Here is a 115343-nt window from a genome sequence, read left to right on the forward strand (position 1 = left end):
CGGTATGAGTAGCGAAAGAGGGGTGAGAATCCCCTCCACCGAATGCCTAAGGTTTCCTGAGGAAGGCTCGTCCGCTCAGGGTTAGTCGGGACCTAAGCCGAGGCCGAAAGGCGTAGGCGATGGATAACAGGTTGATATTCCTGTACCACCTCCTCACCATTTGAGCAATGGGGGGACGCAGGAGGATAGGGTAAGCGCGGTATTGGATATCCGCGTCCAAGCAGTTAGGCTGGGAAATAGGCAAATCCGTTTCCCGTGAAGGCTGAGCTGTGATGGCGAGCGAATTATAGTAGCGAAGTTCCTGATTCCACACTGCCAAGAAAAGCCTCTAGCGAGGTGAGAGGTGCCCGTACCGCAAACCGACACAGGTAGGCGAGGAGAGAATCCTAAGGTGATCGAGAGAACTCTCGTTAAGGAACTCGGCAAAATGACCCCGTAACTTCGGGAGAAGGGGTGCTCTGTTAGGGTGCAAGCCCGAGAGAGCCGCAGTGAATAGGCCCAGGCGACTGTTTAGCAAAAACACAGGTCTCTGCGAAGCCGTAAGGCGAAGTATAGGGGCTGACGCCTGCCCGGTGCTGGAAGGTTAAGAGGAGCGCTTAGCGTAAGCGAAGGTGCGAATTGAAGCCCCAGTAAACGGCGGCCGTAACTATAACGGTCCTAAGGTAGCGAAATTCCTTGTCGGGTAAGTTCCGACCCGCACGAAAGGCGCAACGATCTGGGCACTGTCTCAACGAGAGACTCGGTGAAATTATAGTACCTGTGAAGATGCAGGTTACCCGCGACAGGACGGAAAGACCCCGTGGAGCTTTACTGCAGCCTGATATTGAATGTTGGTACAGCTTGTACAGGATAGGTAGGAGCCTTGGAAACCGGAGCGCCAGCTTCGGTGGAGGCATCGGTGGGATACTACCCTGGCTGTATTGACCTTCTAACCCGCCGCCCTTATCGGGCGGGGAGACAGTGTCAGGTGGGCAGTTTGACTGGGGCGGTCGCCTCCTAAAAGGTAACGGAGGCGCCCAAAGGTTCCCTCAGAATGGTTGGAAATCATTCGCAGAGTGTAAAGGCACAAGGGAGCTTGACTGCGAGACCTACAAGTCGAGCAGGGACGAAAGTCGGGCTTAGTGATCCGGTGGTTCCGCATGGAAGGGCCATCGCTCAACGGATAAAAGCTACCCCGGGGATAACAGGCTTATCTCCCCCAAGAGTCCACATCGACGGGGAGGTTTGGCACCTCGATGTCGGCTCATCGCATCCTGGGGCTGTAGTCGGTCCCAAGGGTTGGGCTGTTCGCCCATTAAAGCGGTACGCGAGCTGGGTTCAGAACGTCGTGAGACAGTTCGGTCCCTATCCGTCGCGGGCGCAGGAAATTTGAGAGGAGCTGTCCTTAGTACGAGAGGACCGGGATGGACGCACCGCTGGTGTACCAGTTGTTCTGCCAAGGGCATCGCTGGGTAGCTATGTGCGGACGGGATAAGTGCTGAAAGCATCTAAGCATGAAGCCCCCCTCAAGATGAGATTTCCCATTCCGCAAGGAAGTAAGATCCCTGAAAGATGATCAGGTTGATAGGTCTGAGGTGGAAGTGTGGCGACACATGGAGCTGACAGATACTAATCGATCGAGGACTTAACCATTTTTGAATGTATGCTTACTGTTATCTAGTTTTGAGAGAACACTCTCAATGGTTTGGTGGCGATAGCGAAGAGGTCACACCCGTTCCCATGCCGAACACGGAAGTTAAGCTCTTCAGCGCCGATGGTAGTCGGGGGTTTCCCCCTGTGAGAGTAGGACGCCGCCAAGCGATATAAAGGTAAAGGCAGCTCATCATGAGCTGCCTTTTTTGTTTTTGAATAAAACAATACAAACACCGAAATACGGCAACGCCCATATACTAATTGCAAACTTCAAAAAGGTCCAAATTGTGTATACAATCAATGGCTTCAGGGAAGGCTATTCATACGGAGGTGGGCACAGATGAATGAAACGTCCAGCCATGAAGAAACATGTATTGTGTGTGAAACTAAAAAAAGCAGGGGTATTCATATTTATACGAAATTTATATGTTTAGAGTGTGAGAAGAAAGTAGTTTCAACTCCAACCTCTGATCCGAATTATGAATTTTTCGTTCGTAAACTGAAAAGCCTTCATACACCGACATTATATTCTTAACCCCTGAAAAGGGTCTTTTTTTTTGCTTAAAAATAAGGGGTTTTTTTCACTTTTTATATAAGAACTGATACGATAAGAAGAGGAACTTGTTTAGAAATGGAATGTAATAGATAATACTGATAAAAGTGAATAAATAGGAGTCGATCCAAATATGAAACCGTTTATTCAATATATGAAATGGACGCTTTGCGGCAGCGCAGTTTTTGTATTAGCGGGGACAGCCGCTTTTACGATAGGGCATCAGCCTTTTCTGTATTCGCTTTTATACGGAGCAGCAGGCGGAACTGCCGTCAGTATGGCCGGACTGTGGAATGCGAAGCGCCTCTTTTTAAAAAAACACCGGCTGACAAGAAAAGAATATACTTATATCAAGGAAAATCTTGAGGAAGCAAGAAATAAAATCGTTCGATTACGCAGGGCGCTTTTTCGCTCTAAAAGTATACAAATGCTGAAGCAGAATGCAGAAATACTGCGGATAACGCGGCGGATATATCTGCTCACAAAGCAGGAGCCGAAGCGTTTTTATCAGGCGGAGCGTTTCTATTATCAAACGCTTGATTCTGTTGTGGAGCTGACCGAAAAGTATGCTCTGCTCTCATCACAGCCGCGAAAAAATAAAGATTTATCAATGTCCTTGAGTCAGACAAGGATGACTCTTGCGGAGCTTGCCAGGCGGCTGGAAGAGGATCTTCATGAACTGATGAAGGAAGACATCGACGATCTGCATTTTGAATTAGATATGGCAAAGCAGTCACTGAGAAAGTAAGAAAGGGGGAAGGAAATGGCCAAAGACCGTTCCGATGATATCATGGGCGCTCGAAATGATCAGGCTAATCTAAGGCTTGCAGATACGCTGCCGGAAGAAAAAGAGAAGCGGCCCTTCAGCTCGCTGAAAAACTGGATCCCGGGAACATGCAAAGCATTGTTCTGTTTGGTTCACAGGCGCAGGCGAATCTTCTTGAATTTTCCCACACGATGATAGAGCATGTGCAAAGGAAAGATGCAGGAGAGATGGGACAGATACTGTCTGATTTGATGAGAAAGCTTGACCAGGTAAATCCTGATGATCTGCAGATGAAGAACAAAGGTTTTTTTGCCCGTTTGTTCAAAAGGGTATCCGGATCTGTGCAGGAAGTGCTTTCGAAGTATCAAAAGACAAGTGTGCAGATTGACCGTATCAGCAGAAGGCTGGAACTTTTTAAAAATGGACTGTTGAGTGATAATAAATGGTTAGATCAGCTGTACGCCCAAAATAAACGATACTTTTCTGACTTGAATATGTATATAGCGGCGGGTGAATTAAAGTTAGATGAGCTGAAAACAAAGCTGATTCCCGAAGCGGTAAGAAAAGCCGAATTAGGGGAACACAATCAAATGGCCGCTCAGGAAGTGAATGACCTTCGCCAGTTTGCCGACCGTCTGGATAAGAGAGTGCATGATCTGCTGCTGAGCAGGCAGATTACGCTTCAGAGTGCGCCGCAAATCCGTCTGATTCAAAACACGAATCAGGCACTGGCAGAGAAAATTCAGTCCTCCATTGTTACGGCTATTCCTTTATGGAAGAATCAAGTTGCCATCGCCCTGACACTAATGAAGCAGCGGAGTGCGGCAGATGCACAGCAGAAGGCGGCGGATACGACGAATCAATTGCTCCTGAAAAATGCTGAGCTTCTGAAAACAAGTACAGTCGAGACCGCCAAAGCCAATGAGCGCGGACTTGTTGAGGCAGATACCCTAAAAAAAGTGCAAGAAAGCTTAGTCACCACACTGGAAGAAATCATGTCTATTCAAGAAGAAGGCAGGATGAAGCGCAGGCGGGCCGAGGAGGAGCTCATGATCATGGAAGGCGATTTGAAAAAGAAACTGCTTGATATGAAGTCTGGCCGGGATAATGGCTAGCTGGCAAAAAGTCTTAGCTTTAAGTTGGCTCACAGGCACGATATAATAAGAAAGACAGGCAAAGGATTTGTTTAAAATATGGACACACCTTTATATACAGCGCTGCTGAAGCATGCGCACCGAAATACGTATTCTTTTCATGTTCCGGGACATCACAATGGAGATGTCTTTTTTGATGAAGCCAGATCTGTATATCAATCTCTTTTATCTATTGATATGACTGAGATCACAGGGCTTGATGACTTACATCACCCGGCGGGGGTCATCAAGGAAGCACAGGAATTGCTGAGCAGGCTATACGGCTCTCGGGAGAGCTTCTTTCTCGTCAATGGAACGACCGCCGGCAATCTGGCGATGATTTTAGCTGTTTGTGAACCGGGCGAGCCCATTCTGATCCAGCGTAATTGTCACAAGTCTGTTTTCCATGCGGTGGCAATGGCTGGAGCCAAGCCGGTGTATTTAGCGCCGGAAATTGATAAAAACATGCATGTGCCGGCCCATGTATCCCTACCGGTCATTGAAAAAGCGTTAGCGTCATATCCGAATGCGAAAGGCCTTGTTCTGACTAATCCGACTTACTACGGGCATGCTGCCGATTTGACCGCGGCAGTTAACAAAGCCCATTCATACGGCGTTCCTGTACTGGTGGATGAGGCTCATGGCGCTCACTTTGTGTTAGGTGAACCGTTCCCGCCATCATCATTGGATATGGGGGCGGATGCCGTTGTTCAATCGGCTCACAAAACGCTTCCGGCTATGACGATGGGATCTTACTTTCATTTAAACAGCACCCGTATTGACAGAGATCGATTAACCTATTATTTAAGCAGTTTGCAAAGCAGCAGCCCGTCATATCCGATAATGGCCTCTTTAGATACGGCGCGCGCCTATGTTCAGGATATCGCTGAAAAAGGGACACTCCCCGGTCATATGGCGCATATTGAACAAATCAAACGAACGTTCGCGTCGATTTCTTCTATTGAAATGATCGAGCCTTCCGGATATGGGCTCAGGGCGGACCCGTTAAAATTCATTCTTCGGTCAAAGCTCGGACATTCCGGCTATTCATTACAAAGTATCTTGGAGAGCGAAGACATTGTTGCCGAGCTGGCTGACGAGTACCAAGTATTGCTCGTCCTGCCGATAGGCGGCCGGCGGATGATAGAACAGGAAACCGTAAGAAACATACAGCAGAAACTGGAGAATACACCGCCCGATAAATTGCCGGATACCGTGAATTGGACCTTTCCGTCCATTTCGACACTTGAATATCCGCAAAATGAGATGCGGAAGTTTCCAAAAGAGCTTACGGATATAAATAAGGCGGCCGGGCGCTTGCATGCGGGGAACATTATTCCTTATCCCCCGGGAATTCCGCTGATCATGGACGGAGAACGGGTAACAGAAGAGATCGTACAAAAGCTTTCCCGTTTAATCGGTATGGACGCACATATTCAAGGCTTGTTAAACGGGGAACAACTACTTGTTTATACAGAAGAGGAGAAATCATGAGCGGTTTATTTATTACATTTGAAGGTCCTGAAGGCGCAGGGAAAACGACTGTGCTTCAGGAAGTGAAAGAGATTCTGTCGGCAAAGGGGCTTCCGGTGACAGCGACAAGAGAACCGGGCGGCATCGACATTGCGGAACAGATCAGAGAAGTGATCTTAAATAAAAACAATACACTGATGGATGCAAAAACGGAGGCGCTGCTCTACGCCGCTGCGAGAAGACAGCATTTAGCCGAAAAGGTGCAGCCTGCATTGGAAGAAGGACGCATTGTGCTGTGCGATCGTTTTATCGACAGTTCGCTGGCTTATCAAGGCTATGCGAGAGGGCTCGGCATTGATGAAGTGCTTTCTATTAACCAGTTTGCAATCGGCGATACGATGCCTGATGTCACCATCTATTTTTCTATCGATCCGGAAGAAGGGCTGAAACGGATTACGTCGAATGATTCAAGAGAAAAGAATCGTCTTGATCTTGAGGCCCTGCACTTTCACACGAAAGTACGTGAAGGATACCAAAAGGTGATGCAGCGTTTCCCTGAAAGATTTCATACAATCGACGCATCGAAAAAGAAGGAACTCGTCATTCAGGACGTACTTCAGGTGATAAATGAAACATTGAAAAAAATTCAGTTGTGACCTGTTTCTCATAAGTTGATATAATGAATGTAACGACCATGTTCTTTCCAACCTAAAGGGGGCCTATAGAATGAAATTAATAATGGCAGTGGTGCAGGATCAAGACAGCAACAGACTTTTAAAAGTATTAACCGACCACAACTTCAGGGTGACGAAGCTTGCGACAACAGGCGGATTTCTTAAATCAGGCAATACGACGTTTATGATCGGGGTGGAGGATATCCGTGTCGATAAAGCGCTCAGCCTCATTAAAGAAAATGGCTGTAAACGTGATCAGATGATTGCCCCGGTATCCCCGATGGGCGGGAATGCGGATTCTTACGTTCCTTATCCTGTCGAAGTGGAAGTCGGCGGAGCGACGGTCTTTGTCCTTCCGGTCGATGAATTTCATCAATTTTAAGGATTTGACGACGTGAAAATAAATTCTGACTTACGCACATTTATTGAGAAAAAGCAGCAGCCTGCTTATAAAGCGACAGAGCTTTCCGGGACGTTTAAAAGTTCATTGGACAGCCAAAGCAGCAAGCTGAAATTTGACCAGCTGAGCAGGTTCTTAACGGATATAGAAACGTTCGGGAAAAGACTGACGAAGTCGAGGAACTTCAAAGACTTAGCGAAATTCAAAGGATTGGTAAAACGTTTTGTAAAAGAGGCCGTTGACAGCGGATTATCGCATGAAACGACGAAAAGCTTTGACATGTACGGCAGCAGCCGGACCCTGGGGCTTGTGAAAGAAATAGATGAAAAGCTGCTCCAGCTGACGGAAGAGATGTTAGATCAGGAAAAACCGGCAATTGATTTGCTGGATCGAATCGGAGAAATAAAAGGTTTATTGATTAACCTTTACACATAGAGAGTGATACAATGGCAATATCATGGAAGGAAATGACCGGGCAGCAGCCCAGAGTGATGCGTCTTTTGCATAATAGCATTGAAAAGAAAAGGCTTTCTCACGCATATCTGTTTGAAGGCAAAAAAGGTACTGGCAAATTGGATGCCGCACTGCTTCTCGCAAAAAGCTTTTTTTGCCTTGAAGACGGGACTGAGCCTTGCGGGGAGTGCCGGAACTGTAAGCGTATTGATTCCGGAAACCACCCCGACCTGCATGTGGTTCAGCCCGACGGATTATCCATTAAAAAGGCGCAGATCCAATCGCTTCAGGAGGAGTTTTCTAAAACAGGACTGGAATCGCATAAAAAGCTGTACATTATATCCCACGCGGATCAAATGACGACAAATGCGGCAAACAGTCTGTTGAAATTTTTAGAGGAGCCGAGTCAAGACACTATCGCTATTCTGATTACTGAGCAGCTCCACAGAATATTGGATACCATCGTTTCGAGATGCCAGGTTCTTCCGTTTCAGCCGCTTCAGCCGAAAGCAATAGAAGAAAGACTGGTTGAACAGGAAGTAAGCCCTCACATGGCCAGACTCTTAGCAAATATGACAAATAATATTGCAGAAGCAGTCGAATTAAGTCGAAATGATGAGTTTGCAGAGTCCAGAGCGAAAGTGATAAAATTGTATGAAGTCTTACATCAGCGGAAAGGACATGCCTTTTTCTTCATTCAGGATCAGTGGGTGCCCTTTTTCAAAGAAAAAACCCATCAAGAAATGGGTCTTGATATGCTCTTATTGATATACCGTGATGTATTATCCATCCAAATTGGAAATGAAGATAAACTGATTTATCAAGACTTATTCCAATCAATAAAACAGCATGCGCTGCAATTTACACAAGAAAGCGTTACGAACCAAATTCTCGCTGTTTTAGAAGCAAAAAAACGGCTTCATTCCAATGTGAATACACAGGGATTAATGGAGCACTTGGTGTTAACGTTGCAGGAGGGATAAGCTTGTACAACGTAATAGGCGTCCGCTTTAAAAAAGCGGGGAAAATTTATTATTTTGATCCGAACGGATTTGATATAGAACAGGACAGCTGTGTCATTGTTGAAACTGTAAGAGGTGTCGAATACGGGCAGGTTGTCATCGCAAATAAACAAGTGGACGAGCATGATGTTGTGCTTCCGCTTCGAAAGGTCATTCGCGTTGCTGATGAACGCGATCTTCTCATCGTAGAAGAAAACAAACAAGAGGCCCTGTCCGCCTTTGAAGTCTGTCAGAAAAAAGTGGCTGACCACGGCTTAGATATGAAACTCGTTGATGTTGAGTTTACGTTTGACCGCAATAAAGTCATTTTTTACTTCACGGCTGACGGACGGGTTGATTTCAGGGAATTGGTCAAAGACTTGGCTTCTATCTTTAAAACAAGAATCGAGTTGCGCCAAATCGGTGTGAGGGACGAGGCGAAAATGCTCGGCGGTATCGGCCCGTGCGGGAGAATGCTTTGCTGCTCCACGTTCCTCGGTGATTTTGAACCGGTATCCATCAAAATGGCAAAGGATCAAAATTTATCGTTGAACCCAACGAAAATTTCCGGTCTGTGCGGCCGTTTGATGTGCTGTTTGAAGTACGAAAATGATGAGTATGAGACGGCAAAAGAACAGCTGCCGGATTTAGGTGAAATGATTACGACGGCAAACGGCCCCGCAAAGGTTGTCGGTCTTAATATTCTGGAACGGGTGCTTCAGGTGGAACTGAAGAATCGTGAAAAAGTGATAGAATATACTTGGGAAGAGCTCTTGGAAGAGGGCGTCGTATCCGCACAAACCACAGATTAACGAGGTGTGGAACCTTGGATAAAAAAGAGTTATTTGATACTGTCATAAACCTGGAGGAACAAATCGGTTCGCTGTACCGTCAGCTGGGTGACTTAAAGCAGCATATCGGCGAAATGATTGAAGAGAATCACCATCTTCAGCTTGAAAACAAGCATTTGCGTAAGCGGCTTGATGACACGACAGAGCAAATTGAGCAATTCAAAGCCGATCAGAAAGAAACAAAAACACAGAAGGCAGAGCAAAGTGATATAGGAGAAGGCTACGACAATCTGGCCCGGCTGTATCAAGAAGGCTTTCATATTTGCAACGTCCATTATGGGAGCGTCCGCAAGGGAGATTGCCTTTTTTGTCTGTCCTTCTTAAATAAAAAATAAGGAAAAGGCTTCCGCTGATGTCGGAAGCCTTTTTCAAAGAGTACCGAAAGGAATAAGATTATGGTTTCATTACGTGATGATGAAAGATTGGATTACTTATTAGCAGAGGATATGAAAATTGTACAGAGCCCGACAGTTTTCGCTTTTTCATTAGATGCCGTGCTGCTGTCAAAGTTTGCATACGTTCCGATTCAAAAGGGAAACATCGTTGATTTATGTACGGGGAATGGAATTGTGCCGCTTCTGCTCAGTACAAGGTCAAAGGCGGATATCACCGGGGTTGAAATTCAGGAGCGTTTGTATGATATGGCGCTCCGAAGCGTGGAATACAACGGGCTGGGCGGTCAGATCAGCCTCATTCATGATGATCTGAAAAATATGCCGGAAAGACTCGGACATAATAAATATGATGTTGTCACCTGCAATCCGCCTTATTTTAAAACACCGAAAGAGGCTGAGCAAAACCTGAACGAACATCTCAGAATCGCAAGGCACGAAATTCTTTGCACGCTTGAAGATGTGATTTCCGTCAGCAGCAAACTGCTGAAACAAGGCGGGAAAGCGGCTCTCGTTCATCGGCCGGGAAGGCTTTTGGAAATCTTTGAATTAATGAAAGCGTACCGAATAGAACCGAAGCGGGTTCAGTTTATTTATCCGAAACAAGGAAAAGAAGCGAACACTATTTTGGTTGAAGGAATTAAAGGCGGCCGACCTGACCTGAAAATTCTTCCTCCGCTGTTTGTATATGATGAACAAAATGAATATACGAAAGAGATCCGCACGATTTTATATGGAGACAAATAGTCATTTCTTTTATGTGCTGCTGTGCAATGACAACAGTCTTTATGCCGGTTATACAAATGATCTGCAAAAACGGCTGAAAACCCACAATGAGGGAAAGGGCGCGAAGTACACAAGGGCGCGGAGGCCGGTTTCGTTATGCCATGCGGAATCATTTGACACAAAACGGGAAGCCATGCAGGCGGAATACCGTTTTAAGCAGCTGACCCGAAAGAAAAAAGAACAATATATAGAAGAAAAACGAAGCAGCAAGGAGGCTGTATATGTTAAGTCGCCAGATGAGTTTTAACGGAAAATCTGAAATGGGAATCCTTTATCTTGTTCCTACACCGATCGGCAACTTGGAGGATATGACCTTTCGTGCAGTGGAGACGCTGAAATCGGTCGATGTTATAGCTGCCGAAGATACGAGACAGACGAAAAAGCTGTGCCACGTCTATGACATAGAAACATCTCTTACCAGTTATCATGAACACAACAAAGAAAGCAGCGGCCATAAAATTATTGAATGGCTGAAAAATGGAAAGAATGTGGCTTTGGTCAGTGACGCCGGTATGCCGACAATTTCCGACCCGGGGGCTGAGATTGTAAGAGATTTTACCCAAATCGGCGGTTATGTCGTTCCGCTTCCCGGTGCAAATGCGGCGTTAACCGCGCTGACCGCATCAGGCATCACCCCGCAGCCGTTTTTCTTCTACGGATTCTTAAACAGACAGAAAAAAGAAAAGAAGAAAGAACTCGAAATCCTGAAAAAACGCCAGGAAACGTTGATTTTTTACGAAGCGCCGCACCGATTAAAAGAAACGTTAACCGCCATGCATGACGTTTTGGGAAATCGAAACATCGCCGTCACGAGAGAATTAACGAAAAAGTACGAGGAATTTATCAGAGGAACGGTCGCCGAGGTGATGGAATGGGCAAATGAAGACCAAATCCGCGGTGAGTTCTGTCTCGTTGTCGAAGGCAATCAAGCTGCTGAACCGGATGAAGATGACAAGCCTTGGTGGACGGAGCTTTCTGAGAAAGAGCATGTGGAGCATTACATAAACGAAGGAGCGTCTTCCAAACAGGCCATAAAACAAACAGCGGTAGATCGGAACGTTCCGAAACGCGAGATTTATGACGCTTATCACATTCAATCATAAAAAAAACCGTTCTTGTATCGTAACAAGAACGGTTTTTGTATGAAATAACTTATTTTTGGTTTTGAAGCTGATTTTGAATTTCAGAGATGATTTGCTCAGCGCCTTCTTTGCTGAGTACCAATTTGCCGCCGGCAAGTTTAAGGTTATCATCAGAAACTTCACCAGTAACTTGGCAAGTCATGTTTGGTTTATATTTTTTAAGGATGATTTTTTCATCATCAACATAAATTTCAAGAGCGTCTTTTTCTGCGATGCCCAGTGTACGGCGAAGTTCGATAGGGATAACTACGCGTCCAAGTTCATCAACTTTACGTACGATACCAGTAGATTTCATTAACAGTCTCCTCCCGAGAGATAATTATTTTGTAGTTTATATTTTTCTTCGTCATTATTCGACAAAATTCCTTACATTCCTAGCATAACAAGGTTTCCAATAATCGTCAATCTTTTTGTTTACTATTGATTGTAAGAATTAGTTCTTATAGTAAGTAAAGCCTTGGAAATCCTGAAATAACAGGCTTTTTGACTGCTTTTTCAAACCTATTATCCTACTGAAAATCCTTTTAAATCAAGACTTTCGAACCAAGATGTTTTATATTAGTAGATTATATACGACAAATTTCGACATGTTAAGACTTTTTTTAATTTCAATAAAAATTTTTAATTTTATTTACTCTTTTACGCGCAGTACGTATATATCCTTGATCTTAAAGGCTAAGATGGTATCATAGATAGAGGACAAATATCAATATTGTATATCAAATAAAACCGCTCTCGTCCTTTGGGCGTGAGCTTTTCGACATTCTGAATGGGAGGTTGCAACATGCCGCAAGACAATAATACTTTTTATATTACGACCCCGATATATTATCCGAGCGGAAAATTACATATCGGCCATGCTTATACTACCGTGGCCGGCGATGCGATGGCGCGTTACAAAAGATTAAAGGGATTTGACGTACGCTACCTGACAGGAACGGATGAACACGGACAAAAAATCCAGCAGAAAGCGGAGGAAGAGAATATCACACCTCAGGCTTACGTGGATCGTGCTGTGGCTGAGATCCAAAAACTATGGAAGCAGCTCGACATTTCTCACGATGATTTCATCCGGACGACGGAAAGCCGGCATAAAGAAATTATTGAGAAAGTGTTCCAAAAGCTTCTTGATAATGGTGATATCTATCTTGATGAGTATGAGGGCTGGTACAGCATCCCTGATGAAACATTCTATACTGAAACACAGCTGGTGGATGTGGAACGAAATGAAAAGGGTGAGGTTGTCGGCGGAAAAAGCCCGGACAGCGGCCACCCAGTCGAATTAATCAAAGAGGAGTCATACTTCTTCCGCATGAGCAAATATGCAGACCGCCTGCTGAAGTTTTATGAGGACAATCCTTCCTTCATCCAGCCTGAATCACGCAAAAATGAAATGATTAACAATTTCATTAAACCGGGGCTTGAAGATTTGGCCGTTTCCAGAACGACGTTTGACTGGGGTGTAAAAGTGCCGGGAAACCCGAAGCATGTCGTGTATGTATGGATTGACGCATTGTTCAACTACATTACGGCGCTCGGTTACGATACGGAAAATGATGAGCTTTACAAAAAGTACTGGCCTGCTGACGTCCACCTTGTCGGTAAAGAAATTGTCCGTTTTCATACCATTTACTGGCCGATTATGCTGATGGCGCTTGATCTCCCGCTTCCTAAGCAAGTATTCGCGCATGGCTGGTTATTGATGAAAGACGGAAAAATGTCGAAATCAAAAGGAAATGTCGTTGATCCGGTAACATTGATTGAACGCTACGGCTTGGATGAGCTTCGCTATTACCTGCTTCGCGAAGTGCCATTTGGTTCAGACGGTGTCTTTACGCCGGAAGGTTTTGTAGAACGGATTAATTATGACTTGGCAAACGACTTAGGAAACCTTCTGAATCGTACAGTTGCTATGATCCAAAAATATTTTGACGGTGAGATCGGTTCATATGAAGGAAATGTGACCGATTTTGATTCAGAGCTTTCTTCTGTAGCCGGTGAAACGGTTAAAGCATATGAAAAGGCAATGGAAAACATGGAGTTCTCAGTGGCTTTATCAACGCTATGGCAATTAATCAGCCGTACGAACAAATATATTGATGAAACTGCTCCGTGGGTGCTGGCCAAAGATCCGGAAAAAGAAAAAGAATTACGTTCTGTCATGTATCATTTAGCTGAATCATTGCGTATTTCGGCCGTACTGCTTCAGCCTTTCTTAACGCAGACACCTGAAAAAATGTTTGCTCAGCTCGGAATTGAGGATCAGTCTCTTAAAGCTTGGGACAGCATTCAGACATTCGGCCAATTAAAGAACGCGAAAGTGAAAAAAGGGGAGCCGCTTTTCCCTCGTCTTGAAGCTGAAGAGGAAGTAGCTTACATCAAGCAAAAAATGCAAGGGACTGCTCCTGTGAAAGAAGAAAAAACAGAAGAGCCGCAAGAAGCAGAGCGTCTTCCGGAAATTACGTTTGATCAATTTATGGATACAGAACTTCGCGTCGCAGAAGTCTTGTCCGCAGAACCGGTGAAAAAAGCGGACCGTCTGCTGAAGCTGCAAATTGATCTGGGCTTTGAACAGCGCCAAGTTGTATCAGGTATTGCGAAGCATTACACACCGGATCAGCTTGTGGGAATGAAGATCATTTGTGTAACGAATCTAAAACCGGTAAAACTGAGAGGCGAGCTTTCCCAAGGGATGATACTGGCAGGAGAATCTGACGGCGTCCTTAAGGTTGTAGCTGTCGACCAGTCATTACCGAAAGGCACTAGAATTAAATAATAGATGCAAAAGGTGTTTCACGTGTAACATTTCGTCGAACACCTTTTGTTTTTCAACAAGAAAGGAGTTTTTATGATGCTTTTTGATACACATGCGCACTTAAACGCCGAGCAATTCGACACAGACTTAGAAGAAGTCATTGCGCGTGCAAAGGCTGAAAAAGTTGAACGAATCGTCGTTGTCGGATTCGACAAACCTACCATCACGCGGGCGATGGAGCTGATTGAGGAATATGACTTTATATACGCTGCGATCGGCTGGCATCCGGTAGACGCGATTGACATGACAGAGGAAGATTTATCATGGATTAAGGAACTGTCCGCTCATGAAAAAGTCGTGGCAATCGGAGAAATGGGCCTTGATTATCACTGGGACAAATCACCAAAGGATATCCAAAAAGAGGTATTCCGGAAACAAATCGCGCTCGCCAAAGAAGTGAACCTTCCAATTATCATTCACAACCGTGATGCGACTGAGGATGTTGTCACGATTTTGAAAGAAGAGGGAGCGGAAGAAGTCGGCGGCATTATGCACTGCTTTACGGGCAGCGCGGAGGTTGCGCGGCAGTGTATGGATATGAATTTCTATATTTCATTCGGAGGACCGGTTACCTTCAAAAATGCGAAGAAACCAAAAGAAGTGGCAAAGGAAATTCCGAATGACCGTTTGCTGATCGAAACTGACTGTCCTTTCCTGACACCCCATCCTTTCCGCGGCAAACGAAATGAGCCAAGCTACGTGAAATATGTTGCTGAACAGCTCGCGGAATTAAAAGGACTGACGTATGAAGAAATTGCTTCAATAACAACCGAAAACGCAAAAAGACTTTTCCGCATGAACTGACAAAATGCGCTGTCGTAACGTGTAAAGGCTTGTCCGATTCAGTGGATATGTAAAACGGTTCTACAAGCTTCCTTCTCCTCATAAGATAGGTTGTCGATATGTCTCTCTTCCTTTTTTTGCTTTGTTTTTGCATAATGAGGGATACGCTGAAGGTTTTTGATCTTCGAGATGGGAGGGTTGACAGCATTTTAGATACTCTATATAATCTCTCCGAGGAGAAGGAGGCGTTTTTCATCACACAAAAAATGAAAAAACTGTTTTCCGTAAAGCTTGGTAAAAGCAAGGTTATTCTTATTGCAGCTATTATTCTGCTGGGCGGAACCGGGACTGCATACGGGGCACATGAGCTCTCAAAACAATCAGTCTCTGTTTCTATCAACGGCAAGAAAAAGCAAATACGCACTCATGCAAAAACGGTTGGGGAACTTCTGGAAGATTTACATATAGAGACAAGAAATGAAGACCGGATTACCCCGTCTAAGCAGACAGCATTGGCTGACAACATGAATGTCGTGTATGATGCTGCAAAGCAAATCCGTGTGACAAGAGGCGGAGAAGAAAAGACTTTATGGTCAACGGCAAAAACAGTCGGCGCATTTCTGAACGAACAGCATACACCTGTGAATCAGCACGATAAAATAGATCCAGCAGCAGATACGAAAGTGACAAACGGCATGAAAGTCACGGTCGACCCGGCTTTTCAGGTCACTGTAAATGATGCGGGAAAGAAAAAGAAAATATGGACGACTTCGACTACGGTCGCTGACTTTTTAACGCAGCATAAGATGGACATGAAAGACGAAGATAAAGTAAAACCGGCATTACACGAAAAGCTCACAAAAGATCAGGCCGGCATACAAATCACTCGTATCGAAAAAGTCACCGATGTAGTTGAGGAAAAAATAGCGTATCGAGTGAAAGAAAAAGAGGATGCGTCTCTCGACAACGGGAAAGAAAAGATCGTTCAAAAAGGAAAAGAAGGCAAGCTTAAAAAGCATTTTCATGTTGTCAAAGAAAATGGAAAAGAAGTATCGAGAAAGCTTGTCAAAGAAGAAACATCTGAAAAAAGCAAAGATCAGATCATTGCGGTCGGCACAAAGCGGCACAGTCCCAAGATTGAGCAGCTCAGTGCACCGGTGAAGGCATCTTCGGGCGAAGCCGGATCTTCCGGTAAAGTGATTACCGTGTCTTCCACGGCATATACCGCAAGCTGCAGCGGCTGTTCCGGCCATACGGCTACAGGCGTTAACCTGACAAGCAATCCGAATGCCAAGGTCATTGCAGTAGACCCAAGCGTCATTCCGCTCGGCACAAGAGTCCACGTAGACGGATACGGGGATGCCGTTGCCGCAGATACGGGCTCAGCCATTAAAGGAAGACGGATTGATGTCTTTTTCCCTGAAAAATCTTCAGCGTACCGCTGGGGAAAGAAACAGGTCAAAATAAAAATTTTAAATTAATTCCGATTCATTCAGAGGGTTTTGCGCCCTCTGTTTTTTTCGTTATAATAGGTAAAGTGTATTTTCAGTATATTAGACGTGACATGTAAACAAAGGTTTCGTTTTGGATATAAAAAGTTTTTTTGGAGGAAGTAATGAAAATTAAAGAAATTATTGTAGTCGAGGGACGCGATGACACTGCGCGCATAAAACTTGCCGTTGATGCGGATACGATTGAGACGAACGGTTCGGCAATCGGAGACGAAGTCATCAGGCAGATTCGGCTGGCGCAGGAAACGAGAGGGGTCATCGTGCTGACGGACCCGGATTTTCCGGGGGAAAAGATCCGGAAAACCATTTCTGAAGCAGTGCCCGGCTGTAAACACGCATTTCTGCCCAAACATCTTGCCAAACCGAAAAACAAGCGCGGCATCGGCGTTGAGCACGCATCCATTGAAAGCATCAGAGCATGTCTGGAAAATGTGCATGAAGAGATGGAGGCAAAGCCGAGTGAAATTTCAGCTGAAGATTTAATACAAGCCGGTCTGATCGGCGGGCCGGCTGCCAAAAGACGCCGCGAACGATTGGGCGACCTGCTGAAGATCGGCTATACAAACGGCAAACAGCTTCAAAAACGGCTGCAGATGTTTCAAATCAAAAGAAGTGATTTTATTGATGCGCTCGATGCTATGATGCAGGAGGAACAGGATGAACAGGATGAACAATAAAGATATCGCGACACCCATCAGAACGAAAGAAATTCTGAAAAAATACGGTTTCTCTTTTAAAAAGAGTCTGGGACAGAATTTCTTAATTGATACAAACATATTGGACAGAATTGTGGACCATGCGGAAATAACGGATCGGACCGGAGTCATTGAAATCGGACCCGGAATCGGCGCGCTGACAGAGCAGCTTGCCAAACGGGCGAAAAAGGTCGTCGCGTTTGAAATTGATCAGCGCCTCCTGCCCATTCTCAATGATACGCTGTCTCCGTATGACAATGTAACGATCATTCATCAGGATGTGCTGAAAGCAGACGTCAAATCCGTCATTGAAGAGCAGTTTCAGGATTGTGATGAAATTATGGTGACGGCGAATCTTCCGTATTATGTAACGACACCGATCATCATGAAGCTTTTGGAAGAGCATCTTCCCTTAAAAGGAATTGTCGTCATGCTGCAAAAAGAGGTCGCTGAGCGGATGGCGGCTGATCCTTCCTCTAAGGAGTACGGATCGCTTTCCATCGCAGTTCAGTTCTACACGGAGGCCAAAACGGTTATGACCGTACCGAAAACGGTGTTTGTGCCTCAGCCTAATGTCGATTCCGCGGTCATCCGTCTCTTGCTTCGTGACGGCCCGGCGGTTGCCGTCGATAATGAACCGTTTTTCTTCCAGCTGATTAAAGCAAGCTTCGCTCAGCGCCGGAAAACCTTGCTGAACAACCTTGTGAACAATCTTCCGGGCGGAAAAGAGAAGAAAGCTCAAATCGAAGAAATTCTCCAAGAAACGAATATTGACGGAAAGCGGCGCGGTGAATCCCTGTCTATAGAAGAATTCGCGCTCCTGTCCAACGGATTGTATAAAGCCCTTTTCTAAGAAGGGCTTTTTGTTTTGCGTCACCACTTGGACTGCCGCTACATAGGCTAGAGAAGAACCTTATTCATTCAACTGCAAGAAAAGCTTGAAACATCAAGCGCCGCAGCGGAAAGAGGTGCATTTGATAAGGCTTCTTTCATGATGAGGCTTAGTCTATTTGTGGAGTGGGTAACGTGCAATTTCAAATAGGAGATATGGTAGCCAGGAAATCCCATCAAATGGATGTTTTATTTCGCATTATCGGCATAGAGCAAACAAGCAAAGGAAATTCAATTGCCATCCTGCATGGTGACGAAGTCAGATTGATTGCGGATGCTGATTTTTCTGATTTGGTGCCTGTCAGAAAAGACGAACAGGCCGTGAGAAAGCAGAAAGATGAAAGCAGGATGAATGAATCTCTCGAGCTGCTCCGCCAGGATTATAAGCTGCTTCGGGAAAAACAGGAATATTATGCGACGAATCAATATCAGCATCAGGAGCACTACTTTCATATGCCCGGCAAGGTATTGCATCTGGACGGCGATGAGGCTTATTTGAAAAAGTGCCTGAACTTTTACGAAAAAATCGGTGTGCCGGTGTACGGGATTCATTGCCATGAGAAAAAAATGCCGGCATCCATTGAGGAGCTGCTCGACAAATACCGGCCGGATATTTTAGTCATCACCGGCCATGATGCATACTCCAAGCATAAGGGAGACATGAACGATTTAAGCGCCTACAGGCATTCTAAACACTTTGTCGAAACGGTTCAAAGAGCGAGGCGAAAAGTCCCTCACTTGGACCAGCTTGTCATATTCGCGGGTGCCTGCCAATCCCATTTCGAGTCTTTAATCAAAGCGGGCGCGAATTTTGCAAGTTCACCGTCACGCGTCAATATTCATGCGCTTGACCCGGTATATATTGTCGTGAAAATCAGCTTCACTCCGTTTATGGAGCGGATTAATGTGTGGGATGTCCTAAGAAATACGCTGACGAGAGAGAAAGGGCTGGGAGGAATTGAAACGAAGGGTGTGCTGCGTGTCGGTATGCCGTATAAATCAAATGGATGAGTGAAAAACCCGCATAAAATTCGCTATGCGGGTTAATTATTTTACATATTGATACATAAATTACCGGAACTTGTGAAAAATAATGCAGAAATCAATAGAATTTTGTCAAAATAATTTTGTTGACAATGACTTATTAACGTTGATATAATTTAAATTTTGTTTGACAAAATTGGGCTCTTGTTGTACAATAAATGTAGTGAGGTGGATGCAATGGCGAAGACGTTGTCCGATATAAAAAGATCGCTTGATGGGAATTTAGGTAAACGGCTTACGTTAAAAGCAAACGGCGGCCGCCGAAAAACGATTGAGCGCTCGGGCATTTTAGCTGAGACGTACCCTTCTGTTTTTGTGATACAACTAGATCAAGACGAGAATTCGTTTGAAAGAGTTTCATACAGTTATGCTGATATTCTGACTGAGACTGTTGAATTGACATTCAATGATGATGCGGCAAGCTCAGTAGCATTTTAATGAGCAGTGAACCTTTTGTTTACTGCTTTTTGTTTTGCCTTCTAAAGCTCTTCTAATTATTCCCTCGAAAGTTTCAGCTGATTAAACGGAAGCTATAGGTGTCACATGTTTTATCGTGGCGTGCACGAATGGTGATCAATTCTATAAAAGGGGTTGTTTCGTTTGGGCAGACGTCGTGGAGTTATGTCAGATGAGTTCAAGTATGAGCTGGCAAAGGACCTTGGTTTTTACGATACGGTGAAAAACGAGGGCTGGGGCGGCATTCGGGCGCGCGATGCCGGGAATATGGTAAAGCGTGCGATTGAGATTGCCGAACAGCAGATGGCGGCTCAGAACCAAAATAACCGATAATGCAGTGGCCCGGGGGACAATCCGTTCCCCGGTTTTTTCTATCGGCCGTCAAAATCGGCGTCAATTTCGGATAAGTACCTCCGGGTCTCCAAATGTGATACAATGTTCATACTTATGTTTAGATGGAGAAGTAGGTGAAAGCTATGCGTATTTTAGAAAAAGCGCCGGCCAAAATCAATCTGTCCCTCGATGTGAGGAGTAAACGCCCGGATGGTTATCATGAAGTGGAGATGATCATGACGACAATTGATTTGGCAGATCGGATTGAACTGACAGAACTGCCCGAAAACGTTATCAGAGTGGCGTCGCATAATCGCTTTGTTCCGGATGATCAACGAAATCTGGCTTATCAGGCAGCCAAACTGCTCAAAGAACGGTTTCAAGTCAAAAAAGGCGTTTCCATTATGATTACAAAGGTGATCCCTGTAGCGGCAGGGCTTGCCGGCGGAAGCAGCGATGCGGCTGCCACGCTAAGAGGGCTGAACAGGCTTTGGGATTTAAAGCTTTCTGTCGAAGAGCTCGCGGAGCTTGGCGCTGAAATCGGTTCAGACGTGTCCTTCTGTGTATACGGAGGCACTGCCTTGGCAACCGGACGCGGTGAGAAGATCAGGCATATCAGTGCGCCGCCTCATTGCTGGGTCGTGCTCGCCAAACCGACGATCGGGGTATCGACCGCTGAAGTGTACCGCCGGCTGAATTTGCAGCAGGTTCGGCATCCGGATGTACAGGCAATGATTGACGCAATTGAAGAAAAAAGTTTCCAAAAGGTATGCGGCCAACTAGGAAACGTATTGGAATCGGTTACGCTCAACCTTCATCCCGAGGTGGCAATGATTAAAAATCAAATGAAACGTTTCGGTGCCGATGCGGTGTTAATGAGCGGAAGCGGACCGACTGTATTCGGTTTGGTTCAATACGAATCAAAGGTGCAGCGGATTTATAACGGGTTAAGAGGCTTCTGTGATCAGGTGTACGCGGTGCGGATGATCGGCGAACAGAATGCTCTTGATTAAATCCGTATGTTAAGTTATATTGTTTTTAAATTATTCGGATTTTGGGGGTAAGTTCATGAAGTTTCGTCGCAGCGGCAGATTGGTGGACTTAACAAATTATTTGTTAACCCATCCGCATGAATTAATACCGTTAACGTTTTTCTCAGAACGGTATCAATCAGCAAAGTCATCAATCAGTGAAGATTTAACGATTATTAAACAGACCTTCGAACAGCAAGGCATTGGGACGCTGCTTACAGTGCCGGGAGCTGCCGGAGGCGTCAAATACATTCCGAAAGTGAAACAGGCTGAAGCAGAAGCGTTTATACAGGAGCTGGGACAGTCTTTAGTAAATCCTGAGCGTATCCTTCCGGGCGGTTATGTATATTTAACGGATATCTTAGGCAAACCATCTGTCCTCTCTCATGTAGGCAGGCTTTTTGCTTCCGTTTTTGCGGAGCGGGAGATTGATGTGGTGATGACCGTTGCGACAAAGGGAATCCCTCTCGCTTACGCAGCGGCCAGTTATCTGAACGTTCCGGTTGTCATCGTACGAAAAGACAATAAAGTGACGGAAGGCTCCACGGTGAGCATCAATTATGTATCTGGGTCGTCTAACCGCATTCAAACGATGTCACTTGCGAAAAGAAGTTTGGCCACGGGGTCGAACGTTTTGATTATTGACGACTTTATGAAAGCGGGCGGCACCATAAACGGCATGATCAGCCTGCTTGATGAGTTTAATGCGAACGTCGCGGGAATAGGCGTCTTGGTTGAAGCTGAGGGAGTGAATGAACGGCTTGTCGATGAATACATGTCGCTGCTCACACTTTCAACCATCAATATGAAAGACAAAACGATTGAGATTCAAAACGGCAATTTTCTGCGATTTTTTAAAGAACAGCATTTAAAGAATGGGGAGACAGAAAAATGACAAAAGCAATCCATACAAAACACGCGCCGGCAGCAATCGGGCCATATTCACAAGGAATCATCGTAAACAACATGTTTTACAGCTCAGGCCAGATTCCTCTTACTGCTGAAGGAGAAATGGTAAACGGTGATATCACAGAACAAACGCATCAGGTGTTCAGCAATTTAAAGGCTGTGCTGAAAGAAGCGGGCGCTTCTCTCGAGACAGTTGTAAAAGCAACGGTGTTTATTGCTGATATGGAGCAGTTTGCGGAAGTGAATGAAGTGTACGGACAATACTTTGATGTACATAAGCCGGCAAGGTCTTGTGTGGAAGTGGCGAGACTGCCGAAAGACGCTCTCGTGGAAATTGAAGTCATTGCGCTGGTGAAATCTTAAATCTCAGAAAAGTGGTTCCGGTCTCCGGAATCACTTTTTTTATGCAGTATATGATTCCCAAATATGGTTTATCACCTAATTGTGTATGTATATCCTATATTTTCAAAAAAACTTTTTGAAATGTGCAGGAATTTAAAAAGAATCGTGGAATTGTTAGACTAATGCTTTTATATAGGGAAAAGGTGGTGAACTACTGTGGAAGTTACTGACGTAAGATTACGCCGCGTGAATACCGATGGTCGCATGAGAGCGATTGCATCCATCACGCTGGATCACGAATTTGTCGTACATGATATTCGTGTGATTGATGGAAACAATGGTCTTTTCGTTGCGATGCCGAGTAAACGCACCCCTGATGGAGAATTCCGCGATATTGCTCATCCTATTAATTCCAGCACGCGGGGCAAGATCCAGGATGCTGTTTTAAATGAGTATCATCGTTTGGGTGACTCTGAAGCATTAGAATATGAAGAAGCTGGGGCTTCTTAAACATAACAAAATGTAAGGACTGCTGATAAAGGCTGACACAAGGCCTTTTCCGGCAGTCCTTTTTTAAATCTGATTTTTCAGTAATAAAGCGATTACATAGAAAATTCTTGCACTTTTTGATGTCTTCTTGAAATCAACAGCTATTTAGGATATATTTTTCTATGGATAAAAGGGATATTGGAGGCCATTAAATGGATAAGCGGTTTGCAGTGATTTTAGCTGCCGGAAAAGGAACGAGAATGAAATCTAAGCTTTATAAGGTCCTTCATCCGGTATGCGGAAAGCCTATGGTAGAGCACGTCGCAGACGAGGCTCTGAAATTATCTTTAGCGAAGCTTGTCACCATCGTAGGACACGGCGCCGAAGATGTGAAAAAGCAGCTCGGACAGAAAAGCGATTACGCTCTCCAAGCAGAACAACTCGGTACGGCTCATGCAGTCAAGCAGGCAAAACCATTTCTTCACGGAGAGAAAGGTGTCACGATCGTTATTTGCGGCGATACACCGCTTCTGACGGCGGAGACGATGGAAGCCATGCTGAATGAACATACAAACAAAGGCGCAAAAGCCACGGTGTTAACGGCCGTTGCCGACGATCCCGCCGGATACGGAAGAATCATCCGGGGAGAAGACGGCGCCGTTCAAAAAATCGTGGAGCATAAGGATGCTTCGGAGCAAGAACGTCTTGTGAAAGAAATCAACACGGGAACGTACTGTTTTGATAACGAGGCTCTTTTTCGTGTCATCGAACAGGTTTCGAATGAAAATGCCCAAGGCGAGTATTACCTGCCGGATGTAATCGAAATCCTCAAAGACGAAGGCGAAACTGTTGCCGCTTACCAGACTGGTAACTTCCAAGAGACGCTCGGAGTGAATGATAGAGTCGCTCTTTCTCAGGCTGAAATGTATATGAAAGAGCGTATTAACAAACGGCATATGCAAAACGGAGTCACTTTAATCGATCCGATGAATACGTACATCTCACCTGACGCACGTATCGGACAAGATACAGTTATTTATCCCGGAACTGTGTTAAAGGGACAAGCTGAAATCGGCGATGAATGTGTCATCGGCCCTCACACTGAGATAGAGGACAGCTCGATCGGCAGCCGCACTGTGATTAAACAATCCGTTGTCAACCGGAGCAAAGTTGGGAATGATGTAAATATCGGTCCTTTTGCTCACATCAGACCTGATTCCGCAATCGGCAATGAAGTGAAGATCGGAAACTTTGTGGAAATCAAGAAAACACAATTCGGCGACCGAAGCAAAGCATCTCATTTAAGCTATATCGGTGATGCCGAAGTGGGCACGGACGTCAATCTCGGGTGCGGCTCCATCACGGTCAATTATGATGGGAAGAAAAAATATTTAACCAAAATTGAAGACGGCGCGTTTATTGGCTGCAACTCCAATCTGGTCGCTCCTGTCACAGTGGGAGAAGGCGCGTACGTCGCTGCGGGCTCAACCGTAACTGAAGATGTGCCGGGCGAAGCGCTTGCCATTGCCAGAGCAAGACAAGTAAATAAAGAAGATTATGTGAAAAATATTCATAAAAAATAATCCTAAAATCGGAGGTTTACCATGTCTAACGAATACGGAGATAAGAATTTAAAGATTTTTTCTTTGAATTCAAATCCAGAACTTGCAAAAGAAATCGCGGATAATGTAGGAGTTCAATTAGGAAAGTGCTCTGTTACAAGATTCAGTGACGGAGAGGTCCAGATCAACATAGAAGAAAGTATTCGCGGCTGTGATTGCTATATCATTCAGTCTACAAGTGCGCCGGTCAACGAGCACATCATGGAATTGCTGATTATGGTGGACGCTTTAAAGCGCGCTTCCGCGAAAACAATCAACATTGTGATTCCGTACTACGGTTATGCGCGCCAGGACAGAAAAGCAAGATCACGTGAACCGATCACGGCAAAACTTTTTGCAAACCTGCTTGAAACAGCGGGTGCGACACGCGTGATCGCGCTTGATTTACACGCGCCGCAAATTCAAGGTTTCTTTGATATTCCGATTGACCACTTAATGGGTGTTCCGATTTTAGGCCATTACTTTGAAGGTAAAGACTTGAAAGATATCGTCATTGTTTCTCCTGACCACGGCGGTGTGACGCGCGCCCGCAAACTTGCGGACCGTCTGAAAGCGCCGATCGCAATTATCGACAAACGCCGTCCTAGACCGAATGAGGTGGAAGTGATGAACATCGTCGGTAACGTGGAAGGAAAAACCGCGATTCTGATTGATGATATTATTGATACCGCCGGCACAATCACACTTGCCGCAAACGCGCTGGTTGAAAACGGAGCCGCGGAAGTGTATGCATGCTGTACGCACCCTGTATTGTCAGGCCCTGCGGTTGAGCGGATCAACAACTCTAAAATCAAGGAGCTTGTCGTAACGAACAGCATTAAGCTTCCTGAAGAGAAAAAAATCGAACGCTTTAAGCAGCTTTCTGTCGGACCGCTTCTGGCTGAAGCGATTATCCGTGTTCACGAGAAACAATCTGTCAGCTATTTATTCAGCTAAACCGAAACTTTAAGGTTTAAATCCCAGTTATTGTGGGTATTGTTCTAATAGGACGATAAAACGATAATTAGGATGGTGCTGAATATGGCAACTTTAAAAGCAAATGAAAGAACAGATTTTAAACGTTCGACGCTTCGGAAAATCCGTCATTCAGGACATGTTCCAGGGATTATATACGGGAAAGAAATAACGAACACGGCTGTCTCTTTAGACAGTGTCGAATTGCTTAAAACATTGCGGGACGAAGGAAAAAACACGATTATCACAATTGATGTCAACGGAAATCAGCAATCGGTTATGGTGACTGATCTTCAGACAGACCCGCTTAAAAACGAATTGACGCACGCCGATTTTCAAGTCGTGAATATGAGTGAGGAGCTGGAGGCGGAAGTGCCGATTCAGCTGACGGGAGAGGCGAAAGGAGTCAAAGACGGAGGCATCATCCAGCAGCCGCTGCATGAGCTTTCGATCAAGGCTAAGCCGAAGGACATCCCTCAGACAATCAATGTTGATATTTCCGGGCTTGAAATGAATGATGCGCTGACCATCGCAGATCTGACTGCTGACGGCAATTATACATTTACAAACGATCCGGAAGAAGTCGTGGCTTCCATCCTTCCTCCTAAGCAGGAAGCATTCGAAGAAGATGCAGAACCGTCTCCTGAGGAAGAGCCCGAAGGAGAAAATCAATAAGCGCTTTAAGACGTAACCCGCCCGAGGTTACGTCTTTTGTGCTAGAATGAGAAGAATTACAGCGATGTTGAGGGAGGATTTACGATGCTTGTGATTGCCGGTCTGGGTAACCCGGGAAAAACCTACGAGAACACGAGACATAATGTCGGCTTTATGGCCATTGACGAGCTTTCTAAAGAATGGAATATTGAATTGAATAAAACGAAATTCAACGGACTTTACGGAATCGGTTTTGTTTCCGGAAAAAAAGTTCTACTTGTTAAACCGCTTACATATATGAATTTATCAGGGGAATGTTTGCGGCCGCTATTGGATTATTATGATGCCGATCATGAAGATTTGAAAGTCATATACGACGACCTGGATCTTCCGACGGGGAAAATCAGGCTCCGGACGAAGGGGAGCGCAGGCGGACACAACGGAATTAAATCGCTTATTCAGCACCTCGGAACCCCTGAATTTGACCGGGTCAGAATCGGAATCGGCCGTCCCGTCAACGGGATGAAAGTCGTTGATTATGTGCTGGGCGCTTTTACGAAAGATGAAGCGCCGCATATCAATGATGCCGTCTCAAAAACCGTAAAAGCCTGCGAAGCTTCCTTAACGAAACCATTTTTAGAAGTGATGAACGAATTTAATGCAAATGTATAAGATAAATAATGGGAGACCATACTAGGGAAAAATGATTTTTTCACATCAGGAGGTCCAATGTATGGCTTTGCATTATTTCTGCCGCCACTGCGGTTTTAAGGTAGGGAGCCTGGAGTATTCGTCGGTGCCGACACAGTCACTTGGATTTCAGCACTTAACAAATGAGGAAAGAAACGATATGATTTCATATAAAGACAATGGAGATGTCCATGTTCTTACAATTTGTGAAGACTGCCAAGAGGCGCTGGAACGCAATCCGCACTACCATGAACACAACACATTTATTCAATAATGAGCTTTGGTGTAGATTCTAGACCAAAGCGTTTTTCTGTTCTTGCAGAAAATAGAGAGGAGGGGCCCATATGGACAATATTCAAACCTTTATTAAAGAAAGCGATGATTTTAAATCCATTGTTAACGGTTTACATGAGGGGCTGAAGGAACAGCTGCTTGCGGGTCTGTCAGGTTCCGCGCGTTCTGTTTTTACCTCCGCCCTTGCACAGGAAACAAAAAAGCCGATTTTCTTTATCACTCATAATTTATATCAGGCCCAAAAAGTGACGGAAGATCTGACGGCGCTTCTCGGGGATCAATCTGTTTTTTTATACCCCGTAAATGAATTGATTTCTTCAGAAATTGCGGTGGCGAGTCCTGAACTGCGCGCTCAGCGGCTTGATGTCATTAATAGATTAACAAACGGAGAAGCGCCTGTCGTAGTGGCGCCCGTTGCGGCACTGAGAAGAATGCTTCCGCCGAAAGAACTGTGGAAAAGCAGCCAAATCACCATATCACTCGGAGACGATATAGAACAGGAGCAGCTGTCTGCACGCCTTGTAGAGGTGGGGTATGAGCGTTCCGATATGGTTTCTGCACCCGGTGAATTCAGTATTCGCGGCGGAATAATCGACATTTATCCGCTGACGTCAGAACATCCGGTGCGGATTGAGCTGTTTGATACGGAGGTCGACTCCATCAGAAGCTTCAACTCTGATGACCAGAGATCAATTGAGACGCTAAAAACGGTGGCCATCGGACCGGCGAAGGAACTGATCATCCGGGCGGAAGAAAAAGCCCGCGCGATGGAAAGGCTTGATAAAGGGCTTGCCGACAGTCTGAAGAAGCTGAAGCAGGACAAACAAAAGGAAATGCTTCATATCAATATCTCACATGATAAAGAACGGTTATCAACGGGACAGACTGATCAGGAACTTGTGAAGTATCTCTCGTACTTTTACGATAAGCCTGCTAGTTTGCTAGATTATACACCGTCAGACACCTTGTTATTGTTAGACGAGGTCAGCCGGATTCATGAAATGGAGGATCAGCTCCAAAAAGAAGAAGCCGAATTCATGACAAGTCTGCTGGAAGAAGGAAAAATTCTGCATGACATCAATTTATCCTTCAGCTTTCAGGAGATTATGGCCGAGAAGCGGCGTCCTGCCATTTACTTTTCATTATTTTTGCGTCATGTTCAGCATACAAGCCCTCAAAATATCGTGAATGTGACAAGCCGGCAGATGCAGAGTTTTCACGGGCAGATGAATGTGCTCGCCGGTGAAATGGAGCGCTTTAAGAAATCAAACTTCACCGTCGTCTTTTTAGGCGCAAATAAGGACAGAACCGACAGATTGGCGTCCGTGCTGGCTGATTACGAAATTGAAGCCGCCAAAACGGACAGCTCCAAAGCGCTTGTACAAGGACAGGTCTATGTCATGGAAGGCGAGCTGCGATCCGGTTTTGAACTGCCGCTGATGAAGCTGGCCGTCATTACGGAGGAAGAGCTGTTCAAAAACCGAATCAAGAAGAAGCCGAGAAAGCAGAAGCTGACAAATGCCGAACGGATCAAAAGCTATTCTGAGCTTCAAGTCGGTGACTATGTCGTCCACGTCAACCACGGGATCGGTAAGTATTTGGGGATCGAAACACTTGAAATCAAGGGCATTCATAAAGATTACCTCAACATTCATTACCAGGGCAGTGATAAGCTGTACGTCCCGGTAGAACAAATCGACCAGGTGCAAAAGTACGTCGGCTCTGAAGGAAAAGAACCGAAGCTTTATAAACTGGGCGGCAGTGAATGGAAACGGGTGAAGAAAAAAGTTGAAAACTCCGTTCGGGATATTGCCGATGATCTGATTAAGCTTTATGCGGAACGCGAAGCAAGCAAAGGCTATGCGTTCTCGCCGGATCATGAAATGCAGCGTCAGTTCGAGTCTGCTTTCCCTTATCAGGAAACCGATGATCAGCTCCGATCCATTCAGGAAATTAAAAAGGATATGGAAAGAGAGCGTCCGATGGACCGTTTGCTTTGCGGTGATGTCGGTTACGGGAAGACGGAGGTAGCCATCCGCGCGGCCTTTAAAGCGATCGCCGACGGAAAACAGGTCGCGCTCCTTGTGCCGACGACCATACTCGCGCAGCAGCATTATGAAACCATTACGGAGCGTTTCCAAGACTATCCGATTAACATCGGTCTTCTCAGCCGATTCAGAACGAGAAAAGAATCTAATGAAACGCTCAAAGGTCTGAAAAACGGAACAGTAGATATCGTGATCGGAACCCACAGGCTCTTATCTAAAGATGTCGTCTATAAAGATCTCGGCTTGCTCATCATCGACGAAGAGCAGCGCTTCGGCGTTACGCATAAGGAAAAAATCAAACAGATCAAAGCCAATGTCGATGTGCTGACTCTGACGGCGACGCCGATCCCGCGTACGCTTCATATGTCCATGCTCGGTGTGCGGGACTTATCTGTTATTGAAACGCCGCCGGAAAACCGTTTCCCTGTCCAGACATATGTCGTGGAATACAACGGCGCGCTTGTACGAGAAGCCATCGAAAGAGAACTGGCGCGCGGAGGACAGGTATATTTCTTGTACAACCGCGTGGATGATATCGAGCGGAAGGCTGACGAAATTTCCATGCTTGTTCCCGATGCGAAGGTGGCATACGCCCACGGGAAAATGACCGAAAATGAATTGGAAAGCGTCATGCTTAATTTTCTGGAAGGGGAATCAGATGTCCTCGTCAGCACGACCATTATTGAGACAGGCGTAGATATACCGAACGTCAATACCTTGATTGTGTTTGACGGAGACAAAATGGGGCTGTCTCAGCTGTATCAGCTGAGAGGACGGGTCGGCCGCTCCAACCGTGTCGCTTACGCGTATTTTACGTACCGCAGAGACAAAGTGCTCACTGAGGTGGCGGAAAAACGGCTGCAGGCGATTAAAGAATTTACCGAGCTGGGATCAGGGTTTAAAATTGCCATGCGTGACTTGACGATCAGGGGAGCGGGGAACCTTCTCGGCGCCCAGCAGCACGGTTTCATCGACTCAGTCGGCTTTGACCTGTATTCGCAAATGCTCAAAGAAGCCATTGAAGAGCGTAAAGGCGATACGCCGAAAATCGAACAGTTTGAGACAGAAATCGATATCGAGCTTGATGCCTATATTCCTGAAAACTATATACAAGACGGCAAGCAAAAAATCGACATGTATAAACGCTTCAGATCAATCGCTACAATTGAGGAGAAAAATGAGCTTCAAGATGAAATCATCGACAGGTTCGGCAGCTATCCTAAAGAGGTTGAATGGCTGTTTACAGTTGCTGAGATGAAGGTGTACGGCAAATATGAACGCGTCGAACTCATCAAGCAGGATAAGGACGCGGTCAGATTCACTATTTCGGAAGAGGCCAGCGCCCAGATTGACGGTCAAAAATTGTTTGAACTTGGCAATAAATATGGCCGGCAGATCGGACTGGGAATGGAAGGGAAAAAACTGAAAATCTCAGTGCAGACGAAAGGCCGCAAAACCGAAGAGTGGCTGGAGACCGTACTCGGCATGCTGAAAGGCCTTCAAGATGTGAAGAAAGAAACAATCGCGTCCTCATAAAAATTGTTACTCTCTGGTGTATATTACATTTGATGTGACGGATACTAATTTCAAGCGAGTGGCGGAAGCTACATAAAGTAGTACTTTCCCTTAAATATCATCACATGAAAGAGAGGCACCAGAGAGATGAAAGCTACAGGTATTGTACGTCGTATTGATGATCTAGGACGGGTCGTCATCCCTAAGGAAATTCGGAGAACACTGCGAATCAGGGAAGGAGACCCGCTTGAAATATTCGTTGACCGCGACGGAGAAGTTATATTGAAAAAATATTCTCCTATCAGTGAGCTTGGCGATTTTGCGAAAGAATATGCGGATGCATTGTATGACAGTCTCGGCCATTCCGTTTTGATTTGCGACCGTGACGTGTATATTGCCGTTTCGGGCAGCTCCAAAAAAGAATTTTTGAACAAATCCATCAGCGATTTGCTCGAAAAAACGATGGACCAGCGCAGCTCGGTGCTGGAAAATGACGTAAAATCCGCACAGCTTGTTAATGACATTGATGAAGACATGAGCTCCTATACAATTGCTCCTATCGTGGCGAATGGCGACCCTATCGGTGCCGTGGTCATTTTTTCTAAAGAACAGGCACTTGGAGAGGTAGAACACAAAGCGGTAGAAACGGCAGCCAGCTTTTTGGCGAGACAAATGGAACAGTAGGTCTTATTACCATTATTGAAATAAGAAACGGGGAAAGAACAGCTCTTAAACAAGTGCTGTTCTTTTTCATATGTGTTCACTATCGGTTCGGCCGTTAGGATTGTGATATAATAAGCTCGTTTTATAGACGTAATTTTCTAGCGGCTGGAAGGAGCTTTTGGATGAACGATTCAGTTGGCGCCAAACGGCAATCGGCATGGAAAGGTGCTTTTGTGCTTGTTGTTGCGGGCATCGTGACAAAGATATTAAGCGCCGTGTACAGAGTTCCTTTTCAGAATATTGTCGGTGACGTCGGATTTTACATTTATCAGCAGGTGTATCCGTTTTTAGGCATCGCGGTCATGCTCTCAACATCCGGATTTCCGGTGATCATCTCAAAATTAATGAACGATTATAGCGATCATAAACAAAAAATAATGAAAATTTCCGCCCTTTATGTCACGGCGGCCGGACTTATACTGTTTGTGCTCATGTATGCCGGCGCGGCGCCGTTGGCCGGTTTTATGGGTGACGCCCGCCTTGAACTGCTGATACGGGTAGCGGCGTTCGCTTTTATCCTGTTTCCATTTACGGCAGTTTTTCGGGGGTATTTCCAGGGCGTGCATGATATGATGCCGTCCGCCTTATCCCAGATCACCGAACAGCTTCTTCGAGTGGCGGTGCTTCTCGGTTTATCTTTCTGGCTTTTGAAAAGCGGCCGTTCATTATATGCAGCAGGTGCAGGGGCGGCCTCGGGATCAATCGCCGGAAGCTTGGCGGCTCTTTGCATATTGGCCTTATTCTGGTACAAGCGGAAAGACAAGAAGCCGGACATCGGACATATCGAAACAGGTATCATTGTAAAAAAGCTGCTGCTTTATTCAGTCACCATCTGTATCAGCAGTGTACTCATGCTTTTGATTCAGCTTGTAGACGCCTTAAACTTATATTCACTGCTGTCAGACGGGACAAAGAGCCATGCTGCGAAACAGCTGAAAGGCATATATGACCGCGGACAGCCGCTCCTTCAGCTGGGAACCGTGTTTGCCGTCAGTATCGCCGCATCTCTTGTCCCCTCCATTTCAAAAGCGGTGCATGGGAACAAGGCGTTTATTATAAAAGAGAAAGCGACCTCTGCCATTAAGCTCTGCCTTGCGGTAGGAATCGGCGCATCGGCCGGACTTTTTTGCATTTTAGAACCGGTGAACATCATGCTTTTCCAAAACAGTGAGGGGACGCAGACCTTACAAATATTCAGCTTATCAATCTTTTTTGCTTCGATTGCGCTTACGGCAGCCGCGATCCTGCAAGGCGCGGGACATACCGTCTTCCCCGCCGTGTCCGTCTTGGCGGGAGGGGTGCTGAAATGGGTGCTGAATGTTTGGCTGGTCCCGGGCTGGGGTATTACAGGAGCGGCGCTGGCGACCGTCTTGGCATTTGCCGCAGCCGCGTGCCTGAATCTGCAGAGAATTTGGTCGAAGGGCTGGCTGACGAATATCGGCGGCATAATTGCCCGTTTGTGCTGGTGCACTCTGCTGATGGCTTCTTTTCTGTTCGTGTATATGAAGCTTTGGCAGTTATTCGTTCCCGTCAGCAGAACCGGAGCAGTATGTGAGAGTCTGTCTGCGTCAGTCATCGGAGGGCTTTTGTTTATTTATTGTATGATGAGAATGAAGATATTTACGGACGAAGAGCTGAGCAGCCTTCCTTTCGGCAATGCTTTAAGCAAATTGAACAAGAGGAGAGAAAAACATGGCAGGTAACATTACGGTCGTCGGCCTCGGCGCCGGTGACATGGATCAGTTGACAGTGGGTGTACATAAGCTGCTGACTCAGGCGAAGCATCTATATATAAGAACGAAAGACCACCCTTTGATTCCGGAATTAGAGCAAGAGACGGAAGCGGACATCCGGTATTTTGATGATATTTATGAAAAACATGATCAGTTTGAAGCGGTCTATGAAGAGATCACGGACATTCTGTTTGAAAAAGCGAAGCAAGAGGATGTCGTCTACGCTGTGCCCGGCCATCCGTTTGTCGCTGAGAAAACCGTTCAGCTGTTATTTGAACGCCGGGAAGAACAGCAGGTGACCGTTCATACCGCCGGAGGACAAAGCTTTCTGGATGCCACCTTTAATGCATTGCGAATTGATCCGATTGAAGGGTTTCAATTTACAGATGCGCAAACAATGACGCCGGATGAGCTTGAGCTCCGCCATCACCTGATCATTTGCCAGGTTTATGACCAGATGACGGCCTCTGAGGTGAAGCTGACGCTTATGGAGAAATTGCCTGACGACTATGAAGTGGTCATCGTAACGGCAGCCGGAAGCAAGGGAGAAAAGATCACCAAAGTGCCTTTGTTTGAACTTGACCGCAATGTAGAGATAAATAACTTAACAAGTGTATATGTTCCGCCGATTAAAAAAGAAGAACTCCTTTACCAGGAATTTTCCGCATTCCGAAGAATTATTCGTGAGCTTCGCGGGCCGAACGGCTGTCCGTGGGATCAAAAGCAGACACACCAGTCATTAAAGAAATATATGATTGAGGAATGCTACGAATTGCTTGAGGCCATTGACGAAGAGGACACGGATCACATGATAGAAGAGCTCGGGGATGTTATGCTTCAGGTTATGCTTCACGCCCAGATCGGAGAAGACGAAGGGTATTTCTCAATTGATGATGTCATCAGAGACATCAGCGCCAAGATGGTCAGACGGCACCCGCACGTGTTTAAGGATGTTAAGGTTCAGGATGAACATGATGTCGTCGCCAACTGGGAAGAAATCAAAAAGGCGGAAAAGCAAACAACATCCTCTTCATTGCTGGATGCCGTGCCAAAAACACTGCCTTCTCTTGCAAAAGCGGCCAAGCTTCAGAAAAAAGCCGCAAAAACCGGCTTTGACTGGGATGACGTTCAGGATATATGGGATAAAGTAAATGAAGAGCTGAAGGAATTTTCTGCAGAGGCTTCCGCCGAATCAGCAGATGAAATCAGCTTAAAAGCTGAATTCGGCGATGTTTTATTTGCATTGGTCAATATCGGCCGATACTATAAAATTGAGCCTGAGGAAGCGCTCGCCATGACAAATGATAAATTCCGCAGACGTTTTGCTTATATTGAAAAAGAAGCGGCGGCAAAGGGACTTGAATTGACCGCAATGTCACTTGAGGATATGGACAAATTGTGGGATGAAGCAAAAGAAATGGAGAGGAGATTCTAGATATGAGACTTGATAAGTTTTTAAAAGTATCCAGATTAATTAAGCGCCGCACTTTGGCGAAAGAGGTCGCCGACCAGGGGAGAATCACCGTTAACGGGAATCAGGCGAAAGCCAGCTCAGACGTAAAAGCCGGCGATGAACTGACGGTCCGCTTCGGCCAAAAGCTTGTCACCGTAAAGGTAAACGAATTGAAAGAAACAACCAAAAAAGAAGAAGCCGCGGGCATGTATACCATCGTCAAAGAAGAAAAACTCGGCGAATAGGCTTGTTCTAAACAAAGCTCCCGCCTCATACAATGCAGTAATAATGCTAAAAGTATCGAGGATATGGGGGCTGAATAGATGAATTCATATTATGAGCAAAAAGGTTCTTCTTCTGTTCCGGAACAGCATGATGTAACGATGAAAGGGAGAAAGCATTTAGACATTTCGGGCGTCAAGCATGTAGAAAGTTTTGACAACGAAGAGTTTTTGCTGGAAACGGTTATGGGAATGCTTTCCGTCAGAGGCGAGAATCTGCAGATGAAAAACCTTGATGTGGAAAAAGGGATTGTATCTATAAAGGGCAGGGTGTTTGACCTTGTATATTTAGACGAGCAGCAAGGGGATAAAGCTAAAGGGTTTTTTAGCAAGTTGTTTAAATGACGCTGACGACCCAATTTTATACGATGCTGGCAATGACCGGTATGGGCGCCTGGCTCGGAGCGTCGCTTGATACATACAGGCTGTTTGTCAGCCGCGCCAAAACGGCCAGATGGCTGTTATTCATTCATGACCTTCTTTTTTGGATTGTACAAGGTCTGCTGTTTTTCTATGTGCTGCTCAACGTGAATGAAGGTGAACTCAGGATATACATTTTCTTGGCTGTCTTACTGGGAATTGCGACGTACCAAAGCCTGTTTAAACGAATGTATATAAAAATACTGAAATTCGCCATCCATCTTGGGGTATCTCTTTATCAATTTGCAAAAAAGCTCATTCAGCATGTGCTGTTCCGTCCGGTGGTTCTGCTTTTTAAGCTGCTCATCGGGCTGATCACGTTTATTTCTTTATACTCCTATCGGGTGAGCGCCTTTTTTGTGAAGTGTCTTTTTAAGATCGTAATGTTTTTGCTGCATCCGCTGTTCTTCCTGTTGAAACAATTATTGAAACTTCTTCCTGAAAAGTGGCGTCTTACTTTCAAACGATATTTTCAAAAAAGTGCAGGATTTTTACAAAAGAGCAAGAAACTAATCATAACAATCAGATCGACCATGATACGTATTTTGAAAAGATGAAAGGAGGACCGTCTGGTTTGAATCTATCTAGAGAACGTACAATAACTGAAATTCAAAACGACTATAAAGAGCAGGTTGAACGGCAATCCCAGCTTATGAAAAGAAGGCGGAAAGGGCTTTTCAGACGGTTGATCGTATTCGGCGCCCTTGTGTTGTTGACGGCTATTGTCTTAGCGGGTTCTCTGTGGTCACAGACCTCTTCCCTTAGCGCAAACGAAGAAAAGAAAGCTCAGCTGGAAAAACAAGTGAAAGAATTGGACGCGAAACAGGCTGATTTAAAAGATGAAATTTCCAAATTAAAGGATGAGGATTACGTCACAGAGCTTGCCAGAAGAGACTTGTTTATGTCAGGAAATGGTGAGATTCTCTTCAATGTAGAAAAGAAGAGCAAGTAGCCTTGTTGACACTTAAATTTTTATTTAGGTATAATTAAACAAACGATCTTTTTATAAGCCTAAGGAGGAGCACTTTTTTTATGTCGATTGAAGTTGGCAGCAAGTTGCAAGGGAAAATAACAGGTATTACAAATTTCGGAGCATTTGTTGAATTGCCTGGAGGCTCAACCGGTCTCGTTCATATCAGTGAGGTAGCCGATAATTATGTGAAAGACATTAACGAGCATTTAAAAGTCGGCGATCAAGTTGAAGTGAAAGTCATCAACGTTGAAAAAGACGGGAAAATTGGTTTATCAATTAAAAAAGCTAAAGACCGTCCGCAAGCCAGACCTAGAAATGATTTCCGTCCGAAAGAATCTTTTGAACAGAAAATGAACAAGTTTCTTAAAGATAGCGAAGACCGCTTATCATCTTTAAAACGAAACACGGAATCAAAACGTGGAGGGCGCGGAGCAAGAAGAGGATAACTTGCTGCTTTCTATAAATACATTGGAGCATCCGTCTATCCCGCGGGTGCTTTTTTTTGTATATATCCCTGTAGTCAGAAAATTAAAACTTCAAACTTTCTGTTGACGGAATGAAGAAACCTTTGTATTATATAACTTGTGCTTATAAGCACCTTATATGGCGGTGTAGCTCAGCTGGCTAGAGCGTACGGTTCATACCCGTGAGGTCGGGGGTTCGATCCCCTCCGCCGCTACCATATATATATGGCCCGTTGGTCAAGCGGTTAAGACACCGCCCTTTCACGGCGGTAACACGGGTTCGAATCCCGTACGGGTCATCAAGCGAATCGGCTTCTGTTGCAGAAGCCGATTTTTTCATATTTAGACAACTTTTTGAGAAATGTCGGAGGAAATAAGAGAGGAAAGGGGAACAAGGGAGAAAGCGTCGAAGAGTTCTTTGGAATCGTTACCTTCTTTTGACAAAATCCTATCTGTGCTTTCATTTATAATGACAAGCAACGAATAAAACAGGTGGGGGATGAGAGCAATGGAAAAAGCGGAAAGAAGAGTGAACGGGCCGATGGCGGGACAAGCTCTGGAAAAACTGCAATCGTTTTTTGAAAAGGCTGCAAAGCTTGCGGTTCATCAGGCGCATTCACTTTTTTTCTATAAGGGTTTCATTTATGTCGTGATCGGTTTTCTGCTTGGACGGGCTTTTATATTATCTGAGGTTCTTCCGTTTGCGCTGCCGTTTTTCGGGGCGATGCTTTTGATCAGAAGAGATAAAGCCTTCTATGCTTGTCTGTCATTACTTGCGGGCGCTTTAACCATTTCGCCGAAACACTCTTTGCTGATTCTCACAGCTTTGGCCGTCTTTACTCTATTTTCAAAAATCGGTACATATATCATGCAGGACCGGGTGAAGATGCTGCCGATCGTAGTGTTTTTCTCTATGGCTGCCGCGAGAATCGGTTTTGTATATTTTGATAGCGGCGCTTTTACCACTTATGACTATGTGATGGCTGTGGTCGAGGCTGGCTTGGCCTTTATTTTGACGCTGATCTTTTTGCAAAGTCTGCCGATCTTCACGATCAAAAAAGTGAAACAATCATTAAAAATAGAAGAAATCATCTGTTTTATGATCTTGATCGCATCCGTTTTAACCGGTCTTGCAGGCGTTTCGTTTCAGGGAATGCAGGCTGAACATATACTGGCCCGTTATGTGGTTCTGAGTTTTTCCTTTGTCGGCGGAGCAAGCATCGGCTGTACTGTCGGTGTTGTGACCGGGCTGATTCTCGGGCTTGCGAATATCGGCAATCTCTATCAAATGAGTCTGCTTGCGTTTTCCGGGCTTCTTGGCGGACTGCTGAAGGAAGGCAAGAAAGCCGGCGCCGCAGTCGGATTAGTGATCGGCTCACTGCTGATTTCATTATATGGGGAAGGGTCCGCCGGGTTAATGACCACCCTTTACGAATCTTTGATTGCCGTTGCCTTGTTTTTAATTACGCCCCAGTCGATTACGAAAAAGGTGGCGCGATACATACCGGGCACTGCTGAGCACAGTCAGGAACAGCAGCAGTACGCGAGAAAAATCAGAGATGTCACTGCCCAGAAAGTAGATCAGTTCTCCAATGTGTTTCATGCCTTGTCGGAGAGCTTTGCTACTTTTCATCAGACGTCTTCCGATGAGCAGGCTGAAGAAGGGGAAGTGGATCTCTTTTTAAGCAAAATCACCGAGCATTCCTGCCAATCCTGTTATAAGAAAAGCAAATGCTGGGTTCAAAACTTTGATAAAACATATGATTTAATGAAACAAGTTATGCATGAAACAGAGGAAAAACAGTATGCCTCAAACCGCAGATTAAAAAAGGAGTTTCAGCAGCACTGTTCCAAATCCAGACAGGTGGAAGAGCTGATTGAAGACGAACTTGCCCATCATCACGCCCATCTGACCCTGAAGAGAAAAGTTCAGGACAGCAGAAGGCTTGTTGCCGAGCAGCTGTTGGGGGTTTCTGAGGTCATGGCGGACTTTTCTCGGGAAATAAAACGGGAAAGGGAGCAGCATTTTATTCAGGAAGAACAAATGATAGAGGCGCTTCAGCATTTCGGAATCGAGATTCAGCATGTCGAGATATACAGCTTGGAGCAGGGCAATATTGATATCGAAATGACAATACCGTTCAGCGGCGGGCACGGCGAGAGTGAGAAAATTATCGCCCCGATGCTGTCTGACATTCTTGAGGAGCAGATACTTGTCAAAAGCGAACAGCACTCGGCTCATCCGAATGGCTACAGCCATGTCGCGTTCGGTTCGACCAAGTCTTACCGGGTATCGACAGGCGCGGCTCACGCGGCAAAAGGAGGGGGCCTTGTCTCCGGCGACAGCTACAGCATGATGGAACTGGGGGCGAGAAAGTATGCGGCCGCGATCAGCGACGGCATGGGCAATGGGGCGAGGGCCCATTATGAGAGCAATGAAACGATTAAACTTCTCGAAAAAATTCTCGAATCGGGTATTGATGAAAAAATCGCGATCAAAACGATCAACAGCATTCTGTCTTTACGGACGACAGATGAAATCTACTCAACTCTCGATCTTTCTATCATTGATCTTCAGGATGCAAGCTGTAAATTCTTGAAGGTCGGTTCAACGCCGAGTTTTATCAAGCGGGGAGATCAAGTCATGAAAGTGCAGGCCAGCAATCTGCCGATCGGCATCATCAATGAATTTGATGTGGAGGTCGTAAGTGAACAGCTGAAAGCGGGAGATCTGCTCGTCATGATGAGTGACGGTATTTTTGAAGGGCCGAAGCACGTAGAGAACCACGACCTGTGGATGAAACGGAAAATGAAAGGGCTGAAAACCGAAGACCCGCAGGAAATCGCTGATATATTAATGGAAGAGGTCATCAGAACGCGTGCCGGCCAAATCGAAGACGATATGACGGTCGTTGTCGTCCGGATTGACCACAATACGCCGAAATGGGCATCCATACCGGTGCCGGCGGTTTTCCAAAATAATAAGGAGATTTCTTAATCCTTTCGTATAAATCACATTCCTTCTGGCGAAGATGGGACTAATCGTATCACCGGGAGGAATGAATGTGAATAAGGGACATTTAAATCAAGTTCTGCTGATTACAGATGGCTGCTCCAATCATGGTGAAGACCCGATTGCAATGGCGGCTTTCGCCAAGGAGCAGGGGATTACGGTGAATGTTATAGGAATTATGGAAGAAAACGCGATTGACCAAGAGGCAATGAAGGAAGTTGAAGGCATCGCCATGGCCGGAGGCGGCGTCCATCAAGTTGTGTATGCGTCTCAATTGTCTCAAACGGTTCAAATGGTGACAAAAAAAGCAATGACCCAGACACTTCAAGGTGTCGTCAATCAAGAGCTTAAACAAATTTTAGGGAAAAACATTGAAATGGAAGAACTTTCTCCGGAAAAACGCGGCGAAGTGATGGAAGTGGTTGATGAACTCGGCGAAACGGTTCATCTGCAAGTGCTTGTGCTGGTTGATACGAGTGCGAGTATGGCGCCGAAACTGCCGACGGTGAAAGAAGCGCTGATTGATCTTTCCATCAGTTTAAATTCCCGAGCCGGTCACAATGAATTTGCCATGTGTATATTTCCCGGGAAAAGCCAGGAAGTTGAGCTTGTGTTGAATTGGACGCCGAAGCTTGAATCGCTTTCCGCTCTCTTTGCGAAGCTGTCAACCGGCGGTATCACCCCTACGGGTCCCGCTATCCGGGAAGCGGCGCAGCAGTTTGAAAGAATCCGCTCAAGAAGGAGCATGTTGGCAGATGATGAACGACGCTTTAACGAGTTTGGCATGTAGTCTGGCACCGGGAACGGAAATCCAGGGCAAGTGGAACGGCAAATCCTACAGATTGCTCAAACAGCTTGGCAAAGGGGCTAACGGTATTGTATATCTGGCAGAAGCATCAGGCGGACATGTCGCTTTGAAAATAAGCAGCGACAGCATGTCTGTTACCTCTGAAGTGAATGTCTTAAAATCCTTTTCAAAGGCCCGGTCGCAAACGATGGGGCCTTCTTTTTTTGATGCGGATGATGCCTTTATACCGCAGCTGAATAAAAATGTCTCTTTTTACGTGATGGAGTACATAGAAGGGCCGCTTCTTCCGCAATATATCAGCAGTAAGGGAGCGGAGTGGATTCCGGTGCTGATGGTGCAGCTTCTTTCCAGTCTGTCTGTCCTTCATCAGCAAGGATGGGTCTTTGGCGACCTCAAGCCGGAAAACCTCATTGTAACCGGACCTCCGGCTGCCATTCGCTGCATTGATGTAGGGGGAACGACAAAACAGGGGCGCGCGATTAAAGAGTATACGGAGTTTTACGACAGGGGCTATTGGGGGTATGGAACAAGAAAAGCGGAGCCATCCTATGACCTGTTTGCTGCAGCCATGATCATGATCCACTGTGTTCAGAAGAAAGAGTGCAAAAAGACAGGACAGCCGAAAGAACAGCTTCGTTCTATTATTGAAGGCCACCCGTTTTTGAATAAGTATAAGAAGGTTCTGTTTTCTGCTTTAAACGGGCAATATCCGTCTGCTGAAGCGATGAAACATGACATCCTTACGGCAGGACAGAGCACGGGCGGCAAAAGGAAAACCGCCGCCAGGCCTAAGCCGCAGCAGGCAAAACCGCGGCAGGGCACTGTTTCTCAGACACGGTATAAACCAAAACAAAAGCCCGCAAAACACAATGGTTTGTTTGAAACAACACTTATTCTAATCAGCGTTCTCGCCCTTTATTTCGCTTACATCGTCTTTTTTCTCATCTAATGCCGGCCGATCGCCGATGTTCATGCTTCTTCTTTGCTTGGAGGGAATGAAAGTGATAGGATATGTATATCTTTAAAAAACCTGCTCATTGTGAGGGGGACATTGTGAAAAGCGTGGAAGATTTTTTCAAAACATATCATCTTCAGGCGGAGGGAGAAACGATTATTGCCGGAGTCTCCGGGGGCCCTGATTCAATGGCGCTTCTCAGCATGCTGAATAAGCACTTCGGGCATTCCTCCGTTATCATTGCGGCGCATGTCGACCATCAGTTCAGGGGATCTGAATCTGAAGAAGATATGAAGTTTGTGCAGTCATATTGCGAGGCGGAACACATCCTTTGCGAAGCGGTACAGATTGATGTTTCCGCATATGCAAGGAAGAATAAGCTGAACAAGCAGGCTGCCGCGCGTGATTGCAGATATCAGTTTTTTAAAGAGCTGATGGCAAAACACCAAGCAAAGTTTTTAGCGCTGGCTCATCATGGCGACGACCAAGTTGAGACAATGCTCATGAGGCTTGCGAAAGGTACGCTCGGGGCGGGGCTTGCGGGAATGCAGCCTGTCCGCGAATTTGCATCCGGCCTGCTGATCAGACCTTTCCTCTATATGGCAAAAGATGAAATTCTTGAATACTGCCATCAAGAAGGGCTGTCCTACAGAACGGATGAGAGCAACTCAAAAGACGATTATACAAGAAACAGATTCAGAAAGACCGTGCTTCCTTTTTTAAAACAAGAATCACCTGACGTTCATAAAATGTTTCAAAAAGTGAGTGAAGCACTGACAGAAGACGAACAATACTTGCAGTCATTAACGAAAGAACGAATGAATAAGGTTATTACAAGCAAGTCTGACACATCAGTTGAAGTCAATTCCTCTCAATTGCTTGCCCTTCCGATACCTTTACAAAGAAGAGGAGTTCAACTAATATTAAACTATCTTTATGAAAACGTTCCATCGTCGTTTTCCGCCCGCCATATCCAGCAGTTTCTTGAATGGGCAGAAAACGGAAGCGCCTCAGGAGTGCTTGATTTTCCAAAAGGGCTGAAGGTGGTCAAATCATATCAGACATGTTTGTTTACATTTGAACAATGGCAGTGTGAAAAGATTCCCTTTGAGCTGCAGCTGCAAGGAGCGGAAGGCGAGACTGCTGTTCTGCCCAACGGCTTTATGATAGAGGTGGCCGATCAGGCCGACCCTCATATCAAAAATGGGAATGCTGTTTTTATAACAAGCAGAAATAAGGTGCAATTTCCTTTAACAATCCGGACGAGAAAAATCGGCGACCGGATCAAACTTAAAGGGATGAATGGCTCGAAAAAGGTAAAAGATATATTTATTGATCATAAACTGCCTCTGCGTGATCGGGACGAATGGCCGATTGTAACGGATGCAAGCGGTGAAATTATCTGGCTGCCTGGCTTGAAAAAATCCATCTTTGACAATCTTGTGATTTCAAACAGTGACCGCATTGTATTACAATATAGACAGCATGAAAAGTGTAGGGGGCAAGCATTAACATGAAACAAGATATCGAAAAAGTGCTGATTTCAGAAGATGAGATCCAGCAGAAAGTAAAACAGCTTGGAGAACAATTAACAAGCGAGTACAGCGACACGTTTCCGTTGGCAATCGGTGTGTTAAAGGGAGCGCTCCCTTTTATGGCTGATCTTATAAAGCATATTGATACATATTTGGAAATGGACTTCATGGATGTATCAAGCTACGGAAATTCCACGGTTTCTTCCGGAGAAGTCAAAATCATCAAAGATTTGGATACATCTGTAGAAGGCCGGGACATCTTAATCATTGAAGATATTATCGACAGTGGGTTAACCTTGAGCTATCTCGTAGAACTCTTCCGATATCGTAAAGCGAAATCAATTAAGATTGTTACCCTGTTGGATAAACCAAGCGGAAGAAAAGCGGACATTAAAGCAGACTTCGTAGGCTTTGAAGTCCCTGATGCGTTTGTTGTGGGTTACGGACTTGATTATGCCGAACGCTATCGCAATCTGCCTTACATCGGAGTGTTGAAACCGGCGATTTATGAAAGCTGATCGGCTGCCTGCTTCCGAGATGGTTATCGGTTGTATTGGAATGATTTTCTATGGTACTATTGAACATAGTTGTGCTTACTGTGGGAGGAGGTAAGGAATGAATCGGGTCTTCCGTAATACCATTTTTTATTTACTTATTTTATTAGTAGTAATCGGGGTTGTGAGTTACTTCCAGACTTCAAACCCGAAAACAGAAAATATGTCGTACAGTACGTTTATCAAGAACCTCGATGAAGGGAAAGTTGATAGCGTATCGGTTCAGCCTGTCAGAGGTGTTTATGAGGTAAAAGGACAGCTGAAAAAATACGACAAAGACCAGTACTTTTTAACACATGTTCCTGAAGGAAAAGGAGCAGACCAGATATTTGACGCAATTAAAAAGACGGACGTAAAAGTTGATCCCGCACAGGAAACAAGCGGGTGGGTGACGTTCTTAACGACGATCATTCCGTTTGTCATCATCTTTATTCTGTTTTTCTTCCTGCTCAACCAGGCTCAGGGCGGCGGAAGCCGTGTCATGAATTTCGGAAAGAGCAAAGCGAAGCTGTATACGGAAGAAAAGAAACGCGTGAAGTTTAAAGATGTAGCCGGCGCGGATGAGGAGAAGCAGGAGCTTGTTGAGGTTGTTGAGTTTCTGAAAGATCCCCGCAAATTCGCCGAGCTTGGCGCCAGAATTCCTAAAGGCGTGCTGCTGGTCGGACCTCCGGGAACCGGTAAGACATTGCTTGCGAGAGCCTCAGCCGGTGAAGCTGGCGTTCCTTTCTTCAGCATCAGCGGATCTGACTTCGTTGAAATGTTTGTCGGTGTCGGTGCTTCCCGTGTGCGTGATTTATTCGAAAATGCGAAAAAGAATGCGCCTTGCCTGATCTTCATTGATGAGATCGACGCGGTAGGACGTCAGCGCGGCGCCGGTCTTGGCGGCGGGCATGATGAACGCGAACAGACGCTGAACCAGCTGCTTGTTGAGATGGACGGTTTCAGTGCGAATGAAGGAATCATTATTATCGCTGCGACAAACCGTGCGGACATTCTTGACCCTGCATTGCTCCGTCCGGGACGTTTTGACCGTCAGATTACGGTAGACCGTCCGGATGTCATCGGCCGTGAAGCCGTATTGCAGGTCCATGCGAGAAACAAACCGCTTGATGAGACGGTGAACTTAAAAGCAATCGCTTCAAGAACACCTGGTTTCTCAGGCGCAGATTTAGAAAACCTTCTTAACGAAGCGGCACTTGTTGCTGCCCGTCAAAACAAGAAGAAAATTGATATGCGCGACATTGATGAAGCAACGGACCGTGTCATTGCGGGTCCTGCGAAGAAGAGCCGCGTCATCTCGAAAAAAGAACGCAATATCGTGGCGTACCACGAAGGCGGTCACACTGTTATCGGACTTGTGCTGGATGAAGCCGATATGGTTCATAAAGTAACGATCGTTCCGAGGGGGCAGGCAGGCGGATACGCGGTCATGCTTCCGAGAGAAGACCGTTACTTCCAGACAAAACCTGAGCTTCTCGACAAAATTGTCGGTCTTCTGGGCGGACGCGTTGCCGAAGAAATTATTTTCGGCGAAGTCAGCACCGGGGCTCACAATGACTTCCAGCGGGCAACGAACATTGCCAGAAGAATGGTGACGGAGTTCGGCATGTCAGAAAAACTCGGACCGCTCCAGTTCGGTCAATCTCAAGGCGGTCAAGTATTCCTGGGCCGGGATTTCAACAACGAGCAAAACTACAGTGATCAGATCGCTTACGAAATCGATCAGGAAATTCAGCGCATCATTAAAGAATGTTATGAGCGTGCGAAAACCATCCTGACTGAAAATCGCGATAAGCTTGAATTGATTGCTCAGACATTGCTAGATGTGGAAACATTAGATGCGGAACAAATCAAGCATCTCGTGGATCATGGAAAACTCCCAGAGCGCAATTTCTCAGATGACCATCTTCAAAAAGACGATGTGAAAGTAAACATTCTGTCTAAAACAGAAGACGAAAAGAAAGACGAACCGAAAGAATAGTTCGCTTTCCGATATGAAAACCGCCGGCTTATACCGGCGGTTTTTTTACTGGTTCCGTTTTGTTTACAAAAGAGCCGCAGATCGTGTATGGTATTGTAGAATGTTGAAAAAGTTATGATTAGAAACTATTCAAAAGTGGTGATAGAGGTTGTTACTGGTTATAGATGTGGGGAACACCAACACCGTGATTGGTGTATATCATGATGGTGAATTAGAATATCATTGGCGTGTAGAAACGAGCAGACACAAAACAGAAGACGAATTCGGCATGCTGCTCCGCTCCTTATTTGAACATTCCGGACTTATGTTTGAACAGATCGAAGGAATTATCATCTCATCCGTGGTGCCGCCGATTATGTTCTCTTTAGAAAGAATGTGCACAAAATACTTTCACATCGAGCCGCAGGTTGTCGGCCCGGGGATGAAAACAGGTTTAAATATAAAATATGACAATCCGAAAGAAGTGGGAGCAGACAGGATTGTCAATGCCGTTGCGGCGATTCATCAGTATGGCGGCCCCTTAATTGTCGTTGACTTCGGAACGGCGACGACGTATTGCTACATTGATGAAAACAAACAATATATGGGCGGCGCGATAGCTCCCGGCATTACGATTTCAACGGAAGCGCTGTACTCGCGCGCGGCCAAGCTTCCGAGAATTGAAATCGCCCGACCGGACAATATCATCGGCAAAAACACGGTAAGCGCTATGCAGTCCGGCATCCTTTTCGGCTATGTCGGACAAGTTGAAGGCATTGTCAAGCGGATGAAATGGCAGGCCAAACAAGAGCCCAAAGTCATTGCGACAGGCGGTCTTGCCTCATTAATCGCAAATGAATCAGACTGTATTGATGTTGTTGACCCGTTTCTTACTTTAAAAGGGCTGGAAATTATTTATGAGCGAAATCGCGTGGGTCACGTATAGGAGGTAAACGATGGATTATTTAATTAAAGCAATTGCATATGACGGTAAAGTTCGGGCTTATGCAGCAAGAACGACTGATATGGTAAATGAAGCGCAAAGAAGGCATGACACATGGCCGACGGCATCAGCCGCAATCGGCCGGACGATGACGGCGTCTCTGATGCTCGGAGCGATGATGAAGGGTGAAGATAAGCTGACCGTCAAAATAGAAGGCGGCGGGCCGATCGGTGCCATCATCGCAGATGCGAATGCAAAGGGCGAAGTCAGAGCATACGTAACAAATCCGCACGTTCACTTTGACCTCAATGAACAGGGGAAGCTGGATGTGAGACGGGCGGTAGGAACGGACGGAACACTTAGTGTCGTAAAAGATTTAGGCTTGCGTGATTATTTTACGGGACAAGTAGAAATTGTCTCAGGTGAACTTGGTGACGACTTCACATACTACCTTGTTTCTTCTGAACAAGTCCCTTCATCTGTCGGTGTAGGAGTGCTTGTGAACCCTGATAACACGATTCTCGCTTCCGGCGGGTTCATTATTCAGCTTCTTCCGGGGACTGATGAGGAAACCATTTCAACAATTGAAAAGCGATTATCTCAAATCGAACCGATTTCAAAATTGATTCAAAAAGGCCTGACACCGGAAGAAATTTTAGAAGAAGTACTGGGCCAGAAACCGGACGTACTTGAGAATATGCCGGTCAAATTTCACTGTTCTTGTTCTAAAGATCGTTTCGAAGCAGCCATTTTAGGACTAGGCAAAAAAGAAATACAAGATATGATAGAAGAAGACGGAAAAGCCGAAGCGGTTTGCCATTTTTGTAATGAGAAATATTTATTTACAAAAGAAGAACTGGAAGAGCTTCGTGACGAAACAACCCGCTAGCTCTTTAGCGGGTTGTTCTATTTTAAAAAAGGGATGGGGTAGATTTTGAAACCGAGAACACTTTTGACGATTATTGTAGCGGCGCTGTTAGTATGCAGCGTGGCAGTCGCGTATAAGTTAACAAAATCCCAAGCTGCAGGGTCATCTGAAGAATCCATCGCGACAATCGGTGATAAACATATCACGCGGCAGGACTGGATGAAAAAGATGGAAGACCAGTACGGAAAATCGACCTTGGAAGACATGATTAATACACAAGTAGTGGAAGAGCTTGCGAAAAAGAATAAACTTACAGTTTCAAACAGCGAATTGGAACGTGAATTTCTTTTAATCAAAGCGGTGAATAATTCATTTTATGAAGACGATCATATTACGGAAAAAGAATGGAAAGACCAGATCCGCTACAACATTCTTCTTGAGGAACTTCTGACGAAGGACATCGATATATCGGATAAGGAAATGCAATCATTTTATAATAAAAATAAAGAACTGTATCAATTCGATGATTCCTACAGAATCCGGCACATCGTCGTCAAAAGCAAAGAAGAAGCGGACAGGGTGCTTGCTGATTTGAAAGGCGGTTCCAGCTTTGAAGCCGTCGCCGCAGAGCGTTCCACTGACAGATACACGTCTCAGTATGGCGGAGACCTCGGATTTGTGACAGAAAACCAGGAGAATATCCCGCAGGAATATATCACAGAAGCCAAAAATCTCAAAGAAAATGAATGGTCCGCTGAACCGATTAAAGTTTCTTCAGGATACGCCGTCATTCAGCTGAAAGAAAAGCTTAAAGCAAGAACTTTCTCATATAATGAAGTGAAGAGCCAAATCAGACGTCAGATTGCGATGGTTCAATTAGGTGATAAGGCGACAGTCAAAACGCTGTGGAAAGAGGCGGGAGTCTCTTGGTTCTACGGGGAAAAAAGAACTAAATGATTGACAAAAAATTTTGAAATTGATAACTTATATTTATAATACCAATAAATTTAGTCGGAAATTGAGGTGTCCAACATGGTGCGTATTGCAAATTCTATTACTGAACTAATCGGAAATACTCCTATTGTGAAATTGAATCGCCTGACGGATGAAAACAGCGCAGATGTATATCTGAAGCTTGAATACATGAATCCGGGCAGCAGCGTAAAAGACCGTATCGGAGCTGCGATGATTGAAGCGGCTGAAAAAGAAGGCAAATTAAAAGCCGGCGACACAATCATTGAACCGACAAGCGGAAATACAGGAATCGGTCTTGCGATGGTGGCAGCGGCAAAAGGCCTCAGAGCCATTCTCGTTATGCCTGATACGATGAGCATGGAGCGACGCAATCTGCTGCGCGCTTACGGAGCAGAGCTTGTGCTGACTCCCGGCGCAGAAGGAATGAAGGGCGCCATTAAAAAGGCGGAGGAGCTTGCAGAGGAACACGGCTATTTTGTGCCTCAGCAATTCAACAATGCGGCAAACCCGGAAATTCACCGCCAAACGACTGGGAAAGAAATTGTAGAACAGTTTGGAGACGACCAGCTTGATGCGTTCGTGGCCGGTATCGGTACGGGCGGAACCATCACGGGAGCGGGTGAAGTGCTGAAAGAAGCATATCCATCCATCAAAATCTATGCGGTAGAGCCGGCGGATTCTCCAGTTCTTTCTGGCGGAAAACCGGGTCCGCATAAAATCCAGGGTATCGGAGCGGGTTTTGTCCCTGAAACATTGAATACGGACATTTATGATCAGATCATTCCCGTCAAAAATGAGGATGCATTTGAATATGCCCGTAAAACGGCAAAAGAAGAAGGGATTCTCGGCGGTATTTCTTCCGGAGCGGCCATTTACGCGGCGCTGGAAATCGCGAAAAAACTGGGGAAAGGCAAGAAAGTGCTTGCGATCATCCCTAGTAATGGAGAGCGTTACTTAAGCACCCCTCTTTATCAGTTTGAATAGAGACATACACACGGCTCCCGGCTGTATCCGGGAGTTTTTTTTGTGCCTGAAGCATCGAAAATCCAAAAAACGTTTCGAATTTTATGGTTGGAAGAGAAATTCACTTTTTTCACCAGTATGATTGCTTTAAAATAAAACTACAGAAAACGAAGCAGAGGATTGATAAGATGGCACAACGCAGACCGGCAGGAAGAAAGATACCTTTTACGAAGCAAGCATTTTTACAGCAATATGAGAACCTTTCGAAATCGAGAAAACGGCATGTTCTGCTCGAAAGCGCGAGAGGGGGAAGATTCAGTATAGCCGGTCTAGATCCGATTGCGTCCGTCAGAGGGAAAGACGGAATCACAACGATCAAGCATGAAGGGGAAACGCTGTTTAAAGAAGGTGACCCGCTGCGGGCTTTTCATGATTGGTTTGAGACGCTTGGGACGGAAACAAACGATGAGTTCCCGGATTTTCAAGGCGGCGCGATTGGATTTATCAGTTACGACTACGCCCGATACATTGAGAATTTTAAAATGCTGTCTTTAGATGATTTGGAAACACCTGATATATACTTTCTCATTTTTGATGATGTGGCCGTTTACGACCATGAGGCTGAGGCGTTATGGCTCATTACCCATACCGAAGCGGAAGAAGCCGGGCTTGCGGAAGAAAAGCTGTCCGGTTTAGAGGATATGTGGCGCTCCCGTCAAACAGGGGACGAGCCTTTTTCTCCGCTGAACCGGGAAGGAGACGGATCGTATGTCGCTCCGTTCACTGAAGAAGGATTTTCACAGGCCGTAGAACAAATTAAGCAATATATCGCGAGCGGCGATGTGTTTCAGGTTAATCTGTCCATCAGGCAATCCCAATCCTTATCCGTTCACCCGTATGAGGTGTATAAACATTTGAGAAACGTCAACCCGTCGCCTTACATGGCTTATCTTGAGACACCGGGTTTTCAAGTGATATGCGGGTCGCCGGAGCTATTGGTGACAAAAAAGGGGAAGAAGCTTGAAACAAGACCGATCGCGGGTACGCGTTCAAGAGGAAAAGACGATGCAGAAGACAAGGCGCTGGCTGATGAATTAATTCACAACGAGAAAGAACGTGCGGAACACGTCATGCTTGTTGATCTGGAGCGCAATGATCTCGGCCGCGTATCGCGCTACGGCTCCGTGCGGGTTAACGAGTTTATGGCGATCGAAAAATATTCGCACGTCATGCATATCGTGTCAAATGTACAGGGGGAGCTGCAGGACGGATATGACGCGACAGACATTATTCATGCGGTTTTCCCGGGTGGCACCATCACCGGAGCACCCAAAGTGAGAACGATGGAAATTATAGAAGAGCTTGAGCCGACAAGGCGGGGGCTTTATACTGGATCTATAGGCTGGTTCGGATTCAACGGAGATTTGCAATTTAACATTGTGATCCGGACGATCTATGCAGCCGGCGGACATGCTTTTATGCAGTCCGGAGCAGGAGTGGTCATTGACTCGGTTCCGAAGCACGAATACAAGGAATCGTTCAAAAAAGCTTTTGCCATGAAAAAGGCGTTAGAGCTGAGCGAAGAAGAGACAAAAAATTAGATGAGGTGAGCAGAGATGATTTTAATGATTGACAATTATGATTCATTTACGTACAACTTGGTTCAGTATTTGGGTGAGCTGGGGGAGGAACTGATCGTCAGACGGAATGATGAGATTACGATTGAAGAGATAGAAGAGCTGGCGCCGGATTTCTTGATGATTTCACCTGGGCCGTGCAGTCCGGATGAAGCGGGGATCAGCCTCGAGGCCATCAAACATTTTGCCGGCAGCATTCCTATTTTCGGCGTATGTCTCGGACATCAGTCGATTGCACAAGTGTTCGGCGGAGACGTCGTCAGAGCGGAGCGGCTCATGCACGGCAAAACGTCAGACATTATGCATGACGGACAGACGATTTTTAAAGGCCTGCAAAATCCGCTGGCCGCAACCCGGTACCACTCGCTTATTGTTAAAGCGGACACATTGCCGGACTGCTTTACGGTATCCGCTCAAACCAAAGAAGGAGAAATTATGGCAATCCGCCATAATGAGCTGCCTGTTGAAGGTGTTCAGTTCCATCCGGAATCCATCATGACCTCCTTCGGCAAAGAGATGCTCAGAAACTTTATTGAGACACACCGCAAGAAGGAAGTGACGGTGTGATTATATATTTGAATGGTCAATATATAGAGGAGAAAGAAGCGGCGCTTTCTCCTTTTGACCATGGTTATCTGTACGGAATCGGCGCGTTTGAGACGTTCAGGCTTTATAACGGCCGGCCGTTTTTGCCGGATGCGCATGTCGCCAGGCTCAACAGGGCGCTTCGGGATTTGCAGATTGCGTACGAGGTGAATAAACAGGAGCTGCTTGATATGCTTGCAAGCCTGTTGCTCCTCAATGACATCAAGGACGGCAGCGCGCGTGTCCGGCTTAACGTCTCGGCAGGCGTCAGTGATAAAGGATTTACCGCCCAGACTTATGACAAGCCGACCGTCCTTTGTTTCGTCAGCCGGCTTAATCCGGAAGCTTTGCCTCTTGAAAAAGAAGGCAAACTTCTCTCTGTCCGGAGAAACACACCTGAAGGATCTTTTCGGTTAAAATCCCATCACTATTTAAACAATATGTATGCTAAACAAGAAATCGGCAATGATCCGAATCTTGAAGGGATTTTTCTGACCCGAGAAGGAGATGTCGCGGAAGGCATTGTCTCCAATGTGTTTTGGCGAAAAGGAGACAAGGTCTTTACGCCATCCTTGGATACAGGCATTCTCGACGGGGTAACGAGGCAGTTTGTCATTGGTGAATTGAAACGGCAGGGGACAGAGGTTGCCGAAGGCCGGTTCCGTTTTCAATCAATGCTTGAAGCGGATGAAGCGTGGATGACAAACTCCGTGCTTGAAATTATCCCGTTTTCTAAAATAGAGGAAGTGCCGCTGCCCGGAGTGAGCGGAAAAACGGTGCAATTGCTCCGCAAGCAGTATCAGCAGGAAATAAACAAAATGAATGTAAAGGAGGAGGAACAAAATGGCGCAGCAAACGATTGAACAGCCTAAACTGATTCATACAAAAAAAGGCGCTTTATCCTATAAAGAGAAGACACTCGTTATGGGAATTTTAAATGTAACGCCAGACTCCTTCTCTGACGGCGGAAAATACGATAGTACGGAAAGAGCGCTTCTGCATGCGGCGAAGATGGCTGAAGAAGGGGCGCATATCATAGATATCGGCGGCGAATCGACAAGGCCCGGCGCATCACTCGTGTCGGCTGATGAAGAACTGTCGCGTGTAATCCCCGCTATAGAACGGATCACAAGCGAACTGGACGTTCCGATTTCAATTGATACGTACAAAGCGTCCGTGGCTGACGAAGCGGTGAAAGCGGGCGCCTCTATCATCAATGATATCTGGGGGGCGAAAGGCGACCCTGACATGGCGCCGGTAGCAGCTAAACACGGAGTTCCGATTATCTTAATGCATAATCGCAAAGAAAGAAATTATAACGATCTTATTCCTGATATGCTTGCAGATTTAATGGAAAGCGTAAAAATTGCCGCGGATGCCGGTGTTTCAGATGAAAATATGATTCTGGATCCGGGGATCGGCTTTGCGAAAAACTATGAGGACAATCTGGCTGTCATGAATAAGCTGGAAGTGTTCAGCGGGTTAGGTTATCCGCTGCTCCTGGCGACATCAAGAAAAAGATTCATCGGCCATGTGCTTGACCTCCCTCCTGAGGAACGTGCCGAGGGGACAGGGGCGACAGTATGCCTTGGCGTCCAGAAAGGCTGCGACATTGTGAGGGTGCATGATGTCAAAGGGATCGCAAGAATGACTAAGATGATGGATGCTATGTTGAACAAGGGAGGCGCGCATTATGGATAAAGTATATGTAGAAGGTATGGAGTTTTACGGATATCACGGTGTGTTCGAAGAAGAAAACAAACTCGGCCAGCGTTTCAAAGTAGACCTGACTGCCGAACTGGACTTGAGCAAAGCGGGACAAACAGATGACCTTTCTTACACTATTAACTATGCGGAGCTGTACAGCGTCTGCCGCGGCATCGTTGAGGGCGAGCCCGTCAATTTGGTCGAGACGCTTGCGGAGCGGATCGCGGACACCGTTCTTAAGAAATTTGAGCCGGTGCAGCAATGTACGGTAAAGGTTGTTAAGCCTGATCCGCCGATTCCCGGCCATTATAAATCAGTAGCCATAGAAATGACGAGAACGAAATCATGAACAACACGGCATATATTGGTCTCGGCTCTAACATGGGCGACCGTGAACGTTACTTGCGGCGGGCAGTGGCCATGCTCGGCCGGCATGATGACGTGACGGTGTCAAAGGTATCCTCCATATATGAGACTGATCCCGTGGGTTATGAAGATCAAGATCAGTTTCTCAATATGGCCGTTGAAGTGAAGACGTCATTAACTCCTTTCGAACTTCTTGACGTGACGCAGAGCATTGAAGCTGAATTAGGCAGAACGAGAGAAATCCGCTGGGGGCCGCGAACGGCAGACCTTGACATTTTGCTGTATAATCGTGAAAATATTGAAACAGAGCGGCTGATTGTTCCGCATCCGAGAATGTACGAGCGCTTATTTGTCCTTGCGCCGTTAAAAGAAATTTGTCCGCAGGCGGATCATATCACGATCAGCGATGAAACAAACCAAGAAGGTGTAAGCGTATGGAAGCAGAAATCTGGGGTAGACGAATTCGTGCATTCAGAAAGCTGAAGGGGTATACTCAAGAAGGGTTTGCAAAAGCGATAGGTATTTCAGTTTCCATTCTCGGCGAGATTGAACGCGGAAACCGTTTGCCGTCAGCTTCGATCATTCGTGACGCTGCTGATGCTTTAAATATAAGCGCGGAGGAATTGGCTCCGCCTGAAAATGCAGGAAAGGAGGACGAATAGTGTTTAAAATCGGTGATATTGAATTAAAAAACAGAGTGGTTCTTGCTCCGATGGCCGGAGTCTGTAACGCCGCATTCCGTCTTACCGTTAAAGAATTCGGAGCGGGACTCGTATGTGCGGAAATGGTCAGTGACAAAGCCATTCTGTACAACAACGCGAAAACAATGGGAATGCTCTACATCGAGGAGAGAGAAAAACCTCTCAGCCTGCAGATTTTCGGAGGGAAGAAAGAAACCCTTGTAGAAGCGGCTAAGTTTGTCGATCAAAATACGACGGCAGATATTATTGATATTAACATGGGATGCCCTGTGCCGAAGATTACAAAATGCGACGCGGGAGCAAAATGGCTTCTCGATCCGAATAAAATTTATGAAATGGTATCCGCAGTAGTAGATGCTGTTGATAAGCCCGTAACGGTGAAGATGAGAATGGGCTGGGATGAAGATCACATTTATGCCGTGAAAAACGCCCAGGCTGTTGAACGCGCCGGCGGAAAAGCTGTTGCGATGCACGGACGCACAAGAGTGCAAATGTATGAAGGCACTGCGAACTGGGATATCATTAAAGAAGTAAAGCAATCCGTCTCTATTCCTGTGATCGGAAACGGCGATGTCAAAACGCCTCAGGACGCGAAACGCATGCTCGAGGAAACCGGTGTTGACGGCGTCATGATCGGCCGTGCCGCACTCGGCAACCCGTGGATGATTTACCGTACGGTTCAGTACCTTGAAACCGGTGAGTTAAAAGACGAACCGAAAGTCCGTGAAAAAATGTCAGTATGCAAACTGCACCTTGACCGCCTGATTAACTTAAAAGGTGAAAAGGTAGCGGTAAGAGAAATGAGAAAGCACGCTGCATGGTATTTGAAAGGCGTAAAAGGCAATGCGAATGTTCGCAATGAAATCAATCAATGTGAGACAAGAGAAGAGTTTGTACAACTTTTAGATGCATTTACGGTTGAAGTTGAGACGAAAGAGCTTCAAAACGCAAAAGTAGGATAATACTCACCTCTATTTGCTGCTCACTGCTAGTTTTGTGCTGGCAGTTTTTCTGCTTTTTTCATGAAACAATATCTGTAATGGAGTGATAACAATGAGTCAAGAAGAGCAAAATCATGAGGAATTGAACGACCAGCTGCAAGTCAGACGCGATAAAATGAACCAGCTGAGAGAAAACGGCATTGATCCTTTCGGCGAACGCTTCGAGAGAACACATCAATCTCAGCAGATCATTGACGCCTACCAAGAGCTTTCTAAAGAAGAACTGGAAGAAAAAGCGATTGAAGTTACCATTGCAGGCCGTATGATGACAAAGCGCGGAAAAGGAAAAGCCGGCTTTGCCCACCTGCAGGACTTAGAGGGTCAAATTCAAATTTACGTAAGAAAAGACAGTGTCGGCGAAGAACAATATGAAATCTTTAAATCCTCAGACCTCGGAGACGTTATCGGCATCACCGGGAAAGTTTTCAAAACAAACGTAGGCGAGCTGTCTGTCAAAGCGACATCTTTTGAATTGCTGACAAAAGCACTGCGTCCTCTTCCTGATAAATATCATGGATTAAAAGATGTTGAACAGCGTTACCGTCAGCGCTATCTTGACCTGATCGTAAACCCTGACAGCAAACAAACATTTATCACACGCAGCAAAATCATCCAAGCGATGAGAAGATACTTAGATGACCATGGATACTTAGAAGTCGAAACACCTACAATGCACAGCATACCGGGTGGAGCGTCTGCGCGCCCGTTCATCACGCATCATAACGCGCTGGATATGCCTCTTTATATGCGTATTGCGATTGAGCTTCATCTGAAACGCCTGATTGTCGGCGGGCTGGAAAAAGTCTACGAAATCGGACGCGTGTTCCGTAATGAAGGTGTTTCTACACGCCACAACCCTGAATTCACGATGATCGAACTGTATGAAGCGTATGCCGATTATAAGGACATTATGAGCCTGACGGAAAACCTCGTTGCACATATTGCGCAGGAAGTACTGGGAAGCACCACGATCCAGTACGGTGAAGAGCAGATTGATCTGAAACCTGAATGGAAACGACTCCATATGGTAGATGCGGTCAAAGAAGCTACAGGCGTAGATTTCTGGAATGAGATGACTGTTGAAGAAGCGCGCGGCCATGCAAAAGAACATGGTATCGAGATCACAAACTCAATGACGGTGGGCCATATCATTAATGAATTCTTCGAACAAAAAATTGAAGAAACACTCATTCAGCCGACATTTATTTACGGCCACCCTGTAGAGATTTCGCCTCTTGCTAAGAAAAATCCTGAGGATCCGCGCTTTACAGACCGTTTTGAGCTGTTTATCGTCGGCCGTGAGCACGCTAACGCATTTACGGAGCTGAATGACCCTATCGACCAAAGAGAACGCTTTGAAGCACAATTAAAAGAAAGAGAAGAAGGAAACGATGAAGCGCATATGATGGATGAAGACTTCGTTGAAGCTCTTGAGTACGGCATGCCGCCGACCGGAGGATTAGGTATCGGCATCGACCGCCTTGTCATGCTGTTAACAAATGCTCCGTCTATCAGAGACGTTTTATTATTCCCTCAAATGAGACATCGCTAATAGAAGGGAAGGCGCCGTTTCTGCATATCGCAGTACGGCGCTTTTTTAGAAACAAGCCGTCCATAAAGCTTTTTTGATTTTCTTTTAAAAAACTATTGCACTATTATTTGTGAGGTGGTATATTATTATTCGTTGCCGCTAAACAAGGCGCTGACGAAAAAAAGAAATTTAAAAAGTTATTGACTTCAAGAGATTGATAAGATATAATAATAAAGTCGCTTGAACGAAAGACAAAATGATCTTTGAAAACTAAACAAGACAAAACGTACCTGTTAATTCAAAGTTTTAAATAAATCGCACAGCGATGTGCGTAGTCAGTCAAACTAAGGTCTGCACGATGCAGATCACACAGACGTTACTGCAGGATGCAGTGAACTTAGTCTGTGATCCATTTATCGGAGAGTTTGATCCTGGCTCAGGACGAACGCTGGCGGCGTGCCTAATACATGCAAGTCGAGCGGACAGATGGGAGCTTGCTCCCTGATGTTAGCGGCGGACGGGTGAGTAACACGTGGGTAACCTGCCTGTAAGACTGGGATAACTCCGGGAAACCGGGGCTAATACCGGATGCTTGTTTGAACCGCATGGTTCAGACAAAAAAGGTGGCTTCGGCTACCACTTACAGATGGACCCGCGGCGCATTAGCTAGTTGGTGAGGTAACGGCTCACCAAGGCGACGATGCGTAGCCGACCTGAGAGGGTGATCGGCCACACTGGGACTGAGACACGGCCCAGACTCCTACGGGAGGCAGCAGTAGGGAATCTTCCGCAATGGACGAAAGTCTGACGGAGCAACGCCGCGTGAGTGATGAAGGTTTTCGGATCGTAAAGCTCTGTTGTTAGGGAAGAACAAGTGCCGTTCAAATAGGGCGGCACCTTGACGGTACCTAACCAGAAAGCCACGGCTAACTACGTGCCAGCAGCCGCGGTAATACGTAGGTGGCAAGCGTTGTCCGGAATTATTGGGCGTAAAGGGCTCGCAGGCGGTTTCTTAAGTCTGATGTGAAAGCCCCCGGCTCAACCGGGGAGGGTCATTGGAAACTGGGGAACTTGAGTGCAGAAGAGGAGAGTGGAATTCCACGTGTAGCGGTGAAATGCGTAGAGATGTGGAGGAACACCAGTGGCGAAGGCGACTCTCTGGTCTGTAACTGACGCTGAGGAGCGAAAGCGTGGGGAGCGAACAGGATTAGATACCCTGGTAGTCCACGCCGTAAACGATGAGTGCTAAGTGTTAGGGGGTTTCCGCCCCTTAGTGCTGCAGCTAACGCATTAAGCACTCCGCCTGGGGAGTACGGTCGCAAGACTGAAACTCAAAGGAATTGACGGGGGCCCGCACAAGCGGTGGAGCATGTGGTTTAATTCGAAGCAACGCGAAGAACCTTACCAGGTCTTGACATCCTCTGACAACCCTAGAGATAGGACGTCCCCTTCGGGGGCAGAGTGACAGGTGGTGCATGGTTGTCGTCAGCTCGTGTCGTGAGATGTTGGGTTAAGTCCCGCAACGAGCGCAACCCTTGATCTTAGTTGCCAGCATTCAGTTGGGCACTCTAAGGTGACTGCCGGTGACAAACCGGAGGAAGGTGGGGATGACGTCAAATCATCATGCCCCTTATGACCTGGGCTACACACGTGCTACAATGGACAGAACAAAGGGCAGCGAAACCGCGAGGTTAAGCCAATCCCACAAATCTGTTCTCAGTTCGGATCGCAGTCTGCAACTCGACTGCGTGAAGCTGGAATCGCTAGTAATCGCGGATCAGCATGCCGCGGTGAATACGTTCCCGGGCCTTGTACACACCGCCCGTCACACCACGAGAGTTTGTAACACCCGAAGTCGGTGAGGTAACCTTTATGGAGCCAGCCGCCGAAGGTGGGACAGATGATTGGGGTGAAGTCGTAACAAGGTAGCCGTATCGGAAGGTGCGGCTGGATCACCTCCTTTCTAAGGATTTTAACGGAATATAAGACCTTGGGTCTTATAAACAGAACGTTCCCTGTCTTGTTTAGTTTTGAAGGATCATTCGATTCTTCGAGATAATGTTCTTTGAAAACTAGATAACAGAAGTAATTCACATTCAATTGTAATGCAAGATATCACGTAGTGATTCTTTTTAACGGTTAAGTTAGAAAGGGCGCACGGTGGATGCCTTGGCACTAGGAGCCGATGAAGGACGGGACGAACACCGATATGCTTCGGGGAGCTGTAAGCAAGCTTTGATCCGGAGATTTCCGAATGGGGAAACCCACCACTCGTAATGGAGTGGTATCCATATCTGAATACATAGGATATGAGAAGGCAGACCCGGGGAACTGAAACATCTAAGTACCCGGAGGAAGAGAAAGCAAATGCGATTCCCTGAGTAGCGGCGAGCGAAACGGGATCAGCCCAAACCAAGAGGCTTGCCTCTTGGGGTTGTAGGACTCTCTGTACGGAGTTACAAAGGAACGAGGTAGATGAAGAGGTCTGGAAAGGCCCGCCATAGGAGGTAACAGCCCTGTAGTCAAAACTTCGTTCTCTCCAGAGTGGATCCTGAGTACGGCGGAACACGTGAAATTCCGTCGGAATCCGGGAGGACCATCTCCCAAGGCTAAATACTCCCTAGTGACCGATAGTGAACCAGTACCGTGAGGGAAAGGTGAAAAGCACCCCGGAAGGGGAGTGAAATAGATCCTGAAACCGTGTGCCTACAAGTAGTCAGAGCCCGTTAACGGGTGATGGCGTGCCTTTTGTAGAATGAACCGGCGAGTTACGATTCCGTGCAAGGTTAAGCAGAAGATGCGGAGCCGCAGCGAAAGCGAGTCTGAATAGGGCGCATGAGTACGTGGTCGTAGACCCGAAACCAGGTGATCTACCCATGTCCAGGGTGAAGTTCAGGTAACACTGAATGGAGGCCCGAACCCACGCACGTTGAAAAGTGCGGGGATGAGGTGTGGGTAGGGGTGAAATGCCAATCGAACCTGGAGATAGCTGGTTCTCTCCGAAATAGCTTTAGGGCTAGCCTCAAGGTAAGAGTCTCGGAGGTAGAGCACTGATTGGACTAGGGGCCCCTACCGGGTTACCGAATTCAGTCAAACTCCGAATGCCGATGACTTATCCTTGGGAGTCAGACTGCGAGTGATAAGATCCGTAGTCGAAAGGGAAACAGCCCAGACCGCCAGCTAAGGTCCCAAAGTATACGTTAAGTGGAAAAGGATGTGGAGTTGCTTAGACAACCAGGATGTTGGCTTAGAAGCAGCCACCATTTAAAGAGTGCGTAATAGCTCACTGGTCGAGTGACTCTGCGCCGAAAATGTACCGGGGCTAAACGTATCACCGAAGCTGCGGACTGTTCTTCGAACAGTGGTAGGAGAGCGTTCTAAGGGCTGTGAAGCAAGACCGGAAGGACTTGTGGAGCGCTTAGAAGTGAGAATGCCGGTATGAGTAGCGAAAGACGGGTGAGAATCCCGTCCACCGAATGCCTAAGGTTTCCTGAGGAAGGCTCGTCCGCTCAGGGTTAGTCGGGACCTAAGCCGAGGCCGAAAGGCGTAGGCGATGGATAACAGGTTGATATTCCTGTACCACCTCCTCACCATTTGAGCAATGGGGGGACGCAGGAGGATAGGGTAAGCGCGGTATTGGATATCCGCGTCCAAGCAGTTAGGCTGGGAAATAGGTAAATCCGTTTCCCGTGAAGGCTGAGCTGTGATGGCGAGCGAATTATAGTAGCGAAGTTCCTGATTCCACACTGCCAAGAAAAGCCTCTAGCGAGGTGAGAGGTGCCCGTACCGCAAACCGACACAGGTAGGCGAGGAGAGAATCCTAAGGTGATCGAGAGAACTCTCGTTAAGGAACTCGGCAAAATGACCCCGTAACTTCGGGAGAAGGGGTGCTCTGTTAGGGTGCAAGCCCGAGAGAGCCGCAGTGAATAGGCCCAGGCGACTGTTTAGCAAAAACACAGGTCTCTGCGAAGCCGTAAGGCGAAGTATAGGGGCTGACGCCTGCCCGGTGCTGGAAGGTTAAGAGGAGCGCTTAGCGTAAGCGAAGGTGCGAATTGAAGCCCCAGTAAACGGCGGCCGTAACTATAACGGTCCTAAGGTAGCGAAATTCCTTGTCGGGTAAGTTCCGACCCGCACGAAAGGCGCAACGATCTGGGCACTGTCTCAACGAGAGACTCGGTGAAATTATAGTACCTGTGAAGATGCAGGTTACCCGCGACAGGACGGAAAGACCCCGTGGAGCTTTACTGCAGCCTGATATTGAATGTTGGTACAGCTTGTACAGGATAGGTAGGAGACTTGGAAACCGGAGCGCCAGCTTCGGTGGAGGCATCGGTGGGATACTACCCTGGCTGTATTGACCTTCTAACCCGCCGCCCTTATCGGGCGGGGAGACAGTGTCAGGTGGGCAGTTTGACTGGGGCGGTCGCCTCCTAAAAGGTAACGGAGGCGCCCAAAGGTTCCCTCAGAATGGTTGGAAATCATTCGCAGAGTGTAAAGGCACAAGGGAGCTTGACTGCGAGACCTACAAGTCGAGCAGGGACGAAAGTCGGGCTTAGTGATCCGGTGGTTCCGCATGGAAGGGCCATCGCTCAACGGATAAAAGCTACCCCGGGGATAACAGGCTTATCTCCCCCAAGAGTCCACATCGACGGGGAGGTTTGGCACCTCGATGTCGGCTCATCGCATCCTGGGGCTGTAGTCGGTCCCAAGGGTTGGGCTGTTCGCCCATTAAAGCGGTACGCGAGCTGGGTTCAGAACGTCGTGAGACAGTTCGGTCCCTATCCGTCGCGGGCGCAGGAAATTTGAGAGGAGCTGTCCTTAGTACGAGAGGACCGGGATGGACGCACCGCTGGTGTACCAGTTGTTCTGCCAAGGGCATCGCTGGGTAGCTATGTGCGGACGGGATAAGTGCTGAAAGCATCTAAGCATGAAGCCCCCCTCAAGATGAGATTTCCCATTCCGCAAGGAAGTAAGATCCCTGAAAGATGATCAGGTTGATAGGTCTGAGGTGGAAGTGTGGCGACACATGGAGCTGACAGATACTAATCGATCGAGGACTTAACCATTTTTGAATGTATGCTTACTGTTATCTAGTTTTGAGAGAACACTCTCAATGGTTTGGTGGCGATAGCGAAGAGGTCACACCCGTTCCCATACCGAACACGGAAGTTAAGCTCTTCAGCGCCGATGGTAGTCGGGGGTTTCCCCCTGTGAGAGTAGGACGCCGCCAAGCCATTACACGTAAGTGTAATATATGGAGGATTAGCTCAGCTGGGAGAGCATCTGCCTTACAAGCAGAGGGTCGGCGGTTCGAGCCCGTCATCCTCCACCATTTCTATTATACATAAGTTGGCGTATTAGGCCGGTGTAGCTCAATTGGTAGAGCAACTGACTTGTAATCAGTAGGTTGGGGGTTCAAGTCCTCTTGCCGGCACCACTTTTATATGTTATACTATATAAGTCTCTTGTAAAAAGAGCCATTAGCTCAGTTGGTAGAGCATCTGACTTTTAATCAGAGGGTCGAAGGTTCGAGTCCTTCATGGCTCACCATGTTTTTTCTTGCGGATGTGGCGGAATTGGCAGACGCGCTAGAATCAGGCTCTAGTGTCTTTACAGACGTGGGGGTTCAAGTCCCTTCATCCGCATTGCCAAACGCGGAAGTAGTTCAGTGGTAGAACATCACCTTGCCAAGGTGGGGGTCGCGGGTTCGAATCCCGTCTTCCGCTCCAACTAAACTATACCATCCATGCCGGGGTGGTGGAATTGGCAGACACACAGGACTTAAAATCCTGCGGTAGGTGACTACCGTGCCGGTTCAAGTCCGGCCCTCGGCACTTATTGTTGCGCCCGTAGCTCAATTGGATAGAGCGTTTGACTACGGATCAAAAGGTTAGGGGTTCGACTCCTCTCGGGCGCGCCATACATACTTTTGAAAAATCGGGAAGTAGCTCAGCTTGGTAGAGCACATGGTTTGGGACCATGGGGTCGCAGGTTCGAATCCTGTCTTCCCGACCACTTTGGGGCCTTAGCTCAGCTGGGAGAGCGCCTGCTTTGCACGCAGGAGGTCAGCGGTTCGATCCCGCTAGGCTCCACTTGATTTTAATTGTTTTTTGGCGGTGTAGCTCAGCTGGCTAGAGCGTACGGTTCATACCCGTGAGGTCGGGGGTTCGATCCCCTCCGCCGCTACCATTGGACCTTTAGCTCAGTTGGTTAGAGCAGACGGCTCATAACCGTCCGGTCGTAGGTTCGAGTCCTACAAGGTCCACCACTTATACGGAGGAATACCCAAGTCTGGCTGAAGGGATCGGTCTTGAAAACCGACAGGGGTGTCAAAGCCCGCGGGGGTTCGAATCCCTCTTCCTCCGCCATATCTAATTTAATCATCATCGCGGGGTGGAGCAGTTCGGTAGCTCGTCGGGCTCATAACCCGAAGGTCGCAGGTTCAAATCCTGCCCCCGCAACCAAAAATGGTCCGGTAGTTCAGTTGGTTAGAATGCCTGCCTGTCACGCAGGAGGTCGCGGGTTCGAGTCCCGTCCGGACCGCCATTTATATAAAAAGGCTCGGTAGCTCAGTTGGTAGAGCAACGGACTGAAAATCCGTGTGTCGGCGGTTCGATTCCGTCCCGAGCCACCATTTTAATTTAATATGTTTTGGCGGTTGTGGCGAAGTGGTTAACGCACCAGATTGTGGCTCTGGCACTCGTGGGTTCGATTCCCATCAATCGCCCCAAACAAATGCGGGTGTAGTTTAGTGGTAAAACCTCAGCCTTCCAAGCTGATGTCGTGGGTTCGATTCCCATCACCCGCTCCATTTTTATATTGTCGTGGGCCTGTAGCTCAGCTGGTTAGAGCGCACGCCTGATAAGCGTGAGGTCGGTGGTTCGAGTCCACTCAGGCCCACCATGATAATTTTCCACAGTAGCTCAGTGGTAGAGCTATCGGCTGTTAACCGATCGGTCGCAGGTTCGAATCCTGCCTGTGGAGCCATATGGAGAAGTACTCAAGTGGCTGAAGAGGCGCCCCTGCTAAGGGTGTAGGTCGTGTAAGCGGCGCGAGGGTTCAAATCCCTCCTTCTCCGCCATAAGGCCCGTTGGTCAAGCGGTTAAGACACCGCCCTTTCACGGCGGTAACACGGGTTCGAATCCCGTACGGGTCATTAAAAAACCTTGCATACTATGCAAGGTTTTTTATTATGAGTTCATAGTGTAAATGGTAAAAGACAGGTATGTGGCAAAAGCGCTCCATAATAAATAAGGAACCAAAAGCCAGGCTGAAGCTTTGCTGTATTTACCGGCAATCATCAATAGAATGAGTGTTGTAACGGCTACAAGCAGGCAATCGATAGATGCAGCAAGCAAATTTTTCTGTGTGAATTGAAAAAAGCTGAAGCCTTGATTCGCGATATAATTGATGAGAAGCATCAACCAGAAAGCTTTGGATTCTTTACATGAGAACTTTACGTATACCAAGGCTGCTGACAGGGAGATAAGCGCAAACAAAACCGCCCATATGATGCCTATCACTGATCCGCTCGGCGTCCAGTCAGGTTTTTGAAGCGCGTCGTACCATTCCCGATCTACGGGAAAGAGAAACCCCGCTAAGGAAAACAAGGCATATGTAATGATAAATACAATGATCGCACCGATATACTTCTTTTTCATCTCTTCCCTCCATTGTTCAATGTCATTCCCGATTTTGGAAAGGTCAAACCTTTTTGAGAGCCATGCACCATTAAGTGTATGAGTTTCCATTGCAAAAATGCAACAAATGTAAAAACCCCGGTAAGCCGGGGTTTTAGTCAGCATGAAGATCGCCGAAAGTCGTCATAATTCCTTCTTCGTCCAGTTCTTGTTCATATTTTTCGTGGTCTCTGCTTGGATACACGGAAATGTTTTTTCCGGTAATATCTGTGGCGATAAAATTTTCATAATCCTCAACATAGCCGATGTTTTCTTCTGAGTTCATTGTCATATCGTTGTAGCTGAGAGGCGGAACCTCTAAATCTTGAGGTGTTTCTGAGTTTCCGTATTCCTCTACATCCTGATATGAGTCTTCACTATCGTAAGGCGGCCGTATTGATTCATCATCATCAAATTCAAACTGTCCGAACGGTGTTTCCTCTTCAATCGGCCTGTCTTTAGAAACGGCATCCTGAGAGGAATATTCCGCCAAGGTGGTAGCCGTCGGCAGAGCTTCCAGTCTGTCATAAGGGATTTCCTTGCCGCTGACTTCACAAATACCGTATGTGCCGTTTTCAATTTGTTTCAGGGAGTAATCAATGTCGCGTAGGTGCTCCCGTTCATGGTCGAGGAGCGCCAGATCTTTTTCACGCTCGTATAATTCAGTCGCCTGATCGCCGGGATGATTGTCATAGGAAGACAATTCGCCGGATGACTGATACGGGAATTCATCTGTTAATTGAAATTGGTCATTTTCTTTAAAACGGTTTAAGATATCATGTTTGGCTTCTTCGAGTTCTTTTTTCAAGTGTGTGATCTGTTCGTTTGTAAGCACATCATTCCCTCGTTTCTATGTGATGCTTATGACTGTTAGTATGAACGTTTTTGTGCAGAAAAATGGTGGATAAAAATGGTCGTTTTCCCACAGTAAAGTAAAGGTTACAGTGATTGCCGAGAGTGGGGAAAGAAAATTCAAGTTTGTTTCTTTATTCATTTGCGCAAAAAGGTTTATAATAAGAAATGCAGGCATTTTGTCGTGCGCAAATCTGTGTGTTTGACACAAAGTCATCACAGGTGTATTGTATTAAAAGCATTTAACGGATTATGGAGGAATGTCTCATGGTGACAACGGTGCAGCATACGTTCCGAGAGGAAGCAGATCATGCATTACATAAAGCCAAACAAGTCAACCATGCTGTCTTATTGAGCTATTCAAGACGTATTGCGTCTTTAGACCCTCTATCATTTTTCAAAGACGGAGCAAAAAAATATAAAGGCAAACGATTTTTTTGGTCAGAACCCGGTAGTGAATTAACAATAGTCGGTCTTGGCACAGAAGCGCTGTTCCAATCGAATGAAAAAAACGAAAAACGTTATCAAGACGTTTTTGAACAATGGGAGCGCTTTAAAAAGACGGCTTATCATATTCATGAAGAAGAAGAGGCGGCGCAAACCGCGGTCGGCCCTGTCTTATTCGGCGGTTTTTCATTTAATCCCGCTGAAGAAAGAGGAGACGAATGGGATGGGTTCGAAGAAGGACTGTTCTTTATTCCCTCACTCATGCTGACAAAGACGGCGGATGGTGATTATTTAACCGTCAATCAATGGGCGGCAGACGGCAATCAGGCAGAAGATGTACTGAAACGTCTGAAATCTTTTTCTGAAGCTTTTACAGTTTCTTCAATGACATATGAGGAATATCCTGATTTAACAAAAGCGGAAGAACTTGATGTAGAAAACTGGCTTGACGCCATTAAAACAGCAACAAATGATATGAAAGCAAATCAATATGATAAAGTTGTGCTGGCAAGGGAAGTCGTTTTGTCATATGACGGGCCGATTCTAGCAGAAAGCGTTGTCCGCAAGCTTTTGACGGACCAAACGACAAGCTATGTTTTTGCGATTGAGCAGGGAAATAAATGCTTTGTCGGCGCTTCACCGGAACGGCTGATCAAAAAATCCGGCAAAGACGTCATGTCCTCTTGTCTGGCAGGTTCAATTAAGCGCGGAGAAAGTCAGGAAGAAGATGACCGTCTCGGCGAAGAATTGCTGCATGACGAAAAAAATCTGGCGGAGCATGATTTTGTGGTTCAGATGATAAACGATGCTTTTTTATCGAGCTGCAGTGATGTGAAAAAGCCTGCAGGTCCGCAATTATATAAAACAAAAAGTGTGCAGCATCTGTATACACCGATCACCGGCCGCCTTAAAACGTCCGCTTCGCTGTTTGATTTAATTGAAAAGCTGCATCCCACACCGGCATTGGGCGGAGCGCCCCAGCAGAAAGCTGTTGAGGTTATCGCTGATATTGAACCGATGACACGCGGGTGGTACGCGGCGCCGATCGGCTGGATGGACGGCAGGGAAAACGGAGAATTTGTCGTGGCCATCCGATCAGGATTGATTGAAGACAAAAGGGCGCGCCTTTTCGCAGGCTGCGGCATTGTTGAAGATTCAGATCCGCAATCAGAATATGAAGAAACACAAATTAAACTAAAGCCGATGATCTCTGCTTTAGGAGGTGAAAGGCTTTGACAAACCCGATTACACATTATATCGGAAGCTTTATTGATGAATTCGCTCTTTCGGGTGTAACCGACGCGGTCGTTTGTCCCGGATCAAGGTCGACTCCGCTGGCGGTTTTGGCAGCGGCCCACCCGGATATTCAAGTCCATATACAAATTGATGAACGATCCGCAGGTTTTTTCGCACTCGGCCTTGCAAAAGCCCGTCAGCGTCCGGTCATGCTGATTTGTACGTCAGGAACGGCAGCGGCTAACTTCTATCCGGCCGTGATTGAGGCTCATTATTCAAGAGTGCCTCTCATTGTCCTGACTGCTGACCGGCCCCATGAATTAAGGGAAGTAGGGGCGCCTCAGGCGATTAACCAGCATTTTCTGTTTGGTAACTTTGTTAAGTTTTTCACAGACTCGGCTCTTCCTGAGGAAAATCCTCAAATGCTGAGTTATATCAGAACGTTGGCCGGCAGAGCCGCAAGTGAAGCGGGGAAGCAGCCGATGGGACCGGTGCATGTCAATGTGCCGCTCAGGGAGCCTTTGATGCCTGATTTGTCAGCCCGGCCTTTTGAAAGAATGAGAGCAGATCGGCATGTCTCTGTCACAACAGGGATTCAGTCTGCCGATCCGGCCTCATTGCGTCATATTACAGAGCGTCTTGCGAATACCGAAAAGGGTATGATCGTTTGCGGCGAAATTCACGGAGAAGCAGAAAAACAGCAGATCCTCGCGCTTGCCGAGATGCTTCAATTCCCGATTTTGGCTGATCCGCTTTCAAATCTGCGAAACGGAAAGCATGATAAGGCGCTGATCATTGATGCTTATGACTCGTTCTTAAGAGATGAGGAGATAAAAGAAGTGCTGCGTCCGGAAGCTGTGATTCGCTTCGGTCCGATGCCGGTTTCCAAACCGCTCTTTGTATGGCTCAGGGATGATCCTGCCATTGATCAGTTTATCGTCGATGAAGACGGAGGGTGGAGAGATCCCACTCAGGCCGGCGCGCATATGATTCATTGCCATCCGTCGGTGTTTTTGGAAGCGGTCCGTTCAGTTGAAACGGGAAGACGGCTATCCGAATGGCTGGAGAAATGGCAGTTTGTCAATGAGCGGTTCCGCGGCCATTTACAGCATGCGGGCATGGATAATTTGTCATTCGAAGGAAATGTATATCGCCACCTTCAGCACCTTGTTCCTGAAGGCAGTTCGATTTTTGTCGGCAACAGCATGCCGATTCGCGATGTGGATACTTTCTTTGAAAAGCAAGATCGTTCCTTCCGCGTCTATGCCAACCGCGGCGCTAACGGAATTGACGGAGTTGTCTCCTCGGCTATGGGCGTATGTGAGGGAACAAAAGCCCCCGTCACGCTAGTGATTGGAGATTTATCGTTTTACCATGATTTAAACGGGCTGTTAGCGGCTAAAAAACTTGGAATTCCGCTTACCGTTATTTTAATAAATAATGATGGCGGCGGGATTTTCTCATTTTTGCCGCAGGCATCTGATAAAACTCATTTTGAAGAACTGTTCGGTACGCCGACGGGCCTTGATTTCCGGCATGCCGCAGCGCTGTATGGCGGGACGTATACTTGCCCTGAGACATGGGAAGCATTTAAGGATGCGTATCAGCCGCAGGCGGACAAGCCCGGACTTCATATTATCGAGCTGAAAACAGATCGGACATCAAGAGTTCAATTCCATCGCGATCTGCTGCAGGCCGCAGTGCGGGAAGTGAAAAAAGAATGGAGACTGTAACTGTCAAAATGGCTGACGGCGTGTGCTACCGGGTGAATGATACCGGTGACCGCTCGTCTGAAGCAATTGTTTGTCTGCACGGATTTACGGGCAGTAAAGAATCATGGATGTTTCTGCGCGAGATGTTTCCCGGCAAGCGAATGGTGCTGATTGACTGCCTGGGTCATGGGGAGACAGACGCGCCTGTGCAAGCGGCAAGGTACAGTACGGGCCGGCAGGTTGCGGACCTTGCCGCCGTTTTTGATCAATTAAAACTTCACAAAGTGAAACTTATTGGTTATTCTATGGGGGGAAGACTTGCGTATTCCTTTGCACAGGCATTTCCGCATCGGGTGTCAGCGCTTGTTTTGGAAAGCTCTACTCCGGGTCTCAGCACGCTTCAGGAACGCAAAAAGCGGATTCAGTCAGACCGGAAGCTTGCTGACTTTATATTGAAGGAAGGCATAACATCGTTTGTCGATTATTGGGAGGGCATTCCGTTGTTTGCCACACAGCTTTCTCTGCCGGACAGCGTAAAGGCGTCCATCCGTGCCGGCAGGCTGAAAAATAATCCGTCCGGACTTGCAGGCAGTCTGCTCGGAATGGGGACGGGTTCGCAGCCTTCCTGGTGGGATGCTTTAGACCGCATCAAGGCGCCCGTTCTGCTCATATGCGGTGAATGGGACGAAAAGTTTTGCGTGATTAATCAAAAGGTGCATAACCTGCTCCCATCAAGTAAAATAGAGGTTGTCAAACAGGCGGGGCACACGGTACATGTGGAACAGCCGCGAATTTTTGGTAAGATAGTAAGTGAGTTTTTATACGGCTTGTAAAGCATAAAGAAAATAGCTTTTCGGCCGGACTCAGGCAAAAATGAAGGAGGTCATATCAATGGCTGCAGAATGGAAAAGTGAACGTCAGTACGATGAAATCCTGTACGAGACGTATAACGGTATTGCAAAAATAACAATTAACCGCCCGGAGGTACATAACGCATTTACTCCTAAGACGGTATCAGAAATGATTGACGCGTTTGCTCGTGCGCGTGATGACTCCAATATTGGTGTCATCGTTCTTGCGGGAGCGGGAGATAAAGCATTCTGTTCAGGCGGAGACCAAAAAGTCCGCGGTCACGGCGGATATGTCGGAGACGATCAGATCCCGCGTCTGAACGTGCTTGATCTTCAGCGTTTAATCCGCGTGATTCCTAAACCAGTGGTAGCAATGGTTTCAGGTTACGCGATCGGCGGAGGCCATGTGCTTCATATCGTCTGTGATTTAACGATTGCGGCTGATAACGCGATTTTCGGTCAGACCGGACCGAAAGTGGGAAGCTTTGATGCCGGTTACGGCTCAGGCTACCTGGCGCGTATCGTCGGACATAAGAAAGCCCGTGAAATCTGGTATCTGTGCCGTCAATACAATGCGCAGGAAGCGCTCGACATGGGTCTTGTCAATACGGTTGTCCCATTAGAGAAACTTGAAGAAGAAACTATTAAATGGTGTGAGGAAATGCTTGAGAAAAGCCCTACAGCCCTTCGTTTCCTTAAAGCAGCATTTAACGCAGATACAGACGGCCTGGCCGGAATTCAGCAATTTGCGGGAGATGCAACACTTCTTTATTACACGACAGACGAAGCGAAAGAAGGCCGCGATTCCTTTAAAGAAAAACGCAGTCCGGATTTCGGTCAGTTCCCTCGTTTTCCGTGATCAGATGACACTACGAAACAGCTTGAGCCGCTCTGGTCCAAGCTGTTTTCTTTTCAAACACAGTACTTTTACCTCGGAGATGATAACATGCTGACAGAACAGCCAAATTGGCTCATTCAAAGGGCTCAGCTGACACCTGAGAGAATCGCTCTCATATTTGAAAACAAACAGATGACATTCAGAGAATTGTATCATGCTTCTGAACAAATGGCCGCGCGGCTGTCCGAATACTGCAAGCTTAAAAAAGGAGACCGTGTCGCGATTTTGCTTTCTAACCGACCGGAAATGGTTTATGCCGTCCACGCCTGCTTCTTATTAGGAGCGGAAGCGGTGCTGTTAAATACGAAGCTCTCAAAACAGGAACGGCTGTTTCAGCTCGAAGATTCAGAGGCAAAGCTTTTATTGACGGAAGACGGTTTTTGCCGCGAAGATTATGAATCTGCAGTCGCTGTCGCAGATGTAGACGAGCTGCAGGCTGAAAAGGCGGGTGACATGGAGCCGGAAGCTTATGTAACGCTTGATGATACGGCGACTCTTATGTATACGTCAGGAACAACGGGAAGGCCGAAGGGGGTGCAGCAGACTTTCGGAAACCATTATTCCAGCGCTGTATCGTCTGCGCTGAATCTGGGGGTCACGGAGCGGGACCGCTGGCTTATTGCGCTGCCGCTGTTTCATATCAGCGGCCTGTCTGCACTGTTTAAGTCGGTCATTTACGGTATGCCCGTCGTGCTGCACCGAAAATTTTCAGTTACTGATGTACTTGCCAGCATCAGCTCACACCGGGTCACGATCATATCAGCGGTGCAGACAATGCTTTCAGGCCTGCTTTCGGAAACCGAACAATGTCCGGAATCATTGCGGTGTATTCTGCTTGGCGGAGGGCCGGCCCCGCTGCCGCTCCTTGAAGAATGCCGAAGAAAGCAATTTCCGGTCTTCCAGTCTTACGGCTTGACCGAAACCTGCTCACAGATTGTCACGCTGTCACCTGAATTCAGCATGGAAAAGCTCGGCTCGGCCGGTAAACCGCTGTTTTCATGCGAGATCAGAATTGAAAAAGAAGGAAATCGCTGTACGCCGTTTGAACACGGTGAAATCACGGTAAAAGGCCCGAATGTGATGAAAGGGTACTATCATCGTGATGAAGCGAATCAGGCCGCTTTTCATAATGGCTGGTTTAAAACAGGTGATCTTGGCTATTTAGATGACGAAGGGTTTTTATATGTGCTGGACAGACGGTCGGACCTCATCATTTCAGGCGGAGAGAACATCTATCCGGCTGAAGTGGAAGCGGCGCTGCTTGCCCATCCGGCTGTAGCGGAAGCAGGTGTTTCAGGAGCCGAAGATCCAAAGTGGGGGAAAGTGCCGCATGCCTTTCTCGTGCTGACTTCTTCTGTCAGTGCAGAGGAGCTGGCCGCCTTTTGCCGAGAACGCCTTGCAAAATATAAAATACCGGCTGCTTTTTTCGCGGTTGACGAGCTCCCGCGGAATGCGTCCAATAAACTGATGAGACATCGGCTGAATGAGCTTCGTAAAGGAGAATTGTCATGATTAAGATAGAAAAAATCACCCTTTATCATGTAAGTATGAGGCTGAAAAAACCGTTTAAAACAAGTATTGAAACGCTGCAGGACCGCAAATTTTTGATCGTGGAGGCGATCGACGAAACCGGCAGAACTGGCTGGGGAGAGGTATCGGCGTTTTCTTCTCCTTGGTATACAGAAGAAACGATTCAGACATGCGCGCATATGCTGAGAGATTTTTTCATCCCAAATATCGTAGGCCGCGAGTTTTTCCATCCGTCAGAAGTGCCTGACAGTCTCGCGCGTTTCAAAGGAAACCGCATGGCAAAAGCGGGGCTCGAATCAGCCGTGTGGGATCTATATGCCAAGAAAAAGGGGATATCTCTCGCAGAAGCCTTAGGGGGCAAAAGAGATAAAGTGCCCGCCGGGGTCGTAGTTGGTCTTGCTTCGGATGATGTGATGCTTCGGGAAATTGAGCAATACGTAAAAGAAGGTTATCAACGTATAAAAATAAAAATTCAGCCCGGCCGTGACGTTGATTTGGTCAGAGCCATCCGCAGCCGTTTCCCGAACTTACCGCTGATGGCGGATGCCAACTCGGCATATGAACTGAAAGACATCAGCAGGCTGAAAGAATTGGATGAGTTCCAATTAATGATGATAGAACAGCCGCTTCAGGCAGATGATATTGTCGATCACCGCCACCTGCAAAAACATTTGAGAACGGCGATATGTCTTGATGAAAGTATATGCTCATTTGATGACGCGAGGCGGGCGATTGAGCTTGGAAGCTGTAAAATCATTAACATAAAACCGGCGCGTGTAGGAGGCCTGACAGAAGCTTTAAAAATACATGATTTATGCAGAGAGCATCACATGCCGGTATGGTGCGGCGGAATGTTCGAAACCGGTATTTCAAGAGCGCAGACAGTCGCGCTTGCTTCGCTGCCGCAATTTACGATACCGGGTGACATTTCCTCATCAGACCGATACTGGGAGGAGGATATCGTCACTCCTGACATCCGTATCGAAGAGGGATTTATCTCTGTTCCGGACGGTCCCGGACTGGGTGTCAGCGTAAATCAGGAAGTAATGAGAAAATACGTCACCCAAATGGACGTTTTCACAACAAACAGCTGATAAAACTTTATTTCAGCAAGTTGAGCACACTGTAAGCTGCTGTTATATTGAAATTGTTCAACATCACCCCTTCCCCGTTTGAACCGGCTGAAAAAGCCGGTTTTTTTAGCAGACGAATGTGATAATTTTTTTCAAACAGTCTCAGTTTAACATCGCAGGCGTTGCTTTCTGGCTGAGGCAAACATGTACATCTTGATAAAAAATTCTGTACATGTCATGAAAATGCGATACGGATTGTACCGTCTGCCGCCGCCAATTTGCCGTTTCTGCCATGCTTCTCATCGGCGCGGAAATGAAAAAGAGCTGTATAAAAACAGCTCTTTTTTTATAAATCATACGGTTTAAAGGTTTTGCAATCGGTTTCTTCACTTTTTTCAGCGGTTTCGCCTGTATGGCTGACAACATAAATCGCGTCGGCCGTGCATTTGTTTCCTTTGCCCCAATAAGAGCAGTTATTGACTTCACACAGTATTTTTTGATGATCCATGCTGACTCTCCCTCCATGATAAAAGGTACGCCATTAGTATGAACCGCTCTGATTTCTGTTATTCCTCCTGGCGGATATAACGTCTGTCTTTCATAAAGAGCTTCCAGAAGAAATAAAACCCGGGAAACAAAATAATGAAAGCGACGATATACGTCATAAACAGCGCCCTGAAGGTTGCCGGCTCCGTAAATCCCGACATGACCGTAATATCGGGATAAATCATATAAGGAAGGTGAGCGCGTCCGTACGCATAGCTTGCCAGAAAATACTGCAGCGCAATGGCGATCATGGCGATTCTCGGTTTGCCGATGTTCTGGCCGAAGCGTTTATTTGGCAGAAACAGGGCCACACCGGCAATAATAAATGTAATGACAGACAGGATGAGCCATGTCTTGTCTTTCATCATCCCCGTATACAGCCAGCCGGCTTCAGAGCGTAATGTCACCATAATGAAGATGGCAAAAAGAAGAGACAGCGGGCCTGTTATTAAAGAGCTCCGTCTGTAGATGCGGTACGCATGCTCCTCTTCCGCAACATTTGAAAAGTCGGCCAGAAGCAGCGAAGATAAAAACAAAGTGGTTAAAATGGCAAAGCCGATAAATGTATACGCATTCAGGCTTGTAAAGACACTTGCCAAATTTAAGTGATACACTCCGCCCGTCTTCTCGATAAATCCCCCGTGTGTAACCGGAAGGACCAAAATCAGCACGGCAGGAATAATAAAACCTGAAATTCCGGAGATATATCTCATGATTTTTCTTTCTTTCGCCGTATTGGAGAAGACGAGAAAGCCGCTGCGGATCGCTAAAAGCAGCAGAATGATACTCCCCGGAATCAATAAAACGGTCCCCAGCACGAAGGTCGCCCCGGGAAAGAAGCTGAAAAGGGCGACAACGATTGCGACGATAAAGACATTGGTCACTTCCCATGTCGGGGACAAATAACGGTTGGCGATGTTTGTCGCCTTTGTTTGTTCTTTATTTAAATAAATCATCGACCAAAAGCCGGCTCCGAAGTCCATCGTTGCCATGACCGCGTAGATAAACACGAAGCCCCATACGATTGATATCGCGATGAGAGCGTCCATGGTAATGTCCATTTCAATTCAGCCCTTTCTTTGTTAAGATTCCGCCGCTTTTACATCCTCCTCAACGGGATGTTTGCGGAAATAATAAAGCAGCACATAAATGACTGCGGCCGCCAAAATGGCGTAAACCACCGTAAACAGGATGAACAGCAAGCCGATTGAACCGGTTGTGGTAACGACATCTGATGTTTTCAGCAGATGATAAATCACCCATGGCTGCCGTCCCGTACAAGCGAATATCCACCCGAATTCAATTCCGATCAGACTGAGCGGTCCTGCTGTTAAAAATAAAATCAAAAGCCAAGTCGGAAAGCTGTCTTTCTTTAAGATTTTTCTCCATACGATGCCGATGATGGAGTACAAAATGAGCAGCATTCCGATGCCGACCATTCCGTTAAACAGAGTATGGATAAATAAAGGCGGCCACTCGTCTTTCGGAAACGCATTCAACCCTTTAACGACGGTATCAAAGCTGTTTGCAGCCAAAAAGCTTAAAGCCCACGGCACTTCTATTGCCCATTTTACTTTTTCTTCTTTTGCATCGGTAAAACCGCCGATCGCAAGCGGAGCGTGTGATCTTGTTTCGAACAGCCCTTCTGCGCCCGCAAGCTTTTCAGGCTGGTATTCGTAAAGAAGCTGAGCAGATTCGTGTCCGTTTAAAGAAGCAATAATGGAAAAGATTCCGCCGATCGTTAAAGCGAGCAGCAGCGCTTTTCGGTGAAACCGGTATATCTGCTCCTGTTTTCTCGTTCTCAGCATTTTATAAGCCGCTACAGAGGCGACGATAAATGCACCGGTCATGAAAGCCGTCAGAACGACATGGCCCGCGGTGGTGAAAAAGCTTGGATTAAAAAATGCGGCCCACGGTTCGACGTCAGTGATTTTGCCGTTTAAAATTTTAAAGCCGGCCGGCGTTCCTTCAAATGCGTGAACATTTGTAATTAAGACGGCAGATGCCGCGGCGCCGATCAAAACGAAAATAACCGCAATGATGCGCATCGCCGGAGTCAGCCGGTCAGCGGCATAGACATAAATGGACATAAACAGCGCTTCGATAAAGAAAGCATAAATTTCAATTTGAAACGGGAGTGACATCACTCTGCCGATGACTTCCATGAATCCGGGCCACAAAAGAGCAAGCTGTGTACCCGCGATCGTTCCGGTCGGTATCGCCACGCCAAGCAGGACCGCCTGCGCCTTTGTCCACCTTTTCGCCATAATGGCATAATGAGGATCTTTGGTTTTTTGATAAATCAATTCAGCCATTAAAATCATCAGAGGCAACCCGACACCAAGCGTCGCGAAAATAATATGAAAGCCCATGGTTGTCCCGAACAGGCTTCTGGCTAACACTAAATCATCCACGTCATAAACCGCCTTTCTTATTACCGTTTTATGTAATGTGGTTATATTATTTGCTGAAGCCATTAGATTATTCTTCTGATTCCATATATGGACAGGGTTTAGAAATCAAGGGATCGGGGCATATATGATTGACAAGCGCCTATTTAAGGTTTAGAATAAAACGTAATTATTACGATTTGAGAAAGGGAGATCAGCATGAAAAAAGATATTCATCCGGATAACCATCAAGTGATTTTTCAAGATGTGAACAGCGGCTACCGGTTTTTAAGCCATTCAACGAAAACGTCAGAGGAAACGGCAGAGTGGGAGGACGGAAAAACATACCCGCTGATTAAAGTAGAAGTCAGCTCAGATACGCATCCGTTTTATACAGGCCGCCAAAAGTTCAACGAAAAGGGCGGGAGAGTCGAACAGTTCAACAAAAAATACAATATGGGGAAATAAGACAAGCCCGAGGGGGTTTGTCTTATTTATTGGGCCGTCTGTTACTTTGTGATCAGGTGCGGGTAGTGACGAAATGGCCCGCCTTATGTTATATTGTGAATAAAAAAGCAGAAAGGAAACACCACGATGAGTCTTCTAAACGATATCATGAATTTTAATGAGCAGTTCACTAAAAACAAAGATTATGAAAAATACCAAACATCTAAATTCCCGGATAAAAAGATGGCGATTTTGTCCTGCATGGACACACGTCTTGTTGAATTGCTTCCCCATGCGATGAACATGCGAAACGGTGATGTGAAAATTATTAAAAGTGCCGGCGCGCTTGTCGCCCACCCGTTCGGAAGCATCATGCGCAGCCTTTTAGTGGCCGTATATGAATTAAACGCTGATGAAGTCTGCGTGATCGGCCATCATGATTGCGGCATGAGCAAAATCAACAGCGAGGATATGCTCGGTAAAATTATTGACCGCGGTATTCCGAAAGAGCGGATTGACATGCTGAAGCACTCAGGTGTTGATCTTGATCAATGGCTGAAAAGCTTTGATTCTGTAGAAGCGAGTGTGACAGACAGCGTAAACGTCATTAAACACCATCCGCTTTTCCCTGACAATGTGCCGGTGCATGGTCTGGTGATTGATCCTGAAACCGGTAAACTTGATCTGGTGATCGACGGCTACCAGCATATGGACTAATGCTTTTGTTTTTTTTCCGGTACGGGATCAACCCCGCCCGGATGAAACGGATGGCACTTTAAGATTCGCTTCAAGGTCAGCCATCCGCCTTTTAATGCGCCGTGAGTCCTGACGGCTTCGATTCCGTACTGAGAACATGTCGGATAGAAGCGGCATGACGGCGGCGTCAGCGGAGAGATGAACTTCTGGTATCCGCGGATTAACGCAATCATTATGGTTTTCATCAAAAAAACCACCTTTCTAATGCCAGTATAGAAAAAAAATTTCAGATTGAAAAGCTTCCGCCGCAATTCTTATCGGAAAACTGTGTTATAATGGATGCATATTCTGAAAAAAAGGGAGTGCTATTATGCCTTCAGTAGAAAGCTTTGAGCTTGACCATAACGCGGTTGTGGCTCCGTATGTAAGACATTGCGGAGTGCATAAAGTCGGAACAGACGGCGTCGTGAATAAGTTTGACATCCGCTTCTGCCAGCCGAACAAACAGGCGATGAAGCCGGATACGATTCATACGCTTGAGCACTTGCTTGCGTTTACGATTCGCACACATTCTGAGAAATACGATCACTTCGACATCATAGATATTTCACCGATGGGCTGCCAGACAGGCTATTATCTTGTTGTGAGCGGCGAGCCGACAGCGGAAGAAATTGTCGACCTGCTTGACGCTACGCTGAAAGAAGCCATCGATATTACGGAGATCCCGGCAGCCAATGAAAAACAGTGCGGCCAGGCGAAACTTCATGATTTGGAAGGCGCGAAACGCCTGATGCGTTTCTGGCTGTCACAGGATAAAGAAGATTTGCTCAAAGTGTTCGGATAAAAAACAGGCCTTTTTGCTGTCATGCAAAAAGGCTTTTTTACATATTTCTAAAAAATGTCACACCTTATGTGTAAGCGTTTGCTAAAATAGAAGCAAACATGAAGGAGTGATGGAATGAAACGGGCTGTATTGGCGGGTATGTGCGGTATGGTATTTCTTTTATCTTCTTGCGGAGGCAATGCGGACAAAACCTCCGCGGATGAAAAGCCGAAAGCGCTTGAAGTCAAGCTTACCGGACCGGAAACGGCAGAGCCGCATGAAAAAGCAGAATACAAGGCGGAAGTTTTTTACGGCGGTAAGCGGGTCACGGATGCGGATGAAGTCATGTTTGAAGTATGGAAAGAAGGAAAAAAAGGCAGCGGAAAAACAAGCAAGGCCAAGGAGGAAAAAGGGGCGTATTATCTGCGGACTGAATTCAATAAAGAAGGTGTGTATACCGTTCAATCCCACGTAACGGCAAAACAGCAGCACAATATGCCGACTGTAAAAGTGCGTGTCGGGGATGCTGAAGCTGCCGATGATTCCTCCGGCCATGAGGAAAAGGCACAACATCATTAAGGTTTGTTTTTATCCGTCAATCCGTTTGATGTGTCCTGCGGCGGATCGATCGTATGCTTTACGTTATAGGCTCTTACAGTCGACCAGATGGATAAAAGCAGCACGGCAAGCACGATAAGAAAGCCGAGACTCAGAAGAAGCAGCATGGAATCCCTCCTTTTTAACAAATGATAACATATTTTCCATCTGGAAAACCAAGGGCTAAAAATTTATGTTTTAACACACGATATATAGGGTATATCAATAGTAAACCAAAGGAGGAAGATTGGCATGTCAGAAAAACTATTGGAAGCAGTTAATAAACAAGTTGCAAACTGGACGGTCATGTATGTGAAATTACATAACTATCATTGGTACGTTAAAGGGAAGGACTTTTTCACATTGCATGAGAAATTCGAAGAGCTGTATAACGAAACGGCTACATATATTGATGACCTTGCAGAGCGTCTGCTGGCATTAAACGGCAAGCCGATCGGCACCATGACGGAATCATTGAAAACTGCTTCTATAAAAGAAGCGGAAGGCAATGAGAACGCAGAACAAATGGTACAGAACATTTATGATGATTTCACTGTCATTGCAGAAGAGCTGAAAAGCGGAATGGATCTCGCAGATGAGGTCGGGGATGAAACGACCGGCGATATGCTGCTTGCCATTCACCAGAATATCGAAAAACATAACTGGATGCTCAAAGCGTATTTGGGATAATTAACAAGGGAAGACCGGGGCTTTAGAGCGTCCGGTCTTTTATTTGGCTGCCGAAGAGATGTTGTCCATTTTTCTGAAAAATCCAGACCGTTCCGTTCACTTTTCATAGAATAATGTAAGGCCGTTTCTGTGAAAGGATGTTGGATCATATGGGCAGAGACTTTGGCATCTTTTCGTTTTTTGCAGTGGTTGTGTCGGCAGCGGGATTTTTCTTTGGCGGTTTTCAGTATTCGTTTCTGATTTTGCTATCGGTCATGGCGATCGAATTTATCAGTACAAGCTTAAAAGAGTCTCTTTTGCATCAGCTGAGCCCAAAAAGGCTTTTTGCGCGGCTGGTCAAAAAAATTGTGACCCTGGCATTAGTCTCAGTTTGCCATTTTTTTGATCAGCTGCTTTATACCGAAGGCGCTATCCGTAATTTGGCTATCATGTTTTATATCTTATACGAATCGGTACAGATTGTGATCACGGCAAGCTCGCTGGGCATCCCGGTTCCGCAGGTGCTCGTCGATCTTTTGGACACCTTGAAAAATAAATTCAAGCGCAAACCGTAACATTTGCTTCAAACGAGGCTATACTAGCGGGTATGATGGTTTTCCTCTGAATTTTTGATAAAGGGCTTCCGAACAAACGCAACTGTGGTATGATGTATGGAAGATATGAAGGAACGGATTAGAGGGATAAACATGTACGAGTTTAAAGACTATTATCAGAATACTGTTCAGCTCTCCTTTGAACACCAGCCTTTTTCAGACAGCCCGAAGCACGTATGGGTCATATGCCGATATGGCGATAAATGGCTTTTGACTGAGCATGAAGACCGGGGGTTTGAATTTCCGGGCGGAAAAGTGGAGCCGATGGAATGTGCGGAGGAAGCGGCACTGCGCGAGGTGAAAGAAGAAACCGGCGCTGCAGTAAGACACCTTCAGTACGTCGGACAGTATAAAGTTCTCGGCAGGGAAAAGATAATCATTAAGAATATATATTTTGCCGATATTGAAAGGCTTGAAAAACAGGCTGATTATTTTGAAACGAAGGGGCCGGTGCTGTTCAGCGAACTGCCGGAGAATCTCCCGAGAAATAAAAAGTTCAGTTTCATCATGAAAGATTCAGTGCTTCCGATCAGCCTGAAAAAGCTGAAAGAGGACGGCGTATTTCAATCATAAAAACGGAGACCCGGCGATATCGCACGGGTCTTTTTTATATTTTTCCTTTCGTCCATTTTCTTTCTAACCATTCGACTCCCTGATACATCAGTGTCGCAAAAACCGCGATGATCAGAAGGCTTAAGAACACCAGAGTGAAATTGAAGACTTGGAAGCCGTAAATGATCATGTAGCCCAGGCCCTTTTCGGACACAAGAAACTCGCCGACAATGACCCCGACCCAGGATAAACCGACATTCACTTTAAGCGCAGAAACAATCGCGGGGGAGCACGCCGGCAAAATGACTTCTTTAAATATGATGCGCCTTTTCGCTCCGAAGGTTTTCATGACCTTAATATAATTCTCATCCACTTCCTGAAAAGCCGTAAAGACGACGATCGTCGTGATAATGACACTGATGACTGCACCCATGGCTACGATGCTTGTGAAACTCGGCCCGAGTGCGACGATAAGAATCGGCCCGAGCGCGACTTTCGGCATCGCGTTTAAAATGACGAGGTACGGGTCTAACACACGGGCGAGCCTGTTTGACCACCATAACAGAGCGGCAAGGCATGTGCCGAGAAGTGTGCCGAGCAAAAAGCCCAGAACGGTTTCTCCTAATGTAACGCCGATGTGGGCCGCAAGAGATCCGTCCGCGATCTTTTCCGCCAAGAGCCGGCAAACGGCAGAGGGTGAGCTGAAGATTAACGGATCGATCCAGCCTGCCTTGCTCGATATTTCCCACCCGGCAAAAAATACGATGAAAATAGCGGCCTGATACGCACGGATCCGGCGTTTTTCTTTTTGATGATTTTTCTTAAACTCCTGATGAAGCTGTTCAATCGTGCCGCTGCTGTTTTTCAAGGGAGTTCAGCTCCTTCCATATCGTTTGAAACAGCGGCTGAAAGGCCGGGTCCTGACGCGCGTCAAACGGATCTAAGGCCGCGAGCTCCTTGGGCACGGTGAAGATTTGATGGATGGTGCCCGGCTGATTCGAAAATAAATAGATCGTATCGCTCATGGCGATGGCTTCACCGATATCGTGGGTGACGAGCACGGCGGTTTTTTGAAAATCTTTTAATGTTTTGAAGACAAGGTTTTCTAAAGAAAGCTTCGTTTGAAAGTCCAGCGCGGAAAACGGCTCATCCAGAAGCAGCAGTCCCGGGTCCGGCGCAAGCGTTCGGGCAAGTGCAGCCCGCTGCCGCATTCCGCCTGACAGCTCTTTCGGATATTTTTTTTCGACGCCGATTAATCCGAGTTTAGGCAGAAGGCTGAGAACTTCAGCCCTTTTTTCTTCTGTTAATGTTTTGGAAATGTGTAAACCGAGCAGGACGTTTTCCTCAATTGATTTCCAAGGAAATAAATAATCCTGCTGAAGCATATAGCCGATTTGGTGTTCTTTATGGTTCGGCACGCTTCCTTCAATCAGCACTCGGCCTTGAGCGGGGGCGATAAGGCCGGCCAGAATGGACAGGAGGGTGGTTTTTCCGCATCCGCTCGGCCCGAGAAAGGAGATGAAATCCCCTTTTTCAATATGAAAATGTATATCTTTCACGGCGGTTGTTCTTTCTTTCAGCGAGAAATAAGTATGTGTCACATGATCCACTTGTAAAAAAGACATTCATGTTCCTCCTATTGTTCTGAGGTGGCTTTTTTGGCGATTTTTGTGTTGACGAGTTTGCTGTACGGAATATGTTTCGGGAGCTCTCCGGCTTCATCCATAATCGATTGGAGCTGTTCCCATTCATCCTCTTGCAGAACAGGGTCTGAAGAGAATGATTTTTGTTTTTTATAGCGTTCTATTGATGCTTCAATAATGGCCGGGTCGGTATCGGCAAATTCCTTTTGAATCGTTTTTGCGATGTCTTTGGCCGGGTGGCTTTCCACCCATTGCTGGGCGCGGTAAATGGCGCGGGTGAATTTTTCCGCCGTTTTTTCATTGTTTTTTAAATAGCTTTCTTTTGCCATAAAAGTTGTGTAAGGCACTTGGCCGGAAGCTTCTCCGAAGGATGCGACGATATGGCCGATGCCTTCTTTTTCAAATTGGGATGCCGTCGGTTCAAACAGCTGCACATAATCACCGGTGCCGGATGCAAATGCGTTGGAAATGTTGGCGAAATCAATGTTTTGAATCAGGTTGATGTCTTTTTTCGGCTGTATGTGATGTTTTTTCAGGACGTACTCACCGGCCATTTGAGGCATGCCGCCTTTTCGCTGGCCGAGAAATGTTTTTCCTTTTAAATCGTCCCACTTGAATGATGTCTCATCCTTCCGCGCCACGAGAAATGTACCGTCTGTCTGCGTCAGCTGCGCGAAGTTGATGATAGGATCTTTAGCTCCTTGCGCTTCCACGTAAATGGATGTTTCAGAACCGACCAGCGCGATGTCAGAGCCGTTTGACAAAAGCGATGTCATCGTTTTGTCTCCGCCCCATGTTGTTTGAAGAGACACTTGAAGCCCTTCTTTTTTAAAGAAACCCTTCGCTTCAGCGACATACATAGGCGTATAGAAGATGGAGTGTGTGACTTCCGCCACCTTCACCTTCGTCAGACTTTCTTCCTGTCTGCAGGCCGGAAGAATGAGCAGGAAAAAGGCGCATATGACAAAGATGCAGCTCGTTTTGAGCCATTTGTTCACGTTGTAACCTCCTTGTATTAAGCGTTAAAATAACCTTTTTTGCTTTACATATCGTATGATGGGTATAAAAAATGTGTGAGTGCCCATATTCAGGTTGGGAAAGAATAAAAAAACTGATGATGAAGGAGGCTCATTTGCTTTGCTGGTTGAAAAGAGAAGGTTTCCGTCTCCGAGCCCGCATGTCCGGCTCTTTGCGGTGTGCTATGAGTCAGAAGGGCTGAAGGTAAAGGGGCTCCTTGCCGAGCCTGCGGCGCCGGGAACATACGACGGTTTTTTATATTTGCGCGGCGGCATAAAAAATGTCGGCATGGTCCGCCCGGGAAGAATCGTTCAGTTTGCTTCCCAAGGCTTTGTCGTGTTTGCACCTTATTACAGAGGCAATCAGGGCGGCGAGGGAAATGAAGATTTTGCGGGAGAGGACAGAGAGGACGCGTTTTCCGCTTTCCGCCTGCTTCGGGATCACCCGAACGTCAGGGAAGGCCGGGTTCATATTTTCGGGTTTTCCCGAGGCGGCATCATGGGGCTTTTGACTGCGATCGAGATGGGGCATCAGGCGGCTTCGCTCGTCTCTTGGGGCGGTGTGAGTGATATGGTGCTTACTTATGAAGAGCGGAAGGATATGCGGCGGATGATGAAGCGGGTGATCGGCGGCACGCCGAAAAAGGTGCCGGATGAATACAGATGGCGTTCGCCGTTTGAAAAAGCAGACCTTATTCAAGCGCCTGTGCTGCTTATCCACGGCGAGAATGATGAAAATGTTTCGATCGAACATGCCCGGATGATTGAGGACAGGCTGAAAACGGCGGGAAAACCGGTGGAAACCTGGTATTACAGCGGTTTTACACATTATTTTCCGCCGCAGGAAAACAGGCGCATTGTCCGGCGTCTGGCGGAATGGATGAAGACAAGGTAAGATAACGGATTTATGATATGATAATAAAGAAAAAGAGAATGAAAGGGGATTTTCATTTTGGGAATGCCTGTTGAATTTAATACAATGATTGTGACAAAAGGCAATGAAAAACGGATAGAGGAAAATATCTTTTTATTGGAGAAAGAGGGCTACCGCGTTTATCCTCTTGATATTCCGATGGACGTGCGCAAAACAAAAAACGGCGAGAAATCCGGCACTGGCGAAGTCCAAAAGCTCGAATGGGCGAACGGCCGGACGAGCATTACATATAGACTCACTTCGCTTCATTCGACTAACTGAAAAAACAAAAGCCAAGGGCAGCAGCGCCCTTGGCTTTTTTGATTAAACGAGAGGTCCGCCGGTTTTGGCAATTGAGTCTGCATGAGAAAACTTTTTAAAGTTTTCTTTAAACTCATTGGCTAAAAACAGCGCCTTTTCATTGTATGCTTTTTTATCGCTCCATGTGTTTTCAGGCTGAAGAACCTCATCCGGAACGCCCGGAACGTGAACGGGACTGTGCAGGCCGAAAATGCTGTCTGCCGTCATATCTGTCTGATCAAGCGTGCCGTCAATTGCGGCTTTTACCATCGCTCTTGTATACGAAAGTTTCATCCGCTCTCCGACTCCGTACCCTCCGCCGGTCCAGCCTGTGTTGACCAGGAAGACTTGAGCGCCGTGCTCGTCGATTTTATGCCCGAGCATTTCGGCATAGACGTGAGCCGGAAGCGGCAGGAAAGGTGAACCGAAGCATGTTGAGAAAGTCGTTTGCGGAGATGTCACGCCGCGCTCGGTTCCCGCGAGTTTGCTGGTGTACCCGCTTAAGAAATGATACATCGCCTGTTCCTTCGTCAGTTTGCTGATCGGAGGGAGCACCCCGAACGCGTCCGCCGTTAAAAAGACGATCGCCTGCGGATGGTCGGCAATGCTCGGCTGCACGATATTGCCGATCATCTCAATCGGATACGCGGCTCTTGTGTTTTCCGTGTAGAAGGAATTGTCGTAATCCGCCTCACCCGTTTTTTCATCAAGCACAACATTCTCAAGAACAGACCCGAAGCGGATCGCACGAAAAATCTGCGGTTCTTTTTCTTCGCTCAGGTTGATACATTTAGCATAACATCCGCCTTCAATGTTAAACACGCCGGAGTCTGACCAGCCGTGCTCGTCATCGCCGATCAGTTTCCGGTCCGCATCGGCTGAAAGCGTCGTTTTCCCCGTGCCGGAAAGACCGAAGAACAAGGCGACATCACCTTTTTCACCGACGTTGGCTGAGCAGTGCATCGGCAGAATATCTTGCTGGGGAAGAAGGAAGTTCATAATGGAGAAAATTGATTTTTTCATTTCTCCGGCGTATTCGGTGCCGCCGATTAAAATGACGCGCTTTTCGAAAGAGACAATGATAAATGTTTCCGAATGCGTGCCGTCCGTCTCCGGATCCGCTTTAAAATGCGGAGCTGAGAGAATGGTAAACGGCTGTGCTTCCGGATCCCTTTCAGCCGTCTCCGGTCTGATAAACAGCTGGCGCGCGAACAGGTTGTGCCATGCAAATTCATTTACGACTGTAATCGGCAGTCTGTATTTTTCATCTGCGCCTGCGAATCCTTCAAAAACAAACAGTTCATCTCTCTGTTTTAAGTAGCTGACGACTTTGGCGTACAGCTTTTCAAACGCCGCTTCAGAAATGGGCTGGTTCACCGCGCCCCAATCAATTTGATTTTCAGTGCTTTTTTCACGAACGATAAATTTATCTTTAGGTGATCGCCCCGTATATGCACCGGTAGTGGCGCGTACGGCGCCCGTAGATGTCAGCGTCCCTTCATTTCGGGTGATCACTTTTTCGGTAAGTTTTGGCGCCGATAAATTATGATGCACATTTGGACTTGCGAGTAATGCTTGAAGATCTGCGGTTAAATCAACTAATTTCATAAAACCCTTCCTTTGCCGGTTTATTTTTATTTCGCTGAATGTGGAATTAGTATAACACATATATAAAAATAGTCTATACTGTTTATTATTTTTTGTTTGTGTTTTTCCATTGCTTCCTGAAATAAAGGCGCGTAATCGCTTTAATTCATATTGACACTTTCCGCCCTTTTACGATAAGATATTTCATTGAGCGGATACTCTTATCCCGAGCTGGCGGAGGGACAGGCCCGATGAAGCCCAGCAACCGGTTTCTCTGTAAAAAAGCAGGTGAATACACTGTGGGAAACCAAGGTGCTAACCTGATGCAAGGTTTAATATTTCCTTGAGCGATAAGAGTGAAAGGCACACAGACCAAACCCTTTCCTCGAGTGGAAAAGGTTTTTTTATTTCATAAAATATGCCAATTAACATTCTCTGATATAGTATGACATTGTATTAAGAGGGAGCGAGTTCCGTATCATATGAGAAGGTCTTTCAAAAGATCTTTTTTCAGGAGGAAAAGTGAATGAGTAAAAACCGTCGACTATTTACATCTGAATCTGTTACCGAGGGTCATCCGGATAAAATCTGTGACCAAATTTCTGACAGCATCTTAGATGAGATTTTAAAAAAAGACCCGAACGCGCGCGTAGCCTGTGAAACATCTGTAACGACAGGCCTTGTGCTGGTAAGCGGAGAGATTACAACATCAACATACGTTGACATTCCGAAAACAGTCCGTGAAACGATTAAAGAAATCGGCTACACACGGGCAAAATACGGATTTGATGCGGAGACTTGCGCTGTTTTAACATCAATTGATGAACAGTCTGCGGATATCGCAATGGGTGTCGATCAGGCTCTTGAAGCGCGTGAAGGCACAATGAGCGATGCTGAAATCGAAGCTATCGGAGCAGGTGACCAAGGTCTGATGTTCGGTTATGCGTGTAACGAAACGAAAGAGCTTATGCCGCTTCCGATCTCTTTGGCGCATAAATTGGCCCGCCGTTTGAGCGAAGTCCGCAAAGAAGACATTCTTCCGTACCTTCGCCCTGACGGAAAAACGCAAGTTACCGTTGAATATGATGAAAACAATAAGCCGGTCCGCATCGATGCGATCGTCATCTCAACTCAGCACCATCCGGAAATTACGCTTGAGCAGATTCAGCGCAATCTGAAAGAGCATGTCATTAATCCTGTCGTGCCTGAGGAACTGATTGATGACGAAACAAAATACTTCATCAACCCTACGGGACGTTTCGTAATCGGCGGTCCTCAAGGTGATGCGGGACTTACCGGCCGTAAAATCATTGTTGATACATACGGCGGATATGCACGCCACGGCGGCGGTGCATTCTCCGGTAAGGATGCGACGAAAGTAGACCGTTCAGCGGCTTACGCTGCGAGATACGTAGCGAAAAACATCGTGGCTGCAGGACTTGCTGATTCTTGTGAAGTGCAGCTTGCATACGCAATCGGCGTGGCACAGCCTGTATCTATTTCCATCAATACATTTGATACAGGAAAAGCTTCTGAAGAGAAACTGATCGAAGTCGTACGGAATAACTTCGACCTGAGACCTGCCGGCATTATTAAAATGCTTGATTTGCGCCGTCCGATCTATAAGCAGACTGCCGCTTACGGCCACTTCGGACGTCACGATGTGGATCTTCCTTGGGAGCGTACTGACAAGGCGGATGCGCTTCGCAAAGAAGCACTAGGAGAATAATTTTATAGCCGCTTATTTAAGCGGCTTTCCCTTTTTGCAGATGCTGCCATGCTTATTTTTTACATAGCGTGAAACCAATGGCGTAACAAAGCGTCTATAAAAAGGGGGTCCAATTAGAAAATTACACTTATGGAGGCTATACTATGTGTGGATTTGTCGGTGTTTTTAATAAGCATCCATTAACTCAAACCGCAGATCAAGAAGAGCTAATCAAACAAATGAACCAAATGATCGTTCACCGCGGTCCTGACAGCGATGGGTATTATCATGATGAGCACGTCGGATTCGGCTTCAGACGGCTCAGTATTATTGACGTAGAAAACGGCGGACAGCCTTTATCATATGAAGATGAGAAATATTGGATCATTTTTAACGGCGAAATCTATAACTACATTGAATTGAGAGAAGAGCTTGAAGCGAAAGGCTACACTTTCAATACAGATTCCGATACCGAGGTGCTCCTTGCGACATACCGTCATTATAAAGAAGAAGCCGCTTCAAAGCTTCGCGGAATGTTTGCGTTTTTAATCTGGAACAAAACTGACCGTGTCATGTACGGCGCGAGAGACCCGTTCGGCATTAAACCGCTGTATTACACAACCATCGGGGACAAAGTGTATTTTGCATCTGAAAGAAAAAGTTTAATGGCCGCTCAAAACGGTATTGATCTCGATAAAGCTTCTTTACAGCAATATATGTCTTTCCAATTCGTCCCTGAACCGAGCACGCTTGACGCTGAAGTGAAAAAAGTCGAGCCGGGCAGCCAGTTTACGATCCGCCCGGAAGGCGAAATCGCGTTTAAAACATATTTCAAAGCGAACTTTAAGCCCGTTCAGTCCGATGAAGATAAATTGGTGAAAGAAGTCAGAGACGCAATCTTTGACTCTGTCAAAGTCCACATGAGAAGTGACGTTCCTGTCGGCTCGTTTCTATCCGGCGGCATCGACTCTTCTTTTATCGTCTCAGTTGCGAAAGAATTTCACCCGAACCTTAAAACATTTTCTGTCGGCTTTGAACAGCAGGGCTTCAGTGAGGTTGACGTAGCGAAGGAAACAGCTGCCGCGCTCGGGATTGAAAATATCAGCAAAGTCATTTCTCCTGAGGAGTATATGAACGAGCTTCCGAAAATCGTCTGGCACTTCGATGACCCGCTTGCAGATCCGGCGGCGATTCCTTTGTACTTTGTCGCGAAAGAAGCGAAAAAGCATGTAACGGTTGCGTTATCCGGGGAAGGCGCGGACGAGCTGTTCGGCGGGTACAATATTTACCGCGAACCGCTGTCGCTTAAACCGTTTGAACGCATTCCGTCCGGTCTGAAAAAAATGCTTCTTCATGTGGCGTCCGTCATGCCGGAAGGAATGAGAGGAAAAAGCCTCTTAGTCCGCGGCTGCACACCGCTTGAGGACCGTTATATCGGGAATGCGAAGATTTTTGAAGAGCCTGTGAAAAAACAGCTGCTCAAACATTACAACCCAGAGCTTTCATACCGTGATGTTACGAAGCCGTACTTTACAGAAAGCCGTTCATACAGCGACATTAATAAAATGCAGTATGTCGACATTCACACGTGGATGCGCGGCGACATCCTGTTAAAGGCTGACAAAATGACGATGGCCAATTCATTGGAGCTGCGCGTGCCGTTCCTTGATAAAGTCGTGTTTGACGTGGCTTCTAAAATTCCGGATGAACTGAAAACGAAAAACGGTACGACGAAATACCTTCTGCGTAAAGCCGCTGAAGGAGTTGTGCCTGATCATGTGCTGAACCGCAAAAAACTCGGTTTCCCTGTGCCGATCCGCCACTGGCTGAAAAATGAAATGAACGAATGGGTGCGCAACATCATTCGTGAAAGTGAAACAGACGCTTATATTGAAAAGGATTATGTCCTTCAGCTTTTGGAAGATCATTGCGCCGACAGAGCGGACAACAGCCGCAAAATCTGGACCGTGCTGATCTTCATGATCTGGCACAGCATCAATGTTGAAAAAAGACTGGTGCCGGAAGAGCTGAATCACCAGCCGAAAGAAGTCATTTTCGTTTAATCCAAAAGGCTTTCGATGTTATCGAAAGCCTTTTTTCTATTGTTTTATGTAAACCGTCTATTCCGCTATGTTTTCAGTAAAGTATTACGCAATATTCAGAAAAAGGTTATAATAGGACTAATCGGGCAGATGCTGGAAAGTGCTTTCTGGCTATTTCGTCTCGGTTTGTTACTTTTCTGTCAAAATCAGGGGGGAGAGTTATGCAAAACAAAGGAAAAACGCTTCACCGCGGTTTGGAAGAGAGGCATATCTCGCTTATGTCTTTGGGCGCCGCGATAGGGGTCGGACTGTTTCTCGGGTCAGCTTCTGCCATAAAGCTTGCAGGACCGGGGATTTTAGCCGCTTACGCCTGCAGCGGGCTGATTATGTTTTTTATTATGCGGGCATTAGGGGAAATGGCGATTCAAAAGCCTGTTGCCGGCTCATTCAGCCGCTATGCCAGAGATTATCTCGGACCGCTGGCCGGTTTTTTAACAGGCTGGAATTATTGGTTTTTATGGGTCGTGACCTGTATGGCGGAAATCACCGCGGTCGGCATTTATATGGGCTACTGGTTCCCTGACGTGCCGTCATGGATCTGGGCGCTTTGTGCACTCGTCATTATGACAGCTGTCAACTTTCTGGCGGTCAAAGCGTATGGTGAACTTGAATTCTGGTTTGCGCTCATTAAAGTCTTGGCGATTCTGTCAATGATTGCGATCGGTCTGGTGATGATCGTATTCGGTCTCGGAAACGGAGGCGTCGCGCTTGGAATCAGCAATTTATGGAGCAACGGCGGCTTTTTCCCGAATGGGATTAAAGGGGTGCTGCTGTCGCTGCAAATGGTCATGTTTGCATATCTCGGAATTGAGCTGATCGGTGTCACAGCCGGTGAGGTCAAAAATCCGGAAAAATCATTGGCGCGGGCCATTGATACTGTTTTTTGGCGCATTCTCATTTTTTACGTCGGAGCTTTATTTGTCATTATGTCAATTTATCCGTGGCAGGAAATCGGTTCAGGCGGAAGTCCGTTTGTTTTGACATTTGAAAAAATCGGAATACCCGCAGCGGCCGGAATCATTAATTTTGTCGTTTTGACGGCGGCTCTTTCTTCCTGCAACAGCGGGATCTTCAGCACGGGACGCATGCTGTTTAATCTCGCGGAGCAAAATGAAGCCCCGAAAGCCTACGGCACGGTTACAAAAGGCGGCGTGCCGGGAAAAGCGGTATTAGTTTCAGCGGGTGCGTTATGCATCGGCGTTCTGCTGAACTACGTGGTGCCGGCGAAAGTGTTTACGTGGGTGACAAGCATTGCGACGTTCGGAGCAATTTGGACATGGTCGATTATTTTGCTTTCCCAAATGAAATACCGTAAAAGTTTACAGCCGGAAGAACGGAAAAAACTGAAATATAAAATGCCTTTATACCCTTTTTCCTCATACATCTCACTGGCTTTTCTCGCATTTGTCGTTGTGCTGATGGCTTTTGATGCAGAAACCAGGGTGGCTGTCATCATCGGCCCTGTCTGGTTCGGCATTTTATTAGCAGCCTATTACGGGAAAGGCTTCCACAAAAGAAAACACATAAACCTGGAAAACGGACAGACATTCGCCGAAAAAGCGTAAAAAAAGAGCCCGCTGAAATGGGCTCTTTTTTCATAGGATCGGGTAAAAGGGGGAAGAATAAAACAAATTCCTGAACAATTTGCTACTGTTTCCTGACAATCAGCGGAACGCAAATGGTTATTACTTAAATAATATTTTGAAAAATGGTACAGTAGTAAAACAAAGCTGATCTTTTTTATTTCTCTTGCAGTGTTTTATAGTATCGGCCTTTTTCAACATATTCCGTTCTGATTCTTTCCATGTCCCGTATGTCTTCTTCTGTCAGCCGGCGGATGACCTTTGCGGGCCGGCCGAACGCAAGACAGCCGGGAGGAATGGTTTTGCCCGGAGGAACGAGACTTCCGGCGCCGATAAACGCGCCTTCTCCGATTTCCGCCCCGTCCAGAATGACGGAGCCCATACCGATTAAAGCATTCTTTCTGATGACTGCGCTGTGCAGTGTAACCTGATGGCCGATCGTGACGTCATCTTCAATAAGAAGCGGGCGGCCGGGACTTTGATGCAGACAGCTCAAGTCTTGTATGCTGACTCTTTTTCCGATCCTTGTCGGCGCAACATCCCCGCGGATGACGGCTGAGAACCAAATGCTTGATTGTTCTCCGATAACGACGTCACCCGTAATGACGGCGTTATCCGCGATAAACGCATCAGGATGTATATCCGGCGTAAATTGTTTATAAGGGTAGATTATCATGTCTCATCCTTCTTTCTTTAAATTTATGTAAGAGGTGAACTGCATGTGGACTTGGAAAGCAGACAGGCCCGTCGGTACTATTGTCATCATCCACGGGGCAAGCGAATATCACGGGCGTTATAAATGGCTCGTTGAAATGTGGAGATCTTCCGGATATAACGTGGTGATGGGCGATTTGCCGGGTCAGGGAACATCCACCCGCGCCAGAGGGCATATTCGCTCTTTCCAAGAATACATTGATGAAGTAGATATTTGGATTGATCAAGCGAGAATGCTTGAAGCACCCGTTTTCCTTCTGGGCCACAGCATGGGCGGACTGATTGCGATAGAATGGTTTAAGCAGCAGAGAAATCCCCGCATTACGGCACTCATTTTATCATCACCTTGTCTCGGGCTGCAAATAAAAGTCAATAAAGTGCTTGATTTTGCGTCTAAAGGGCTGAATGTCCTCGCTCCGTCCATCAGAGTGGACTCCGGTTTATCACCTGATATGGCGACAAGGAATGCGGATATGATTGAAGCGGATCAAAACGATTGTTTATATGTCACGAAAGTATCTGTAAGATGGTACAGAGAGCTTATAAAAACGATTGATGCCGCTATGGTGCCGACCGATGCGTTTTTAAAGGTGCCGCTTTTGCTTATGCAGGGCGGTGATGACAAAATCGTCGATAAAATGAAAGTCCGCAAATGGTTTGCCGGTGTGGCTTCCCATAATAAGTCTTACCGGGAGTGGGAAGGGCTTTATCATGAAATTTTTAATGAACCGGAAAGAGAAGCTGTGTTTAAGGCGGCGAAAGCCTTTACAGATCAGTATATTTGAATTCGCTGGGGGTGCATATGTTGACAGTACCGGAACATCCTTTTAACCTTATGGCAAAAGTGTATCGGGAAATTTTTCCGCTCGTTCATCAGGAATTGAATATGTGGCGGGAAAAATCAGATTCCATTAAAAATACCGAGCTGCGGCAGCAGGCGGCCGCAAGTATCCGTGATAAATCGTTTCATTGTGAAGGCGGCGGCATTTTAGCTCTGCTGTCGGGAGAGCAAAAAGAGAAGTGCGTGCAATTTATCATTGCGTATCAGACGATCAGTGATTATCTGGACAATCTGTGCGACCGCAGCACATCGCTTGACCCGGAGGATTTCCGCATGCTTCACCTTTCCATGCGTGACGCGCTGACGGTGGGTGCAGAGGTGCAGCCGTACTATCAGTACAGAGAGGAGCAGGATGACGGCGGTTATCTTCATGAGCTGGTCAAAACATGCCAGCGGGTGCTTGGGTCAATAGAACACTACAGCCTTATTAAACCTTATCTGCTTGAGCTGTGCGATTATTATTGCGATCTTCAGGTTCATAAGCATGTCGTAGAACATGAACGCGTTCCGAGGCTTAAAAGCTGGTTTGAGCAGTATCAGTCAAAGCTTCCGGAAATGGAATGGTTTGAGTTCTCGGCCTGCGCCGGCTCGACGTTAGGCATTTTCTGTCTCGTTGCTTACTCATTCCAGCCAGATTTTAACGAACATACCGCTGAGAAAATCCGCAGCAGTTATTTTCCGTACATACAAGGCCTGCACATTCTGCTCGATTATTTAATTGACCAGGAAGAGGATCTGCTTGAAGGCGATTTGAATTTCTGCACGTATTATCAGTCTCATGAAGAAATGATGCAGAGACTGAAGCATTTTATTGAAAAAGCGGATGAACATCTGCACGGCATTCCGCATGAAAACTTCCACCGGCTGATTAACAGGGGGCTGCTCGGCGTCTATTTATCCGATGACAAAGTCGCCAGCCAAAAAGAAATGGGCCGCCTCGCGCGAAAGCTGATCAGAGCAAGCGGCAAAACGTCATTTTTCTTTTATATCAACGGAAGAGCCTACCGCAAATTTCAAAAGATGGCTTGGACGAAAAGTTCGTAATGGGTGAACTGCGCCTTTCTCATGAAGGTGCGGTTTTTTTATTCTTATGTGAAGAATGAAACATTGTTTGCGCAGGCATAATATGATATTTTAATTTTATGAAAAAATTAAAGTATTTAGTCATCATAGGATTAATTTCCATGACGGGCGGCTGCTCCGTCATACATGCTTCCGCCGGCTATCATCCCGTATTAATAGCGCATAGGGGCTCTTCTGCGATTGAACCGGAGCATACTGCTTTATCCTATGCACGTGCCATTAAAGACAAAGCAGACTATATTGAGATAGACTTAAGGGAGACAAAGGACGGCCATCTGATTGCAATTCATGATAAAACGGTCGATCGGACAACTGATGGTAAAGGATTGACAGAGGATCTGTCTTTGGCTGAGATCAAAAAACTGAATGCCGGAAAAGGAGAAAAGATTTTAACGATTGAAGAAATCATAGAGAAATTCGGACAAACTGCCAATTACTATATTGAGACAAGAGAAAGCAACGGCAGCCTGGTGATGGAAAAGAAGCTGATTGACATATTACAAAAATATAAGTTGATTTCCAGTCATAAAGCGGTCATTGAATCCTTTAGCGAGAAGAGCTTAAAGAAAGTTCGATCTATGAATAAAAACGTCCCTCTTGTTCGGTTATTAAAAGATAAAGAGGCTGAGAACATAAATGATAAGCAGCTGCAAACCATCAGAACATATGCTGATACAGTCGGTCTTAATGCTAAATTAACAAATGAAGCCGCCGTAAAACGTATCCACCACAATAAGATGAAGGTTCACGTCTTTTTTGATAAGGAAGATGAGCGGGCTCTGACGCCGATTATGCTGAAACAAAAAGTAGATGGGGTATTTACAAACAATCCCGCGTATACACGTAACGTGCTGCAAAAGCAGTAAATAAAAAGAGACATGCGATTTACGCTGTCTCTTTTTTAAATGGCTTCTTTTTTGCCGCAAGGTGCATTGCAAATTTGCCGATCAGCCCGATGACGAAAAATGCGGCAAACCACCAATAGTAGGTTTTCGCGAATTCAAATCCTAAATGTCTTGATAAGATGATGACGAACATGACATAGGGAACACTGGAAAATATGATGCGAAGAATATTCAAACTGCTGCTCCTCCCGGATGTTACATTTAAATATGTACTTTTTTCCATTATTCATGGTAATGAACTTTCGAAAAAATGTAAACACCATTCACAAAAAGAATCGGCCCGCTTATGACAGGCCGATTCTTTATTTGGCGGCAGATTTCTTTTCAATCGCTATAATAAACGGCGGATCGTTTCGCTGATTGAGAAAGCCGTAGCTCAGCACGCGGGCTTTTTCCTGATCAAGATTGCTGCAGTACTCCAGTAATGCACTTTTTTCCGTCTTGCCTTCAGGATGCCCGTGGTAGACAACGAGAACGATCAGCCCGTTTTCCTTCAGCAGCTCAAGGAGCTGTTCGATGGCAGAAATGGTTGAGCGGCCGTTTGTCGTAATGCTTTTATCGCCGCCGGGCAGATAGCCGAGATTAAACACCGCACAAGCCACATGCCCGTGCGCTTCCTTGGGCAGAGAGGCCTTGATTTGATCATGGCTCTTATGGTGAAGCGTGACGCGCGGGCTGAAGGCGGCACCGAGCCGCTCCTTCGTTTTGGCGAGTGCGTCCGCTTGAATATCGAAGGCATGAACATGTCCTGTCTCACCGACAAGGCCTGCCAGAAAATATGTATCATGTCCGTTGCCCATCGTCGCGTCGACCGTGATATCTCCTTCTTGAGCGGCTGACTTCAGCAATTCTTTACTGAAAGGGAGGATATGCATCAAGGTCATAGGGCAGTCTCCTCCCCGATTTTCCTGAAAAGCTTTCCTTGATAGCTTCCGCGTGCTTCCAGCTCTTTTTGAATGGCGCCCAGTACTTCCCATTTGTTGACGCTCCACATCGGCCCGACCATTAATTCAATCGGCCCGTCTCCCGTAATGCGGTGAACGATCATTTCCGGGGGAATGATTTCGAGCTGATCACATACAAGCTGGACATATTCTTCCTGAGAAAGAAATTCGAGCTTTCCTTTTTCATACTGTTTCACCATCGGTGTGCCTTTTAATAAATGAAGCAGGTGAATTTTGATGCCTTGAACATCCAAATCGGCAACCGCTTTGGCCGTTTCCATCATCATGTCCCTGTTTTCGAGCGGAAGCCCGTTAATGATATGGGAACAAACGCGGATGCCGTGTTTTCTAAGCTTATTGACTCCCTCAACATAGCAGTCAAAATCATGGGCGCGGTTGATCAGAAGGGCAGTCCGCTCATGTACGGTCTGCAGCCCGAGCTCAACCCACAAATATGTCCGCTCATTCAGTTCGGCTAAATATTCCACCACATCATCGGGCAGGCAGTCCGGACGGGTTGCGATAGACATGCCGACAACGCCGTCAAGCTTGAGTACGGATTCAAATTTCTCACGCAGCTCCTCTACCGGAGCATGCGTATTCGTGAAAGCTTGAAAATATGCGATATATTTGCCGTCTTTCCACTTTTCGTGCATGCGGTTTTTGATATCGTGAAATTGCGTGATTAAGTCATCGGCCCGGTTGCCGGCAAAATCGCCGGATCCCGCAGCGCTGCAGAACGTGCAGCCGCCGTGTGCGACCGTGCCGTCCCGATTCGGACAGTCAAAACCGCCGTCAAGCGCGACTTTAAATACTTTATGTCCGAAATGCTCCCGCAGATGATAATTTAATGTATGGTACCGTTTTTCCGTATTTGAATAAGGAAAAGGGTTATTCTCGTTCAATGTTCAAAAAGCCTCCCTCACATCAGATGCATCCTAAAATTGTAGCATGAATGACAGAGCGGAACAATGAAACAATTATGGAACGGTCAAGACGTAATATCTACCTGGCTTTTCTGTTGTTGTTTTAATCTTTTTGGAGATATATCACTGAACAGTGCAAAAATAATTCCTAATATAAGAATGAAACCGCCTATTTTGAATGTATTATTAAAACTGTCACTCATTTTTTCATTATATATATTTGAAATTTTTTTCTGGATAGCGATAACTTCCTTCTTTTGAATATCGAAGCTTCTTTGGACTTTTTCCTTATATGGGTCAGGAGTCACTGAGAGAATTTCATCCTCTTTTTTGTCTAATGTAGCAATACTTTTTTTTCGATCGAAACCTTTACTGTCAGAATGCTTTAAGTGGGTTATTATCTCTTTTTTTGCATTGTTATCAAAAACCTGGTCGTTTTCTACAATTTTAATGGCTTCCTTTTTGGCGGAAACTGTCTGATCATTTATATTCATTGTAAGCACAGATGTAAGTATCGCAATGCCTAGTGCCTGCCCAACTGTTCTCATCATATTAAGAATACCGGATGCAATTCCTACTTTTTCAGGAGGAATAAGCCGTATCCCTGAACTCATAGCCGGACCTATTACAAGCCCTAAGGCTAAGCCGGTCAAACATAATAGAATAATTACTGTTGTTATAGAACTGTCGTATCGTATGTATCCATATAAATATGTTGTGATTGTTAAACCGAGCATTCCTAGACCCGAAAGCCAAATTCCCCCAAGTTTATCAGAGAGCTTTCCGGAAAGGACAGAGGTAAACATAGATGATAGAGCCAATGTAGAAACAATTAACCCCGCTTCTAATTCAGTTTTCCCCATTAAATTCGTGAGGAGTAAAGTAATAATAAGGGTACCGCTTGTTAATCCAAGGCCTTGCATAAAGAGGGTGAATGAACTGAAACTAAACGTACGTATCTTCAGCATGGATAAGGGAATCATCGGGTGTTTAATTTTAGATTCAATAAAGAAAAACAAACAGAATAATAATACAGAGATTACAAATAGAGTGATAATTAATGATGATGACCAGCCTAAGTCAGATACTTTCGCAAAGCCAAAGGTTAAACAGAAGAGAGCTCCGGATAAAATAAGAATCCCCATGTAATCAATTTTTTTGCTCACTGTTTCATCATAACTCTCAGTAATAAAAAATGCTGCTAAAAAAAGAGAAATCAGACCTAAAGGAATATTTATGAAGAAGATAGCTTGCCAATTAAAATTTTCAGTTAATAATCCTCCAAGTACAGGTCCTAAAGTAGCTGCTAATCCTGAGAAAGCCCCCCAAACTCCAATGATCAATCCTTTTTTATTTTGAGGAACGATGGCCAAAGCAATAGGCATTGTAACTGGCACAATGAAAGCAGCAGATAGTCCCTGAATCACTCTAATTGTGATAAGCATTTCAATTGAAGTGCTCAAACAGGCAATAACCGATGTCAAAATAAAAAGTGCTAATCCAAATATAAAAGCTTTTTTTCTTCCAAAATGGTCTGCCAGTTTTGAGGCACCTACTAATAATACTGCAAAAGCTAAAGTATAACCTGTAGCCACCCAAGCTACTTGAGAAAGGTTGCTCGAAAAATAATCCAGCATCTTAGGTAAGGCAATATTTACTATTGTAGTGTCCATTACCGAAATGAATGTACCTAATAATAATGCAGATAACATAATTAATTTTTTGAAATTCAATATACGTACAGCTCCTTTAGATATAAATCTAATTTAATATTCGATATAAATCTAAAAATATGATAAATATAATTTAAAGGAGTGTCAATATTATTCATAGTTTGTTTTTTTATCCACTTGTTTAAAAACTTATGAAATTGAAATATACCTGTAAACTAACTGGGAGATGAATAAGGGTTCTTACAGGGGGACCAAACCGCAGGAGAGTAATTTAAAATCAGGATCATGCTCAGCACGGGTATCCGAACATTTATATTACGAAGTGCAATGCAAAAAACCTTAAAACAGAAAATGAATATTCTATGAAATCTCTCTTTTGATTGATAAGATTAATAAAAATGTAATATGTCTTGCGGGAAGATGGTAAAACGTTTTCATCTGCAAAAAAAGACTTTATGGGGTGTTTAGAAGTGCAGTTAATAATTAATGACAGTGTTTCAGATTTTTTTGATAAGATATCCTCTATTCTATTCCTAAAACACGAAGAATTCTTCAAAGATTATACTTCAAAGATGGGTTTGAATTTAGATAATGAGTATTTTTTATTACTAGATGATCTTAAAAAAATAAAAGAGCTGGATAGTGAGTTTTTAAATTTTTATTTTGGCAGCTTTAGTGAATACGAAGATGTTAGGAATGCAAATATTTTTTGTTTAGCGACAGCTTTTTTTAAAATCCCACAGATCTATACGAAAGATTTTTTTGGAATTATTGATCATTTGTCTGGAGCTACAGAAGAAGAGATAAGAAAAAATATTTTAGAGTCTCTACTTTATTTACAAGGAGAGCTTAAAACCGAAACATCTGCCCAACAGTATTTAAATGATAGGGAAAGTTTATTTGAGCTGCTTAATAATCTTAATATAAAGCCCGAATACAAGTGGATCATATTTAAGGTAATGAAATCTCCTAAAACTTATGTAGATCAATTTTGCAACAAATTAATGTTGGTGAATGGTTATCTTAACGAGGCGATTTATAATTTAATTAAATTTAGAGATGAGTGGACTAATCTATTAAAAAACATCGATATGGATTTTCCAAAAAAGATAATCAGTACGTTAAAAGGTAAGGAATACTTATCTTGTGATTATATTAATATATATCCAACACTTTTACCTTATACTGCAACTATTACGAAAAGTGAAGATAATATTTATGTTGGACTTGGTTATAAAGTTGATCAAATTTTTGAAAATACATTAGAGAAAGCAGAGATGAATCACATCATTGATTTTTTGAAGCTTTTATCAGATAAAAGTAAGTTCAAGATATTAATTTTACTTAGTCATAAAAAAATGTATGCTAATGAGATTGCTGAACAGCTCAATTTAACCAACGCAACGATTTCACACCATATGAGAATTTTGACATTGCAAGGTTTAGTTGAGAGTACGAGACATCAAAATAAAACATACTATTATCTTAATTCTTCTAAATTTCATTCCCTTTTGAATGGTTTATTTAAAAAATTTAAAGGTGTTTCAATTTTAGGTAAAGAAGAGTAAAACAAAGTGTTAAAATCGTCTTGATTTTATGGTTGGTGCTGAAATTCGAAATGAATTCTGGGTGTTTTACAAAATAGGGCGAATATGTCGAGGGGAAACTTGCGATAAATGTAAAAAAATAAGGCACCATATCAATCGAGTTATGCTCGTTAAAGTGCAGCGTCCTAAAAAGGCGAGTATTTAAAAAGATTTCATTCTGTCTTGATTAAATTATACATTTGATCGTATTTTATACTTTCTCTGTCGTGTAACTGAATTACCTGATATTTCATGTGAGAATTCGTTTGGAATTAGAAATACTATTGATATGACATTATCAATAGGAGGACCTGTTTATGGCAACAAGACAATCAGTAGATGAACATCTCCAAAGAAGCGAACAGGCGTATGAATTTGCGAATGAGCAATTTATAACCGCTTCAAAACAAGAGCATTATAATGATAATGAGTACAGTGAAGCGCAAATGATGCTTGAAAACGCGGTGAATGAATTAAACAAGCTGTCATTATCTGCGAATGATCAGCAGAGAGAACAGCTTTACCGAATGAGGCTGCAGCTGCAGACTTTGCAAAACAATATGATTCTGCAGCGTAATTTCGATTACTGACCGCGCTGTCTCAGATGTTGCAAAAAACCCTGCCGGAATCCCGGCGGGTTTTTTTGTATTTCTTTTCAAAAAAGAATTGACAATAAGGCGGAGTGTGTTTATTGTATTGTGTGTACTACTTGACGTAATACACTACAAACACTCAAAAAAATAAAAACGACATATAAATGCTGAGCAAAGGAAAGGAGAGCTTTCATGAAAAACAAAAGATCCGTAAAACAAGATGTGCCTCTTATTATCGCCGCTTCGGTTTTGGCCAGCAGTCTGTTTGTCATTCTTGTCGTCATCGGTTTTCAGTGGCAGAACATTTAAAGAAATCGAGCAGCTCGTAAAAGAAAGAAGGGAAGTAAATGATTCAAATCGACCCGAGAAGCTCAACTCCGATTTATGAGCAAATCATACAGCAATTGAAAGAGCTTTGTTTGAAAGGGATCATGAAGCCGGGGGATAAACTTCCTTCTGTCAGAGAATTGGCAACGATCATTATCGCCAATCCGAATACCGTCAGCAAAGCGTACAAGGAGCTTGAACGCGATGGCGTCATTGAAACGCTGAGGGGAAGAGGAACGTATATATCGGAGAATGCAAAAAAGACATTGGTTGAAGGGAAGATGACGATGATAAAAGAGCAATTGAAACAGCTCATCATCGATGCCCATTACGCGGGAGTTGAGCTGGAGAAGCTGCAGGAATGGATAAAGGAAATCAGCGCTGATGTGAAAGGAGGCACGGATCATGATTGAATTGCGTAATCTCTCAAAAACAATTGACGGTAAAGAAGTGCTCAAAGATATTTCACTTACTATCGGAAAAGGAGAAATCTTCGGGCTGCTTGGCCGAAACGGATCAGGGAAAACAACGCTGCTCCGGCTCATTCAGCAGATTCTCCTGCCGGATCAAGGAACGGTTTTATTTAATCAGGTGGAAATAAAGCGGCACCCAAAAGTAAAACAGAATATCATTTATATGCCTGTTGAAAATCCTTTTTATGACAAATATACATATAAACAGCTTGTTGCGATTGTAAGCAGAATCTATCCGAATTTTGATGTGACTTACGCCAATGAGCTGATGAACAGGTACAATATTCCGGAAACGAAGAAATACCGTGAACTATCAACAGGGCTGAAAAAACAGCTCGCGCTCGTCCTTGCCTTTGCTTCACGGCCGGCACTGATTCTTTTGGATGAACCGACGGACGGCATTGACGCCGTAACACGTCATGACGTGCTTCAGCTTATGGTGGACGAAGTCGCTGAACGGGAAACGAGCATCCTGATTACCTCACATCGTTTAGAAGATATTGAGCGAATGTGCAACCGGATCGGATTTTTGGAAGGCAGCCAGCTGACGAATGTGATGGATTTGGATGATATGAAGGAAGAATACATAAAAATCCAAATGGCGTTTGAAGAGGATGTCAACTTGATGATCAGAGAACAAAACATACCGATTCTCGACCATGCCGGTGTATTTTATACAGTGCTGATTCCGAAAAACGATGAGAAGAAAAAGGAATTTCTGCAAGAGCTGCGGCCGAAAGTATGGAACGAACTTCCTGTGAATTTAGAAGAAGTCTTCATCGCGAAGTTTGGGGGGAACCGGAGATGGTAGACAGGGGATTGCTGTACAGAGAATGGATGCAGAATCGAACTGTTCTCGTGATGGTCGGCATTTTTTTAGCGGCAGTTAATCCGTTTGAAGTATTAAATACCTATCTGGTCTACCAAGGCTGTCTGGATACCCACGGAGCATATTGTAAGTTTTATGTGAATTCTTTGGATAGCAGAATGCTGAGCTTGAACTGGGCGCCCGCTGTGATTTTGGCAGTTTGCTTATTCGGACTGGAGCGTACGAAAGGAACGATTGATGCGCTGTTCAGTCTGCCTTATTCCCGCGCTCAGGTGTTTCACACCAAATTTTGGCTCGGAGCGGCGGTCATTGCCGGATTCCAAGTCATCGGCTACGGGCTGGCTGAGCTGCTCATTCTTCTGTTAAAGCCTGAGCGCGTATATTTCTTCCATCATTACAGCGTCGGTGAGATCATTGTGAGTATTTTGGCTTTTGCATTGGTCGCGAGTGCAGGCTGCTTAACGGGCAATACGTTCGCCCAGCTGTTAACGGCGTTTACTGTGTCGATAGCGCCTTACCTGATTATTTCGTTGCCGCTGACAAATGCGGAAGTCATCTTCGGGGTCGGCATGTATGAGCTGATGCCGTCAGAAGATGCTTATATAAAAGCATATCATTTTATTCAATATTTGAATCCGATTACGTATGTTGATGCGGGCTGGGTATCTGCCAGCAAGTATATACTACTCATCCCGGCAGTGATGAGCATTGTATTTTATGCCATTGGGTACTTTTGCTATGTCAGACAGCCGGCGGAACGGAACGGCCGTTTTTTCCTCTGGAGACAGCTTGACCGGCCCATTCAGATTGTGGTGATCATGATCGGCGTTCTCGGTTTTGCTCTCGCGGGGTACTCGACGGGACAGACAATGACAGGATATGTGGCCGGGATGATTGTCGGGGGAGCGATCGGATTTTTAGTCAGTTATTTTGTGATTTATAAAAAAACGAAGCATGTGTAAGAGAGGAGGATCGGAATGATACCGCGGGGATTATTGTACACAGAATGGAAGAAAAATCAGTGGCTGTTTTTGTTGAGCGGTATTTTTTTAATAGCGGCAAACCCTTTTATGATTTATTACTACTATTTATCATACCAAGGACGTTTGAAGTATTTGGATCCGCAATATTGTGAATTTACCGTGAGTTATACGAATGGATCGCTTCTTTCCCTCAGCTGGGTTGTGAGTGTCGTCATTGCTGTCTGCTTATTGGGCTTGGAACGGACAAAGGGAACGATGGACGCCTTGTTAAGCATGCCTTACAGCAGAGGCCAAATCTTTCAGACTAAATTCTGGCTGGGCGCGGCAGTCATTATTGTTTCTCAGGCGATAGGCTACGGAGCGGCGTCATTGCTCATATCTTTGCTGAAACCGAGCCATACGTACGATTTTGATCATGTTTCAATCGGAGTGATTGTGATCAGTTTTATGGCTTACGCCCTGTTAATGGCAGCCGGCGCATTAACGGGACATATATTCGCCCAGCTGTTAACGGCGTTTACAGTAACGGTTCTGCCCTTTTTACTCATTGGTCTGCCGGCCGCGAATCTGGAGGTTGTTTTCGATATTAGTGTGGGAAATCAATTCTCTTTCATCAGCAGCTATATCGAATCTCGTCTTTTTGTATTTATAACTCCTATTGGATATGTGTTTAACGACTGGATCAGAGAAAGAGATTTAGTCTTAATAATTCCGGCAGTGATGAGCCTCGTCTTTTATCTGATCGGTTATGTCAGCTTTCTGAAACATCCGAATGAACGGAACGGCAGATTCTTTCTTTGGAGAAAATTGGACCGCCCGGTGCAGATTTTGGTGATTGTGTTTGCCGTTATGGGGTTTGGATTATTCGGATATGGAGTCACAAACACGATGTTCGGCTATTTAGCCGGCATGTTCTTCGGCGCTGTGATTGGTTTTTTTATCACTTATTTTACGGTTTACAGGAAAACAAAGCATATGTAAGTTTGTATGAAAATGTGTAGTTTGGGGGAAGGCAAGGTGCCGATTAACGGTTTGCTTTATAAAGAATGGAAGCAGCGGCAGACGCTGCTGCTGCTTACAGCGGGGTTCTTATCTATATTAGGCCCTTTGGCAATTATAAATGAGTATTTTCACTATAAAGATTGTTTGGGTGCGCTTCATCAATATTCAGGTTCAGTTTGTACATTCAGCATGAATTACAGCAATCAGAATTTGATTGGGCTGCACTTCATTCCTCCGGTTATGATGGGGCTTTTTCTGACAAGAGCGGGACGGGCTGAAAACATGTTCACATTGAGTCTGCCGTATTCGAGAAGCCGGATATTCCATACTAAGTTTTTGTTGGGAGCAGCCGTGTTAGCCGTCTCGCAGCTTGTTTCTTACGGATTATCTGACATATTGTTTCTTGCGCTTAAACCTGACGCTGTAGATCATTTTCACTCATTCAGCGCCGGGATGCTGGTCATCAGCTTGATGATTTATGCATTAGTGACAGCCGCCGGCACGATAACAGGCAATTTAGCAGCACAGCTGATCACAGCGTTCATGGTTTCCGTTTTTCCGATCGTTGTCTTGATCATTTACCTGTTAAATGCTGAGTTCCTTTTTGGCAGCCAGTCTGTGCAGAATATTCATTTTCCTTGGAGTGGATTTCTGATCTATTTCATGCCTGCCGCTTACATCCATACACCATGGATGTATTACACGAAACATGCCTTGCTTATACCTGCCTTAATGGGATTTTGTTTCTATCTTTTCGGCTATGTGAATTTCCTGAAAATGCCGAGTGAGCGAAGCGGACATTTTATCTTAAACAAACATACAGAACGCATGATCCAAGGGCTGGTCATGGCGCTTAGTATGCTGGGAAGTGCGGGTGTATGCGGATATGCTTATAACGGTAACGGTTCATATACCGGTTACATATTCGGCATGCTGATCGGCGCGGTGATCGGGTTTTTCATCAGTTATTACTTCATCTATAAAAAAACGAAACAAATATAAAGGGGAGTGGTGTACGTGATAGAGGTACAGCATATCGATCATTCATTTAAAATCGGCAGGAAAGGCAGAGAGAGTCAGGTTCCGGTGCTGAAGGACGTCTCTTTGACGGTTGAAAAAGGGGAAATCGCCTGTATCGTCGGGCGAAGCGGTTCCGGAAAATCGACGCTTCTGAATTTAATTTCCGGCTACATAGCGCCGACGAAGGGGCGTATCGTCATTAACGGCACTGATGTGACGGGCTTCAGTGAAAAGGAGTGGGCTCAGTTCCGCCTCGGGCATTTCGGCTTTATTTTTCAAAGCTTCCAGCTCATTCCGAGTCTGACAACCTATGAAAATGTTGAAATGCCGCTTGCCTTAAAAGGAGTTAAACCATCTGAACGGAAGCAGAAAGTCGCAGACATGCTGAAACGGGTCGGACTTGAGAATCATGCGAATCATTATCCGAATGAGCTGTCGGGCGGCCAGCAGCAGCGTGTCAGTATCGCAAGAGCGCTGATTTTAAATCCGTCGATCATTTTAGCAGATGAGCCGACGGGAAGCCTTGATTCGGAAACGGAGCTTGAGGTGCTGGCATTAATTCAGCAGTTGAACCGGGAGCGCGGGATTACTTTTGTCATCATCACGCATGACGATGAAGTCGCTTCGATTGCACACTCAAAATTCCAGCTGCATGACGGCGTATTAAAAGGGGGCGTTACTGTTGAGATTTAAGGATCAGGTTCACTTTATTAGAAGAAATATGAAGAAAAACCGCCTGCGTGTTTTCATGACTGTGCTTGCAACAACGATGGCATGTGCATTTTTGGTTGTGCTGGCCTCCGTCGGATTCGGCATACAAAAAACGATAACAGACATAACTATGAGTCAACAGATCGTAACGGAAATAAGAGTGCTCGGCCAGGAGAACGGAAAAGCCGTGAAGAAATCAGACTTGGAAAAATATAAGAATGTCAAGTCTGTCGTTGAAAGAACCGAAGTATATGAACCGAATAAAGCGTCTTTGGATAACAGGACAAACGAAGGTTCAACGGTCGTGTTAACGAACATGAAAGATGAAGTAAAAGCCAATATGGAGCTTGATCAGGGAAGAGTAGCTAAATCAGAAAATGAAATTGTGGTCGGTTATGATTTCGCGAAAAACCTATGGACGAAAAAAGAAGCTGAGGCTTACAACAAGGACTTAAAGGATCATCAAGACGATGTCTCGGATGTGAAAAAGCCAAAAGGCTATACGAAGGATCTGCTGAATAAAACCATACAGCTGAGCATTTCTAAAACGAACAATGATAGCGGAAAAACGGAAGGAACCAAAACATACGACTTTAAAATTGTCGGGATTACAAAAAAACCGTCCCAAGATTGGATGGAGGACACAAATATTTTTATCAGTGATCAATTCAAAAAGGATTTTTCGAAATTCTTAGATTTTAAAGGCGGAAATGCTGAAAAAAGCATAAAAGTCTACGCTGACAAATTTGACAATGTTGAACAGTTAACAAATGATTTGAGTGATGACGGTTATCAAGTCATGTCCGTCACAACCGAGCTGCAAGGCGTCAACACGTTTTTCCTCGTCTTTAAAATCGGTCTGATCTTTGTCGGCTTTATCGCCGTCGTCATTTCTGCCATCGGTATTTTCAATACGATGACGATGGCGGTTACGGAAAGAACGCAGGAAATCGGGATTATGAAAGCGATCGGCGCAAGCCCGTCCATCATCCGCAGAATGTTTTTGATGGAAAGCGCCTATATCGGAATATTAGGTTCTGTCATTGGTATTATCATTTCCTACGGAGTGAGTTTTGCCGTCAATCTGGCTGTGCCGGTTATCTTGAAGGCGGTAGGGGGAAATACCGGAGCTGAAGATCTTCATTATACCTTCTCTTATATCCCGCTCAGCCTCGTTGTGATCGCAGTGGTCATTTGTGCGGGGGTCGCGGTGATTTCCGGTATGAATCCGGCCCGCAAAGCGACAAAAACCAACGTTCTGACTGCATTAAGAAGAGAACTGTAAAGGAAAAAAGCCGGCTGGACATCAGCCGGTTTTTCCTCTATCTATCAGAAAAGGGCGGATACCATGTTTCACATTTTGTTAATAGAAGATGATAACACTTTGTTTCACGAGATGAAAGAAAGATTAACAGGCTGGTCATTTGCGGTGCACGGAATAAAGGATTTCAGCCGGGTCATTCAGGAGTTTGCAGAAATCAAGCCTGATTTGGTAATCATTGATGTGCAGCTGCCGAAATTTGACGGCTTTCACTGGTGCAGAATGATACGCTCTCAATCAAACGTACCGATTCTGTTTTTGTCCTCGCGCGATCATCCCGCGGATATGGTCATGTCGATGCAGCTTGGGGCGGATGATTTTATACAGAAGCCTTTTCATTTTGATGTGTTAATCGCGAAAATCCAGGCGGTATTCCGCCGCGTGCACCAATACGGCACAGAACCGGCGCTGATGAAAAGATGGTGCGGGGCGGTCATTGACACAGAAACCGGCACAGTCAGCCATAAAAACGGTTCGGTCGAACTGACCAAAAACGAAATGCTGATTTTAAAGCTGCTGGCCGAGCAGAAAAATAAAATCGTCAGCCGCGAAGAACTCATCAGAAGCCTATGGAATGATGAGCGTTTCGTCAGTGATAATACGCTGACGGTGAATGTCAACCGGCTGCGGAAAAAGCTCGATCATCTAGGTATCGGGAAAATGATTGAAACCAAGGTGGGACAGGGGTATATCGCGAAGGAGGAAGACGGTCTTTATGATTAAATCATTTCTGCTCGAAAGAAAAAGCTGGATCGCGATGTTTCTTTTTCAGCAGGCCGTGATCCTTTTTGCGGCATATATTGATCCGTCCATTCCGTTTTTATCGGCGCTGTATTTTATTTATTTGTCACTTCTCGCCTTTCTCGTTTTTCTCTTGTTCCGCTATCAGAAAGAGACCGCTTTTTATAAAAGCTTAAAAGATTGGGACGCTGATTTAGATATTTCCGGTCTTAAAACGCCCGACAGTCCGTTTGAGTCGATTATTGAAGAAAGTATTGAAGAACAAACAGAGCGATTAAGAAATAGCTCACTTCATATGCAGGCGGCGTCAGAGCATGAGAAGGATGAGCTGATGTCGTGGATTCACGAAGTCAAAACACCGCTGACAGCGATGCATCTCATGATCGAGCGCCTTGATGAACAGCCGCTGAAAGCCCCTTTGCATTATGAATGGCTGCGGATTCACCATCTCCTCGACCAGCAGCTTCATCAGAAACGATTGTCTTTTATCGAAAATGATTTATCGTTCCAGCGCATTCAGCTCCGCCCGCTCGTTTTCAAAGAAATTAAAAATCTGCAATCATGGTGTATACAAAAAGGAATCGGGTTTGACATACAGCTTGAGGCACCGGACGTTCTCAGTGACGGAAAATGGCTTTCTTTCATCATCAGACAGCTGTTAAGCAATGCCGTCAAATACAGTGAAGCGGATGATATAACCGTAAAAAGCTATGAACTAAACGGCCGGGTGCATGTGGATATCAAAGACCGCGGCATCGGCATCAAGCCTAAAGATCTTCCGCGCATTTTTGAAAAGGGGTTTACCTCCACGCGGATGAGCCGTGATCACGCGTCAACGGGAATGGGCCTGTATTTGGCTCAAAAAGCTGCGGCTCCGCTTCACATCCAGATCAGCGTACGATCAGAGCCGAAACGAGGCACGGTTTTTACCTTGGTATTTCCGAAACAAAACGACGCCGTCAGCATGTTCAGCGTGTGACAAAAGTGTCACATGCTTTTCTCTTTTGTTCGCTTAATCAAACGAAAAAAACGGCTTTTGTTTTTAAAATGAAGATAACCAATGTAAAAGGAGAATCGTAACGTAATGATCTTAGAAGCAGGCAATATTCGAAAAAACTACGGAAATAAGCTGAATAAGCAGGAGGTGCTGAAAGGAATTGATCTTCAGATCCAAAAAGGGGAATTCGTCAGCATTATGGGCCCGTCAGGATCAGGGAAAACCACTCTTTTGAATGTGCTTTCTTCCATTGATAAAGTGAGCGCGGGCACGATCAGACTGAATGAGACGGAGATCACATCCATGAAAGAAAAACAGCTTGCCGAATTCAGAAAACGGCACCTCGGCTTTATCTTTCAGGATTATAATTTATTGGATACGCTGACCGTGAAAGAAAACATACTCCTGCCGTTATCCATTACGAAAATGCCTAAAAAAGAGGCGGACCGGCGTTTTGCCGAGACGGCAGAGGAGCTTGGCATCTATGAGTTGAGAGATAAGTATCCGAGTGAAATTTCCGGCGGACAAAAACAGCGGACGTCTGCCGCGAGAGCTGTTATTCACGAGCCGGGGATTATTTTTGCTGATGAGCCGACGGGAGCGCTTGATTCCAAAGCCGCTTCGGATTTGCTGAATAAACTCAGCCGTTTGAATCAGAAGCGCCGCGCCACCATTGTGATGGTGACGCATGATCCGGTTGCCGCCAGCTATTCCGGACGTGTGGTTTTCATTAAAGACGGCCGCGTGTATACACAGCTGAATAAAGGCGGCCAGGACAGACCGGACTTTTTTCAGGATATTATGAAAACGCAAGGTGTATTGGGCGGAGTTCAGGCATGAGCATTCATCATTTGATCTTCCAGAACCTGAAAAAGAATATGAAAAACTATTACCTTTACGTGTTTGCGCTGGTGTTCAGCGCCGCCCTTTATTTCGCGTTTGTCACGATGCAATACGATCCGGCGCTTGATGAAATGAAAAGCTCCATAAAAGGAGCGGCGGCAATCCGGGCCGCCTCCATACTGCTTGTGGCGATCGTGTCGGTATTTCTTTTATACGCCAACACCATTTTTATCAAACGCCGCGGCCGGGAAATCGGCTTATTCCGATTAATCGGCATGACGAAAATGCACATTTTCCGCATACTCAGCACAGAAAACTTCATTTTGTATTTCGGATCGATTTGGATCGGTATTTTTGCCGGCTTTTCTCTCTCGAAATTATGTATGATGATGCTGTTTCATACAGTCGGTGTGAAAGCCTCTGTCTCACTGTTTTTTTCAAGCAAGGCGCTCGTTCAGACGTTAATTGTGTTCGGGGCCATTTATGTGCTGATTATGATGATGAATTACTTATTTATTAAACGGCAAAGCATTTTGTCTTTATTTAAAACCGCGTCATCGTCAGAAAGCGGCATAAGGCGGCTCTCTTGGGTGCAGATGACAATCGGCGTCATCGGTATCGCGGCCATTATCGCCGGCTATGCCGTGTCCGCAGATTTATTCGGAGGCAGTTTTACAACCATGAATGAACTGTTTTCGGCAATGGTGTTTATTCTCGGATCGGTCATTATCGGAACGTATCTGTTTTTTAAAGGTTCAGTCAGCTTTCTGGCAAACCTCATCCGGAAATCAAAAGGCGGGTATCTGAATGTAAGTGAAGTGCTGTCTTTGTCATCCATTATGTTCCGGATGAAGTCTAACGCCGTCCTGCTGACAATTATTACGACGCTGTCGGCGCTGTCCATCGGTTTGCTGTCTTTAAGCTATATCTCGTACTATTCCGCGGAAAAATCTGCTGAGCAAAATACAGCCGCGGACTTTGCGTTTGATAACCAAAAGGAGACTGACTCATTTACCGCTTTATTGAAGAAAAACGGAATTGAACATAAAGTGAAAACAATAAAGACCATTCAAGCCGGTGTCAATATGAAGAACATCATAAACGGCGATATGAAAAACTTTCAACAAGACCCGTCCAGCTTGGCGCTGCCGATTATAAGCGAGAAAGACGCAGAAGGGACGGAGCTTTCTGACGGAGAAGCCGTGTTTACCGGATATAATGATATGATGAAAAGATTTCTCGACTTGAAAACGTCGGGTTCCATTGATATAAACGGCAAAACGGATAAAATACCGCTTGCGTATAAGGGCTTGAAGAACGACTTCCTCCTGTCATATCCATTTACAAGCGGAGGGCTGCCGACCGTGATCGTCACACAGCACGTATTTGACAGGATCGAGAAAGATATCGACCCGTCCATTCAGGGAAAATCAAATCGGTTTTTCGGCATTACACTCAAACATGAAGAGGACGTCCAAAAAGCTGATGACCTGTTTCAGGCGCAGCATTATTCAGACGGCGCCCTTTCACAGTTTGAAACGGCTGACACCCAAAAGAAAAATATGGGGCTGATCATGTTTATTGTCGGGTTTTTAGGCTTAACTTTTCTGATCACCTCGGGCTGTATCCTTTATTTTAAACAAATGGGCGAGTGTGAGGATGAGAAAGCTGATTACACGATATTGCGGAAGCTCGGCTTCACAACGGGAGATCTGCTGAAAGGCATCCGCCGGAAGCAGGCGTATCATTTCGGCATTCCGCTCGTTCTCGGGCTGTTTCACAGCTATTTTGCCGTTCAGTCAGGATGGTTTTTGTTCGGAACGGAAGTATGGACGCCGATGATCATCGTCATGGCGCTGTACACGTTGCTGTACTCCATCTTCGGCATGCTGTCGGTGCTTTATTATAAAAAGGTCATTCGGTCCGCATTGTAAAACAAGTTGAGGAGCCCCGCTGTGCGGGGCTTTTTTCTGCATGAATAGAAAAAAGCGATTTTTAAAAGAATAGACATACGTCATTTTTTCGCACGGGGGAGCCTTATGCAGAAGTATTTTCAATTGAAATCTGAAACAGGGGCTTTTCATCTTTTTTCCAGGGAACACATTTTCACGCTGCTGATCATCGGATTGCTGGGGGCGGGCGTGATCGTATTCCGGAAAAAGCTCCATCACGGCCGGCCGAATCGTGTTTTCCGATATGTGCTGTTCATTCTTCTAGCCGTGTCGCAGATCAGCTATCATATATGGCTGCTTAGCCAACATGTCTGGTCGCTGAAAACATCTCTGCCGCTGCAGCTGAGCGACCTTTCCGTCTATTTGGCAATGCTGATGGTCATGACAAAAAGCAAAAAGCTGTTCGCCTTTCTCTATTTTGCCGGTTTGGGCAGCGCCATACAAGCAATGGCCACACCTGATTTAGGGGCGTATTCTTTCCCTCATTTTCGGTACATCGTATTTTTCATCTCGCACGGCTGTGTGTTTCTAGCCTGTCTGTTTATGGCCGGTGCCCAAAAGTACAGACCGTCGGTGCGCGCGCTCTGGGTGTCATTGCTGATCGTAAATCTGTACGGGGCGTGTGTCTTTTTGATTGACCGTGTGCTGAATGCAAACTACCTCTATTTAATGAAAAAACCGAAGACCGCTTCGCTTCTGAATGTTCTCGGCCCTTGGCCGTGGTATCTTCTTTCAATGGAAGCGGCGATTGTGCTGAGCTTTTTCATTCTGTATATTCCGTTTTGGCTTCTGAGAAAAAGAGCATAAAGCCCGCTTATGTTTGTGAAGCCGATCAATTGTAATTTTTTCAACATTCCGGCATTATTTTTTTCAGATTCTGATGTTGTAAAAAGGCGTCCGCGGCGATAAAATGAATCTGCTATGATAACGTGATCGATACGGAGCTGCAGCTTGCGGTTTCCGTTTTTTCATGGGGTTTTTTATAGAGAAAGGGGGATCGGTATGCCGCGCGCTTTGAAGATATTAATTATCGGAATGTTTATCAATGTGACGGGCGCATCTTTTTTGTGGCCGCTGAATACGATCTATATTCATAATCACTTAGGAAAATCGCTGACTGTCGCGGGGATTGTTCTGATGCTGAATTCCGGAGCCAGTGTGGCGGGGAATTTATGCGGCGGATTTTTGTTTGATAAAATCGGCGGATTCAAATCCATTATGCTGGGCATTATCATCACCTTGGCAAGTCTTCTCGGACTCGTTCTGTTTCACCAGTGGCCCGTTTATATTTGGCTGCTCGTCATTGTCGGGTTCGGTTCCGGCATCGTGTTTCCGGCCAGCTACGCCATGGCGGGAGCAGTCTGGAAAGAGGGCGGACGGAAAGCTTTTAATGCAATTTATGTAGCTCAGAACGCAGGTGTCGCGGTCGGTTCGGCACTCGGCGGAATGGTTGCGGCGTACTCGTTTACGTACGTGTTTTTAGCTAATGCTTTGCTGTATGTGCTGTTTTTCCTTATCGTATTTTTCGGGTTTCGAAATATTAAAACCGGAAATGCGGGCCAGGTCTCTGTACTGGACTACGAGCCTGTCAGCAGCAGAACGAAATTTACGGCGCTTCTTATACTGAGCGGCGGGTATGTTCTCGGGTGGATTGCCTATTCGCAGTGGTCCACAACCGTTGCGTCACATACTCAAAGCATCGGTATGCCGCTTTCATTATACAGTGTGCTCTGGACCGTAAACGGAATCCTGATTGTCGCCGGACAGCCGCTTATAGGTGCTGTTCTGAAAAAATGGTCCGGTGCGTTAAAAACGCAGATGGTCATCGGCTTTTGTATTTTTATCGTCTCGTTCGGCGTGCTCCTTGGCGCCAAGCACTTTCCGATGTACCTTACCGCGATGGTGATTTTAACAATCGGAGAAATGCTTGTCTGGCCTGCCGTGCCTACTATTGCCGATCAGCTTGCGCCTAAGGGGAAAGAAGGGTTTTACCAAGGGTTCGTCAACAGTGCGGCGACGGGCGGCAGAATGATCGGGCCGCTCCTTGGCGGCGTACTGGTTGATCAATACGGCATGAGCGTGCTGCTCTTGATCCTGATGGCGCTTCTTGTCGTCAGCATCCTAGCGACGGTGCTGTATGACAAACGTCTGAAAACCGTTAATAAACAAAACGTCCAAGTGCGATGACGACATGAAAAATCCCGCTGTTTCGGCGGGATTTTTTGTTTATAAGACCGGAAGCACGTTGACCGCGTCCTTAACATTTAAATATGTCTTTAATGAAGTAAAGCTTGCATCAAGCTGATTCATTCTCATGGCGAGGGAAGGCTTGATCCCGGTGATGATCAATTCTGTGCCGATTAAATTAAGCAGATGATGCAATTTGAAAATCCGGTCTGCGGTCTGTTCGTTTACCTCAGCTAAACCTGATAAGTCTATAATTAAGTAATCATCTTTAGATGCGGTTAATATGTCTGTCAAAGTTGTCACGATGGAATCAAATCGTTCTTCTGTTAAATTCCCCACTAACGGCATGGCGGAGATCCCGTTTCGAATCGGAACGATCGGCGTTGACAGCGTCGCAATTTCTCCGAGGGAATCCTCAAGAAGCTTTTCGTACTCTTTCTGCTCTGTGATGTCTTTTTGAAAACCGACAAAATAGAGCTTGTCTTCAACATAAAGAGGATCAATATTGAGTTCATTCCAAAACGGGGTGCCGTCTTTTTTGACATTTTTCAGCCGCACCGTGATCTTTTCTTTATGTTTTAGGCCTTTTCTTATTTTCGCGACTTGTTTTCGGTCGGTTTCTTTTCCTTGCAGAAATCTGCAGTTCTTACCTAATATCTCTTCGGAAGAATAGCCTGTCATATCCATAAATCCCTGATTCGTATAAATGATGGGATTGTCCTCAAGAGAGGGGTCTGTAATCACCACGCCGATGCGTGCGTGATCAAGCGCCTTTTTGATAAGCTCCAGCTGCTCCAGTTTTCCGAATACATTTGAGTCAGCCATATAAAACCCCCTTTTGGCCGTAAAGCTGTGCACTTTTTTCAGCCATTGTTTCTCCCCTTTTTAAATGAATCTACAGTAACCGTAGCATAACACATGTTCTGTTTCAAGCAGCCGCAGTTTGCAATTTGTCATTCGGGCTTGTCCTCATATACACTGAATATATAAGGGGAGGCACATCATCGCTAAGTAAGTGACTAGGTCATTGTCACTGGGTGAAAAATGAATCTAATGCATCAAGCTTACCGATCATGTGTTCACATATAATGGAAGAAACAAGCTTTTTACTTTCCTGCTCATTCGCCGGTATGTAGATATCGAAAATCATCGTATTCGTAAGGGGGCTGGATGGCCTGAAGTCGCTTTACTAAATAAGGGCTTTAGGAAGGTGATGAAGATGCTGCATCAGGTAATTATTGCTTGTGTAATTGGAGGAATCATGGGGGTTCTCGGTCATGTGAAAAAGAGAGGCAGGCTGGAGAAACCCAGAATGACAAAGCGGTTTATCTATCTCGGTTTTTTGGAAGATGGTTTTATCGGAATGGCTGCTTCCATCTTACTTGTCTTATCCGCTGACCCCGATTCAGGAATTCAACTCGTCATCTTATCCATAATCGCAGGCTACGGCGGAGAAGCTGTTCTCAGGAGCTTTGATTTTGTCAGAGAACAAAACAGTGATTCGGCCGAAGCAAAACCACACCAGCAAAAAAATCCTCCATCAAAATAATATCCCCGCTCATGACCCGTTCTGGGTACATTCCCATTGTATACAAACCTGCTTGCACTTATGAACAGAATTCTATAAAATACAGGTAAGATTACGGTAGCGATAAGAACAGTGAAGAGGAGCAGTAAGAAGCAGATTTTGCAGTCAGAGAGTTGACGGCCGGTGCAAGTCAATCAAGTCTGTTTCCGAACTCGCCTC

The 115343-nt window shown here is 45.8% G+C and carries 111 protein-coding genes, 23 tRNA genes, 5 rRNA genes, 2 pseudogenes, 1 riboswitch and 1 other annotated feature (2 of these 143 running past the window's edge); of the genes and pseudogenes, 123 read left to right on the plus strand and 18 right to left on the minus strand.

The window, feature by feature from the left end; genetic code table 11:
* From ACXN9U_RS00140 to rsmI, 15 genes and pseudogenes are all read left to right on the plus strand, one after another.
* A 23S ribosomal RNA gene (locus ACXN9U_RS00140) occupies nt 1-1632 on the plus strand; it begins 1297 nt to the left of the window's first position.
* Nucleotides 1633-1683: 51 nt separating this feature from the next.
* A 5S ribosomal RNA gene (gene rrf / locus ACXN9U_RS00145) occupies nt 1684-1799 on the plus strand.
* Nucleotides 1800-1972: 173 nt separating this feature from the next.
* The gene (locus ACXN9U_RS00150) at nt 1973-2167 is read left to right on the plus strand and encodes a sigma factor G inhibitor Gin (RefSeq protein ID WP_007409914.1); all 195 of its coding nucleotides are present in this window, start codon (nt 1973-1975) and stop codon (nt 2165-2167) included.
* 151 nt (nt 2168-2318) lie between these two features.
* Entirely contained in the window at nt 2319-2933 is a 615-nt protein-coding gene (locus ACXN9U_RS00155; protein WP_060963782.1) for a 5-bromo-4-chloroindolyl phosphate hydrolysis family protein, read from the plus strand.
* A 15-nt stretch (nt 2934-2948) separates the two neighbouring features.
* Nucleotides 2949-4066: pseudogene (locus tag ACXN9U_RS00160) on the plus strand (toxic anion resistance protein).
* Nucleotides 4067-4144: 78 nt separating this feature from the next.
* Nucleotides 4145-5578, plus strand: a complete 1434-nt coding sequence (locus ACXN9U_RS00165) for an aminotransferase class I/II-fold pyridoxal phosphate-dependent enzyme (protein ID WP_060963780.1) — start codon at nt 4145-4147, stop codon at nt 5576-5578.
* Entirely contained in the window at nt 5575-6213 is a 639-nt protein-coding gene (gene tmk / locus ACXN9U_RS00170) for a dTMP kinase (protein ID WP_016936511.1), read from the plus strand. The genes ACXN9U_RS00165 and tmk overlap by 4 nt, the downstream gene beginning before the upstream one ends.
* Nucleotides 6214-6283: 70 nt before the next feature.
* The gene (gene darA / locus ACXN9U_RS00175; protein ID WP_095284727.1) at nt 6284-6613 is read left to right on the plus strand and encodes a cyclic di-AMP receptor DarA; all 330 of its coding nucleotides are present in this window, start codon (nt 6284-6286) and stop codon (nt 6611-6613) included.
* 12 nt (nt 6614-6625) lie between these two features.
* Nucleotides 6626-7066, plus strand: coding sequence for a YaaR family protein (locus ACXN9U_RS00180; protein ID WP_489202053.1), 441 nt, complete (start codon nt 6626-6628; stop codon nt 7064-7066).
* Nucleotides 7067-7077: 11 nt separating this feature from the next.
* Nucleotides 7078-8067, plus strand: coding sequence for a DNA polymerase III subunit delta' (gene holB / locus ACXN9U_RS00185; RefSeq protein WP_016936513.1), 990 nt, complete (start codon nt 7078-7080; stop codon nt 8065-8067).
* A 2-nt stretch (nt 8068-8069) separates the two neighbouring features.
* The gene (gene ricT, locus ACXN9U_RS00190; RefSeq protein WP_004264723.1) at nt 8070-8897 is read left to right on the plus strand and encodes a competence/sporulation regulator complex protein RicT; all 828 of its coding nucleotides are present in this window, start codon (nt 8070-8072) and stop codon (nt 8895-8897) included.
* A 14-nt stretch (nt 8898-8911) separates the two neighbouring features.
* Nucleotides 8912-9271, plus strand: coding sequence for a replication initiation-control protein YabA (gene yabA, locus ACXN9U_RS00195; protein ID WP_016936514.1), 360 nt, complete (start codon nt 8912-8914; stop codon nt 9269-9271).
* 60 nt (nt 9272-9331) lie between these two features.
* Nucleotides 9332-10075, plus strand: a complete 744-nt coding sequence (locus ACXN9U_RS00200) for a tRNA1(Val) (adenine(37)-N6)-methyltransferase (protein WP_049627760.1) — start codon at nt 9332-9334, stop codon at nt 10073-10075.
* Nucleotides 10062-10361: a GIY-YIG nuclease family protein gene (locus ACXN9U_RS00205; RefSeq protein WP_047478056.1), complete on the plus strand. Its 300-nt coding sequence runs from the start codon at nt 10062-10064 to the stop codon at nt 10359-10361. The genes ACXN9U_RS00200 and ACXN9U_RS00205 overlap by 14 nt, the downstream gene beginning before the upstream one ends.
* On the plus strand, nt 10336-11217 hold the full coding sequence (rsmI, locus tag ACXN9U_RS00210; protein ID WP_060963778.1) for a 16S rRNA (cytidine(1402)-2'-O)-methyltransferase: 882 nt from the start codon (nt 10336-10338) through the stop codon (nt 11215-11217). The genes ACXN9U_RS00205 and rsmI overlap by 26 nt, the downstream gene beginning before the upstream one ends.
* 49 nt (nt 11218-11266) lie before the next feature.
* Here the strand turns inward: rsmI and abrB are convergent, their stop codons facing one another.
* Nucleotides 11267-11557 carry a transition state genes transcriptional regulator AbrB gene (gene abrB, locus ACXN9U_RS00215; RefSeq protein ID WP_169510469.1) on the minus strand — a complete coding sequence of 97 codons (291 nt, stop codon included), beginning with the start codon at nt 11555-11557 and terminating at the stop codon, nt 11267-11269.
* Between the two features lie 483 nt (nt 11558-12040).
* Between abrB and metG the strand changes: the two genes are divergently transcribed.
* The 71 genes from metG (at nt 12041) to ACXN9U_RS00570 (ending at nt 63637) form a co-directional block, all read left to right on the plus strand.
* Nucleotides 12041-14032, plus strand: a complete 1992-nt coding sequence (gene metG / locus ACXN9U_RS00220) for a methionine--tRNA ligase (protein ID WP_060963777.1) — start codon at nt 12041-12043, stop codon at nt 14030-14032.
* Between the two features lie 75 nt (nt 14033-14107).
* The gene (locus tag ACXN9U_RS00225; protein WP_016936519.1) at nt 14108-14875 is read left to right on the plus strand and encodes a TatD family hydrolase; all 768 of its coding nucleotides are present in this window, start codon (nt 14108-14110) and stop codon (nt 14873-14875) included.
* A gap of 134 nt (nt 14876-15009) precedes the next feature.
* A complete protein-coding gene (locus ACXN9U_RS00230) occupies nt 15010-16335 on the plus strand; it encodes a resuscitation-promoting factor (protein ID WP_101605623.1) in 1326 nt (441 codons plus the stop codon).
* A 134-nt stretch (nt 16336-16469) separates the two neighbouring features.
* A complete protein-coding gene (rnmV, locus tag ACXN9U_RS00235; protein ID WP_060963774.1) occupies nt 16470-17042 on the plus strand; it encodes a ribonuclease M5 in 573 nt (190 codons plus the stop codon).
* Entirely contained in the window at nt 17032-17913 is an 882-nt protein-coding gene (gene rsmA, locus ACXN9U_RS00240) for a 16S rRNA (adenine(1518)-N(6)/adenine(1519)-N(6))-dimethyltransferase RsmA (RefSeq protein WP_060965085.1), read from the plus strand. Before rnmV ends, rsmA begins: the two co-directional genes overlap by 11 nt.
* Before the next feature lie 173 nt (nt 17914-18086).
* Entirely contained in the window at nt 18087-18962 is an 876-nt protein-coding gene (gene yabG / locus ACXN9U_RS00245) for a sporulation peptidase YabG (RefSeq protein ID WP_489202054.1), read from the plus strand.
* 210 nt (nt 18963-19172) lie between these two features.
* Entirely contained in the window at nt 19173-19433 is a 261-nt protein-coding gene (gene veg, locus ACXN9U_RS00250) for a biofilm formation stimulator Veg (RefSeq protein WP_003218330.1), read from the plus strand.
* A gap of 162 nt (nt 19434-19595) precedes the next feature.
* Nucleotides 19596-19784, plus strand: a complete 189-nt coding sequence (locus tag ACXN9U_RS00255) for a small, acid-soluble spore protein, alpha/beta type (RefSeq protein WP_011996172.1) — start codon at nt 19596-19598, stop codon at nt 19782-19784.
* Nucleotides 19785-19927: 143 nt separating this feature from the next.
* Nucleotides 19928-20797 (plus strand): 4-(cytidine 5'-diphospho)-2-C-methyl-D-erythritol kinase, encoded by an 870-nt coding sequence (ispE, locus tag ACXN9U_RS00260; protein ID WP_060963772.1) that lies wholly within the window; start codon nt 19928-19930, stop codon nt 20795-20797.
* Nucleotides 20798-20852: 55 nt separating this feature from the next.
* Nucleotides 20853-21710: a pur operon repressor gene (gene purR / locus ACXN9U_RS00265; RefSeq protein ID WP_004264666.1), complete on the plus strand. Its 858-nt coding sequence runs from the start codon at nt 20853-20855 to the stop codon at nt 21708-21710.
* Nucleotides 21707-22087, plus strand: coding sequence for a 2-iminobutanoate/2-iminopropanoate deaminase (gene ridA / locus ACXN9U_RS00270; protein WP_004264663.1), 381 nt, complete (start codon nt 21707-21709; stop codon nt 22085-22087). The genes purR and ridA overlap by 4 nt, the downstream gene beginning before the upstream one ends.
* 195 nt (nt 22088-22282) lie before the next feature.
* Nucleotides 22283-22576 (plus strand): septation regulator SpoVG, encoded by a 294-nt coding sequence (gene spoVG / locus ACXN9U_RS00275; RefSeq protein ID WP_004264660.1) that lies wholly within the window; start codon nt 22283-22285, stop codon nt 22574-22576.
* Between the two features lie 191 nt (nt 22577-22767).
* Nucleotides 22768-24138 (plus strand): bifunctional UDP-N-acetylglucosamine diphosphorylase/glucosamine-1-phosphate N-acetyltransferase GlmU, encoded by a 1371-nt coding sequence (glmU, locus tag ACXN9U_RS00280; RefSeq protein WP_060963771.1) that lies wholly within the window; start codon nt 22768-22770, stop codon nt 24136-24138.
* Between the two features lie 21 nt (nt 24139-24159).
* Nucleotides 24160-25113, plus strand: coding sequence for a ribose-phosphate diphosphokinase (locus ACXN9U_RS00285; RefSeq protein ID WP_013350761.1), 954 nt, complete (start codon nt 24160-24162; stop codon nt 25111-25113).
* An 84-nt stretch (nt 25114-25197) separates the two neighbouring features.
* Nucleotides 25198-25806, plus strand: coding sequence for a 50S ribosomal protein L25/general stress protein Ctc (locus ACXN9U_RS00290; RefSeq protein ID WP_060963770.1), 609 nt, complete (start codon nt 25198-25200; stop codon nt 25804-25806).
* 84 nt (nt 25807-25890) lie between these two features.
* Complete coding sequence (gene pth / locus ACXN9U_RS00295) at nt 25891-26457, plus strand: aminoacyl-tRNA hydrolase (protein ID WP_016936526.1); 567 nt, start codon at nt 25891-25893, stop codon at nt 26455-26457.
* 61 nt (nt 26458-26518) lie between these two features.
* Complete coding sequence (gene fin, locus ACXN9U_RS00300) at nt 26519-26749, plus strand: anti-sigma-F factor Fin (protein WP_016936527.1); 231 nt, start codon at nt 26519-26521, stop codon at nt 26747-26749.
* Nucleotides 26750-26819: 70 nt separating this feature from the next.
* Nucleotides 26820-30353 carry a transcription-repair coupling factor gene (mfd, locus tag ACXN9U_RS00305; RefSeq protein WP_489202055.1) on the plus strand — a complete coding sequence of 1178 codons (3534 nt, stop codon included), beginning with the start codon at nt 26820-26822 and terminating at the stop codon, nt 30351-30353.
* Between the two features lie 126 nt (nt 30354-30479).
* Entirely contained in the window at nt 30480-31016 is a 537-nt protein-coding gene (gene spoVT / locus ACXN9U_RS00310) for a stage V sporulation protein T (protein ID WP_016936529.1), read from the plus strand.
* A 161-nt stretch (nt 31017-31177) separates the two neighbouring features.
* Nucleotides 31178-32758, plus strand: a complete 1581-nt coding sequence (locus tag ACXN9U_RS00315) for a putative polysaccharide biosynthesis protein (RefSeq protein ID WP_489202056.1) — start codon at nt 31178-31180, stop codon at nt 32756-32758.
* Nucleotides 32748-34223 carry a bifunctional methyltransferase/pyrophosphohydrolase YabN gene (gene yabN, locus ACXN9U_RS00320; RefSeq protein WP_489202057.1) on the plus strand — a complete coding sequence of 492 codons (1476 nt, stop codon included), beginning with the start codon at nt 32748-32750 and terminating at the stop codon, nt 34221-34223. Before ACXN9U_RS00315 ends, yabN begins: the two co-directional genes overlap by 11 nt.
* Before the next feature lie 2 nt (nt 34224-34225).
* The gene (locus ACXN9U_RS00325; RefSeq protein ID WP_007409934.1) at nt 34226-34486 is read left to right on the plus strand and encodes an RNA-binding S4 domain-containing protein; all 261 of its coding nucleotides are present in this window, start codon (nt 34226-34228) and stop codon (nt 34484-34486) included.
* A gap of 78 nt (nt 34487-34564) precedes the next feature.
* Nucleotides 34565-34867: a sporulation protein YabP gene (gene yabP / locus ACXN9U_RS00330; RefSeq protein WP_004264638.1), complete on the plus strand. Its 303-nt coding sequence runs from the start codon at nt 34565-34567 to the stop codon at nt 34865-34867.
* Entirely contained in the window at nt 34864-35499 is a 636-nt protein-coding gene (gene yabQ, locus ACXN9U_RS00335) for a spore cortex biosynthesis protein YabQ (RefSeq protein ID WP_489202058.1), read from the plus strand. The genes yabP and yabQ overlap by 4 nt, the downstream gene beginning before the upstream one ends.
* Nucleotides 35500-35516: 17 nt before the next feature.
* Complete coding sequence (gene divIC / locus ACXN9U_RS00340) at nt 35517-35894, plus strand: cell division protein DivIC (protein ID WP_016936533.1); 378 nt, start codon at nt 35517-35519, stop codon at nt 35892-35894.
* 80 nt (nt 35895-35974) lie between these two features.
* On the plus strand, nt 35975-36361 hold the full coding sequence (locus tag ACXN9U_RS00345) for a S1 domain-containing RNA-binding protein (protein ID WP_004264630.1): 387 nt from the start codon (nt 35975-35977) through the stop codon (nt 36359-36361).
* A gap of 159 nt (nt 36362-36520) precedes the next feature.
* Nucleotides 36521-36597: transfer RNA gene (locus tag ACXN9U_RS00350), tRNA-Met, on the plus strand.
* Nucleotides 36598-36606: 9 nt separating this feature from the next.
* A tRNA-Glu gene (locus tag ACXN9U_RS00355) sits at nt 36607-36678 on the plus strand.
* A gap of 209 nt (nt 36679-36887) precedes the next feature.
* A complete protein-coding gene (gene spoIIE, locus ACXN9U_RS00360) occupies nt 36888-39377 on the plus strand; it encodes a stage II sporulation protein E (protein ID WP_060963765.1) in 2490 nt (829 codons plus the stop codon).
* Nucleotides 39378-39444: 67 nt separating this feature from the next.
* The gene (locus ACXN9U_RS00365; protein ID WP_060963764.1) at nt 39445-40182 is read left to right on the plus strand and encodes a vWA domain-containing protein; all 738 of its coding nucleotides are present in this window, start codon (nt 39445-39447) and stop codon (nt 40180-40182) included.
* Nucleotides 40148-41149, plus strand: coding sequence for a protein kinase domain-containing protein (locus ACXN9U_RS00370; RefSeq protein ID WP_489202059.1), 1002 nt, complete (start codon nt 40148-40150; stop codon nt 41147-41149). Before ACXN9U_RS00365 ends, ACXN9U_RS00370 begins: the two co-directional genes overlap by 35 nt.
* 104 nt (nt 41150-41253) lie before the next feature.
* Nucleotides 41254-42672 carry a tRNA lysidine(34) synthetase TilS gene (tilS, locus tag ACXN9U_RS00375; protein ID WP_489202060.1) on the plus strand — a complete coding sequence of 473 codons (1419 nt, stop codon included), beginning with the start codon at nt 41254-41256 and terminating at the stop codon, nt 42670-42672.
* Entirely contained in the window at nt 42669-43208 is a 540-nt protein-coding gene (gene hpt / locus ACXN9U_RS00380; protein WP_004264611.1) for a hypoxanthine phosphoribosyltransferase, read from the plus strand. The genes tilS and hpt overlap by 4 nt, the downstream gene beginning before the upstream one ends.
* A gap of 97 nt (nt 43209-43305) precedes the next feature.
* Nucleotides 43306-45225 (plus strand): ATP-dependent zinc metalloprotease FtsH, encoded by a 1920-nt coding sequence (ftsH, locus tag ACXN9U_RS00385; RefSeq protein WP_004264608.1) that lies wholly within the window; start codon nt 43306-43308, stop codon nt 45223-45225.
* 148 nt (nt 45226-45373) lie between these two features.
* Entirely contained in the window at nt 45374-46150 is a 777-nt protein-coding gene (locus tag ACXN9U_RS00390) for a type III pantothenate kinase (protein ID WP_016936538.1), read from the plus strand.
* Nucleotides 46151-46160: 10 nt separating this feature from the next.
* A complete protein-coding gene (hslO, locus tag ACXN9U_RS00395; RefSeq protein WP_060963762.1) occupies nt 46161-47036 on the plus strand; it encodes an Hsp33 family molecular chaperone HslO in 876 nt (291 codons plus the stop codon).
* Between the two features lie 45 nt (nt 47037-47081).
* The gene (locus tag ACXN9U_RS00400; RefSeq protein WP_489202061.1) at nt 47082-47972 is read left to right on the plus strand and encodes a peptidyl-prolyl cis-trans isomerase; all 891 of its coding nucleotides are present in this window, start codon (nt 47082-47084) and stop codon (nt 47970-47972) included.
* Between the two features lie 75 nt (nt 47973-48047).
* Entirely contained in the window at nt 48048-48974 is a 927-nt protein-coding gene (gene cysK / locus ACXN9U_RS00405) for a cysteine synthase A (protein WP_004264603.1), read from the plus strand.
* Between the two features lie 167 nt (nt 48975-49141).
* Nucleotides 49142-50554 (plus strand): aminodeoxychorismate synthase, component I, encoded by a 1413-nt coding sequence (gene pabB, locus ACXN9U_RS00410; protein WP_060963760.1) that lies wholly within the window; start codon nt 49142-49144, stop codon nt 50552-50554.
* A 15-nt stretch (nt 50555-50569) separates the two neighbouring features.
* Nucleotides 50570-51157, plus strand: coding sequence for an aminodeoxychorismate/anthranilate synthase component II (pabA, locus tag ACXN9U_RS00415; protein ID WP_438421071.1), 588 nt, complete (start codon nt 50570-50572; stop codon nt 51155-51157).
* Nucleotides 51154-52038: an aminodeoxychorismate lyase gene (gene pabC / locus ACXN9U_RS00420; RefSeq protein WP_060963758.1), complete on the plus strand. Its 885-nt coding sequence runs from the start codon at nt 51154-51156 to the stop codon at nt 52036-52038. The genes pabA and pabC overlap by 4 nt, the downstream gene beginning before the upstream one ends.
* The gene (gene folP / locus ACXN9U_RS00425; RefSeq protein WP_438421073.1) at nt 52019-52876 is read left to right on the plus strand and encodes a dihydropteroate synthase; all 858 of its coding nucleotides are present in this window, start codon (nt 52019-52021) and stop codon (nt 52874-52876) included. The genes pabC and folP overlap by 20 nt, the downstream gene beginning before the upstream one ends.
* Nucleotides 52869-53231 carry a dihydroneopterin aldolase gene (gene folB / locus ACXN9U_RS00430; protein WP_060963756.1) on the plus strand — a complete coding sequence of 121 codons (363 nt, stop codon included), beginning with the start codon at nt 52869-52871 and terminating at the stop codon, nt 53229-53231. Before folP ends, folB begins: the two co-directional genes overlap by 8 nt.
* Nucleotides 53228-53731, plus strand: a complete 504-nt coding sequence (gene folK / locus ACXN9U_RS00435) for a 2-amino-4-hydroxy-6-hydroxymethyldihydropteridine diphosphokinase (RefSeq protein WP_060963755.1) — start codon at nt 53228-53230, stop codon at nt 53729-53731. Before folB ends, folK begins: the two co-directional genes overlap by 4 nt.
* Complete coding sequence (locus ACXN9U_RS00440) at nt 53683-53910, plus strand: helix-turn-helix domain-containing protein (RefSeq protein ID WP_016936547.1); 228 nt, start codon at nt 53683-53685, stop codon at nt 53908-53910. Before folK ends, ACXN9U_RS00440 begins: the two co-directional genes overlap by 49 nt.
* Nucleotides 53910-54911 carry a tRNA dihydrouridine synthase DusB gene (gene dusB / locus ACXN9U_RS00445; protein ID WP_016936548.1) on the plus strand — a complete coding sequence of 334 codons (1002 nt, stop codon included), beginning with the start codon at nt 53910-53912 and terminating at the stop codon, nt 54909-54911. Before ACXN9U_RS00440 ends, dusB begins: the two co-directional genes overlap by 1 nt.
* Nucleotides 54912-55002: 91 nt before the next feature.
* Nucleotides 55003-56502, plus strand: a complete 1500-nt coding sequence (lysS, locus tag ACXN9U_RS00450; RefSeq protein ID WP_016936549.1) for a lysine--tRNA ligase — start codon at nt 55003-55005, stop codon at nt 56500-56502.
* Nucleotides 56503-56894: 392 nt separating this feature from the next.
* A 16S ribosomal RNA gene (locus ACXN9U_RS00455) occupies nt 56895-58444 on the plus strand.
* Nucleotides 58445-58618: 174 nt separating this feature from the next.
* Nucleotides 58619-61547, plus strand: a 23S ribosomal RNA gene (locus ACXN9U_RS00460).
* Between the two features lie 51 nt (nt 61548-61598).
* Nucleotides 61599-61714: ribosomal RNA gene (gene rrf / locus ACXN9U_RS00465) — 5S ribosomal RNA — on the plus strand.
* Together the 16S, 23S and 5S rRNA genes with 21 tRNA genes alongside form the textbook arrangement of a ribosomal RNA operon.
* Before the next feature lie 23 nt (nt 61715-61737).
* Nucleotides 61738-61813 (plus strand) — tRNA-Val (locus tag ACXN9U_RS00470).
* Nucleotides 61814-61842: 29 nt separating this feature from the next.
* Nucleotides 61843-61918, plus strand: a tRNA-Thr gene (locus ACXN9U_RS00475).
* A gap of 37 nt (nt 61919-61955) precedes the next feature.
* Nucleotides 61956-62031: transfer RNA gene (locus ACXN9U_RS00480), tRNA-Lys, on the plus strand.
* An 11-nt stretch (nt 62032-62042) separates the two neighbouring features.
* A tRNA-Leu gene (locus ACXN9U_RS00485) sits at nt 62043-62126 on the plus strand.
* A 9-nt stretch (nt 62127-62135) separates the two neighbouring features.
* A tRNA-Gly gene (locus tag ACXN9U_RS00490) sits at nt 62136-62210 on the plus strand.
* Between the two features lie 19 nt (nt 62211-62229).
* Nucleotides 62230-62315 (plus strand) — tRNA-Leu (locus ACXN9U_RS00495).
* 9 nt (nt 62316-62324) lie between these two features.
* Nucleotides 62325-62401, plus strand: a tRNA-Arg gene (locus tag ACXN9U_RS00500).
* Between the two features lie 18 nt (nt 62402-62419).
* Nucleotides 62420-62496, plus strand: a tRNA-Pro gene (locus tag ACXN9U_RS00505).
* A gap of 4 nt (nt 62497-62500) precedes the next feature.
* Nucleotides 62501-62573, plus strand: a tRNA-Ala gene (locus ACXN9U_RS00510).
* Nucleotides 62574-62593: 20 nt separating this feature from the next.
* Nucleotides 62594-62670: transfer RNA gene (locus tag ACXN9U_RS00515), tRNA-Met, on the plus strand.
* 2 nt (nt 62671-62672) lie between these two features.
* Nucleotides 62673-62749, plus strand: a tRNA-Ile gene (locus ACXN9U_RS00520).
* Nucleotides 62750-62756: 7 nt separating this feature from the next.
* Nucleotides 62757-62849 (plus strand) — tRNA-Ser (locus tag ACXN9U_RS00525).
* A 19-nt stretch (nt 62850-62868) separates the two neighbouring features.
* A tRNA-Met gene (locus ACXN9U_RS00530) sits at nt 62869-62945 on the plus strand.
* A 5-nt stretch (nt 62946-62950) separates the two neighbouring features.
* Nucleotides 62951-63027 (plus strand) — tRNA-Asp (locus ACXN9U_RS00535).
* Between the two features lie 12 nt (nt 63028-63039).
* Nucleotides 63040-63115: transfer RNA gene (locus tag ACXN9U_RS00540), tRNA-Phe, on the plus strand.
* 20 nt (nt 63116-63135) lie between these two features.
* A tRNA-His gene (locus ACXN9U_RS00545) sits at nt 63136-63211 on the plus strand.
* 7 nt (nt 63212-63218) lie between these two features.
* Nucleotides 63219-63292: transfer RNA gene (locus tag ACXN9U_RS00550), tRNA-Gly, on the plus strand.
* 15 nt (nt 63293-63307) lie between these two features.
* A tRNA-Ile gene (locus tag ACXN9U_RS00555) sits at nt 63308-63384 on the plus strand.
* Between the two features lie 9 nt (nt 63385-63393).
* Nucleotides 63394-63468 (plus strand) — tRNA-Asn (locus tag ACXN9U_RS00560).
* Nucleotides 63469-63471: 3 nt separating this feature from the next.
* Nucleotides 63472-63562 (plus strand) — tRNA-Ser (locus ACXN9U_RS00565).
* Between the two features lie 3 nt (nt 63563-63565).
* Nucleotides 63566-63637 (plus strand) — tRNA-Glu (locus tag ACXN9U_RS00570).
* Between the two features lie 34 nt (nt 63638-63671).
* Here the strand turns inward: ACXN9U_RS00570 and ACXN9U_RS00575 are convergent.
* Nucleotides 63672-64142, minus strand: coding sequence for a TspO/MBR family protein (locus tag ACXN9U_RS00575; RefSeq protein ID WP_060965116.1), 471 nt, complete (start codon nt 64140-64142; stop codon nt 63672-63674).
* Between the two features lie 133 nt (nt 64143-64275).
* Nucleotides 64276-64995 carry a TraR/DksA C4-type zinc finger protein gene (locus ACXN9U_RS00580; RefSeq protein WP_489202062.1) on the minus strand — a complete coding sequence of 240 codons (720 nt, stop codon included), beginning with the start codon at nt 64993-64995 and terminating at the stop codon, nt 64276-64278.
* Between the two features lie 284 nt (nt 64996-65279).
* On the opposite strand from ACXN9U_RS00580, the gene ACXN9U_RS00585 reads away from it, so the two are divergent.
* The 6 genes from ACXN9U_RS00585 (at nt 65280) to menC (ending at nt 72780) form a co-directional block, all read left to right on the plus strand.
* Nucleotides 65280-66695, plus strand: coding sequence for an isochorismate synthase (locus ACXN9U_RS00585; protein WP_489202063.1), 1416 nt, complete (start codon nt 65280-65282; stop codon nt 66693-66695).
* Nucleotides 66692-68428 (plus strand): 2-succinyl-5-enolpyruvyl-6-hydroxy-3-cyclohexene-1-carboxylic-acid synthase, encoded by a 1737-nt coding sequence (gene menD / locus ACXN9U_RS00590; RefSeq protein WP_489202064.1) that lies wholly within the window; start codon nt 66692-66694, stop codon nt 68426-68428. The genes ACXN9U_RS00585 and menD overlap by 4 nt, the downstream gene beginning before the upstream one ends.
* Nucleotides 68416-69240: a 2-succinyl-6-hydroxy-2,4-cyclohexadiene-1-carboxylate synthase gene (gene menH, locus ACXN9U_RS00595; protein ID WP_060964477.1), complete on the plus strand. Its 825-nt coding sequence runs from the start codon at nt 68416-68418 to the stop codon at nt 69238-69240. The genes menD and menH overlap by 13 nt, the downstream gene beginning before the upstream one ends.
* A gap of 58 nt (nt 69241-69298) precedes the next feature.
* Nucleotides 69299-70117, plus strand: a complete 819-nt coding sequence (menB, locus tag ACXN9U_RS00600) for a 1,4-dihydroxy-2-naphthoyl-CoA synthase (protein ID WP_007408846.1) — start codon at nt 69299-69301, stop codon at nt 70115-70117.
* Nucleotides 70118-70204: 87 nt separating this feature from the next.
* Nucleotides 70205-71668, plus strand: a complete 1464-nt coding sequence (locus tag ACXN9U_RS00605) for an o-succinylbenzoate--CoA ligase (protein WP_489202065.1) — start codon at nt 70205-70207, stop codon at nt 71666-71668.
* Nucleotides 71665-72780, plus strand: a complete 1116-nt coding sequence (gene menC, locus ACXN9U_RS00610; protein ID WP_047476776.1) for an o-succinylbenzoate synthase — start codon at nt 71665-71667, stop codon at nt 72778-72780. The genes ACXN9U_RS00605 and menC overlap by 4 nt, the downstream gene beginning before the upstream one ends.
* Before the next feature lie 325 nt (nt 72781-73105).
* Here the strand turns inward: menC and ACXN9U_RS00615 are convergent, their stop codons facing one another.
* The 3 genes from ACXN9U_RS00615 to ACXN9U_RS00625 are packed head-to-tail and all read right to left on the minus strand — an operon-like array spanning nt 73106 to nt 75719.
* Complete coding sequence (locus ACXN9U_RS00615) at nt 73106-73267, minus strand: DUF1540 domain-containing protein (RefSeq protein WP_016938469.1); 162 nt, start codon at nt 73265-73267, stop codon at nt 73106-73108.
* A gap of 58 nt (nt 73268-73325) precedes the next feature.
* The gene (locus tag ACXN9U_RS00620) at nt 73326-74366 is read right to left on the minus strand and encodes a cytochrome d ubiquinol oxidase subunit II (RefSeq protein WP_060964480.1); all 1041 of its coding nucleotides are present in this window, start codon (nt 74364-74366) and stop codon (nt 73326-73328) included.
* A gap of 21 nt (nt 74367-74387) precedes the next feature.
* Nucleotides 74388-75719: a cytochrome ubiquinol oxidase subunit I gene (locus ACXN9U_RS00625; protein WP_369546280.1), complete on the minus strand. Its 1332-nt coding sequence runs from the start codon at nt 75717-75719 to the stop codon at nt 74388-74390.
* Between the two features lie 195 nt (nt 75720-75914).
* Here ACXN9U_RS00625 and ACXN9U_RS00630 point away from each other — a divergent pair, with 195 nt between their 5' ends.
* Nucleotides 75915-76163, plus strand: a complete 249-nt coding sequence (locus ACXN9U_RS00630) for a type B 50S ribosomal protein L31 (RefSeq protein WP_003152229.1) — start codon at nt 75915-75917, stop codon at nt 76161-76163.
* A gap of 126 nt (nt 76164-76289) precedes the next feature.
* Nucleotides 76290-76859, plus strand: a complete 570-nt coding sequence (locus ACXN9U_RS00635) for a beta-class carbonic anhydrase (protein WP_016938473.1) — start codon at nt 76290-76292, stop codon at nt 76857-76859.
* Here the strand turns inward: ACXN9U_RS00635 and yidD are convergent.
* Entirely contained in the window at nt 76856-77083 is a 228-nt protein-coding gene (gene yidD, locus ACXN9U_RS00640; protein WP_016938474.1) for a membrane protein insertion efficiency factor YidD, read from the minus strand. The genes ACXN9U_RS00635 and yidD overlap by 4 nt on opposite strands.
* A gap of 125 nt (nt 77084-77208) precedes the next feature.
* Here yidD and ACXN9U_RS00645 point away from each other — a divergent pair, with 125 nt between their 5' ends.
* Together ACXN9U_RS00645 and ACXN9U_RS00650 are read left to right on the plus strand one after the other, a co-directional pair.
* Nucleotides 77209-77682, plus strand: coding sequence for an S-ribosylhomocysteine lyase (locus tag ACXN9U_RS00645; RefSeq protein ID WP_003152237.1), 474 nt, complete (start codon nt 77209-77211; stop codon nt 77680-77682).
* A gap of 114 nt (nt 77683-77796) precedes the next feature.
* The gene (locus ACXN9U_RS00650; RefSeq protein ID WP_489202066.1) at nt 77797-78240 is read left to right on the plus strand and encodes a FixH family protein; all 444 of its coding nucleotides are present in this window, start codon (nt 77797-77799) and stop codon (nt 78238-78240) included.
* Here the strand turns inward: ACXN9U_RS00650 and ytzI are convergent.
* Nucleotides 78237-78386 (minus strand): YtzI protein, encoded by a 150-nt coding sequence (gene ytzI / locus ACXN9U_RS00655; RefSeq protein WP_060964482.1) that lies wholly within the window; start codon nt 78384-78386, stop codon nt 78237-78239. The two genes, ACXN9U_RS00650 and ytzI, sit on opposite strands and share 4 nt — an antisense overlap.
* Before the next feature lie 124 nt (nt 78387-78510).
* Here ytzI and ACXN9U_RS00660 point away from each other — a divergent pair, with 124 nt between their 5' ends.
* From ACXN9U_RS00660 to ytkD, 3 genes are all read left to right on the plus strand, one after another.
* Nucleotides 78511-78948, plus strand: a complete 438-nt coding sequence (locus ACXN9U_RS00660) for a Dps family protein (protein ID WP_489202067.1) — start codon at nt 78511-78513, stop codon at nt 78946-78948.
* 149 nt (nt 78949-79097) lie between these two features.
* Complete coding sequence (locus ACXN9U_RS00665) at nt 79098-79502, plus strand: phage holin family protein (RefSeq protein ID WP_060964483.1); 405 nt, start codon at nt 79098-79100, stop codon at nt 79500-79502.
* Between the two features lie 132 nt (nt 79503-79634).
* Nucleotides 79635-80114 carry an RNA deprotection pyrophosphohydrolase gene (gene ytkD / locus ACXN9U_RS00670; protein WP_016938479.1) on the plus strand — a complete coding sequence of 160 codons (480 nt, stop codon included), beginning with the start codon at nt 79635-79637 and terminating at the stop codon, nt 80112-80114.
* Nucleotides 80115-80148: 34 nt separating this feature from the next.
* On the opposite strand, the gene ACXN9U_RS00675 is transcribed toward ytkD, so the two are convergent.
* Genes ACXN9U_RS00675 through ACXN9U_RS00685 form a run of 3 tightly spaced genes read right to left on the minus strand, consistent with a single transcriptional unit; the run spans nt 80149 to nt 82734 of the window.
* Nucleotides 80149-80961, minus strand: coding sequence for an ABC transporter permease (locus tag ACXN9U_RS00675; RefSeq protein ID WP_060964484.1), 813 nt, complete (start codon nt 80959-80961; stop codon nt 80149-80151).
* Entirely contained in the window at nt 80936-81718 is a 783-nt protein-coding gene (locus ACXN9U_RS00680; protein ID WP_047476785.1) for an ABC transporter ATP-binding protein, read from the minus strand. Before ACXN9U_RS00680 ends, ACXN9U_RS00675 begins: the two co-directional genes overlap by 26 nt.
* A gap of 11 nt (nt 81719-81729) precedes the next feature.
* The gene (locus tag ACXN9U_RS00685) at nt 81730-82734 is read right to left on the minus strand and encodes an ABC transporter substrate-binding protein (RefSeq protein WP_489202068.1); all 1005 of its coding nucleotides are present in this window, start codon (nt 82732-82734) and stop codon (nt 81730-81732) included.
* Nucleotides 82735-82873: 139 nt separating this feature from the next.
* Between ACXN9U_RS00685 and ACXN9U_RS00690 the strand changes: the two genes are divergently transcribed.
* Nucleotides 82874-83647 carry an alpha/beta hydrolase family protein gene (locus ACXN9U_RS00690; protein ID WP_489202069.1) on the plus strand — a complete coding sequence of 258 codons (774 nt, stop codon included), beginning with the start codon at nt 82874-82876 and terminating at the stop codon, nt 83645-83647.
* A gap of 57 nt (nt 83648-83704) precedes the next feature.
* Nucleotides 83705-83947 carry a DUF2584 domain-containing protein gene (locus tag ACXN9U_RS00695; RefSeq protein WP_013353269.1) on the plus strand — a complete coding sequence of 81 codons (243 nt, stop codon included), beginning with the start codon at nt 83705-83707 and terminating at the stop codon, nt 83945-83947.
* Between the two features lie 42 nt (nt 83948-83989).
* Here the strand turns inward: ACXN9U_RS00695 and pckA are convergent, their stop codons facing one another.
* Nucleotides 83990-85573 (minus strand): phosphoenolpyruvate carboxykinase (ATP), encoded by a 1584-nt coding sequence (gene pckA / locus ACXN9U_RS00700; protein WP_489202070.1) that lies wholly within the window; start codon nt 85571-85573, stop codon nt 83990-83992.
* A 197-nt stretch (nt 85574-85770) separates the two neighbouring features.
* Nucleotides 85771-85909, plus strand: a riboswitch (SAM riboswitch).
* A gap of 169 nt (nt 85910-86078) precedes the next feature.
* On the opposite strand from pckA, the gene metK reads away from it, so the two are divergent.
* The 3 genes from metK (at nt 86079) to alaP (ending at nt 90927) form a co-directional block, all read left to right on the plus strand.
* The gene (gene metK / locus ACXN9U_RS00705; RefSeq protein WP_016938485.1) at nt 86079-87281 is read left to right on the plus strand and encodes a methionine adenosyltransferase; all 1203 of its coding nucleotides are present in this window, start codon (nt 86079-86081) and stop codon (nt 87279-87281) included.
* 143 nt (nt 87282-87424) lie between these two features.
* On the plus strand, nt 87425-89323 hold the full coding sequence (asnB, locus tag ACXN9U_RS00710) for an asparagine synthase (glutamine-hydrolyzing) (RefSeq protein ID WP_016938486.1): 1899 nt from the start codon (nt 87425-87427) through the stop codon (nt 89321-89323).
* A gap of 200 nt (nt 89324-89523) precedes the next feature.
* Nucleotides 89524-90927 (plus strand): alanine permease AlaP, encoded by a 1404-nt coding sequence (gene alaP / locus ACXN9U_RS00715; protein ID WP_060964489.1) that lies wholly within the window; start codon nt 89524-89526, stop codon nt 90925-90927.
* A gap of 175 nt (nt 90928-91102) precedes the next feature.
* Here alaP and ACXN9U_RS00720 read toward each other — a convergent pair whose 3' ends face one another.
* On the minus strand, nt 91103-91618 hold the full coding sequence (locus ACXN9U_RS00720) for a gamma carbonic anhydrase (RefSeq protein WP_101605599.1): 516 nt from the start codon (nt 91616-91618) through the stop codon (nt 91103-91105).
* A 46-nt stretch (nt 91619-91664) separates the two neighbouring features.
* Between ACXN9U_RS00720 and ACXN9U_RS00725 the strand changes: the two genes are divergently transcribed.
* The 3 genes from ACXN9U_RS00725 to ACXN9U_RS00735 all read left to right on the plus strand — a co-directional run bounded on the left by ACXN9U_RS00725 (nt 91665) and on the right by ACXN9U_RS00735 (nt 94449).
* Nucleotides 91665-92444 (plus strand): alpha/beta hydrolase, encoded by a 780-nt coding sequence (locus ACXN9U_RS00725; RefSeq protein ID WP_060964491.1) that lies wholly within the window; start codon nt 91665-91667, stop codon nt 92442-92444.
* Nucleotides 92445-92464: 20 nt separating this feature from the next.
* Nucleotides 92465-93544: a tetraprenyl-beta-curcumene synthase family protein gene (locus ACXN9U_RS00730; RefSeq protein ID WP_060965118.1), complete on the plus strand. Its 1080-nt coding sequence runs from the start codon at nt 92465-92467 to the stop codon at nt 93542-93544.
* A gap of 98 nt (nt 93545-93642) precedes the next feature.
* Nucleotides 93643-94449 carry a glycerophosphodiester phosphodiesterase family protein gene (locus ACXN9U_RS00735; RefSeq protein ID WP_489202071.1) on the plus strand — a complete coding sequence of 269 codons (807 nt, stop codon included), beginning with the start codon at nt 93643-93645 and terminating at the stop codon, nt 94447-94449.
* A 19-nt stretch (nt 94450-94468) separates the two neighbouring features.
* On the opposite strand, the gene ACXN9U_RS00740 is transcribed toward ACXN9U_RS00735, so the two are convergent.
* The 4 genes from ACXN9U_RS00740 to ACXN9U_RS00755 all read right to left on the minus strand — a co-directional run bounded on the left by ACXN9U_RS00740 (nt 94469) and on the right by ACXN9U_RS00755 (nt 98091).
* A complete protein-coding gene (locus ACXN9U_RS00740; RefSeq protein WP_021494493.1) occupies nt 94469-94663 on the minus strand; it encodes a hypothetical protein in 195 nt (64 codons plus the stop codon).
* A gap of 127 nt (nt 94664-94790) precedes the next feature.
* Complete coding sequence (gene mnmM / locus ACXN9U_RS00745) at nt 94791-95372, minus strand: tRNA 5-(aminomethyl)-2-thiouridylate-methyltransferase MnmM (protein ID WP_438420439.1); 582 nt, start codon at nt 95370-95372, stop codon at nt 94791-94793.
* Nucleotides 95369-96337, minus strand: coding sequence for a tRNA modification radical SAM protein MnmL/YtqA (gene mnmL, locus ACXN9U_RS00750; RefSeq protein ID WP_016938493.1), 969 nt, complete (start codon nt 96335-96337; stop codon nt 95369-95371). The genes mnmM and mnmL overlap by 4 nt, the downstream gene beginning before the upstream one ends.
* A gap of 86 nt (nt 96338-96423) precedes the next feature.
* Nucleotides 96424-98091 (minus strand): MFS transporter, encoded by a 1668-nt coding sequence (locus ACXN9U_RS00755; RefSeq protein WP_489202072.1) that lies wholly within the window; start codon nt 98089-98091, stop codon nt 96424-96426.
* Nucleotides 98092-98501: 410 nt separating this feature from the next.
* Here ACXN9U_RS00755 and ACXN9U_RS00760 point away from each other — a divergent pair, with 410 nt between their 5' ends.
* The 15 genes and pseudogenes from ACXN9U_RS00760 to ACXN9U_RS00830 all read left to right on the plus strand — a co-directional run bounded on the left by ACXN9U_RS00760 (nt 98502) and on the right by ACXN9U_RS00830 (nt 113596).
* A complete protein-coding gene (locus ACXN9U_RS00760) occupies nt 98502-99599 on the plus strand; it encodes an ArsR/SmtB family transcription factor (RefSeq protein WP_489202073.1) in 1098 nt (365 codons plus the stop codon).
* A 335-nt stretch (nt 99600-99934) separates the two neighbouring features.
* Nucleotides 99935-100207 carry a YtzC family protein gene (locus ACXN9U_RS00765; protein WP_016938496.1) on the plus strand — a complete coding sequence of 91 codons (273 nt, stop codon included), beginning with the start codon at nt 99935-99937 and terminating at the stop codon, nt 100205-100207.
* Nucleotides 100208-100557: 350 nt separating this feature from the next.
* Complete coding sequence (locus ACXN9U_RS00770) at nt 100558-100950, plus strand: GntR family transcriptional regulator (RefSeq protein WP_016938498.1); 393 nt, start codon at nt 100558-100560, stop codon at nt 100948-100950.
* Complete coding sequence (locus ACXN9U_RS00775; RefSeq protein WP_060964497.1) at nt 100943-101821, plus strand: ABC transporter ATP-binding protein; 879 nt, start codon at nt 100943-100945, stop codon at nt 101819-101821. The genes ACXN9U_RS00770 and ACXN9U_RS00775 overlap by 8 nt, the downstream gene beginning before the upstream one ends.
* Entirely contained in the window at nt 101815-102801 is a 987-nt protein-coding gene (locus ACXN9U_RS00780; protein WP_489202074.1) for an ABC transporter permease subunit, read from the plus strand. The genes ACXN9U_RS00775 and ACXN9U_RS00780 overlap by 7 nt, the downstream gene beginning before the upstream one ends.
* 15 nt (nt 102802-102816) lie before the next feature.
* The gene (locus ACXN9U_RS00785; protein ID WP_489202075.1) at nt 102817-103803 is read left to right on the plus strand and encodes an ABC transporter permease; all 987 of its coding nucleotides are present in this window, start codon (nt 102817-102819) and stop codon (nt 103801-103803) included.
* Between the two features lie 36 nt (nt 103804-103839).
* Nucleotides 103840-104826, plus strand: a complete 987-nt coding sequence (locus ACXN9U_RS00790) for an ABC transporter permease (RefSeq protein WP_060964500.1) — start codon at nt 103840-103842, stop codon at nt 104824-104826.
* Between the two features lie 15 nt (nt 104827-104841).
* Nucleotides 104842-105537, plus strand: coding sequence for an ABC transporter ATP-binding protein (locus ACXN9U_RS00795; protein ID WP_060964501.1), 696 nt, complete (start codon nt 104842-104844; stop codon nt 105535-105537).
* Nucleotides 105527-106840 (plus strand): ABC transporter permease, encoded by a 1314-nt coding sequence (locus ACXN9U_RS00800; RefSeq protein WP_060964502.1) that lies wholly within the window; start codon nt 105527-105529, stop codon nt 106838-106840. The genes ACXN9U_RS00795 and ACXN9U_RS00800 overlap by 11 nt, the downstream gene beginning before the upstream one ends.
* 63 nt (nt 106841-106903) lie before the next feature.
* Nucleotides 106904-107599 (plus strand): response regulator transcription factor, encoded by a 696-nt coding sequence (locus ACXN9U_RS00805; RefSeq protein WP_060964503.1) that lies wholly within the window; start codon nt 106904-106906, stop codon nt 107597-107599.
* On the plus strand, nt 107592-108596 hold the full coding sequence (locus ACXN9U_RS00810; protein ID WP_060964504.1) for a sensor histidine kinase: 1005 nt from the start codon (nt 107592-107594) through the stop codon (nt 108594-108596). The genes ACXN9U_RS00805 and ACXN9U_RS00810 overlap by 8 nt, the downstream gene beginning before the upstream one ends.
* Before the next feature lie 105 nt (nt 108597-108701).
* Nucleotides 108702-109458 (plus strand): annotated as a pseudogene (locus ACXN9U_RS00815) (ABC transporter ATP-binding protein); the annotation flags it as partial.
* Nucleotides 109451-111391 carry an ABC transporter permease gene (locus ACXN9U_RS00820; protein ID WP_489202076.1) on the plus strand — a complete coding sequence of 647 codons (1941 nt, stop codon included), beginning with the start codon at nt 109451-109453 and terminating at the stop codon, nt 111389-111391. The pseudogene ACXN9U_RS00815 and the gene ACXN9U_RS00820, both read left to right, overlap by 8 nt.
* A gap of 105 nt (nt 111392-111496) precedes the next feature.
* Nucleotides 111497-112216 (plus strand): YwaF family protein, encoded by a 720-nt coding sequence (locus ACXN9U_RS00825; protein ID WP_489202077.1) that lies wholly within the window; start codon nt 111497-111499, stop codon nt 112214-112216.
* A gap of 195 nt (nt 112217-112411) precedes the next feature.
* Nucleotides 112412-113596 carry an MDR family MFS transporter gene (locus ACXN9U_RS00830; RefSeq protein ID WP_060964508.1) on the plus strand — a complete coding sequence of 395 codons (1185 nt, stop codon included), beginning with the start codon at nt 112412-112414 and terminating at the stop codon, nt 113594-113596.
* Nucleotides 113597-113635: 39 nt separating this feature from the next.
* Here the strand turns inward: ACXN9U_RS00830 and ytvA are convergent, their stop codons facing one another.
* The gene (gene ytvA, locus ACXN9U_RS00835) at nt 113636-114421 is read right to left on the minus strand and encodes a YtvA family blue-light photoreceptor (RefSeq protein ID WP_489202078.1); all 786 of its coding nucleotides are present in this window, start codon (nt 114419-114421) and stop codon (nt 113636-113638) included.
* Nucleotides 114422-114809: 388 nt separating this feature from the next.
* Between ytvA and ACXN9U_RS00840 the strand changes: the two genes are divergently transcribed.
* Entirely contained in the window at nt 114810-115145 is a 336-nt protein-coding gene (locus ACXN9U_RS00840; protein WP_015418038.1) for a DUF4257 domain-containing protein, read from the plus strand.
* 102 nt (nt 115146-115247) lie between these two features.
* Nucleotides 115248-115343, plus strand: a binding site (T-box leader); it runs 118 nt beyond the window's last position.

This window comes from Bacillus sp. BACIII (assembly GCF_057836745.1).

Excerpts from the sequence above, each read along its gene's own strand:
- mfd (WP_489202055.1), top strand. The coding sequence starts at position 26,820 with ATGGACAATATTCAAACCTTTATTAAAGAAAGCGATGATTTTAAATCC.
- ACXN9U_RS00285 (WP_013350761.1), top strand. The coding sequence starts at position 24,160 with ATGTCTAACGAATACGGAGATAAGAATTTAAAGATTTTTTCTTTGAAT.
- pabA (WP_438421071.1), top strand. The coding sequence starts at position 50,570 with ATGATTTTAATGATTGACAATTATGATTCATTTACGTACAACTTGGTT.
- metK (WP_016938485.1), top strand. The coding sequence starts at position 86,079 with ATGAGTAAAAACCGTCGACTATTTACATCTGAATCTGTTACCGAGGGT.
- ACXN9U_RS00605 (WP_489202065.1), top strand. The coding sequence starts at position 70,205 with ATGCTGACAGAACAGCCAAATTGGCTCATTCAAAGGGCTCAGCTGACA.
- pabB (WP_060963760.1), top strand. The coding sequence starts at position 49,142 with ATGGCACAACGCAGACCGGCAGGAAGAAAGATACCTTTTACGAAGCAA.
- ACXN9U_RS00660 (WP_489202067.1), top strand. The coding sequence starts at position 78,511 with ATGTCAGAAAAACTATTGGAAGCAGTTAATAAACAAGTTGCAAACTGG.
- ACXN9U_RS00820 (WP_489202076.1), top strand. The coding sequence starts at position 109,451 with ATGAGCATTCATCATTTGATCTTCCAGAACCTGAAAAAGAATATGAAA.
- menC (WP_047476776.1), top strand. The coding sequence starts at position 71,665 with ATGATTAAGATAGAAAAAATCACCCTTTATCATGTAAGTATGAGGCTG.
- folP (WP_438421073.1), top strand. The coding sequence starts at position 52,019 with ATGGCGCAGCAAACGATTGAACAGCCTAAACTGATTCATACAAAAAAA.
- ACXN9U_RS00785 (WP_489202075.1), top strand. The coding sequence starts at position 102,817 with ATGATACCGCGGGGATTATTGTACACAGAATGGAAGAAAAATCAGTGG.
- ACXN9U_RS00725 (WP_060964491.1), top strand. The coding sequence starts at position 91,665 with ATGTGGACTTGGAAAGCAGACAGGCCCGTCGGTACTATTGTCATCATC.
- ACXN9U_RS00775 (WP_060964497.1), top strand. The coding sequence starts at position 100,943 with ATGATTGAATTGCGTAATCTCTCAAAAACAATTGACGGTAAAGAAGTG.
- spoIIE (WP_060963765.1), top strand. The coding sequence starts at position 36,888 with ATGGAAAAAGCGGAAAGAAGAGTGAACGGGCCGATGGCGGGACAAGCT.
- ACXN9U_RS00765 (WP_016938496.1), top strand. The coding sequence starts at position 99,935 with ATGGCAACAAGACAATCAGTAGATGAACATCTCCAAAGAAGCGAACAG.
- ACXN9U_RS00615 (WP_016938469.1), bottom strand. The coding sequence starts at position 73,267 with ATGGATCATCAAAAAATACTGTGTGAAGTCAATAACTGCTCTTATTGG.
- ACXN9U_RS00230 (WP_101605623.1), top strand. The coding sequence starts at position 15,010 with ATGAGGGATACGCTGAAGGTTTTTGATCTTCGAGATGGGAGGGTTGAC.
- ACXN9U_RS00825 (WP_489202077.1), top strand. The coding sequence starts at position 111,497 with ATGCAGAAGTATTTTCAATTGAAATCTGAAACAGGGGCTTTTCATCTT.
- glmU (WP_060963771.1), top strand. The coding sequence starts at position 22,768 with ATGGATAAGCGGTTTGCAGTGATTTTAGCTGCCGGAAAAGGAACGAGA.
- ACXN9U_RS00810 (WP_060964504.1), top strand. The coding sequence starts at position 107,592 with ATGATTAAATCATTTCTGCTCGAAAGAAAAAGCTGGATCGCGATGTTT.
- fin (WP_016936527.1), top strand. The coding sequence starts at position 26,519 with ATGGCTTTGCATTATTTCTGCCGCCACTGCGGTTTTAAGGTAGGGAGC.
- ACXN9U_RS00155 (WP_060963782.1), top strand. The coding sequence starts at position 2,319 with ATGAAACCGTTTATTCAATATATGAAATGGACGCTTTGCGGCAGCGCA.
- ACXN9U_RS00635 (WP_016938473.1), top strand. The coding sequence starts at position 76,290 with ATGAGTCTTCTAAACGATATCATGAATTTTAATGAGCAGTTCACTAAA.
- spoVT (WP_016936529.1), top strand. The coding sequence starts at position 30,480 with ATGAAAGCTACAGGTATTGTACGTCGTATTGATGATCTAGGACGGGTC.
- ACXN9U_RS00830 (WP_060964508.1), top strand. The coding sequence starts at position 112,412 with ATGCCGCGCGCTTTGAAGATATTAATTATCGGAATGTTTATCAATGTG.
- yabQ (WP_489202058.1), top strand. The coding sequence starts at position 34,864 with ATGACGCTGACGACCCAATTTTATACGATGCTGGCAATGACCGGTATG.
- yidD (WP_016938474.1), bottom strand. The coding sequence starts at position 77,083 with ATGAAAACCATAATGATTGCGTTAATCCGCGGATACCAGAAGTTCATC.
- ACXN9U_RS00440 (WP_016936547.1), top strand. The coding sequence starts at position 53,683 with ATGGAAGCAGAAATCTGGGGTAGACGAATTCGTGCATTCAGAAAGCTG.
- ACXN9U_RS00680 (WP_047476785.1), bottom strand. The coding sequence starts at position 81,718 with ATGTCTTTTTTACAAGTGGATCATGTGACACATACTTATTTCTCGCTG.
- rsmA (WP_060965085.1), top strand. The coding sequence starts at position 17,032 with ATGAACAATAAAGATATCGCGACACCCATCAGAACGAAAGAAATTCTG.
- ACXN9U_RS00645 (WP_003152237.1), top strand. The coding sequence starts at position 77,209 with ATGCCTTCAGTAGAAAGCTTTGAGCTTGACCATAACGCGGTTGTGGCT.
- ACXN9U_RS00575 (WP_060965116.1), bottom strand. The coding sequence starts at position 64,142 with ATGAAAAAGAAGTATATCGGTGCGATCATTGTATTTATCATTACATAT.
- ACXN9U_RS00225 (WP_016936519.1), top strand. The coding sequence starts at position 14,108 with ATGCTTTTTGATACACATGCGCACTTAAACGCCGAGCAATTCGACACA.
- alaP (WP_060964489.1), top strand. The coding sequence starts at position 89,524 with ATGCAAAACAAAGGAAAAACGCTTCACCGCGGTTTGGAAGAGAGGCAT.
- ACXN9U_RS00805 (WP_060964503.1), top strand. The coding sequence starts at position 106,904 with ATGTTTCACATTTTGTTAATAGAAGATGATAACACTTTGTTTCACGAG.
- yabN (WP_489202057.1), top strand. The coding sequence starts at position 32,748 with ATGGCAGGTAACATTACGGTCGTCGGCCTCGGCGCCGGTGACATGGAT.
- ACXN9U_RS00665 (WP_060964483.1), top strand. The coding sequence starts at position 79,098 with ATGGGCAGAGACTTTGGCATCTTTTCGTTTTTTGCAGTGGTTGTGTCG.
- rnmV (WP_060963774.1), top strand. The coding sequence starts at position 16,470 with ATGAAAATTAAAGAAATTATTGTAGTCGAGGGACGCGATGACACTGCG.
- cysK (WP_004264603.1), top strand. The coding sequence starts at position 48,048 with ATGGTGCGTATTGCAAATTCTATTACTGAACTAATCGGAAATACTCCT.
- ACXN9U_RS00630 (WP_003152229.1), top strand. The coding sequence starts at position 75,915 with ATGAAAAAAGATATTCATCCGGATAACCATCAAGTGATTTTTCAAGAT.
- holB (WP_016936513.1), top strand. The coding sequence starts at position 7,078 with ATGGCAATATCATGGAAGGAAATGACCGGGCAGCAGCCCAGAGTGATG.
- metG (WP_060963777.1), top strand. The coding sequence starts at position 12,041 with ATGCCGCAAGACAATAATACTTTTTATATTACGACCCCGATATATTAT.
- ytzI (WP_060964482.1), bottom strand. The coding sequence starts at position 78,386 with ATGCTGCTTCTTCTGAGTCTCGGCTTTCTTATCGTGCTTGCCGTGCTG.
- ACXN9U_RS00165 (WP_060963780.1), top strand. The coding sequence starts at position 4,145 with ATGGACACACCTTTATATACAGCGCTGCTGAAGCATGCGCACCGAAAT.
- hslO (WP_060963762.1), top strand. The coding sequence starts at position 46,161 with ATGGATTATTTAATTAAAGCAATTGCATATGACGGTAAAGTTCGGGCT.
- rsmI (WP_060963778.1), top strand. The coding sequence starts at position 10,336 with ATGTTAAGTCGCCAGATGAGTTTTAACGGAAAATCTGAAATGGGAATC.
- ACXN9U_RS00620 (WP_060964480.1), bottom strand. The coding sequence starts at position 74,366 with ATGGACATTACCATGGACGCTCTCATCGCGATATCAATCGTATGGGGC.
- ACXN9U_RS00370 (WP_489202059.1), top strand. The coding sequence starts at position 40,148 with ATGATGAACGACGCTTTAACGAGTTTGGCATGTAGTCTGGCACCGGGA.
- ridA (WP_004264663.1), top strand. The coding sequence starts at position 21,707 with ATGACAAAAGCAATCCATACAAAACACGCGCCGGCAGCAATCGGGCCA.
- pckA (WP_489202070.1), bottom strand. The coding sequence starts at position 85,573 with ATGAAATTAGTTGATTTAACCGCAGATCTTCAAGCATTACTCGCAAGT.
- ACXN9U_RS00325 (WP_007409934.1), top strand. The coding sequence starts at position 34,226 with ATGAGACTTGATAAGTTTTTAAAAGTATCCAGATTAATTAAGCGCCGC.
- ACXN9U_RS00780 (WP_489202074.1), top strand. The coding sequence starts at position 101,815 with ATGGTAGACAGGGGATTGCTGTACAGAGAATGGATGCAGAATCGAACT.
- hpt (WP_004264611.1), top strand. The coding sequence starts at position 42,669 with ATGAAACAAGATATCGAAAAAGTGCTGATTTCAGAAGATGAGATCCAG.
- ACXN9U_RS00290 (WP_060963770.1), top strand. The coding sequence starts at position 25,198 with ATGGCAACTTTAAAAGCAAATGAAAGAACAGATTTTAAACGTTCGACG.
- darA (WP_095284727.1), top strand. The coding sequence starts at position 6,284 with ATGAAATTAATAATGGCAGTGGTGCAGGATCAAGACAGCAACAGACTT.
- ACXN9U_RS00345 (WP_004264630.1), top strand. The coding sequence starts at position 35,975 with ATGTCGATTGAAGTTGGCAGCAAGTTGCAAGGGAAAATAACAGGTATT.
- veg (WP_003218330.1), top strand. The coding sequence starts at position 19,173 with ATGGCGAAGACGTTGTCCGATATAAAAAGATCGCTTGATGGGAATTTA.
- yabP (WP_004264638.1), top strand. The coding sequence starts at position 34,565 with ATGAATTCATATTATGAGCAAAAAGGTTCTTCTTCTGTTCCGGAACAG.
- ACXN9U_RS00770 (WP_016938498.1), top strand. The coding sequence starts at position 100,558 with ATGATTCAAATCGACCCGAGAAGCTCAACTCCGATTTATGAGCAAATC.
- ytvA (WP_489202078.1), bottom strand. The coding sequence starts at position 114,421 with ATGGCTGACTCAAATGTATTCGGAAAACTGGAGCAGCTGGAGCTTATC.
- ACXN9U_RS00585 (WP_489202063.1), top strand. The coding sequence starts at position 65,280 with ATGGTGACAACGGTGCAGCATACGTTCCGAGAGGAAGCAGATCATGCA.
- ytkD (WP_016938479.1), top strand. The coding sequence starts at position 79,635 with ATGTACGAGTTTAAAGACTATTATCAGAATACTGTTCAGCTCTCCTTT.
- mnmM (WP_438420439.1), bottom strand. The coding sequence starts at position 95,372 with ATGACCTTGATGCATATCCTCCCTTTCAGTAAAGAATTGCTGAAGTCA.
- asnB (WP_016938486.1), top strand. The coding sequence starts at position 87,425 with ATGTGTGGATTTGTCGGTGTTTTTAATAAGCATCCATTAACTCAAACC.
- ACXN9U_RS00840 (WP_015418038.1), top strand. The coding sequence starts at position 114,810 with ATGAAGATGCTGCATCAGGTAATTATTGCTTGTGTAATTGGAGGAATC.
- ACXN9U_RS00650 (WP_489202066.1), top strand. The coding sequence starts at position 77,797 with ATGAAACGGGCTGTATTGGCGGGTATGTGCGGTATGGTATTTCTTTTA.
- folK (WP_060963755.1), top strand. The coding sequence starts at position 53,228 with ATGAACAACACGGCATATATTGGTCTCGGCTCTAACATGGGCGACCGT.
- ftsH (WP_004264608.1), top strand. The coding sequence starts at position 43,306 with ATGAATCGGGTCTTCCGTAATACCATTTTTTATTTACTTATTTTATTA.
- menB (WP_007408846.1), top strand. The coding sequence starts at position 69,299 with ATGGCTGCAGAATGGAAAAGTGAACGTCAGTACGATGAAATCCTGTAC.
- pth (WP_016936526.1), top strand. The coding sequence starts at position 25,891 with ATGCTTGTGATTGCCGGTCTGGGTAACCCGGGAAAAACCTACGAGAAC.
- ACXN9U_RS00200 (WP_049627760.1), top strand. The coding sequence starts at position 9,332 with ATGGTTTCATTACGTGATGATGAAAGATTGGATTACTTATTAGCAGAG.
- ACXN9U_RS00205 (WP_047478056.1), top strand. The coding sequence starts at position 10,062 with ATGGAGACAAATAGTCATTTCTTTTATGTGCTGCTGTGCAATGACAAC.
- ACXN9U_RS00315 (WP_489202056.1), top strand. The coding sequence starts at position 31,178 with ATGAACGATTCAGTTGGCGCCAAACGGCAATCGGCATGGAAAGGTGCT.
- lysS (WP_016936549.1), top strand. The coding sequence starts at position 55,003 with ATGAGTCAAGAAGAGCAAAATCATGAGGAATTGAACGACCAGCTGCAA.
- ispE (WP_060963772.1), top strand. The coding sequence starts at position 19,928 with ATGCGTATTTTAGAAAAAGCGCCGGCCAAAATCAATCTGTCCCTCGAT.
- tmk (WP_016936511.1), top strand. The coding sequence starts at position 5,575 with ATGAGCGGTTTATTTATTACATTTGAAGGTCCTGAAGGCGCAGGGAAA.
- purR (WP_004264666.1), top strand. The coding sequence starts at position 20,853 with ATGAAGTTTCGTCGCAGCGGCAGATTGGTGGACTTAACAAATTATTTG.
- menH (WP_060964477.1), top strand. The coding sequence starts at position 68,416 with ATGGAGACTGTAACTGTCAAAATGGCTGACGGCGTGTGCTACCGGGTG.
- ACXN9U_RS00735 (WP_489202071.1), top strand. The coding sequence starts at position 93,643 with ATGAAAAAATTAAAGTATTTAGTCATCATAGGATTAATTTCCATGACG.
- ACXN9U_RS00150 (WP_007409914.1), top strand. The coding sequence starts at position 1,973 with ATGAATGAAACGTCCAGCCATGAAGAAACATGTATTGTGTGTGAAACT.
- folB (WP_060963756.1), top strand. The coding sequence starts at position 52,869 with ATGGATAAAGTATATGTAGAAGGTATGGAGTTTTACGGATATCACGGT.